This is a genomic window from Halomonas sp. 7T (assembly GCF_025643255.1).
Lineage (GTDB): Bacteria > Pseudomonadota > Gammaproteobacteria > Pseudomonadales > Halomonadaceae > Vreelandella.
Map to the genome: position 1 here is coordinate 1,550,914 of NZ_CP087112.1, position 112,654 is coordinate 1,663,567.

Consider the following 112,654-nt stretch of genomic DNA (forward strand, 5'->3'; position numbering starts at 1 on the left):
ACTCGCACACAGGGAGACATACAGCGCTCGCCTAAACGCACCTCACCTGCTGCTCCTTCACCGGTTACAATAGGCGCTGCAGCGGGTACACGCTGGTAGTCACCGCGCACACCACCGCGTTTACTCTCAAGCTGAACGGCCTCGATACGCATCTCTTTGTCTACGGCCTTACACATATCGTAAAGCGTCAAACAAGCCACAGAGACAGCGGTCAGCGCTTCCATTTCTACACCCGTGCGGCCATTGAGCCGGCACAGTGCCGACACATTTACCCAGCCGTTGAGATGGTCAACGTCAAAGTCAACCGACACTTTCGAAAGCGCCAGCGCATGGCAGAGCGGAATCAGCTCATGGGTTCGTTTCGCTGCCTGAATACCCGCGATTCGCGCCGTTGCCAGCACATCTCCTTTCGGCAGTGCGCCATCACTTAACAGCTGAAGAGTTTCTGGCTGCATCACTATGCGGCCAGAGGCTACCGCTTCGCGGCGCGTTTCATGCTTATCACCGACGTCTACCATATTGGCTTCGCCGTGGGTATTGAGGTGCGTTAGCTGCATAACATTACCTTTTTTAAAAAGCTGCGGTGCGAGTTTGCTCATTCACCCAGCCAATCACCCACTGAGCCACCGCTTCAATATCATCAAGATTCAGGTGCACGACCGTTTCGCTTAATGCCACAGGCGCTGGCCCGCTAGTGGCCACCGCCTGCACCCACGCATCGCTTACAATAGCCGGATCGCCTATCCCCTCACGATAGAGCACAAGCTTAGGGATGGGCCAAGCTTTGAAACCCTCAACAATCACAAGATCAGGCTGATGGGGTGTCATCAATGCCAGTAGCTGGCTCAAGTCGGGCTCTTTTTGACCGGGGGTTTCTTGCATTAACGCGAAACGTTCCCGGGAAGCAATCAGCATAGGCGCAGCACCGGCTTGGCGCAGCTGGTAGCTATCCTTACCGGGCTTGTCTATATCAAAACTGTGGTGGGCATGCTTAATCACGCCCACTACTAGCCCATCTGCACGCAAACGCGGTAATAGCTGGGTTAATAGCGTGGTTTTGCCTGTGCCGCTCCACGCCGCAACGCCTAATACTGGAAACGGGCTATCGCTTAAGGTTCTCATTACCGGCACCGTTGTCTTGTCTAGCGTTTCAATAAGGCTATTCACCCTCTTTTTCAGCGGGTAGCAGCCAGTTTAACGCAATGCCCACCAGTGCCGCCAAACTAACGCCTTGCAAGGTAAATTGACCACCACCGAACTGCATCCCGCCAATACCGAATACTAAAATTAACGACACGACGACCAAGTTGCGAGCTGCCGTCAGCGACTGACCGGCTCGAACCAGCGTGTTCATCCCTACCACCGCGATAGAACCAAAGAGGAGCGTCATGATCCCTCCCATCACAGGACCGGGAATGGTTTGCAAAAATGCGCCCAATTTGGCTACAAATGCCAAAATAATGGCAATAACGGCCGCCACCACCATGTAACGAGGATTAAAAGCCCGCGTAAGCGTGACGGCACCGGTCACTTCCGAATAAGTCGTGTTAGGCGGCCCACCCAATAAAGCGGCCGTGGTGGTAGCGAGGCCATCACCAAGTAGTGTGCGATGTAAGCCGGGTTTTTCTAAATAGTTCTTACGGGTTACCGAGCCAATCGCCACCATATCACCAATGTGCTCTACCGCTGGCGCAATCGCTACTGGAATCATGAAAAGAATCGCGGCCCAGTGAAAGCTGGGAGCAGTAAAACTAGGCAGCGCCACCCACGCCGCATTATGCACCGGGGAAAAATCCACCACGCCCATGATCAATGCCAAGATATACCCCGTGGCAATCCCCCCCATGATAGGCACGAGGCGCAGTATCCCACGTCCAAATACCGCTAGCACCAGCGTAACCAGTAGGCTTGCCATTGATAGAAAAAGCGCCTGACCATACCCAATATTATCGCTGGTTTCCCCCGTGGCCATGCTCACCGCCACCGGCGCCAAAGCAAGGCCAATCACCATAATCACAGGGCCTACCACCACAGGCGGCAGCAACCGGTGTAGCCAGGCCGTCCCCTTCAGACGTACTGCCTGTGAAATAACCACATACACCAATCCCGCTGCCATCAAGCCCCCCATTGTTGCGGGCACCCCAAAGCTGGCTATCGAGCCTTGAATCGGTGCAATGAAGGCAAAAGAGGAGGCGAGAAAGACAGGAACGGTCTGTTTGGTAACGCCATGAAACACAAGCGTTCCCACCCCAGCGGTGAAAAGCGCAACGCTTGGATCCAGACCCGTTAATAGCGGCACTAACACAAGCGCACCAAACGCTACAAACAGCATTTGCGCACCGGTTAGCAGCGTCTTAGGCCACGACTCAGGATTAGCAGTGTTACTCATTTTAAAGTTCCCAATGATCAATGTTGTGTAGTAACGGCCAAAAAAATGCCCCTAACGCAAAGCGCAAGGGGCAATGTAGGTCAGCGCGCTTAGCGCGTTCCAAATATCTTGTCGCCAGCATCTCCCAAACCGGGCACGATGTAGCCATTTTCATCGAGCCGGTCATCTACTGACGCGGTATAGATCTCAATCTCTGGGTAAGCATCTTGAACCCGCTTAATGCCCTCCGGCGCTGCCACCAATACAATCACCTTCATATGCTCGCAGCCACGTTCACGCAGCATATCCAGAGTGGCAACCATTGAGCCACCGGTTGCAAGCATCGGGTCGATAACAATTGCCATGCGCTCTTCAATATCATTGGCAAATTTGGCAAAGTACGGCACCGGCTGGAGTGTCTCTTCGTCCCTGTAAAGCCCCACTACGCTGACTCGGGCACTGGGAATAAGATCAGTGACACCCTCCAGCATCCCCAATCCCGCGCGTAAAATAGGGACGATCGTTACTTTTTTACCTTTCAAACGGCGCGTTGCAATCGGCTCATTGTTCCAGCCTTGAATCTCATGATCCTCAAGCTCTAACCCCTTGGTTGCTTCATAGGTCAGAAGCTTTGCCACTTCACCTGCTAGTTCACGGAAGCTCTTGGTGCTTAAATCGGCTTCACGCATCAGTCCCAGTTTGTGTTGAACAAGCGGATGGTTAATGGCGTAGACACTCATGGGACTTCCTCACTGCAGGAGTTTCAGGATGACGACCTTCGTCGCATCGACAGGCTTACAAAATTGCGCGCCATTCTACCCGCAACTGACCGTTAGGTTAAGGGGTTTCTGGCAATTGCCACTCAATCGGGGAGCGTCCGTTCTCCACTAGAAATTGATTTGCACGTGAAAAGTGCCGGTTTCCAAAAAAGCCGCGATGTGCCGAAAGCGGCGAAGGGTGCGGGGATTCCAACACCAAGTGGCGCGCTTGATCAATCAGGGCCTTCTTCTGGCGCGCATGGCTGCCCCACAACAGGAACACACACGGTTCTGCATGCCGACTGACGGTTTCAATCGCGCAATCGGTAAAGTGCTCCCACCCTTTACCACGGTGTGAAGCAGCATTCCCCCGCTCAACCGTTAATACGGTGTTAAGTAGCAACACGCCCTGCTTTGCCCACGGCTCTAAAAAGCCATGACGCACGGGGGTAAACCCAACGTCAGAAGCTAGTTCTTTGTAAATATTGACTAAAGAAGGGGGCACCTGGATACCCGGCTGCACCGAAAAACACAACCCATGCGCTTGGTTAGGGCCGTGATAAGGATCTTGTCCTAAAATAACCACTTTCACAGAGGCTAAAGGTGTCAGCTCGAACGCACGAAACCAGTGCGATGAGTGCGGGTAAATCACTTTTTTAGCTGATTTTTCTTGAGCCAAAAATGCTTTCAGGGCTGACATGTAGTCAGCCTGAAATTCTTGCCCAAGCCATTGATTCCAATCGTCGGGTAGCGGATTAGCCATACTACTTCTTCAGTTGGTCTGCCAGCGGCTCAACGTAAGCAATGCCCATATCCCAGGGGAACTGAATCCAGCACTGCTGAGCCACTTCGGTAAGGTATTGATCCACCAGCGGGCGACCTTCGGGTTTGGCATACATCGTTACAAAATGCGCCTTCGGCAGCATCTCGCGAACAGCACGAGCGGTTTTACCTGTATCGACCAAGTCATCTACCAGCAACCAGCCATCACCGTCATGGTCAACGCCTTTCATGATGTCCAATCCGCCTTGATCCATATGGTCATAGCTTTTAATACAAACGGTATCGATCAAACGGATATTTAACTCACGGGCGATAAGCGCTGCAGGGATTAATCCACCGCGAGTAATCGCAACGATACCTTTGAAATCGCGCTCGATTAACTGATGACACAACTGACGTACATCACGGTGCAATTGATCCCAGGAAATGGTGAAGTGCTGATGATAGCGTTCGCTGCTCATAAGGGGTGTTACTCGTCTTCGGTGAATGAACATACCGCGAATACGCTATAGCCAGCATCGCGAATTTTCTGGGAGCCGCCCAGCTCAGGCAGATCGATGATGGTTGAGGTTTCCACCACGTGCCCACCAGAACGTTGAATTAGGTTAGCGGCAGCTAGCATGGTACCGCCAGTAGCAATCAAATCATCCATCAGCAAAATGCGATCATTTTCCTGAAACGCATCAGAATGGAGCTCCACTTCAGAGTGGCCGTACTCAAGCGTGTACGTTTCACTGATCGTCTTGAAGGGCAACTTCCCCTTCTTGCGAACGGGAACAAAGCTACAGCCCAGCTCGTAGGCCAAAGGTGCACCGATAATAAAGCCACGGGCATCGATAGCCGCGATGGCATCTAAGTTCATTTCCTGGTAGCGATGCACAAAGCTATCGATCAGCTTACGAAAGGCAGCACTATTCTGCAGTAGCGGTGTGATATCACGAAAATTTACGCCCTGCTCTGGCCAGTCAGGAACCGTGCGAATAACGGACTTAATGTAGTCGCCGTAGATGCTCATCGCGTCTCTCATTGATTAAAGATAAAGCGGGTCATTAACCCAGGAAAAGAAACTTTGCTGTAAACAGCAGTGCTAGCGCTATAACGGCAGGGTTCAAATCGCTAAACCGTCCCGAGAGCGCCTTAATCGCCACATAGCTAATAAAACCAAGCGCAATTCCCTCCGCGATTGAGAAAGTTAGCGGCATCGCCAGGGCAGCAATCAGTACAGGCGCCGCATCGGTAGGGTCTTCCCAATTAGCGTGAGCTAAGCTACCTGCCATTAAAACGGCCACGTACAGAAGCGCCCCGGCCGTCGCATAAGCAGGAATAGAACCTGCTAACGGTGCGAAGAAGAGACTAATCAAAAACAGCAGACCGACTACAACAGCCGTTAAACCTGTACGGCCACCGGATGCGATACCTGCCGTTGATTCAATGTAGCTCGTCGTTGTCGAAGTACCTAATGCAGCACCTGCCATCGACGCAGTACTGTCGGCCATCATAGCGCGACCAATACGCGGCAACTTGCCATTTTCATCCAGCAGTTTGCCACGATGCGCCACACCTACCAGCGTGCCTGATGTATCAAATAGATCCACAAACAAGAAGGCAAAAATCACGCTTAGCATGGCCACATCCAGTGCGCCCATCAAATCCATCGCCATAAAGGTAGGCGCAACCGAGGGTGGCATCGACATAATGCCACCGTACTGATTATGGCCGAACAGAATCGCAAGAACTGTAACCCCTAAAATGCCGATCATCACCGCCCCCGTTACGCGCAGGTAAGAAAGCGCCGTGATAACGAAAAAGCCCAACAAAGCATACAGCGCAGGAGGCTGTGATAGGTCACCCAGCGCCACATAAGTCGCTGGATTGGCCACTACAATGCCGGCATTTTTCAGTGCGATCATCGCAAGGAACAGACCAATACCCGCGGCAATACCTAAACGCAGTGAGAGTGGAATAGAATTAATGATCCATTCGCGAACTTTAAAAATACTCAGCAGAAAAAACGCAAAGCCCGAGAAGAAGACAGCGCCTAATGCTGCTTCCCAGGTATAGCCCATTCCCAGCACCACACCGTAGGTGAAGAAGGCATTGAGCCCCATGCCCGGTGCTTGCGCGATGGGATAGTTTGCCCAAAGCCCCATGACAAAACAGCCAATGGCAGCAGCGACACAGGTCGCAACAAATACTGCCCCGTAATCCATTCCCGCCTCCGAGAGAATACTCGGATTGACAAAAATGATATAAGCCATCGTAAGAAACGTGGTGAACCCCGCAATCACCTCGGTCTTTACATTGGTCTTCTGCTCGGTGAGCTTGAAGTAGTTGTCCAGAAGTTTCATGTCGTTTTTATCCTTCGCGCTTACGCTGAATGCGTCCCTTGATGCGAGAAAAGCCGCACATACTACCTAAAGGCTCTGCGCGTTGCGAGTGCCCCGTGTGCCGCTAACGTTAGTGAGAATACCCCACCATCTATTATGAATAGCAAACTTCGGGCCATGAGCTAACCGATCGGTCAACGGTAAGGCAAAATATTCAATTAACGATGAGTTGCTAGCACCCTTTCAACAGTCTCAACAATGACCTGGGTTTGCGGGTCAATCTCGATATTCACCCAATCGCCTAACAGCCGATCTTTTAAAACGGTGCGCGCCAGCGTCTCTGGTATCAGGTTGACACTAAACTCAACGCCAGCACCATCGACCGCTGGACGCACGTCACCTACCGTCAGGCTAATACCATCAACTCCAATGTACCCCTTCTCAAAGACAAACTTCGCGACTTTCTCGGGCAGTGAAAACCACAGCCGACGATTGTTCGGCGCTTCTTCTATCGCCACCACACTGGCCATACAAATAATGTGACCCGACATAGAGTGTCCGCCAATCTCATCCCCAAAGCGCGCTGCACGCTCTATGTTGACGCACTGTCCTGGTGCGACTGCACCAAGATTCGTCAAGCGCAACGTTTCACGCATCAGATCAAAGCTGACATTTTCACCGTCTATCTCAGTGACCGTCAGGCAAACACCATTGTGGGCTACCGACGCACCGATAGTGAGCCCTTGGCGCAAAGCCTCCGGCAGTGCGACGACATGAGTGCGAAACTCTTCCAGCTCTTTAACAGCGACAACTTCAGCCACACCTTGCACGATGCCAGTAAACATATTGCGATGCCCTCTTTCTCTACGTCTTAAAGACAGAACAGGTACTAAAATTTTCGTGCAAGCTTACTACTAATACACAGGCCTTGTGCAGCTAGAAGCTTTAACACAAGCGTTGAAACGGTTTTTTCTGATAATGAGCCGCCGTAACGTCAGCTGCCAGAATTAAACACTAAAAAAAAGCTGCAAATCAGGCAATAAACCTAACCCATGGCATCAAAACATGAAATAGAACGGTACTGATTGACAACCTCTTTATCACTCTTTAGACTTTCGCCGCAAATGTGTAATGACGCCGATTTGTACCCAGATTGCGGGCGTCCACTGAGCCAACGGCTTGGTGAAGTGCAGCTAAAAGGGTGTGTCCAGCGTTGATGGCCACCCGCAAGGGTGGCCTTTTTTTATTTCCCGCCCTACGCTTGCTCCCTCGCACTCCGTCTTCGGCCTACCAGTAAGGCAGACGCTATGATCGAAATTAGCAACGTTAGTAAAACCTACGGCACTGGCAGTAGTGCCGTCCATGCCCTAAAAGACGTCAATTTAACGATTCCCAAAGGTACTATTCACGGCGTTATTGGCCTTTCAGGCGCAGGCAAATCAACCCTTATCCGCTGCGTGAACCTGCTTGAACGACCAAGCACCGGTAGCGTGTCCGTCGATGGTCAGGAAATGACTCGCCTTAGCCGCGGCGAACTAAACCGCGCGAGGCACCGCATCGGCATGATTTTCCAGCACTTCAACCTGCTCACAACGCGCACGGTCTTTGACAATGTCGCCCTGCCTCTTGAGCTAATGGGCGAAAGCCGCAGCGCCATAAAGGAACGCGTATTACCGCTTCTGGAGCTAGTGGGCTTATCTGATAAAGCCAAGCAGTACCCGGCCCAGCTTTCAGGTGGCCAAAAGCAGCGTGTCGCCATCGCCCGCGCACTGGCTAGCAAACCCAACGTATTACTGTGCGATGAAGCGACCTCAGCGCTTGACCCCCAGACCACCAGCTCGATCCTTGAGCTGCTCAGAGAAATTAACCAGCAGCTCGGCATTACCATTTTGCTGATCACGCATGAAATGGAAGTTGTAAAATCCATTTGCCACCGAGTAAGCCTTATCTCCGACGGTGAGTTAGTCGAGGACGCGGAGGTCGGTGACTTCTTCACTGCGCCTAACACACAGCTAGGCCGTGAGTTCCTGAATGACTTTTTGCAGCTAAGCCCACCTAAAGAGCTGATCGAGCGTTTAAGCGACACACCCAGCGAGCACACACACCCCGTTGTTCGGCTAACGTTTTCGGGTGATGCGGTTTCGACGCCGCTTATTTCACGCTTAGCGCGGGAGTGCAGTGTTGACGTCAGCATACTCCAAGCAAAGGTCGAGTCTATTCAAGACCGTACGCTGGGGCTAATGATCGCCGAACTGCTTGGCAGTCCCGCGCAAACTCAGGAAGCAATGGCATATTTAGAAGCACACCAACTACAGGTAGAGGTATTAGGTCATGTCCAGCGCAATGTTTGATCTTATATTACAGGCCACGCTGGATACGCTTTACATGGTGGCCATTTCAGGCGTGATCGCCACCCTGCTCGGCCTACCGCTTGGCGTCATGCTTTACGTGACTCGCCCTAGGCAGATACTCGCGATGCCCGTGTTAAATCAAGTGCTAGGCATTGTTACCAATATTGGCCGCTCCATCCCCTTTATCATTTTGATGGTGGCGATTATCCCGTTCACGCGCATGCTGGTAGGCACGTCTATCGGCATTAATGCTGCCTCAGTGCCGCTGACCATTGCCGCCATCCCTTTTGTGGCACGCTTAATCGAAGGGGCACTTAACGAAATCTCCCCGGGGCTTATTGAATCCGCTCAATCAATGGGTGCCACCCCCTGGCAGATCATTACCAAAGTGCTGATTCCCGAAGCCAGGGGCGGCATCATCACAGGGTTAACGATTACCCTTGTGACACTGGTCAGCTACTCTGCCATGGCGGGCGCTGTGGGTGGTGGTGGTCTTGGTGATTTAGGCATTCGCTATGGCTATAACCGCTTCAACCCCACCATTATGTTGATTACCGTTGTTATTCTGGTGGTTATGGTTCAAGGCTTTCAAAGCCTGGGTGACTATTTGGTGCGCAAAAGTGACCGCAAGTGATAATAGCCTGCGCCTTTTATTGCTATAGCCGAATATAACCAAAACGCATTAGAATTTTGTTTTTTATTGCTTCATAATCACACCTAACATTGACTGTGCCACAGGAGTGACACCATGCAAAAACTACTTATTGGCAGCCTGACTGCCTTAGCCCTGGCAGTAAACGTTGCCAACGCAGAAACACGCACTATCAAAATGGGTACGGTCGCAGGCCCAGAAACCGAAGTCATGGAAGTGGCAGCTCGGATTGCGAAAGAAGAGTATGGCCTAAACGTAGAGATCATTGAGTTTACCGACTACGTTACCCCTAACGCTGCACTCGCTGATGGCAGCTTAGACGCCAACGCCTACCAGCACGAACCCTACCTTCAAGCGATGGTCAATGACCGTGGCTATGACCTTGCCATTGCGGGTTACACCTTTGTTTACCCGATTGGCGCTTACTCTGAAAAATACGACAGCATCGAAGAGCTGCCCGATGGCGCTCAAATTGCACTGCCCAACGACCCATCTAATGAAGGTCGCGCACTTATTCTGATGCACAACCAGGGCCTGATCACACTGAATGATCCGAGCAACCTGGAAGCCACCCCTATCGATATCGCTGAAAATCCGCGCAACTTCCGTTTCCGCGAAATCGAGGCAGCACAGCTACCTCGCGTACTACCCGACGTGGACATGGCGTTCATTAATAATACCTTCGCCCAACCGGCTGGCCTGAGCCTTGATGACGCACTCATCAAGGAAGGCCCCGAATCTCCCTACGTCAACTTAATTGCAGTACGGGGCGGCGATGAAGAGCGCGAAGATATTCGTCAACTGGTTGACGCTTACCAGCGCGATGAAGTCATCGAAAAAGCAGAAGAGCTGTTTAAGGGTGCCGCCGTTCCTGGCTGGATTGAATAAACAGTAAAGGCGTACTTTAGCCATTTCATCAGGCCAGCCTAAGGGCTGGCCTGATCTGTTTAACTGCATGAGGAATTTCTATGCATAGCGTGGATTATGCGCTGCTGAACCGGCAGCTTAACGCCCTGCTAGATACACGTGACTGGCTAACCAACAGTGCACAAACCTGCGCGTTCATTTACCACGCGCTAGATGACTTGAATTGGGTAGGGGTTTATCTCCAGCGCCAGCCCAGCCAGCTCTGCCTTGGCCCTTTTCAGGGCAAGCCTGCGTGCCACCCAATCCCCTTCAGCAAAGGCGTGTGCGGAGCCGCAGCTCGCCAAAAAGCCACCCAGCGCGTTGATGACGTGCACGCTATTGCCGACCATATTGCTTGCGATGCCGACTCCCGCTCAGAGCTCGTGGTTCCCATCGTGATTGATGGCCACCTTTGGGGCGTCCTTGATTTAGACAGCCCCCAACTCGCGCGTTTTAGCCAAGAAGATCAGGCAGGAATTGAGGCACTGGTGGCAACATTTATCCGCCAGACAGACCTACCACGCTTTATCCACTAGCCATAAAAAAAGCCCCATGCTATAGAGCATGGGGCTTTTAAGTATCTGGTAGGACCAGGCGGATTTGAACCGCCGACCTCCACGATGTCAACGTGGCGCTCTAACCAACTGAGCTATGGTCCTAGATATACATCTAAAAGTAACGGTGTGCAGACAGTATGGTAGGACCAGGCGGATTTGAACCGCCGACCTCCACGATGTCAACGTGGCGCTCTAACCAACTGAGCTATGGTCCTGCTGCGCAACGGATGCGTATTCTACGGCTTTATAGCTGAATTGCAAGTAGTTTCCATCCCTTCGAGAATGAGAAAAAAGAAAGCTCTCTTGCCAATTGCACGGGCAGATCGACACTTATGTGGGTTAGCAGGAGATATGGCACAGCGGTCTAATGTGGGACTATAAACAACAAATAGGGATAAGCTGGGATGAGAGGCGAAGTTTAGAGCCATAAATTCATAGGGTTACGAACACAACTCCAGTATATAGCGCGAGCAGATTAGACACCAACAGTGCCAAAGACATGCAAATTGAAAAAGAGGCCGTTCCTACGTGGAGCGGCCTTTTTTGTTGGATGTTTGGCACTGCCTCACAACCACCCAGCAGACCACACGGCGCGCCCAATGATGTCTAGCTCGTGCAGTTGATCCTGGGGCACCAGCACTTTGTCATATTCCTTATTCGCACTGATGATCGAAATGCCATTGAACTGGCGCTGCAGCCGCTTGGCGTAAAGGTGTCCATCCAGCCGCAAGATATAGATACCCTCGCCCTCAATCGTCGTCCTGGTGTGATCAATCAATACCGTGTCGCCGCTGTGAAGCACCGGTTCCATCGAGTCCCCATCAATACGGATCGCCGAGAGGTGATCCGGCGTTAGCCCCTGCTTGCGCAGCGAATAGCGCGTAAAGCTGATATGTGTCAACACACGGCAGTTCTCGTTCCAAGCCCCATCACCCGCGCTGCACTGCGCGTCATACAGCGGAACAAAGGCATAGTCTTCCATGCCAGGAACTTCCGTAACCAGCTCTACATCACGTCTTGCTGTGCCTTTTGATCCCTCGCCAGTCATAAGCCACAGGAGATCAACCCCCATCGCATCCGCCAACTTGATCAGTACTTTACGAGTTGGCTCCCCGCCTTTTAGGTAACGCTGAAGACCTCCCTGAGAGATGCCAGCCTTTCTCGCTAAAGCATTCGCACTGCCTTCTATAGAAGTCAGCTCGCGCAAGCGATCTACGAAACCTGTGTCGCTTTCATCTTCTATGACCGAACTTGAAAGAGTTTGCTGATCGTCCGCGTCTACTTTCATGTTTTATAACTACCTGATATTAAAAAAATATATTTTATGGAACTAGAAAACGAGCTTTTTAGAACATGAAAAGCTTCTATAGCGCTTGATTTTCAACTTCTATAGCACTATGTTTATGGGGAACGACAGGTTAGACACCCCAAAAAACGCCACCGAGGTGACGCCATGAGCCACGAAATTCCTATCAATCCTGCCCAGCGTTGGGAGTGGTTGAAATACCGTCTCCGCAGCCAGGGTTCTAGCTTGCGCAAGTTAAGCGACGAACTGGGCGTTACAGGCAATGCCGTGCAATTGGTGAAGTACACACCCTACCCACGTATGGAGCGCGCTATCGCCAAAAAGCTTGGGCTAGCTCCCCATGCCATTTGGCCAGAGCGCTGGAACCATGACGGCACCCCGTGCCGTGAACGGCCCAACCGTGCCGAAAAGCGCAATGACACATTATGTGAACAGCATAGCGTTTCTAACGTTTCGGCGCATCGTCAAATGGCGCAGGGAGCATAGCCATGAAGCGCGTCAAAGATACCCAAACATTAGACATCTTTGAGGTACCTGAGCCGGTCACACCACTGCCAGGCAGCGGTAACTATGCCGCCCAGGTCAGCGAGCTGGCAGGGGTAGTGCTGAAAGAGTGCCCGGTAGACCGCTACGAGATTGCCGCGCAAATGAGCCGCCTATCAGGTGACGACGTTTCCAAGCACATGCTGGATGCGTGGTCGAGTCCAGGCCGCGCCGACCACAACATTCCTTTCTACCGCATTCCACTTTTGGAAGAGGTCTGCCAGAGCCACGTCTTCACCGACTGGATCGTCCACTTACGCGGCGGGCGCGTTGCCTATGGCCGTGAAGCGCTAGCTGCCGAATACGGGAAGCTTTCCCGCATTCAGGAGCGGGTAAATGCGGATCTGCGCAAGCTGAAAAAGCTGATGGGAGAAGAGGAATGAAGCTCTCCGATAACAGCACTTACATCCCCCACGATGAAGCTGACCTTCCGTTTAATCGTCCCCGCGCTGCTGATGAAGCGTATGGGCATGAGTTTGTAACATGCGGTCTAGCTGAGCTTGTTGAGCGTCGAAAGATCGAACAACGGCAGCGGCTAGTTGAGCGTGTGCGTCGTTACTATCGCGAGAATCCTGCCGAGCAGCCCACTTCTGAATCGATTCATGAAACTGTTTGTGCGTTATCTCCTGCCGCATTTGCCGCTCAAGCTGGAGATAAGCAATGAGATCCGTTTGCGCATCAACAGTGCTTTGTAACTGCTCAAGCCATTCTCGGACGATGACGGGAACCGCCCGCATTAACTCCTCATATTCTGCGCCATCTTTTCCCATTGGGCGTTCCTCTAAGGGTGATTTGGGTTTGGGTTGCACCTCCCAATCTACCGCAGAGTGCAACGCCCGCCTATTCCAGCGGGGGCGTGTATGAACTGGTACTCCGCCAAAGAACTGGCCGGGCTGCCCGGTATGCCCGGCACCGTCCAAGGTGTTAAGGCCAAAGCTAACGCTCAGCGCTGGGAAGCACAGAAGCGCATGGGTCGCGGCGGCGGTTACGAATACGCCTTTGCCGTCCTGCCCACCGAAACCCAAAACGCCTTGCTTTTGGCACAGGCAGATAACGCCGCGCCAACGCCTGTTAGCACCGTCGCGCCGCAACAGGAAGAACAGCGTCCAGGCCAACTGCAGCTAACCGATGCCCAGCGCCAAGTGATGACGGCCCGTGTCGCGTTCGTTCGCGAGATTGAGCGCATGAGCAAGATGGTCAGCCAGCAGCGCGCTATCGAAACGTTAGTTGCTCACGCCCAAGCCGACGATCTAACGCCGTATCTAAAGCAGCGCGTGGTGTTGGCCAACGACCGTAAAACCGAAACCCGCACCCTCAGCGAGCGCACCCTAAAGCGCTGGATCGCTGACTTTCGCAAGCACGGCGAGCGCGGCCTTGCGCCTAAGCGCCGCCAAGCAGATATGAGCATGCCCGTTTGGGCCGGTGATTTTCTCAAGCGCTACCAGAAGCCGCAGAAGCCCAGCGTAGAAGCTGCTTACCAATTGCTGGTCGAGCAGACCCCACCGCCACACCCCTCTATACACCAGGTGCGCCGCTGGCTTGCCAAGCTTTCACCGGAAGCGCGTGAGCGTGGCCGCATGGGTGCCCATGAGCTTAAAGCGCTACAGCCCTTTAAACGGCGTAAAACAGATGACCTCTGGCCCAACGACGTTTGGGTAGCGGATGGCCATACCTTTGATGCCGAAGTGATCAACCCGCTTACCGGCCAAGCCTTCCGCCCCGAGATCACGCTAATAATTGACTGGGCAACCCGCCGGATTGTTGGCTTTGCCTTAAACCTTGCCGAATCCACCGTAGCCACGCTGGATGCGCTGCGCGATGCCGTTAGCCGCGTGGGCATGTTCAATCTGTTTTACGTCGATAACGGCTCAGGCTTTGACAACGCCACTGTTTATGAAGTGGTAGACCGTTTAGGCGGCACCATTACCCACTCGCTGCCTTATAACTCACAGGCACGCGGCGTGATTGAACGCCCGCACAAAACCATCCTAGTGCGGTTGGCTAAAACCATGGACAGCTATATCGGCGCGGACATGGATAAAGAAGCCGCAACCAAAGCGCACAAGTTAAGCCGCCGCGATATTAAACAGGGGTTAAAGCCCGCGCTAATACCCACGTTTCAAGAATTCTTCGACCGCTTAAACGATGCGTTAGATGTTTATAACCACCGCTCTCATAAAGGGCTGCCCAAAGTACGCGACTTAGATAGTGGCAAGTTGCGCCACCAAAGCCCCATGGAAGCCTGGAAGAGCGCCGAGGCAGAAGGCTTTGAAGCGCTGACCGCGCCTTCTGATGTGGTCGCCTCCCTCATGCGCCCACAAGAAGTGCGCAAAACCAACCGTGGCGAAGTGCGCATCAACGGTGGCCTCTACTTCCTGGATGCCCTGCGCGATATGCACGGCGAAGAGATCCGCGTCGCCTGGGACTACCGCGATACCGGCAGCGTCGGAGTTTACACCCTGGAAGGCGAACACCTTGGCGACGCCATTCTCGACGGCAACGCCACCCCCGCCATGCCTGCCACGATGATCCAGCGCGCCGCCGAAAAACGCGAAAAAGGCCAGCTCAACCGCTTGGTGCAGAAAGCCAAGGTGATCACCGGCAGCGATGTGGAAATCAAAACGATTACCCCAGCCGCCCGCCAATCAGACGAAAAGCAGGCAGCCGCAGGCCGGGCCTACGCCAAGCAACTGGCGGATCAAGGCACCCGCTTTCAGATACCCCACAACAAGATGGAGCGTTATCGGCTTTGGAAAAAGCTGGATGCCCAACTTCAGCAAGAAGAGGAAGTGCCGGAAGCCGCCCGTGAATGGCACGACCGTTACCAGCACCACAGTGATTTAAAAGCCATCGCCAAGGTGATGGATGCAGAAATGGATGCAGGTGGGCGGCAACCCACCCGCACCCGACGGGCCGTCTGAACCACGGCCCACGACACCCCAACCTAAGAGAAGGAAGCACTATGAGCGTCAACACCATTGTACCACTCACGAACGTCGGGCTACTCGCCGCAGCCGTTGAAAGCGCCGCCAACCGCCCACCGGAACTGCCTGGTCTAGTGGTTATGTACGGCCCCAGCGGCTACGGCAAAAGCCTAGCGGCTGCCTATGCCGCCAACATGCACCGTGCCTACTACGTCGAGTGCCGCGAAAGCTGGACGAAGAAAGCCTTTGTGGTCGCGGTGCTACGCGAAATGGGCATCATCCCCATGAAAACGCTCAGCGAGATGGTCGACCAGATCGCCGAGCAGCTCTCACGCTCAGGCCGCCCGCTGATTGTGGATGACGTTCAATACGTCATCGACAAAGCCGCCGCCAACGTTCTCACCGACATCTATAACGCCAGCCAAGGCACCCTGATTCTAATTGGTGAAGAGCGCGTGCCCGCGTCAATGGCACGCCTGGAACGCCTGCACAACCGCGTACTGGAATGGGTGCCCGCCCAAGCCGCCAGCCTAGATGACGTCCGCGCCCTGGCTGAAAAGAGCTACCCCGATGTTGAGATCGAAGACGATCTGCTCGAAGCGGTTAACGACCGTGTAAAAGGCTGCCTGCGCCGCGTTGCCGTCAACCTCTACCAGATCCACAGCGAAGCTACCGCTAACGGCTGGACGATGGTCGGCCTGCGGGAATGGGGTGAGCGCGATATCCACACCGGCCAGCCACCGGCGCGGAGGGGCTAAGCATGTCGTTAAAGAACGTTGCAAAGCGTAAAACCCTATCCACCCTGGCGGGTGATGTCACGCCCCGCCAGCGCATTTGGGACGCCATTCGCCACCAACATTTAGAAGATGGATTGATCACCATGCAGGGCATCCGCATTGCCCTAAAGCGCCAGCAGCCTAGCCTGAGTGAGAGCCGCATCAGCGACTACCTCCGGGCGCTGATCGCGGGTGGTTTTCTAGTGCGCAACAATCCTGAAGCGCCACCTGCGACAACGGCTATTTATGTGCTCCAGCGCGATGTAGGCGTCGAAGCACCCCGCGTACGGCGTGATGGCACGCTGCCGCCACCGCCAGGGCGCGAGCAGCTATGGCGCACGCTCAAGATCATCGGCACCTGCACCGGGCAAGAGCTGGCAGATGCAGCCAGCACGGCGGTGACGCCGGTGTCTCGCGCCGCTGCAGATGAATACCTAACCATGCTCAGCCGTGCCGAGTACGTGAAAACCGTCAGGGAAGCAAAGCCAGGTTTGCCAGCACGCTTCCAGCTGGTGCCTAGCCGCTGGTCTGGCCCCATGGCGCCGCAAATCCGCCGCACCAAACAGCTCTACGACCCCAACACCGGCGAAATCGTCTACTCGCGAGTGACCAAAACAGAAGGGGGTGAGCCATGAGCACGCCCCTAGACAAGAGCATTCGCCGCACCCGCGCCGTGGATATTTCCAACTGGGGCATCGAGCCGCCCCGCTGGATCACGCTGCTCGCTGATGAGGTACGCGCCACCAACCGCAAGATGGCGGGAGAGCGCATTGGGGTATCCAGGTCAGCGGTCTCTTTGGCACTGGCTAACCGATACCCCAGCCCCTCCACTAGCAGCATCGAAAAGAAGGTTCTGGAAGCGCTGGATGGCCTCCAATGCCCCGCACAACAGCGCATCATCAGCGTGGAACAGTGCCGCGACTACCGCGCTCGCCCAGCGCCCACCCATAACCCCATGGCTATGCGCCTATGGCGCCACTGCCAGTCATGCCCGCACAACCCAGACCGCCAGCAGGGAGACACCCAATGACCCTTAAAGCCACCTGCCCCGAGTGCGGCATGAGCGGCGACATGGCCGCCTTCGTTACCCAGGGTGAACACAACCAGGCGCTAGCGGCAGCGCTTGAAATGCCCTCGCTACTGAGCAGCCGCATCGTGCGCTACCTCGGTATGTTCCGGCCTGCCAGCCGTGCCCTAGCTAGCGCCAAAAGCGCCCGCTTGCTAACCGAGCTGAAAGAGACCATCACCAGCGGTGTGATCGAACGCAAAGGCATCACCCGTGAAGCGCCTATCAAGGTGTGGGTGATGGCGCTAGACCAGCTGCTGGAACGCCCACCCAGCAACCTACCGCTAAGCGGCCACGGCTACCTCTATGAAGTCGTCGCCAACTGCGCCGATCGCCACGCCGGTGACGTGGAAAAGCAGCGCGAAGAGCAGGCGCGTAACGGTTTTCAAAAGAGCGGTGCCAAACAACCCGCAAACCGTGCCCCAGCAGCGCTGCGTGAGCGCTCTACCGATGACGTGCTGGCCGAACATGCCCGCATGGCCAACCGTCAGGCCACGGTAACCACGCCACAAAAAAGCCAACGACACACCACCAAGGCAGCCGAGCAAGCCAACGCCCCCAAGCGCCTCAGTGACCTGCTTAAAGGCGCGGCCAACGCGGGAGACCAGCAATGAGAACCTACAGCGACGCCATCATTGAGCACTACGCCGACCGTTTCATCGCCCTGCGCATTGCCCGCCATGGCGTCAACTTAGCGCAGTACCTGATTAACCCGGCCCAGTTCGAGCGCCTAGCGCTAGAACCTGAACCGCTCCTACCCAAACAGCAAGCTGCCGTGCTGCGCCTTTGGCAGCGCTGGGACACAGGCCTAGCCCAACAACCGAGCGAAAAGAACGACATAGAGACCCAGACCACTGATTGGGACTGGCGCGACCAGCTCGATCAATGGCGTGAGGAAGTGGCTCAATCTGAGCGTGAAGTGTGCCAATTGAGCCAGCGCAACGGCGCCTACGTCGAGCCAATGCGTCACCACCGACACAACCGTGGCAATGCCCGTACCACCTCTAACTTTGAACGCAAGCAAGCCCGCAAAGGAGCCTGAATATGAACACCCCAGTCACTGACACCCAGCAAATACCCGAAGGCTTCCGCATGGATGCCAAGGGCCGCTTGATTCCTGAATCACAGATCAAGCCGATTGATCAGGTACGCGATGAACTCGTGCTCTCGATTGTCGACCGCGCTACCGAGCTGCGCGACCAGCTCAAAGACTTCAAGGCCGATGTGTTTAGCGAGATCGCCGCATTAGTCGAAACCTCCGCCCAGGAGTACGACGTTCAGATCGGCGGCAAGAAAGGCAACGTGCAGCTCGTTAGCTTCTGCGGCAAGTACAAGGTGCAGCGCGCTATCTCCGAAACCATCACCTTTGATGAGCGCTTACAGGCTGCAAAAGGCCTGATTGAAGACTGCCTGCATGACTGGACAACCGACGCCCGCCCCGAGGTGGCCACCATCGTTCAAGACGCCTTCCGCGTCGACACAGCGGGCAACATCCGCACCGGCCAGGTGCTAGGCCTGCGCCGCCTAAATATTCAGGACAAGCGCTGGCTGAAAGCCATGGACGCTATCTCAGATGCTATTCAGGTCACCGGCTCCAAGAGCTACATCCGCATCTATGAGCGCGTCGGCAGCACCGACCAATACCGTCCCATCAGCCTAGATATCGCGGGAGTTTAAAAAGCGAAACGCCCCGCTCTTTTAAAGAGTGGGCGTCTGCCGGGCGTGGTGGCCCAGCACTGATGAGCAGCCAACGAGGTGAGCAATGGATAAGTGGAAAGAGATCAAAGAGCGCTTAGCGCATTTGGGCGGCTCCATTGAGCTGCTGGCCGATGGCCATACGCTGTCGCTGGTCAAGGCGCATGACGGCAAGAAGATCTTCGTTCGTGTCTTTGTTGATGGTGTTGCTAAGGGTGAATGGACAAAGACAGAAGATGGTAAGCCAGTACACCCCGAGGGCCGTTTCTGGCGGCCAATAAAGCGGGCGGCCTACCCCAAAAAGATTTATGCGAAAGCGAAGCGGGCGTTTGGCAAGAAAGAAGCTGACCGCATGGTAACGCCTCGGGTGATCGGCGTTGTGCCGGATTTTAGTACCGAAGGCGCTGTTGTAGCTCACCTGAAAAAGCACTTCCCTGATCTTGAGATCATGGCCGATGAGGTAGCGTCATGATCAGCAAAGGCAAGCTCGCGCAAATCCACATCGCCAAGGCCCAACTGGGCCTAAGCGACGAAGACTACCGTGCCATTCTTGCCCGCACAGCGGGTGTGAGCAGTGCCAAAGAACTCACAAACCGCACTATTGGCGGCGTGATGTTTGAGTTTCGCCGCCTGGGCTTTGAGCCAAAGCCCGCCAAAAAGGCAGGCCGCAAGGCGCCTAACCCACCACGCTCACGGCAGAACGTAATGGCAAAGATCGAAGCGATGCTGACCCATGCGCAGCGCCCCTGGGCATACGCCGACAGCATGGCAAAACGCATGTTTAAAGTTGAGCGGGTGGACTGGCTGGACGATGACCAGCTACACCGCCTAATGACTGGTCTTATCATCGATGCCAAGCGGCAAGGACGGTACCCCGATGACCTCGCATAAGCATAAGGTAGACAACCTAGATTTAGGCTTCGGCATCCCCGCCGATGCGCTGGACTACCTCGACCCGGAGATACTCAAGAAATGGCCGCAAGGCTTGAGCGACATGCTCACCGTGGTCGAGAACGCCCACATCCGTGCCGGTGATGAGCCCAAAGTAGCACGCAGCCGGGCCTTTGCCGCCGTGCGGGCGATCAGCTCGTTTGCCGGTGGCCGTAGCCTTTACGTACCACAAGGCCGCCAGTTAGATCGTGCCCTGCGGGATCGGGAAATATGGGAGCGACACACCGGCGACAACATCCCCCAACTGGTCGAAGACTACGATCTGACCGAAGCGCAGATATATAGCATCCTCGGCGAGCAGCGAAAACTTGCCCGCGCCAGAATGCAGTCAGATCTTTTCGGCGACAGCACAAACGGCTAAGCTAGCCTCAGCCAAATTAGAAATAATAAATAATAAGGGGAACACTGTGCAGAAAATTGCTACTTATGTTGCAACGACATTCGCTTTATTGATTGGGCAAGCGCACGCTTCCGAAGCTTGCACCGATATCTCAAACGACCAGCGCCGCCTAGCTTGTTACGATGCAGAATACCGGCCTGCCATCGAGCGAGAGAATGTATCTGAGTGGAATGTCAGTGAGCAAACTTCACCCATAGACGATAGTAAGACCGTGGTGTTACGTACAACGGCAATTGAGGCGATAGCAGGTCGGTTTGGAAGAGACAGTAGGCCAAACCTGATTCTGCGATGCCACGAAAACAAGACAGTCATGTACTTTGGTTTTGAGCAACACCACATGGCTGATATTCAGGGTTATGGCCGTGTAACGCTAAGGGTCGATCAGCAGAATGCCGTGACGCGAAATATGAAGGCTTCGACAGATAGTAAAGCGCTTGGGCTATGGAACGGCGGCCAGTCGATCCCAGTCATTCGTAGCATGTTCGATGGCGATGTTCTGACCGTACGCGCAACCCCGTTCAGTGAATCACCCATTACCGTTCAATTTCCTATCGCTGGATTAGAAGAAGCTATTTCTCCGCTGCGTGAAGCGTGCAACTGGTAAAGACCGAACTAACTATTATTATTAGAAAAGGTGCACTATGAGAGCGCTCACAGGGATAACAATTATCATTGCCGCGCTGCTGGCTGGTTGCGGCGAGAGCCAAGCCACCAGCAACGTCACCATCAATGAGGAAGCGATTAAGGCTGAAGTGATGGCTGGCAGCACTGCAAAAGACTTCCTAGTGACGGACGATGGCGTCATCTATGTGGGTGTTCTGGATAACGGCAACAACCGCGACGGCTACGCAATGTCTGTATGTGAAACTGTACGGGTAAACGCCACAGGCGAAGGTAGCCGCTTAGTTCGCATTATTGACGTTGCCGCTGTGTCCAGAGGCGAAGGTTTTAAGACGCTGGGGCGTCACCAATGTGACGTTTAGCGGTCACTGTAAAAACATCCTAACTATTAGATGCAAAGCCATGCCAACCACCAAGCTAATCCAAGAGCAAAAGCGTTTAAGAAGACTCGTCCTGTCTGAGTACGACATTATCGAGGCCAAGGATATTTGCCATTACATCTTGAAAAATGGCCTTTGGAATGAAGATGGCACACATGAAAAAAGGTTGCTGGGAAGATCACTCCAAAGCGCGATGGTTATGGCCTACTGTCGCCCGTTTTCTGGAAATAGTAAGACAGAACATACCCTGCCACACCCCAACGTCGATATAGACAAGAAGCTATCGGTAGAGCAGCATGGCCTGCATTTGGACTTAAAGCGGTTACGGCACAAGGTCTTTGCACACACAGATGCTGAGGTTAGGGACTTAGAAGTGGATGTAGCATCGCTTGAAGGTCGCCCTTCTATTGTCACGATGTCAATCGTGCATGAAGCAATGTTCTCTCAGAAAGAGTACATATTAATAAAATCACTATTTGATGTAGTAGAAGACCTCTTTGCTACAGAGCTGAAGAGAATTGAATCGACCTTAACCCCAGGAGATAGTTTTTAGATTTTTTTACTCGCCTACTGAATAAACTCCTAAACCGCTTGATTCCCGCCGCCTAGCCAAACCCCTCTAGCCTGAACCTCACTGCTTTGTGCTTCGCTCACCCGCAATGAGGCTCTCTCGCCATGCCCCGTGACGACATCTCTATCCATTTCCGACGCCGTGAATTTGCCTGCAAATGCGGGTGTGGGTTCGATACGGTAGACCTTGAAACCCTGGTGGTGCTGCAAGACATCCGCGCCCATTTCAACGTCCCCGTCATCATCAACAGCGGTTGCCGCTGCGCTGCCTACAACCAGCGGGTGGGCGGTGCTGCCGCCAGCCAACACGTCTTTGGCCGTGCAGCGGATATTCGCGTTCAGGGCATCGACCCTGGCGTGGTGGCCACCTACGTGGAAACCCAGCACCCGAATGTCAGCGTTGGCCGTTACAGCACCTTCACCCACATCGATACACGCACAAGCGGCCCTGCCCGCTGGCCTCGGGGGTGAGTATGCAATGGCGCGAAATAGCCGACACCGTTGGCGGTATGGCCCCGCTGATCGGCAGCGCCCTCGGTGGCCCTGCCGGGGCAGCCGTGGGCCAACTAGCCGCCAAAGCATTAGGCGTAAACGCCACCCCCGACGCCGTCGCCCAGGCGCTCGGCGACCCTGACGCCGCTATCAAACTCAAGCAGCTCGAAAACGACCACCAGCAAACCCTCACCCGCATGGTGCTAGAAGCCGAAAGCGTGCGCCTTGGCGAGGTTAATAAAACCATGCGTGCCGAAGCCGCCAGTAACGATGCCTATGTGCGCCGTTGGCGGCCCACCTTTGGCTACTTAACGGCGCTTGCCTGGGTTATCCAGTGCGTGGCCATTGCCTGGTCGATTGTGGCCACGCCTGAGCAAGCCGGTGTGGTAGCCCAAGCCGTTACCGCGCTAACCCCCATGTGGGGCGTGGCGCTTGCCATGCTAGGGATTAACGCCACCTGCCGAAGCCGCGATAAACAAGTGGCTGCAGGGCAACAGCCCAGCGGGTTTATGGATGCCGTTGTGAAGCGCGTCGGCGGATAACCAAACAATAAGGGAACACCATGGAGTTAATTAACTGGTCAGCCGCCAAGCTGCTATTTGATGTACTACAAGCCCTGTTTATGGGCGTGATGGCCGTGTACGTGTACTGGCTTAACAAGCACCGCGCCAGCCAAACCGCCATTAAAGGCACCCATGACCGCATTGATGGCGTGGAGAAAAAGGTGGTGAACCTGGAGCACAAAATGGAGCGCCTGCCCAATCACGAAGACCTGAACAAGCTGCAAGAGCAAATGGCGCGTACCAACGTGCTGTTAGCTGAAATTAACGCCAGCCAGAAAGCGACATCGGCACAGGTCAACCGCATGAATGACTATCTGATGAACCAGCCGCGAGGGGGTCACTAATGAGCCAGAGCTTCCAAGACTTTGAAACCGAAGGTCGCCGCCTGGGCATCCTGCGGATTCTCTCACGCCGCGCTCAGTTCACCACCAACGAGTACTCACTCAACGAAGAGCTAAAGGCCCATTACGGTCATCACGTCAGCCGCGACAAGCTGCACGGCGACTTAGCGTGGCTAGATGAACAAGGCCTGGTGATCACACAGCAGCCACGCGCCGGTTGGGTCATTACGCTAACTGGCCGTGGTTCTGACTGCGCGCAAGGCCTTGCCAATGTACCGGGCGTTGCCAAGCCACGCCCAGGAGCATGAGCCATGCCCCCACGCAACAAGGTGTTCGACCTGCCCCAAGAGGTACGCGAACAGCTAAACGAGAAGCTGGTAAGCAGCGGTTTTCAGGGCTACGAAGCGTTAGCCGGTTGGCTAAGCGAGCGCGGTTATAACGTTTCAAAGTCGAGCGTGCATCGCTATGGCCAGGACTTGCAGGAAGAGTTCGAGGAAGCCATGGGTGACGTGCGTAAAACCACCGAGCTAGCCCGCGCCATGGCATCGGAAGGCGAAGACGAAAGCGGCCACTTGATCGACGCGACTGCCCGGATCGTGCAAGACCAGCTGCTGCGTATCTCCATCGCGATGCGTAAAGCTGAGCATGAACCCGATGTGGCAGCAAAGCACCTTTCCAGCGTGACCAAAGCCCTGGCCGATATTGGCCGCGTTTCGCTTAGCCAGAAAAAATGGGCTAAGGAGTTGCGGGTGGAAGTCGCTAAAGAGGCGGCAGAGAAAGCGGAAACCAGCATGGCCACGCAAGGCATGAGCCGTGAAGCCATTGATTCCATCAAGCGCGACATCTTGGGGATTGCCTAATGAGCGCCGCACCTTCTACAGCGCCCGCAGCCGCGCTACCTGAATCCGTTCTGCTGCCTTACCAAAAGGCATGGATCGAAGACACCTCCGATCTCAAGATCGCCGAGAAAAGCCGCCGTACCGGCTTAACCTGGGGCGAAGCCGCCGATGCCGTACTAACGGCCAGCAGTGCCAAAGCTGCCGGGGGCACCAACCACTTCTATGTGGGCAGCAACAAAGACATGGCCATCGAATTTATCGATGCCTGCGCCATGTGGGCCAAGGCATTCAACCGCGCTGCCAGCCACATCCAGGAAGAGCTGTACCAAGATGAGGATAAAGACATCCTCACCTTCAACATCCACTTTGCTAGCGGCTTCAAAATCCAAGCGCTTAGCTCGCGCCCCAGCAACATGCGTGGCCGCCAGGGTAACGTCACCATTGACGAAGCCGCGTTCCATGACCAGCTCGCCGAAGTGCTCAAAGCCGCACTAGCCCTCACCATGTGGGGTGCCAAGGTGCGCCTGATCAGTACCCACAACGGCGTCGAGAACGTCTTCAATGAGCTGATCCAGAACAGCCGTGCTGGCAAGCAGCGCTACAGCGTTCACCGCATCACGCTGGATGACGCCTGCGAGCAAGGGCTCTATCAGCGCATTTGCCAAGTGCGCGGCAAGCCCTGGAGCTTGGAAGCGGAAGAGCAGTGGAAAGCCAACCTGCTGAACGACACGGCCTCGCGGGAAGACGCGCTAGAAGAGTACTACTGCGTACCCAAGGCAGGCGGCGGTGCTTACCTTTCCCGCGCCATGATTGAAGCGCGCATGGTCGATGCGCCGGTCATACGCTTTGAAGGCAGCGCCGAATTCAACGCAGTACCCGAGCACTACCGCGCCCTGGAAATAAACGCCTGGTGTATTGAACATCTGCTGCCCCTGCTGGAAAAACTCGACCCCAAGTTGGCTCACTGCTTTGGCGAAGACTTTGGCCGCAGCGGCGATTTAACCGTGATTGCCCCCATGGCCATCACCCAGCAGCTCGTGCGCCAGGTGCCGTTCCTGGTCGAGCTGCGAAACGTACCGTTCAAGCAGCAAGAGCAAGTGCTGTTCTTTATTGCCGACCGCCTGCCAAAGCTACAAGGCGGCGCGCTGGATGGTCGTGGCAACGGCCAATACCTGGCCGAGCAGGCAGCCGAGCGCTACGGCAGCATTGTGGAAGTGGTCATGCTTTCCCAGAGCTGGTACCTGAACAACATGCCCCCCTTCAAAGCCGCGTTTGAAGATGAGCTGATCACACTGCCCCGCGACAGCAACGTGGTCGATGACCTTCGCGCCCTGCAAGTCATCAAGGGCGTGCCCAAGCTGCCCGATGCCAAAACCGGCGACAGCAAAGACCGCCACGGCGATGCCGCTATTGCACTGGCCATGGCGTACTACGCCAGCCTGATGGATATGGTACCGATTGAATTCACCCCCGCGCCCCTGCCTGGTGTTCCTAATCAGGACGACGACAGCGACGACATTGATATGCACGGTTTTGGAATAGGAGGCGGCGCATGGTAAGCCCTAAAGCACTCATCAAGCGGTTATTCGGCAGCGACAGCCAGGCGCTGGAGGAAGAACAAACCCAGGATGCACGTATTGGCCAGCTCAAGCGCGAGTTCGCCGAGCACCCCACCAAAGGGCTAACGCCTGCGCGCTTGTACCAGATATTGGAAGCCGCCGAGCAAGGCGACCTGAAGGCGCAGTCTGAACTCTTTGACGATATGGAAGAGAAAGACGCCCAGATCGGAGCCGACCTGGGCAAGCGTCGCCAGCTAGCCGCCGAGCTTGAATGGCAGATCGTACCGCCCGATAACGCCACCGCTGTAGAGAAGCGCGCCACTGAGCAAGCCATTGAAGTATTCAGCGCGCTGGAAGTCGAAGACCTTATTCTTGATCTCGGTACCGGCATCGGCCACGGCTGGGCCAACCTAGAGCTACCGTGGCAGCGCGACGGCGCACTGCGCTATATCGAACAGCCCACGCTGCGCCCACATTCATGGTTCCGCTTACACCCCGATGACCAGAACTGCATCACCCTTCGCGATAACAGCGCAACCGGTGCCGAGCTGTGGCCACTCGGCTGGGTGCAACACCGCCACCGTGCAAAGTCCGGCTACGTTGCCCGCATGGGTTTACACCGCATGCTGGCATGGCCGTACTTGTTTCAGAACTATGCGCTCGGGGATCTGGCTCAACTGCTGGAAATCTATGGCCTACCGGCACGCATCGGTAAGTACCCGAAAAACGCGACTGAAAAAGAGAAAGCCACGCTGCTGCGTGCCGTCGTCACCTTGGGCCAGAACGCCGCTGGCATTATCCCTGAAGGCATGGCCATCGACTTTACCGAGGCAGCGGGTAAAGGCAGCTCTGCCGATATTTACAAAACGATGATGGATTGGTGCGAACGCGCCAAGGCTAAAGCGATTCTAGGCGGCACCTTAACCTCCGGTACCGGTGAAGGTACGAACACAAATGCGCTGGGCAATGTTCACGAGCGAGGGCAAACCAGCCTGATTCGCTCCGACGTGCGCCAATACGCGGGCAGTATCCGCAATAGCATCCTGTGGCCCATGGCGGCGCTTAACTTCGGTATTGATAAGCCAAACCGCGCCCCCCGTTTCTTTTTGGATACGGGCGAAACCGAGGATCTTGAACGCCTATCGAAGTCACTGCCCACCTTTGTGGACATGGGCGCGAAGATCCCGCTGTGGTGGCTTCATGAGAAAAGCGGCATCCCCAAAGCCGCCGAAGGTGAAGAGGTGCTGATGCCAAAGGCAGCGCCAAATTCCTTTGGTGCGCTACGTTTGGCACAATCGAACCAGCCGCTCGCCGCATTGCGGCAGGCGCCCACACAGCCAGGCCAACCCAGCTACTACCGTGACGCCACCCTCGACCAGCTCGACGACCAGGCGCAGCCGATTGTTGATAGTTGGGTCAACCTGGTGCAGCAGCTCGCCGAGCAAGCGGGAAGCCTAGAGCAGCTGCAAGAGATGATCGCCACGGCCTTTGATGACTTGGATGAAAGCGAGCTTGCAAGCGTGATGGCCACAGCGTTTGAAGCGGCTGCGTTAGCAGGCAGAGCCACGGTCGATGAGGAAACCGGCAATGCCGATTAGTGCCCAGTTCCGTCGGCCTTTTCCTGAGCAGGTCAGCTTCTTTCGTAACAAGCTGAACTTGCCCACGACCCGCTCCGGGCAAATCACCCGCGACCAAAACGACGCCGCCTTTGTGGTGGCCGGTGCCACGAAAGCCGACCTGCTGGCGGATCTGCGCGGTGCCGTCGATGACGCCATCAGCAACGGCCAAAGCCTCGGCGAGTTCCGCCAGCAGTTCAATGAGATCGTGTCGAAACGCGGATGGACGGGCTGGACAGGCGAAGGCAGCAAAGCAGGTCGCGCCTGGCGCACCCGGCTTATTTACAAGACGAACCTGGATACCAGCTACGCCGCTGGCCGCTGGGCGCAGATGACCGACCCAGATGTGGTGCGCCTGCGCCCGTATTGGCGTTACGTACACAACACGGTCGAGAACCCACGCGTGCAGCACAAGCGCTGGCACAATTTGGTGCTACGCGCCGATGACCCATGGTGGCAAACCCACTATGCGCCCAATGGATTCGGCTGCAACTGCGGTGTGGAAACGCTTAACGAGCGCGGCCTGCGTCGCCTGGGCAAAGACGGCCCGGACACTGCACCGAATGACGGCACCTATGAGCACGTCGATAACACCACCGGCGAAGTCGTCACCGTTCCCAACGGCATCCAACCCGGCTGGGACTACGCACCAGGGCAAACAGCAACCGAGCGTGCGATCGCCGCCCGCCTTAACCGCCTGGATAGTGTAGAGGCCACCATCGCCCGGCAACACGTTACCGACTTGGTAGCAGCGCCTTTATTCAACCGCTTCTGGAATGGCGAGGTGCGAGGCGAATATCCGGTGGCGGTGGTACCACCTGTCGAACGCCAAGTGTTAGGGGCAGAAAGCCCCGTGGTGCTGCTCTCTCAAGAGAGCCTAACGGCGCACAAAATTAGCCACCCCGAGGTGGGGCTTGAGGACTACCGCCGGATTCAGAAGATACTGGATGAAGGCGAGGTGTACCAACGCGAAGGCGAACCAGGGCGCATGGTCTATCTAAGCCTGGGCGAACGGCTATACAGAGCCGCATTAAAGCGCACAGGCGATGGCAAGAAGAACTATTTCCTCACACTGTTTATCGTGAGCGATGAAAAAGCCGAGCGGGAAGTCAGGCAGAAGATGGAGCGTGTGCGCTAGAGAAGAACGTGGTGCAACGCTGGTTCGCCATCCCCAGATACCTCATCTGCTTTCGCAGGGTACACCAGGCGAATATTGGTCTTTTGCACCACACGAACAGTATAGGAGAGAACCGTGATCACCATCAACGCTAATACCGATGCCATCGAACGCGCCATCACCGACCTGATGAGCAAGGGCGAAAATCTCACCGCGCCGATGAAGAGCATCGGTGAAGAGATGATCAACCGCACTCAGCAACGCTTCCGCGATAAAGAAGCGCCAGACGGCACGCCCTGGGCAGCTAACTCCCCCGTCACTGAGAAGCGCAAAGGGCATGGCCGAGTACTCGAAGGCGAGAGCAATGAGCTTTCCAAACAGTTCAGCTACTCGGCTGCTAGCGATAGCGTCGAATGGGGCAGCCTGATGGTCTACGCCGCGATGCAAAACTACGGTGGTACCAAAGCGGAGTTCCCGCATCTCTGGGGCGACATACCAGGGCGTGAGTTTATCGGCTTCTCAGATGACGACGAAGACGAAGTGTTGGGCATCCTCGCTGATCATTTGAGTCTCTAACGCCGCCTCGCAACGTGGCCTTATAAGCGCCGCTAAGGCGCTACCCGCTACGTTGGCCCGGCTTTTATACGTAAGGCGCGTTAGACGTGCGTTAGATGTCGATATACGATTTATTTAAGGTCATGATAGACTCTCGCGCCTAAGGAGTAGGCTACATGAAAGACATTGACATTCGTCGAGCGCTTTTTGCTGGTGCTCTCAAACAGCATCAGTCAGAGCCTGACACTCGCATAGTGGAAGAGCTTGGACTTAACCATGGAGAAGCACGGATCGACGTTGCTGTAGTCAACGGCGTAATCCATGGCTTTGAAATTAAAAGCCAAAAAGACACATTGGAGCGACTCCCAACACAGCTTCCCATTTACTCCGCCTCTCTCGATTATGTAACTTTAGTGGTACATGAAAGTCATGTTAAAAAAGCTTGCGAGCTAATTCCCAAATGGTGGGGAGTACAGGTGGTTAAAGGTACTGCTGAAGCTGTGACATTCCACCAAAGGCGAAGCTCTAAACCAAATCCTTCAGTAGACCCAATGTGCCTGCTTAGGCTTCTTTGGAAAGAGGAAGCACTTCAGATTTTGGAAGATTCGGGAATAAAACGGGGATATAAAAGCAAGCAAAAGGATGTAATCTACAAGAAGATTCTTGATGAATTGAGCCCGACTGTTATCGGGCTCAAAGTTCGTCAAGCATTAAAGTCCAGAGAGAATTGGAGAATAGATTTCACGCCACATAGTTCGGCGCTTGACCCTGTTGAAGCTGTCGAACAACAAAAGTGAGATGGTGGTTGGTAGCGTCACGACGCCATTGAGATGCATTACCTACTGACTCTGTTTTATTAGCTCGCTTGGAGTAAATCTCGTCTCCAAAACTGAAGCCTGCACCTCTATAACAAGGGTGAGCTATTAACTGTTGGCATAAGCCAAAAATTTGCTCAAACCCATATTTTTTAACGCCCCGCCCTTTGAAAATCACCCACGTATCTTCTGATGTATATCGAATATTGGCCGACATTTGCATTGTGCGAGGATCCAAATCCGCTATCTCTGGATGAGCAATTGCATAGTCACCATACAGTGGCAGCCTTTCCAGCCTTCTATTGTGGTAATCCTGCGACACACGTTCCCACATTAGCCAGTCTGCACGTTGGATGGTACTAATTCCAACGCCCTGGCCGGACATATTTTCAGGGAAACCTGAGGCAGCTAAAACAAGAGTTCTCCATTGATTAATATGAGGTAACTGATTAAGTAAGTGGCGGCATGAGATAACTGCCCTATCTATTTCAGCTGCACCTACAGATCCCACATCTAAAACTAGGTCAACATCTTCTGGATGGAGTTCTAACTTTGCAAGTGTTGAATCAAGAAGCTGCGTAAGATCAGGTTCATCACCAGCGGCTTCATCAAGCCTTATGCATACGCCTCGGCCGTCTTTTTGCACCGCTGTTTTTATAACCTGCATTGTCTGGCTGTCATAGCTGGTCCATGCAACAGGTATAGCTTTGACATTCAATGACCGCAGCTCGTCCATGATCCATTCAAGGACATGCGAACCGTCTTGCAAAATCGGAGAGTCAAGCAGCCAACTATCAATCCAGATTGGATCTTCAGTACCCCAATGGGCTTCCATCTGCCTGGGTAATTTAGAAACATGTGCATCTAACTCTACCGGATCGCGAGTCTCGTCATAAACAGTTGGAATTGGAACAACTTCAGCGATTGGTGTAAGCAAAGCCTTGTCTTGGGGGTATAGCTCTTTTAGAGCGGTATATTCACCCTGTTTCCATTTAAGGATTGGAACATAATTTATTTTCTTCATAAGCCACCATGCGAATTAGATTTAGGGTAAGGCTACGAATGTAGCAGCTTGCTAAGCCTTATTTCTATGGTTTCTAATACATACCTTAGTCTTGATGAACAAAAACTCCTAAAGCGCTTTAAATCCACGCCCCGCCCTAAGCCCCCGATCATGGGGGCATGAAAACACAACGCCTTCAAACAAAGCCCCGCGTCGCCGTTTGTGCTCTACGAGTGCAAGCCACCGACGACAAAACGCGCCTGATGCCTGCTGGCACCTTTCACGCACCGCGTGGGGCTGCTGAAGGCACCGGCCCATGGCATCTCTCTGCCGAGCATGCCCAAGCTATCATCCGCTTGGCCGCTGCGCGCAGTACCGACATCGCCATCGACTACGAACACCAAACCCTGTACGCCGAAAAGAACGGCCAGCCCGCGCCCGCTGCTGGCTGGGTCGACCCGCGCTCGCTTGAGTTTCGGGACGATGGCCTTTACGGCGCGATTGCCTGGACGGCCAAAGCCCGCGCAGCGATCACGCCAGGGCCAAATGGCGAACCTGCTGAGTACCTCTACCTCTCCCCCGTTTTTCCCTACGACGCCAACGGCGTGCCGCTCGATCTGCTGCACCTGGCGTTAACCAACACCCCCGCCATTGATGAGGGCGCGGCGCAGCTTGCCGCTGCTCGGATGGCGATTACCCACGACGTCACCAATGACGCCCAGGAGATCGACACCGTGAAACGTGAGCAACTGATTCTGACCCTTGGCCTAGCGGCTGAGGCCACCGAAGAGCAAATTGATGGCGCGATCGCCGCGCTGAAAGCCAGCGCCGCCGATGCCAAGGCATTGCGTGAGGCACTGGGTGCCAAAGATGACGCGAAGCCGGATGAAGCCGTTGCGGCCCTTAAAGCCTCCAGCGCTACCGCCGCCCCCGACATGACGCAGTTTGTGCCTGTGGCCGTGTACCAAGAAACCACCCAGCAACTGGCCGCGCTAAAAGCCAACAGCAACACCGCCGAGCTAGATGCCCTGATCAAGGAAGGCTTGGACGATGGCCGTATTCCCGGCCAAGCCACCGCCGATTGGCTGCGCGTTCAGGGCATTGCCGCTTGTAAAGCCCACCTTGAAGGCGCGCCCAGCATCGCTGCGCTCAAAGCTACCCAGACCCAGGGCAAGCCACCAGAAGGCACCAAAGAAAAAGATGGCGAACTGTCCGACACCGAGCTGGCGGTGTGCAAGGCGATGAACCTAACGCCCGAGCAGTACCGCGCCGCCAACCCAGCGTAATAGCTGGCCACTCTCCACACGCAAGAGGATCACACCGTGACCGCTGCAACCCAAAACCGAAACACCCCGCACCGCTTAGGGCTGTCTCGTGGCCATCTGGTCGCGGCGGCAACCGAAGTGTTTGCAGGCACGATCGCCGTCATCAATGCCGACGGCTTTACCGAGCCAGGCACCACCGCTACCGGCCTCACCGCTGCCGGTGTGTTCGATCACTACCAGGACAACACGTCAGGCGGCGATGGCGACCAGGTCGTGGAAGTGAAACGCGGAAACTTCCGGTTCGATAACTCGGCCAGTACCGACGAGATCACCGCCGCCGACATCGGCCAGGTTTGCTACATCGTCGATAACCAGACCGTCGCCAAAACCGACGGCACCGCCACCCGCTCCCCCGCTGGCATTGTCGACGACGTCGACGACGCAGGCGTGTGGGTCAACATCGACCCGACTAACGGCGTGGCCGCTAGCGCGTAATAAGGACTGCCTACATGGATCTTACTCAATCAAATTTGAAGGTGCTGTTCCAGGCCTACAACGCCGCCTTCCAGCAGGGCTTTACCTCCATGGGGGAACAGGCAGCGCTGTACGAGCTGTTCTGTACCACCGTGCCCAGCACCACTGCCGTGGAAGTGTACCCGTTCCTCAAGAGCCTGCCGCGTATGCGCGAATGGCTGGGCGATCGCGTCATCCACTCGCTCGAAGGTGCCGCCTTCAGCATCACGAACCGTAAGTTCGAGCTAACCGAAGGCGTGCCACGGGATTCCGTAGAAGACGACACCTACGGCCTGTGGTCGCCCATCTTCCAAGAGTTTGGCCGCAGCTCTCGCGAGCATCCCAACGAACTCGCCGTGGAAGTGCTTGAGCAAAACCCCGAGTGCTACGACGGCCAGCCCCTATTCGATACCGACCACCCGGTGCTTGATAAGTCGGGCAAAGAGATCTCTGTCAGTAACGACATGGGCGGCACGGGCGACGCCTGGTACGTGATGGACAACACCCGCGTGATCAAAGCGGTCATGTTCCAGCGCCGTCGTGATTACAACTTCCGCTCGATTACCGATCTCAACGACACGCAAGTGTTTATGACCGATAAGTTCCTGTTCGGTGTGGATGCCCGCGTGAATGGCGGTGCCGGTCTTTGGCAGCTCGCCGTGCGTTCTCGCAAGCCGTTTACCGCCGAGAACTACGAAGAAGCACGCCAGGCACTGACGAAGCTGAAAGGCGACTACGAACGCCCGCTGGCGCTGCGCCACTCGCACACCATGGTACCCAACTCCATGGAAGGGGCTGCTCGTGCCGTGCTGCAAAGCCAGCTGGGCGCTGGCGGTGAGACCAACAAATGGGCCAACACCTCAACGCTGGTGCTGAACCCCTGGTTAACCAGCGCTTAACGGCACGTTAAACCGCCTATCGCAGTGCCTGCCCTCGCGGGCACTGCGCAACGGAGAGCACCCCCATGACCACACGCAAACAAAGCGCCGCTGCCAAGGCCAAGCAAGACAAAGCTGCAGCAGCCGCGACCGAGGCACAGCCTCAAGAACAGGCCGAGCCGGTACCGAAAACGCCAGCGGATGCCGTAGCGCCCAGCGATGAGGAGGAAGCACCAGTGAGCGAAGACGAGGCAGCCACGGTGGAAGCGGCGCAGTCCGAAGCGACCCAGCCCACCGAGGCCCAGGGCAACACCGTCACAGGTGACGGCACCGGCAAAGCGCTACCGCCCATCGAAGAAATGCCAGGCGTGTTCGTGCGCACCAAGCGTCGCATTAAAAGCCGCCGCCGCGCTGGCTTCCGCTTCAACCGCGAAGGTACGGGCATTGCCCTTGAGATGCTGACTAAAGAGCAGCTGAAGCAGCTGCGCGAAGACCCGGCATTGGAGGTGGAAGACTGCACCTTCCCGCTGGAAGAAGCGACCAGCGAGCCGGAGGCTTAACCCATGCCGTATTGCACGAAAGCCGACTTGATTGAGCGCTTTGGCGAGGCCGAGCTGCTCGCCATCGCCCGCGATGAAAGCGGCATGGCCATTGATACCGCCGTGGTGGAACGCGCTTGCGACGACGCCTCTGGCGAGATCGACGGCTACGTCAGTGCAGCGGGCTACCCCGTACCGCTGTCGCCGGTGCCACGCATCGTGATTGCCAACGCCTGCGACATCGCCCGTTACCGGCTCTATGACGAACACGCCACCGACCAGGTGCAGAAACGCTACGACGACGCCGTGAAGTTCCTGCGCTCGGTTTCCCGTGGCGAGGTTCGCCTGGGTATCTCGACCAGCCAAGGAAGCAGCAGCGCAGGCAGCGTGCAAATGAACTCAGGCCGCCAGGTGTTTAACGGCGGTGGTTTCTAGCCCCGCACGATTGGAGACAACAGATCATGAGTGCCAAACAGACCACTAAAGCAGCGGCTGAGCAAAGCGCTGATAAAGACGCACCACCACCACGGCCCCGTGAGGCTGTGCAGGTGCGGGTGAAGACAAAATCACCCGGTGTAAAGCGTCAGGTGTGCGGTGTCATTTTCGAGAACACCTGGAAGTACTTGACTCTGGATGATCGCGGCAGCGCCTACAAAGCCATTGCCCGCGATCCCGCCATGGTGATGGAAAAGGCAACACCGCCACCGAAGCCAGTGGCCACTGAAGAGCCAACAGGCAAAGAGGCCAAGTAATGCTCTCGCTCACGCCGTGGCTTGAACGCCTTAACGCCCTGGAGGGCATTCCCACCGTGCAGCTTGCAGCGGATGTGGAAGCCGCCAAGAGCAACGCGCAACTACCCAACATGATGTTGGTGCTAGGGCGTGAAACCGTCAGCCACGGCGCCATGAGCAACCAGGCGCGCCACCGCGTGAAAACCGAGGTGTTGCTGATCACGGGTATTCGCCGCCGTAACCAACCGCTAGGGCCAGTGGCTACCGTAGGTGACGACGAACTGGCACGGCTGCGCAAGCCAGCCCTTACTCAGTTGATTAACTGGATGCCGCCTGGTTGCGACATCCCCGTGAAATGGCAACGCGGCCAGCTGTTGGCCCTACAAAGCCACGCCCTTTTCTGGGCCGACGTGCTAACCGCCGAATACTTTTGGCCACTTGAGGAGACTTCACCGTGACCATGAAAACGAACCGCCGGGCGATGCGATTCGCCCTTGAATCCGAATACAACGACGGCACCACCACGGTTGACGCGGCGACGGACGCCATCTTGATGCGCGAGATTACCGTCACGCCGTTATCAGGCAGCAATATCGAGCGCAACTTTGTGCGGCCTTATTACGGCAACTCACCGCAGGCACCCGGCGAAAAGCATGTTGAAGCGGTCGTGGAAGTTGAACTCAACACCAGCGGTGAGCTGGGCACGCCGCCGCCCTGGGGCAAGCTGCTGCGCGCCTGTGGCTGGAGTGAAGTGATTGAGGTAGGCGAGCGCGTGATCTATTCGCCGGTCTCTGAAGACGAAGACAGTGGCGTTTTCTTCTGCAATGTAGACGGCAACCTGCACAAAGGTCGCGGTGCGCGGGGAACCCCGGCGTTCACCGTCAATGCTGAAAACATGCCGGTGATCCGCTTCACCTACCGCGCGTTGATCAGCCCCGTGACTCAAGAGCAATTGCCTAACGTCACCCTGAGCCAGTGGCGTGCGGCGTTAGCCGTTAATTCGCTCAATACCGAACCACTTGAATTCATGGGTGCCAGCGTACCGTTTAACCAGTTCTCGCTCGATATGTCAGGTCAGGTCATCCAGAACAAACTCGTTGGCTCAAATAACATCGAGATCACCGGTCGCTCACCTTCCGGCCAGTTGAGTATTGAAGACCCAGGTGTTGGTACGGTGAATTACTTCGAGATGTCGCAAAACGCCGCCACTGGCGCACTGAAGCTCGTGCATGGCAAAACACCTGAAGAACGCATCGAGATCAGCATGCAAAAGGTTGGCATCGAATCACCGAGCTACTCCGACCAAGACGGTATCCAGATGCTGAGCATCAACTACATGCCCGAGCCCACCGAGGGCAACGACGAAGTAGTGATCGTTGTGGGTAACGCGATTCCCGCAACCCCTTAACCATCGGCTAACCAGCACTTAACCAGCATTTCAAGCGCGATTAACCCCAGGAGAAAGACCCGTGTTCAAACTCAATACCAACCGCACTTACAAGCAGTCCGTTCACCTAACCCTGATCGACGAAGCGGGTAAAGACCTCAAGGGCACCTTTACCGCCGTCTTCAAAGTGCTGCCGAACACCGAAACCCGTGAGCTACTGGATGATGCCACGCTCCTAGATCGCGTCCTGGTGAGCGTCTCGGACATCGAAGTGCCCGATGAAACCGGCAAGCCACTGGAGGGCGAAGCACTGCGCGATGCCGTGAAGAACGACCCCGCAGCTGCGTTCGCGCTCATCACGGCCTACCAGGACAGCATCATAAAAAAGAACCGTCGTCGGAACTGATAGAGGCAGGCATCTACTGGGCTGACGCCAATACGGCGACGTCCAACATGGTCAAGGATGACCTCGCCGCCCTTGGGATCACGCTGGGCGGCGAATTGGCCGAAGAAGCCGAAGCCGCTGCCGCCGAGCCGGATCTCTTCGAGGTACTGCCAGAGAACTGGGAAGCCGTGCAGATATTTCTGCGCTGCTGCTACCAGTGGCGATACAGGGCCATGGATGGCCAACGCGAGGCGCTAGATGTGAAAGCGGTGATCAGCGTCATCAATCTCTATCAGCTTCCCCCAGAGCAACAACTTGAGCGGCTGGATCAAGTGCAGCTTATCGAAACAGGCGCGATTAACTTCATGAACCAACCCCGCAACTAACGTTAGAAGGCCTGGCTTTGAACAATAATCTAACGCTAAGCGTCACCCTCACTGGCGATAACCGTCAGTTGTCCGGCACCCTTCGAGATGCCCAGGGTGACGTGCGGGCATTCAGCACCACGACGGAGCGTGAAAGCCAGCGTGCAGAAACTGCGTTACAGGCACCTGGCCGCAAAGCGGGTACCGTTTCCGAGCATTTGCGCGGTGCTGGCCGAGAGGCCCGCGCCTTTGGTACCGAAACCGCCCAAAGTGGCCGCCAGGCAACGCAGGCACTTACCCAGACCGGTAATGAAGCACAGACAACGGCTGGGCAGCTCAATCAACTAAAGGCAGTAGCCGTCGGTGTTGGTGTCGCCTTCACTGCTATGGGTGTTCGTGATTTTATTAACGACACTTATGCAGCAGTTAGCAGCTCTCAACAACTACAGGCATCACTCAAAACCGTTACAGGCTCACTAGAGAGCGCCACTAACGCTTGGGATGAGCTGCTTGTTTTTGCGGCAGAGACGCCTTTCACGCTGGATCAATCAGTTCAGGCATTTATACGCATGCAGGCGTTGGGTCTAAACCCTACGCAGGAAGCGCTGCGCTCGTTTGGTAACACCGCCGCCGCCATGGGCGAAGACATGATGCGGATGGTAGAAGCCGTTGCGGATGCCACCACCGGTGAGTTCGAGCGCTTAAAAGCCTTCGGTATCCGCTCAGCGGTCGAGGGCGATCAGATCGCCTTTACCTTCCAAGGCGTAACAACCCGCATCCGTAACAGCGCGGCGGACATTAGCGCCTACCTACAGAGCATTGGTGAAAATCAGTTCGCCGGTGCTATGGCCGACCAGATGGCCACGCTTAGCGGTCAATCGGCCAACCTAGAAGACTCGATCTATCAGCTTTACCTAGCCGTTGGCGAAGCGGGCGCTACTCAAGCCTTTGAAAATGCTCTGAGTGGTGCTAGTAACACCGTTCAGTTCTTGACCGACAACATCGATGCGTTGGTGTCGGGTGCTGAAATCATGGCGGTATTGCTGGGCGGGCGCGTTGCAGTGGCTCTCGCTACCGTTACCGCTGCCAAGTTGGCGGCAACCCAACAAACTATCGCCTATCAATTAGCCTTGGCCCGCATGGCTGGCGTAAGTACTACTGCTGCCGCTGGGCAGGTGGCACTAGCAGGTGCGACACGCGCTGCAGCCGGTGCTCTTGCATTGGTGGGTGGGCCACTGGGCGCGGCTATGCTCGCCGGTGGTGCCATTTACTATTTCCGGGAGGAACTAGGCTTAGTCACACCTTCCGTGCAATCGGCAACAGACCGCGTTGACGACATGACCAGCGCGCTAGACGCGAACTCAGAAGCCGCGCTCAAAAATGCCAGGGCAATGCTTGAGGCTGAGCAGCAGTTTCAGCAGTTCCGTCAAGCCACATTAACAATGGAGGTAAACCGTCAGCGGCAAATTGTGGCGGATGAACAACGCCAGTGGGACGCCGTGGGCGGCCAGCAGGCATTCGGTATGGGGCAGGCTAGCGAATCACAGCAGGCGTTACGCGACCTTCAAGTTCAGCTAATGGATACCCGCAACGCGATTGATGCAGCTGGCGGTTCAGTCACTAAAATAGATGAAAAACTAGCGCAGCTTGAACGCACAACACGCGAAACCATCACGCCAACAACAGACTTAGGTGATGCCAGCGAAACCACAGCCGCTAAAACCAACGAACTCACCAAAGCAACCGAAGCCCAAGCCTCCGCGCTTGAAGACCTGCGCAACCGCCTGATCCCTGGCCGTCGCGAGGTGGTCCAGCTAGCGCGAGACATGCAAACGCTAACGCTGGCCATCGCTACCGGCACCGGCAACGTCGCCCAGAACATCCAGATGATGGGGCTCCTACAGCAGCAGTACATCGAAGCCCAGAACGATACCGACGACCTGGCCGATAAAACTGTTAAAGCCGCGTTCACAATGGAAGGTGCGTTTGATGAGCTGCGCCTCAACGGCCTCCGGCGGTTAGACGACGGCTTTGCCGATCTCTGGCAGGGTGCGATCGACGGCAGCCTGAACGCAAGCGAGATCATGAAGCGGGTGATCAGTCAGACACTCGCTGAAATGGCGCATATGGCCATCACCCGCCCGATTACCGTGCAGCTCGCCACTAGTATGGGGCTGGGTGGCGGTGGCACTGGCAGCACCGGCGCGGGCGGCTTTGATTTATCACCCGGCGGCATTAGCAACGCCTGGAACATTGTGCAAAAGGGCTTTGGCGGTAACTCCATCGGTCAGGGCATCACCAGTGTAGCGCGCAGTGGTTATGGGGCATTGACCGGCAATGCCGTGTCCTATGGCGGGAGCGGATGGGCGAGTTCTGCGACAGCAGGTAACGCGTCTTGGCTCAACAACCCGTCAAATGTGAGCAACATCTCAATGGGCTTGCAGTCCATCGGCGGCAGCTATGTTGGTAATGAGCTGGGCAGCTCGATGTTTGGCAAACAAGCCAACTCGAATATTGGCTCCACCATCGGCGCGATAGCGGGATCTTTCCTGCCTATTCCTGGCGGTACGTTTATCGGCTCGACGCTAGGCGGGATGGTCGACTCCCTCTTCGGCAGTGGCAAAAAAACCTACGACTTTGATTTTAAGCAAGGTCAACACTCTTACGTTTTTGGTGACCGCACATCGGCGTTCGGTGACTCGGGCCTGACTGCACTCTCAGATTACAAAATCGGTGAGCAGCAGGACGCGCTTAACGACATGCTCACCGCCATGGCCAACTTTGACAATCAGCTTGCTGCAGCGGCGATACCTGAGCGCTTTGAGGCAATGAAAGCGTCGATTGATGGGTTCACGCATTCCGGCCCCGATGACCTGTTTGAAACCCGGCTGCGTCAAATGATCACCGGTGGCCAGGTGCTCGCTGCTGATGCCGTCGCCAGCATCATCGACCCTGAGCGTCTGAGCCAAGCGGCACTCGGAGCGTTGCAGCTTGAAGGCATCGGCCAGCAGCTTGGCGAGCAAGCGCTCAGCGACATCACCGCCGAAATTGAGCGCTTCAGCGGCGACAGCGTCGTCGATGCCATCACACGCATGACGAACGCAGCGATGGCCGCTGACCTGCTCGCCAGTGCCAGCCAAGGCCTAAACCTACAGTTCGACGTCACCGCCGCCGGTGCCGTTAACGCGGCGGGTTCTATTGCCGAAATGGTCGGGGGTATGCAGAACCTGACCGCCATCCAGCAGGGCTATTACCAAGCAGTGTACAGCGAGACCGAGCGCCTAAGCCGGTCACAAACCGACCTGCGTGCCGCGCTGGAAGGCATCACCGACCAAGTGCCTACCACGGTGGGCGAGCTGCGAGCACTCGTCGAAGCCCAGAACCTCAACGACGCCGCCGCTGGCGAGTTAGCTGTGCGCTTGATGGAGCTAGCCCCCGCACTTAAACAGACGAACGATGCGGTGCGCGATGCAATCACGCAGCAGTACCAAGACGCATTAGGCCGCGCTCCAGATGCAGCGGGCATGGACTACTGGTTTAACCAGGTCGCGACCGGCGCGCTGACGTTAGAGGATGCACTCTGGAACATCCAAAACAGCGTTGAAGCGGCAGCCAACGGTATTAACGTGTCGGCGGATGCGTTACGCGCTCAGGCTCAACTGGAGCGTCAGTTGCTACAAGTACAGGGCAACACAGCAGCACTCCGTCAGCTTGAGATCGACGAACTTAAAACCCTAAACGGCTGGGAAGAAGCGGGCCTTGTCACGCTGCAAGAGCGTATCTGGGCACTGCAAGACGAAGCGGCAGCCACTAGGGAGGTCGAGCAAGCCCAGCAAGACGCTCTCCGTCTGATTAGCCGTATTGATAGCGCTCGTGAGCGTCAGCTCAATGCAGAGCTGGGCGCGATTGAGACGCTGTCTAGCTTGTACAACTCACTGCAGCTTTCCAGCCAGTCGATTCTTGATCCCATGGAGCGCATGAACGAAGCGCAGCGACAGTTCGCCGTGCTGCAAGTGCGTGCTGAAAGCGGCGATACCGCCGCCGTCAGGGAGCTACAAGGCGCATCAACGGCCTATTTGGACACAGTAGCCGCGTACTACGGGCAGTCATCCGAGCAATACGCTCGTGTGTTCCGAGACGTAAACAGCTCAGTGAAAGATCTTGAGGGTCAATTCACTGAGTCTGTTAGCGAGTTGGAGACCATTGGAAACGCGCTCGACCGCGCCTCGCGGGATGCTCAGTTATCCCACAGAGAAGCGATGGGCGGCCTTCGCGATCTGCTGGAAGGCTTGCACTGGCTGCCTGAAGGGCTCGCCGCTGAAATTGACAAACTACTGAATGGGCAGTCGTCCGGTGGTTCGGTTGGTGGGGGTAGCAATTCTTCCGGTGACACTATTAGCGGCGATTACACCGACGCCACCATCGATAACATCCTCAACGGTCATCACGGCGTTGATAGCAGTGTCGCTAACTCAATCAATAGCGCGTATCGGGACGTTTTGGGGCGTGACGCGATAGGTTATCAGTTCACCAGCTGGGCTAGGTGGTTAGAGAACGGAACAGGGCGGGCCGCGCTTTTAGAACAAGCCATTGCCTGGGCTAACCTCCCCAGTGGCGGCGAAGATTGGTTAAAGGATGAAGGGTTATATGCCCAAGGCATGCCGCAGTTCGCCACAGGCGCATGGAAACTAGAAAGCGATCAGATGGCGATGATACATAAGAACGAGTTCATCGCCCCTGATCGCGGCGGCATCGCAGACGAGTTCCGCGCCTACGCTGCCGGTGACTATCAGGCAGAGCTGATGACTGAAATCAGTGGCATCAAGCGGTCACTGTCTATGCCAAATCTGCTGCGCACCCCTCTACCGAGTAGTGCCAACAGCCGCGCTGCTACCCCGCCTGCTATCAATCTGGAGCCGCTGACCCGTGAGTTAAACGCCCTTCGCCAAGAAGTAGCACAGCTGCGCAATGAGCGCCGACGGGACGCGGAGCACGCGGCTGGCCAGCGCAATGCTGCGCTTCGTGAGCAGCAAAAAACCAATCGCAATACGAAAACCAGGGTACCCACACTATGACAGAGGCTCAGTACGCTAACTGGCTGGCAGATCTGTCAGCCCCACGCATCGTGTTGTGCGAACTGGATTACGCGGGCGGCACTGAGTATGTGTCGACTCACCCATTTATCAGCAAGCCCACGGATAGCGCACCGAACCGCATCTACGATGACCTGCTGGTAGACGCCATCGACATTGAAACACGCATAGATGGGCTTATTTCGTTTGGCGAGATAACGCTGGTAGATGACGGCGAGATTAGCCACTGGGTAGATCGCGCCTGGCAGGGCCACGGTATTCGCTTATACCTCGGCGGCCCTGGCTGGAGCCGGGATGATTTCAGGCTCCATGCGGTCGGCATTAACGGCGGCATCACATCAGCGCGGCGCGGTGAAATCACGTTCGAGATGACTGATCAATCGGCGGTGTTTGACGAGCCTATCGATACCGGCTCACTGCCTGACGATGCGGGGCCGGTGCCGCTAGCGCTGGGGTCGGTGTACAACGCTCCGGCGTACCGCACTAGCGATGGCACCCAGTACGAGTACAAAGCGTCGTTTCTGCCCTGCCTATCGTTAACACCGAAGGAAGGGGGGTCGAGTGCTGTCACGGTCACGAATCACCCAACCGAGGGGCGCTTTGTTCTGGATGCCCCTGTAGCACTGGAACTCACTGTCGACATCGATGAGCAGCACAACACGCCGACAAAAATTGCCCAGTGGGTGGCCGATTACTACGGCAAAGAGGTCGCTGACATTAACCTCCCTGACGTTCTTGTTGGCTTGTACTACAACAGCGAAGTCACGGGTCGCCAAGTGCTTGACGCGCTGTGTGCGGGCTTGGGCGCATATTGGTATCTCAGCGCGTTGGATCAACTGATCGTTCGTCAACATGCTATCCCTGCGGTTGCCGATGTCACGCTATTCGACGACGACATTGAGTATGACCAAATCAGTTTATCTGAGACGCAATCACCCTGGGCCTCGCTAGTGCTTAACTGGGGTCGCAACTATTCACCCATTAGCCAGGTAGCGGGCGTCATCGAAGATGACAACGCAACGGAAGCCGCGCGCTTAAAGCGTGAGTGGAGCGAATCGAAAGCCGAGCAATCACTACCTGATTACCCACTAGCGGAAGACGTCACTCGTGACAGCTGCATTGCCCACTTGCTTGACGCTGAAACGGAACGCAACAGGTTGCTGGCTATTCGATCCGTGCGCCGGGACGTTTACGCCATTGATGCGTTCATGCCCGTGGTGGAGGTAGGCCAGTCCATTGCCGTTGACCACCCACGCCTAGCCGGTCGGCTGGGTCGCATTATCTCGGTTTCACGCTCGCCCACACGCGGCATCACATCTATTGAGGTTTGGGTATGAGCAACCTGCGCTTAATCATCGATAACGTTCACGACAGTGCTGTTCTGACGGCGACTAGCGAAGCGCTATCGATAGCACACACCCAGCGCTCAGGGCGCTCTTACCCCTGGCGGTCGGTGGATACGTCAACTCAGGTCATTGAGGGGACGCTGGCGAGCCTCACGTATCTCGACGCGATTGTTTTGTACCGGCACAACCTGTCGGCAGCGGCAACCGTTCGGATCGAGTGGCTTAACGATGTGGGCATCGTACAAGACACCGGGGAGCAATCCGCCGCTGAGTTAATCCCCCCGCCGCTGTTGCGGCTCGGTGTTGACCCGTGGGGCGCGAGCTACAACGACAAAATACCGGTCGCGGTGCAGCCGTACTGGATCACGCCTGATTTCGTGACGCGCTATCGCATTACCATCAACGACCCGGCCAACCCGGATGGCTATATCCAAATAGGGCGCATTATCGCGGGGCTGTCGTTCTCGCCGCGCTACAACTTTAGCTACGGCGTGAAGCTTGAGTGGGTCGAACAGGTGGAACATCGCCGCACTGAGGGCGGCTCGCTCCGCTCTATTGGAGGTGGTTTAGCGCGGCGACTGACGTTGGATCTGAATCATTTATCCGATGCCGACAGAACAACGCTCACGACCGAGCTGGTCAAGCGCGGCCAAGGGGCTGATGTATTTATTAGCGCCTACCCCGAGCAAGGCGGCATTAAAGAAATAGAGCACACACTGCTTGCACGGCGCGATGCCAACTACGCGCACACCCACGATTTTTATAACAACTGGCAGTCGTCTCTGCCGTTTTTGGAGGTATAGCGATGGCCGACTTCCCATTCATCGACTTTGGCCCTTACACATGGGCCGTGCTCGATAAAGACTACATCGTCAAATGGAACGGCAAACTGGTGGCGCTGAACGAGCTGCAAGCCAATATCGCCGCGTTCGGGCAGGCTGTTGAGCTTGAGCGCGACGCCGCCGTGAACGCTGCACAGTCGGCATCTGAGGATGCGCAGCAAACCGGATTAGATCGTGTTGCCACAGGCGAAGACCGGCAGCAAACCGGCCTAGATCGCGCTGCCACAGGTCAGGATGCCCAGCAGACAGGGTTAGACCGCACACATATCGATCAGCAGAAAGGCCTAGTGGATGCAGCCGCCCAGTCAGCGTCTGAGGATGCGCAGCAAACCGGATTAGATCGTGTTGCCACAGGCGAAGACCGGCAGCAAACCGGACTAGACCGCGCTGCCACAGGTCAGGATGCCCAGCAGACAGGGTTAGACCGCACACATATCGATCAGCAGAAAGGCCTAGTGGATACCGCTGCTCAGTCAGCATCTGAGAATGCTCAGCAAACCGGATTAGATCGTGTTGCCACAGGCGAAGACCGGCAGCAAACCGGCCTAGATCGCGCTGCCACCGCTGAGGACAGAGCAGCTACTCACGCATACGCGGAAGCCGTCACGAATGCCGTCGCCACGCTTCCCGATGGATCGATAAACGACGCAGTCATAGCGTCGGATTCAGCGTGGTCTTCCTATGAGGTGAATAGAAGGCTAGGCGATATCGGCGCCGTTCTTGATGAGATCAACGGAGAAGTGGCATGACGACCATCGCAGATAAACTGCAACTAACGCTCTCGACAAAAAACGCCATCAAACAGGCGCTGATTGATAAGGGCGCTGACGTTGGCGCTGTTCCGTTTGCCAGCTATCCCGCGCTGATTGGGGGGCTTTCTAGCGGTGGGTTCCCAATCGGCACAGTCGCCGACTGGAAGTTGGATCAAAGCTCTGAAGGGTGGCTGCCACTTGATGGCAGTTTGGTGAGCGAGGCTGATTGGCCGCTGCTCAAACCGCTACTGCCCAACAGCGATGGGTACTATGATTGGCCAGGAGTGGGTCTTACGGGACTGCCTGATTTTGGCACGCTTATTGCCCTTGTAAAGTTTAGCCCTAATGGTCAATTTCTTGCGCTGGCAACCTCTAGTAGCAGCGCTGGACAATCCTATAAAGTGATCAGAACTAGCGATTGGGCTGAAATCAATGTGCCAGCGTTTTCTCTAGGGTTTATATCTGCTTTGGAGTTTAGCCCCGACTCACAGTGGCTAGCTGTGGGTGGCAGCGCTGGAGCGCATCTAGCGGTAATTGACCTCAGCGCAGGCAGCTTAGTACCAAACACCCCTTCTATAAGCTCTGATGTAAAAGCCTTAGTTTTCACGAATGACTCGCAACAGTTGATTGTCGGTGCGCAAAACTCGCCTAGAATCCAAGTATTCAATACACAGGATTGGTCGCAAGTTGCTGGAGTTCCCGACGTTAACGGGAGCGTAATGGATTTTTCTCTCACCCCTGATGGCCAGCAGTTGGCGATTGTTCATTGGTACGCGCCGTTTTTTGTTGTTCTTAACACAAGTGACTGGAGTTTACAGTCAGGCACTCCGTCTTTGCCCCTCACCGGTAACACTCACGCACAGTGCTGTGATTATAGTCCCGATGGGTCCTATGTCGTTGTTGGGATTTACACAAGCCCCTATCTGCTAAAAATTGACGCGTATGATTGGTCGATCACTTCTCCGATAAGTTTATCTGGCTCTGTAAGTAGCGCTGCACACAGCCCGGAAGGGGACTATTTAGTTTTGCCCATTGCTAGCTCAGGGGGTGTTGTCATTGATACATATGCGTGGGAGGTTTTTGCTGACTTGCCAATCGGGACAGATCAGATGCGGGGCGCGTCTTTTAGTCCAAGCAAAGAATATCTTGCGCTTGCGCTCAGTAGAGGTAGCGGGTCAGGGCTAGTTGTGCTTAATATTTTCACACTTGCCCCTGAAGGCTTTTTCTACCTGCCGACCCTAGAATCTATCACCTACGGCAACGTAACAGTTCAACCGATGATTAAGGGGGAGTAATGGCGCTATATGACGTCGGTGATCTGATTTTGAGCGGTTACGACACAGCAGGTCGGTTAGTTTGCGATGGGAGTGCTGTGAGTGACACAGCGTATCCAGAGCTGCGTTCAGCCATTATTAACGCTGTTCCTCAAACGATTGAGGGCCAGACGCCGCCTCCCGGCTACTTCTTTCTACCAAATATCCCTGATAACCCCCATTACCCTAACTTGCCTGTATTGATACAAGCAGAGGAGGCTTAGCATGCTTTGTTATGAAATGGACGCACGCCGCGTATTTACAGGTATCAGTAAAGAGTTCGGCCCACGCGAGCCTATTCCTCGCAACTGGACGTACATTGAGCCGCCCGAGACAGATGGCTACGCCATTTTTGATGGCGTTAAATGGTTCACTCGGGATGAATATCCGCATCCACCAACGCCAATGCCAGAACCCGAGCAGCGACGTATCACGGTCGGTGCGTTCTACGACCGGTTCGGCGACCAGAAGTGGGCGATCCTTTCCAGCAGCAACCCGTTGGTAGCGGCGTTAATTCAAGATGTATCGGTTCGTCGCTTTATCGACCTGGACGACCCGCAGTTGCCTGGTGGGCTGGATATGCTGGTTCAAGCGGGTATTGAGGTGGATGTAGAGCAGATATTGACAGCGCCCGTGAAAGATCGGGAACGACTGTAAACTAGAGAGGAGTGACCACCTAAGGTGCGGACACACCAAAGGTGGCCACCAACAAGCAGATCAAGCCTGCGGGTCGGCCAAGACTCCCCTGCCTCGCGAGGCAAAGGCAGTCTAAGCCAAACGTTAGAACGTTAGAAGGCTTGACATGGTGTTAATTGAAATCCGGTGTAAGCAGTGTAACCGCAAGCTGGCCAACGTCAGCGACTACCAGTTCATCGAAATAAAGTGCCCGCGTTGCAGGCACCTAAACCAGCAGAGAGCCACGAGCTCCAAACCCCAACAGGAGATGCCTCGTGGCTACCCCAATCATTCCCTGGATGGGCGGCAAGCGCCGCCTCGCTGATCGTATCTTCCCGCTGATGCCGCCGCATCAGTGCTATGTCGAGCCATTCGCAGGAGGGGCTGCGCTGTTTTTCCTGCGCCCCTCACCTGCAGACGTCGAGGTGCTAAACGACGTCAACGGCGACCTCGTGAATCTATATCGTGTGGTGCAGAACCACCTGGAGGAGTTTGTTAGGCAGTTCAAGTGGGCACTCTCCAGCCGCCAAGTGTTTGAGTGGCTGAAGATGACACGCCCGGAAACGCTCACTGACATCCAAAGGGCCGCACGCTTCTACTATCTACAGCAGAACGCCTTCGGTGCCCGCATCGAAGGCCAAACGTTTGGCACCGCCACCACCACCCCACCAGGGCTAAACCTGCTGCGCCTGGAGGAGTCGCTGTCCGCTGCCCACTTACGTTTGGCCAGCACGTTCATCGAACACCTAAGCTGGCAAGACTGCATCGAGCGATACGATCGCACGCACACGCTCTTCTATATGGACCCGCCCTACTGGCAGACAGAAGGATATGGGATACGATTTGGCATAGAGCAGTACGAGGAAATGGCGAGCATGCTGGCCAAGCTGAAAGGCAAGGCCATTATCAGCCTCAACGACCACCCAGACATCCGCCGGATCTTTGCGGGCTACCACATCGAAACCACCGACATTCGCTACACCGTTGGCGGCGGCAAAGGCTCAGACGCCAAAGAGGTGCTGATCTTCAGTTGGGATGTGGCTGCAGAACCGGCGGGGTTGTTTTAACCAATAAGGGGAAAGTATGGAGATCGGAGCAGCAGTAACAGCTGTTAAGGGAGCACTTGATCTAGCACGGTCTGCCAGAGACGTGAATGATCGCGCACAGCTCAATGCAGCGATGAGCGACATCATGGACAAGCTAACAACAGCTCAGTCCGATCTCCTTGAGCTTCTGACTGAGCATCATAGGCTTATTGATGAGAACAGGGAGATGAGGCTGAAGCTCAGCCAAGAGGCGCGCTTTGATCAATATCGGCTAGAGAGAACCTCACAGGGTCATTTTATCCTGAGTCTCAGGGAAGACTTAGTCAGCACGGATAATCCACCTCATGCTATATGTCACGTTTGTCGTGAAAAAGGTATTAAGTCCATCTTGAATGAGGCTGAGCCCTTTTATTCATGTCCCACCTGCAAGTACATGGCTTGGAAAGTACCACCGGCTCCTGCAAGAGGGCGCTCTAGGAATGTAGTTCCATCATCACGAATCTAGCTCTGCAAACAGTGCCAATTATTGCGCGAAGTGTAGCTCGATGAGCATCTTTTGTTAGTGCCAAATGCGGCGCAAGGGAGTGCCAAATGCGGCGCGCGCTTACAACTTATCGCCTCTTACCGCTAAGCTGAAACATAGTTCAACGACAGCTAACGGTTAGACCAGGAGGTAAACCTTGCTAGGGCCTTTGCTAGGATGCATCGCCATCTCATTATTACTTGCAACGCTTATCGCCCGCGTTCCCATGCGCTGGTGGTGGGTGCGCAGTTTTGAATTTCCAAGGCTGCAAATTGCCACATTGGCGTTGGTATGCGGCTTAGCCAGCCTGTGGTTACTAGACGCAGAACCTTGGCGTACTGTAGCGGTTGCTGTTTCACTCGCCACGCTAGTGCTTCAGCTACGCTACATCTTGCCGTGGACAAAGCTCTGGCCTGTACAGGTGCAAACCGCTCACAACGCCCCTGAAGAGCAGATGATCACGCTGTTAATTGCTAATGTACTGACTCCAAACCGTCAGTCAAACACGCTCTTGACGATGATAACTGACCACCAGCCCGATATAATTCTCACGTTAGAGTCGGACCAGTGGTGGCAAGACCAGCTTGACCCAGCCCTCGATGAGCAGTGGCCTCATAGCGTTAAGATCCCCCTGGATAACCTGTATGGGATGCACCTCTACTCACGCCTAGCGCTAAAAAATACCGAGATCAAGTGGCTGATTCAGGACGACATACCTTCGATTCATACCCAGGTCGAACTTAAAAGCGGTCAGCACATTCGCTTATTTGCCGTTCACCCTCGTCCGCCAGCCCCCAGTGAAAGCGAAAAATCGCTATGGCGTGATGCAGAACTTTTATGTATTGGAAAAGAAATCCACCAAACTCCCAAAGCCACGCTTGTCGCCGGCGACTTAAATGATGTTGCCTGGTCTCGCACAACGCGACGCTTTTGCCGTACCGGTGGGATGCTCGACCCGCGTCGCGGCCGCGGCATGTACAGCACATTTCACGCTAATTACCCTATTCTGCGTTGGCCGCTTGACCACGTTTTTGTGTCAGAGCATTTCACGTTGGTAAACATGGAACGCTTAGACGCATTTGGGTCTGACCACTTTCCTATATTGGCCACCTTCTGCTATCGGCCCTCGCGCCAGGATGAGCATGAGACACCCGATGCCAGCGCAGAAGAGCGCCAAGAGGCGAAGGAAACTATTCAACAGGGCAAAGCGGAAACGCAAGAAACGTAGCTGCCCGCCCTGTTAACAGCTTAAAGAAGGCTATCCCGGTATACCGCCTTTGGTTAGTACCGCAGGATCTAATAAGTGCTCAAGCGTTGCGCGATCCAAGTCAGTTTCTTCTTCTGCGACGTCGATGATTGGCCGCCCAGCCTGATAGGCTTTTTTTGCCACTGCTGCCGCCGCGTTATAGCCGATCACACTATTAAGTGCAGTCACTAAAATAGGGTTTCGTGCCAACGGTCCCTGTAAATTATCGTCCCTTACACTGAAGGTAGCGATCGCGCGCTCAGCCAACAATGTGGCGGTATTACTCATTAATGTAATGGATGTGAGAAGATTCGATGCCACCAACGGGAGCATGACGTTGAGCTGAAAGTTACCACTTTGGCCAGCGACCGTTACGGCGGCATCCAGGCCAATAACCTGCGCTGCCGCTTGCGCGGCCGACTCAGGAATCACTGGATTTACCTTACCCGGCATAATGGAACTACCCGGCTGCAGTGCCTCAAGTTCAATCTCACCCAACCCTGCCAGGGGGCCTGAGTTCATCCAGCGCAAATCGTTAGCAATCTTCATAACCACACACGCCAACCCTTTCAACTGCCCCGATAGCTCCACAGCCGCATCTTGGGATGCCAAACTGGCAAAAAAGCTGTCGTTAGGCACAAAAGGGAGGCCCGTTTGCTGACTTAAGTCGCTAGCCATTAGCTCAGCAAACCCCTCCGGGGCGTTAATCCCAGTGCCCACTGCCGTGCCGCCTTGCGCTAATCGGCATAGCCTTATCATCGCACTATCAAAACGCTCAATGGCCTGCCCCACTTGGCTCGACCACGCGCCTAGCTCTTGATCCATACGCAGCGGCATGGCATCCATCAGGTGGGTACGCCCGGTTTTGACGACATGCGTCAATTCACTCGCCCGACGATCGATTGTTGCCTGCAGCGCGACCAAGGCAGGACGCAGCGTTTCATTGACAGCTATCGCGGCCGACAGATGAATGGCGGTTGGGATCACGTCATTACTCGACTGCCCCATATTAACGTGGTCATTGGGCGTTACTTCGACCCCCTCACGACTCGCAAGCGTGGCGAGCACTTCATTCACATTCATGTTGGTCGAGGTACCCGACCCGGTCTGGAAAACATCAATCGGAAAATGCGCGTCATGCTGACCCTCAATGACAGCTTCAGCAGCGTTTATAATCGCGTCTGCACGGGGCTTATCCAGCAAACCTAGCTGGCAGTTAGAGCGTGCAGCAGCAAGCTTTATCCGCGCCACAGCATGAACAAAAGCCGAGGGCATGGGGGTATGCGAAACAGGAAAGTTATTGATAGCGCGCTGAGTTTGAGCGCCATAGAGTGCATTTGCAGGCACTTCAAGCTCACCCATGCTATCCCGTTCAATACGTGTGTCCATCCTGGCACTCCTTAAGCACAACGACGTCGCTAGTGCCCGCTGGCTTCGCTAACGTCTTGCTTTCCAATGATTGATTAGTAATAGCGGTTACCCATATATTCAAGCCTAGCCCTACCGGCGCGTTTGGTAAATTCGTGCGCGCCTTCACTCTCACAGAGCATCTACATGTTTATAGCTTCACCTTACTCATATGTTGCACTGCACAAAATCCCCTGCTATGCTGCAACGCAAGATACAGAGATATCAGCTGCGGTGGATGCTTAACAAAACCGTTGCTGATCAACCAACACTAACGGCAACATCAATCAATGGGCCGACTAGTGAGCAATGGAACAGGAGTGTTTACCATGCAAACATTTAACACCAATGAAATGACTCAGCAGTTCGACAACATGTTTATGGCACCTGTACGCGCCTACATGACGCTAAGCATCGACTACTCTGAGAAAATGCTGAACGCGCAGCTTGATGCCAACAAATCCTACGTAGATACCGGTATCGCCCAAATGCGTCAGCTGATGAGCGTTAAAGACGCGAGCGGCCTGCGTAGCTACATGGAAGGCCAGCAGAAAGTTGCTAAAGAACTGGCTGAGCGTGTTAAAGGCGATGCGGATAAAGTCGTTGCTCTTCAGCAAGACTTTTTGCAAAAAGGTCAAAAGCTGACAGAAGATAACGTTAAGCAAGCACAAGCTGCTGCTAGCAAAATGAGCAAAACCGCTTAATTCATTACGGTTATTGACTTGTTTTCACTAAAACGCCCCTGCCAGATGACTGGCAGGGGCGTTTTGTATGGCGCTTTACCAATTAAGCGCAGACTTGACGAACGGAATCGTTAATTTCCGTTTGGCAGAGAGTGACGCCTGATCCAGCGTCTCAAGGGCACGACACAGCTCCCCTAGCTCACGTGGCCCACGATGCATAATGTAGCGCCCTACGTCATCGGGTAGCTGCATTCCACGTACGTTAGCGCGCAGTTTTAACGCCGCCAATCGTTCATTATCATCTAAGGGGTGTAAATGAAACGTGACTCCCCAGGTAAGCCGTGATGCCAAGTCAGGCAAGGCAACGTCTAATTGACGAGGTGGCGTATTAGCGGCGATCACTAAGGCTTTACCTGCATCACGCAGCCGATTAAAAGCATGAAACAGCGCTTCTTCCCAACGCTTTCGCCCTATCACATATTCAAGATCATCAATGGCGACAAGATCCAGGCGCTCAATATCTTCCAGCATCAGCGGAGGAAAATGCCCTAAGTCTGCCAATGGAAGATAAAGAGAGCGTTTATCTGCATCCGAGGCAGCATGACACGCCGCCTGTAAAAGATGACTGCGTCCACTCCCCGGCGCGCCCCATAAATATAAGAACGGCTCAGCATCAGAGTTAAGCTGTCGACTCAAGTACTCTGTTAATGAAGCATTTGCTGGTGAGGCATAGTAATTATTAAACGTCGCGTCGTCTCGCAACCCTACCCCAAGCGGTAGCTGTGCCGGTAATCGGCTCATGGTGACTCCCTTTCATCGTGACGACCCAGTCCATCGTTGTGATGTTGCTGTTCTATAGGACGTTGCTCGGCATCATAGAGAGCACTGCCTTTATAACGATCTTTAATTTCCCTTAAAAGCACCATAATAACGGCTGCGGCAGGCAGTGCTAATAATACGCCCGTTAAGCCGAAAAGATGCCCACCTGCCAGTACCGCAAAGATAACTGCAACAGGATGCAAACCGATCTTATCACCTAACAGCTTGGGCTGAAGTATGACACTTTCTGCCGCTTGACCGATACCAAATACCGCAATCACGCCCAGTACAGCCCACCACGTATCAAACTGGAAAAGAGCAACGATCAGTGCCACCACCAATCCCACGATAAAGCCCAGAAACGGCACAATACTAACAAGTCCGGACACAACACCAATTAGCAAACCAAAATTAAGCCCCATCAACGTTAAGCCAGCGGCATAAATAATACCCAAACACAGCATGACCAGTAACTGACCACGCAGGAAAGCTGACAGAACCTCATCACAGCGCTTCGCCAGCCGGGAAACATCATTTGTCCACTGGCGGGGAATCAAGTCAGCAAGGCTAGAGATCAGCCTGTCCCAATCAAGCAATAAATAGAACGTCACTACAGGAATCAAGGCAACGTAGGTAATCCAGGAGACAAAGGCCATACCGGAGCGACCAATTTGACTTAATGCCTGAGCGGCATAGCTGCCCGCATCCCGCCAATTTTCAATCAATGTTTCTCTCACATTGGTCAGCTCGCCCCCTAAGTCATAACCCGTCCACTCCTGCACTTGCGGCGCCAATATGTTTTCAACCCAGTTGAAAACACTCGGCAACGCCTCACCAAGCTGCTTTGTCTGCTGCACTACCAGAGGAATCAAAATCAGCAGACTTAAAATAAGAATCAGCAACAGAACTAAAAATACGCTACTCACCGCCCAGGTTCGATTCATGCCTAGACGCTGGAAATAATTGGTGAGCGGATCAGCCAAGTAAGCCAAGATTAAACCCGCGATAAATGGCATCAATACCGCATCTAATAAGTAGAGGCAGCCTATCAACACCACCAAAAACACAACGCCCCACCATGAATGTCGCATGCTTTTTATATCCCTCCTGGAAAGATGGTTAGCGCCCCTAGCGTACTGAATAGTAACAAAAGTAGCGTAATGAACCTCGGTTAACGCCGCACATCGATGCGGCTTACGTCTCTGGGTGTTACAATCCGTCCCGTTATCGCCCCAGCACTGGCCAATTCGCCAGCACTACCCGTACTGCTATAGGCTTCACAGGATCTGTCATGACCGATACCTCCACTTCTCAGGCTACTCCTTCACTCAGCTATAAAGACGCAGGTGTCGATATTGATGCCGGCAACGCGCTGGTTGACCGCATCAAACATGTTGCCAAACGCACGACACGCCCTGAAGTTCTGGGTGGCCTTGGCGGGTTTGGCGCACTGTGTGAGCTTCCCGCCGGTTATAAGCAGCCCGTACTCGTATCAGGCACGGATGGTGTCGGCACCAAGCTGCGTCTTGCCATGGACCTTGGCAAACACGACACTATTGGCATTGACCTAGTCGCTATGTGTGTTAACGATCTAATCGTTGCCGGCGCTGAACCGCTGCTCTTCCTGGACTACTATGCCACGGGTAAGCTGGATGTGGATATCGCTGCCGATGTCGTCACCGGTATTGGCGCGGGTTGCGAACAGGCGGGTTGCGCACTCGTCGGCGGCGAAACCGCTGAAATGCCTGGCATGTACGAGGGCAATGACTACGACTTAGCGGGTTTCTGCGTGGGCATTGTTGAAAAAGCCGATATTTTAGACGGCAGCAAGGTAGCGGAAGGTGATGTACTGCTGGGACTGGCCTCTTCCGGCCCGCACTCCAACGGTTATTCGCTGATTCGCAAAATTCTCGACGTTAGCAACACATCACTTAATGACACGGTGGATGGACAGCCCCTTGGCGACGCATTAATGGCGCCAACGCGTATTTATGTGAAGTCGCTGCTGTCGATGATGCGCGGCACGGATATTCCCGTTCACGCGCTCTCCCATATCACGGGAGGTGGTTTATTGGAAAATATTCCCCGCGTCCTGCCCGACACCCTCGCCGCTCACGTTGATCTCTCTACTTGGCAGCGCCCAGAAGTATTCAACTGGCTGCAAGCTAAGGGCAATGTTAGCGAAACGGAAATGCACCGCGTGCTGAACTGTGGCATCGGCATGGTTGTCGTCGTTCCCCAAGCCCAGGCTGAAAACGCCATGGCTCACCTGCAAGCCCAGGGCGAGACCGTTTATCAAATTGGTCAGATTGTGCAGCGCCAGGAGGAAGCCGTCGTATTGGAGAATCTTCGCGCATGAGCAGCACCGACCACACTAGCGAACCCTTCAAAGACACCATTAATGACATGACGCCTGAACCAACAGCGGCGCGGCGTATTGTGGTGTTGATTTCCGGCAGTGGCAGTAATTTGCAAGCGCTGATTGATGCACAACATCATGATCGGCTTGGCGGTGAAATCGTCGCTGTTATATCCAATGAGCCGGATGCCTATGGCTTGAAACGCGCACTGGAAGCGGGCATTGAGGCTGTTGCGTTACCGCATCGTGAATATGATAGCCGCGATGCATACGATGGAGCGCTGATAAAAGTCATCGAACGCCATGAGCCTGACTTGATTGTTTTAGCTGGCTTTATGCGCATTCTGACACCACGTTTTGTGCAGCGTTTTTTAGGTAAAATGCTCAACATCCACCCCTCTTTACTGCCGGCTTATCAGGGACTAAACACCCACGCTCGCGCGCTGGCAGACGGGGTAAAACAGCATGGTTGTAGCGTGCATTTTGTCACTGAAGAACTGGATGGCGGGCCGGTTGTGCTACAAGCAGAACTGAACGTCACGAGTGACGATAGCGTGGAGACGTTAAAAGAGAAGGTTCACGCGCGTGAACACCTCATCTTCCCCATTGCCGTCCAATGGTTTTTGCAAGGGCGCCTTCAATATAGCGCTGAACACGCCACGATGGATGGCCATCCACTTCCGCCCTATGGAATGCGCCTCTCCCATACAGATGCAGCAGAAGAGCTAGACGAAGAAGTGGACGAAAACACCTAAACGTCGCTGGTTTGACCATCAAAAAAACGCCTTACCGCATTCGCGCGTAAGGCGTTTTTCGTTTAGCTTGCGAGCGAATACTAAGTGCGAGGCAAGGTCACGCCGCGCTGCCCCATGTATTTGCCACCACGATCTTTATACGATGTTTCACACACCTCATCAGATTCGAGGAACAGCATCTGAGCCACACCCTCATGCGCATAAATCTTGGCCGGCAGGTTCGTCGTGTTTGAGAACTCAAGGGTCACATGCCCCTCCCACTCTGGCTCAAGGGGCGTTACATTGACAATAATGCCGCAGCGCGCGTAGGTGGATTTTCCAAGGCAAATCGTCAGCACACTGCGCGGAATACGAAAATACTCAACCGTACGTGCAAGTGCGAACGAATTCGGCGGAATAATACACACATCGCCTTTAATATCGACGAAGCTTTTGTCGTCGAACGCTTTAGGGTCGACAATAGCAGAGTGTATGTTGGTAAATACTTTAAATTCATCAGCACAGCGAACGTCATAGCCGTAGCTCGACGTACCATAAGAAATGACACGCTGATCATTTACATAGCGCACCTGCTCCGCTTCAAACGGTTCAATCATGGCATCGCTTTGTGCCATGCGACGAATCCATTTATCAGATTTAATGCTCATTTGTTACGTTATCACTCGCTAAATGAAATAGTCGGGCCGCCGCTTTGGCTGGCACTTACGGATTGCGCCACCTGTTTGGCAATATCTGCAAAGGTGAGGCTCACTGAGCTATCAGGCTCTGAGATTACGCTGGGCCGACCAGAATCAGCAAACTCACGAATAGAAAGCGTTAGCGGTAACCGTCCTAGGACTGCCGTATCGTACTCTTCTGCGATGCGCTCACCGCCTCCCGTACCAAAAATGGCCGCTTCATGACCGCACTTTTCACAGTGGTAAAGGCTCATGTTCTCTACAACACCCAGCACTGGCACGTTGACCTTGCGGAACATCTCGATACCTTTGCGGGCATCGAGCAGCGCAATGTCTTGGGGCGTTGTGACAATCACAGCACCGGAAACAGGCACTTTTTGCGCCAGTGTCAATTGTATATCGCCGGTGCCTGGCGGCATATCAATCAGCAAGAAATCCAGATTATCCCACTGGGTTTGTGTCAGCATTTGCTGAAACGCGCCTACCACCATAGGGCCACGCCAAACCATGGCTTCCCGGGTGTTCACCATAAAAGCCATCGACATCGCTTGAAGCCCGTGCGCCTCTAGCGGCAGGAACTTGTTGTCATCTGTTGCCTGCGGCCTTACCCCTTCCTTAACACCCAGCATTTGCGCTTGGCTTGGGCCGTAAATATCCGCATCCAGTACACCCACACGATAGCCCTGGGCCGAAAGCGCAAGTGCTAAATTAACCGTCACGGTCGATTTTCCGACCCCACCTTTTCCTGATGCCACTGCTACTATATGTTTTACACCGTCCATCAATGGCACTCCTGTCTTTTTGCGACCGATCATTCCGTGGTTTCAATGATACTCCTAGGCGGCCTATTTCTAAACCAACATATAAAAGCGGATGCAGGGGCTGCCTACATCCGCTTCTTTGCGTAAACCATCAACGCCCGCTTACGTGCATTGATCAGTTACTGCTTTGTTGATCTTCGGAACTAGCGTCTTCAGCCTGCTCGGCCCCATTTGCACCAGCACTATCATCCTGCCCATCGGCCAAGGAGGGCACTTCGTCATCCGCATCGCTTACATGTAAACGGCTCTCCAACGAAGATAGCTCTTCACGCCAATCAGCCAGCTGGGCTTCCAAGCGTGCTAGCTGCTCTTCACGAGCTTCAATATCACTTTCAACATTGGCCACTTCTTCACGGCCAATATCCAGTGCAACCATGAGATCATCCATCTCGGTACGCACTTGGTTGAGGCTCTGTTGCTCTTCTTCACGCAGCTCAGTTAACGACTCAACCTCGCGTTGCAATTCATCGCGCTCGCTCGTGATAGCATCACGTTCGCTGTTTAAGCTCTCCAACTCACTTTGAACGGATGAAATTTCTTCCTCGATACTGGCCAGCTGTTCGTTAGCGTCACTTACTTGAGACTCTAAGCCCGACAGCTCTTCTTGGGCAGCATTAAGCTCTTCGACGGCTTCTTGGCGCTCTTGTTCAGCTTGTTGACGAGCTGACTCGGCTTCCTGACGGGCTTCTTCGGCGCTTTGACGAGCTTCTTCTACTTCCTGACGAGCAGACTCAGCTTCGTCACGCGCACTGACCACTTGATCACGCTCTTCTTTCAGCGCTTCCAGCTCAGCTTCAGCGCCCTCTACTTGTTCGCTTAACGTATCAACTTCCTGCTGAAGCGCGTCACGCTGGGCTTCTAGCTCTTCAAGACGCGATTGCACCGCATGGGTATCACGCTGCGCCGACTCAAGCTCACTTGCCGTTTGGGCCTGCTGCTCTTCTAGCGTCGCCATTTCCTCACGCATTGCATTCAAGTCGGCTTCCGCCTGCTCCACTTCTGCAATGCGTTGGCTGAGTTGATTATTCTCTTGCTCAACGTTAGCTAGCTGGCCTTCTAAGGTCTCAACCCGCTCCTGTCGAGTGCCTGCGTTAGATTGCGCCATAATGGCCCAAATAACCGCAATCGCGGCGATGCCTGCAATGCCTTTGACACGATTATCTTTAAACAGGGTTTTCATGTCCGCTTTATTGGCCGGTGATTGATGATCCGAGTGGTTTGCTTCTGACATACTGCGTCCCTCTCTTTTTTACAGGCTACCGATTTCAGCAGCGGTAATGGACATTTACAGCGCGTTCACTGTGAAAAAGTATCCTTACTAGCATACACAGCTGACAGCATCTAGCCAGTCGATGCGCAAACTCAATCTCCCATAACGACGATACGGCCCGTCTATAGGTGGCTACTCAAGAGCGCTAGTCGGATGCTTGCCTTCATCAAAGCCTACCGCACAGCCCTGCTGAGACTCAAACCATGCAAGCGTTTCATGCAACTGCACAACACCGCCTATCACCAATAAGGTTGGAGGCTTGATCTCTCCTGCATGAAACGCCTGGGGTAGCTGCTGTAGAGAACCGATGTGGGTCTTCTGTTGCTGAGTTGTCCCTTGCTCAATCAGTGCTAATGGTGTTGAAGGTTCCAAGCCATGTTGGATAAGCGCTTGGCAAATAGTGACTAAATTGCTCAACCCCATATAAAACACTAACGTCTGACCGGGCTGTGCCAAAGTAGGCCAATCCAGCGTATTCTCACCCTGTTGCAAATGACCGGTAACAAAACGAACCGACTGCGCATGATCGCGGTGGGTTAAGGGAATGCCTGCGTATGCGGTACACCCAGAGGCTGCGGTAATACCGGGGATTACCTCAACTTTAATCTGAGCAGCGACTAACGCCTCTAGCTCCTCCCCGCCACGCCCAAAAATAAATGGATCGCCTCCTTTCAGGCGCACCACTTGCTTTCCTTGCTGCGCCCAAGCAACTAATGCTTGATTAATATCGCTCTGGGGCACGCTGTGGGAAGAACGTGCCTTACCCACATAAAAGCGAGCCGCCTGAACAGGCAGCATTGCCAATATTTCGCTACTCACTAGCCGATCGTAAAGCACCACTTCTGCAGATTGGAGGCGTTTGTATGCTTTAAGGGTCAATAGTTCTGGGTCACCTGGGCCAGCGCCCACCAAACTGACCATACCCTCATGCTTGCTCGCACGGACTTTACTGATGTTTGCCTCCACAGTTTCCCTGCTGCCCTCAGGATTAACAGCGTGTGCATTCACAACGTTCAAGGAGAACTCCAGATATAAAAAAACAAATTGATATGCAAAAAAGTAATAAAATTTATGCCATTGTGCCAATACTTCTCTGTTCAGTGCTTATATCCTGAACGATTAAAAACAATCAGCTATAAAAAATAAATTTTTAAGACGAATAAATTATCAAAAACCTCACAATTGTAAGCAATGGCTTACATCTTTGCTTTGCGTTTAGAGCTAACCTATCTGATTAATTTAAATAGACATTTTCTTGGAGATTCACGAATGCCCGTGGATGACGTCATTTCTGCACCCCAGAGTGCCGATCTCCTGATCCCTTTGATACCTGGGGTCGTTTTTCAGTTTCACCGTTCTCACTCTGGGAAAATGCGTTTTTCGTATCTGGAAGGCGGTGGGGAATCGCTAGAACATATCGACCGACAGCAATTAACAGCAGATGCCAATCCACTTATCAAACAGCTGACCGATAGCGATTACCCTAAAATCATGTCAGCTATAGAACGCTCAGCCAGGTGGATGTTGCCACTTTCAACACGCTTTCGGCTGCCTTTTCCCAAGGATAAGCCACGCTGGATTGCCGTTAGCGCCAAGCCTGCATCAGCCGCAGATGGCGTTATCTGGAGTGGGATCATGATGGACATTACCGAGCAAGTCGCAGAAGAGCAGCGGCTGCGTAGGCTATGCGATACGGACCCGTTGACCAGCCTGCCCAACCGACGAAAATTGATGCTGCATCTAAACCACTTATCGTCGCTCAGTGCCCGTCACGGCACCCCTTTTTCAATAATGATTGCAGACATTGACCATTTTAAGCAGATCAATGACCGCTGGGGTCACTTAGAAGGTGACAGCATACTGAAACAACTGGCTACGCGAACTCAAGCGTTATTGCGCTGTGAAGACATGGTCGCCAGGCTAGGGGGTGAAGAGTTTATGGTCGTGTTGCCGCTGACCCCGCTGCAACAATGCCATAAGCTTGCTAACCGCTTACGCGATGCGATTGCCAACTATGATTTCGGCATCGGTGCTGGACAAGTAACGCTCAGTATTGGCGTAGCCGAATATCGCTGCGGAGAACCGCTCGATAGCTTAATTACTAGGGCCGATCAAGCCTTATACAGCGCTAAAGATATTGGCCGCGACTGCGTCTGCCTTCTACCCTAAGGAGAGAAAAGCAACCGGAGCACATCATGTCGAATCTCTCCCAAACGCATTGCGAACCCTGTAGCGGCAATGCCGAACCGCTCTCTCCCCAAGCGTGCCAACAGCATCTTCAGTCACTTCCAGAGTGGCAGATTGTGGAGCACGATGGCATCATGAAGCTAACGAAACCTTTTTCGTTTCGTAACTTTGCTGATGCGCTTGCGTTTACCCAGCGCGTTGGCGAATTAGCTGAGCAGGCTGGGCATCACCCGGTGATTGCTACCCAGTGGGGTAGCGCCACCGTTACATGGTGGTCCCATGAAATCAAAGGCCTGCATCTTAATGACTTCATTCTTGCCGCCAGAACCGACGAGGTAGCCGAATAAATGTTTGAGCATATTGAGCGAGTCCCTGGAGATGCCATTCTCGGGCTGATCGAAGCTTTTAAAAAAGATACCAATCCACAAAAGGTCGACCTAGGGGTTGGTGTATATCGCGATGATGCAGGCAACACCCCAGTCATGCGCGCTGTCAAAGAAGCTGAAGCTCGCCTGCTCAAGAATGAAACCACCAAAACCTACATTGGTTCTCACGGCGCTCCTGCCTATGGAGAAGTCGTTCTGCCCATGGTGCTGGGTGAAGACTCACCGGTACTAAAAAACAAGCGTGCCAGCGCTACACAATCTCCTGGCGGTACCGGCGCACTGCGTTTAGCTGCTGATTTTGTAGCAAGCCAGCTACCTGGCAAAGGTATTTGGGTAAGCGACCCCACTTGGCCAAACCACCACGGCATATTTACCGCTGCGGGCATTGAGCTGCATAAATATCCATATGTTGATGCTGACAACCGCCTTGATTTCGACGGTATGTTGGCGGCGCTGAAAAGAATCCCAGAAGGCGATGTTGTAGTACTCCACGCATGTTGCCACAACCCCACAGGCTTTGATCTCTCTAAAGAGCAGTGGCAAGAAGTGTTGGCCGTGCTGCGCGAGCGTCAGCTGTTACCGCTGGTTGATTTTGCCTACCAGGGGTTTGGGCAAGGATTAGACGATGACGCTTATGGCCTACGCCTACTGGCGGAAAACTTAGATGAAGTCATCATCACAAGTTCCTGCTCTAAAAACTTTGGCATTTATTGCGAGCGTACCGGCTGCCTAATTACGGTAGCTAAAGATAGCGAGCAGATGGAAAACGTGCGCTCTCAAATCGCTATTGTCGCTCGTGAAAACTACTCTAACCCCCCCGCTCATGGCGGTGCCATCGTTAGCGAAATTCTTCACGACGCTGAACTGACCGCTATGTGGCGTGACGAGCTCACCGAAATGCGCGACCGCATCAACACCTTACGTCGTGACTTCGTCGAGGCTCTCAAGCCCTACGGCCTAGATCAGAAGTATGCCTGTGTGGCGGAACAGCAGGGCATGTTCTCCTACACCGGTTTAACACCCGAACAAGTAGACCGCCTACGCGATGAGTTTGGTATTTATATGGTGCGTTCAGGGCGCGCCAACGTGGCAGGTTTCTCCCATGAGAATCTTCCCTACTTGGCCAAGGCTATTGCAGCCGTTAACGAATAATCGCTAACGCCCGCCCTACCACGCCCAGGCCTGCCGCCTGGGCGTTTTCTTTTGTATTTTACAATCTTCCCCCCTGAATTCTAAGCCATAACTTGTGTACAATTGCGCGCTTGCCGCCAGAGCCTGGGGCGCCCGTGCGGCGTTCTGTGCAAAGCAACGCTTGACCGATTAGTCAAAACTTAGGCAAACTCAGCGTAGCCTTGCATACAACCACTATAACCAAGAGGCCTAACATGGCGGCTGCCAGCACCCACTATCCGTGGTACAAAAAAGAAGATACCGACGCGTTCTTCGCACTGTTTCAAAACAATATTGCCAACTTCGTTATCATCGCCATTACGATGTTAGGCATGGGGTTCCCCAGCTCCATCGTGTATGGACAGGTTCTCCCTGGCGCCGCCATTGCAGTCATGGTTGGCAACTTTTATTATGCTTGGAGCGCTTCACGTCTTGCCCGCAAAGAGAACCGCAGTGATGTCACGGCGCTCTCCTACGGCATCTCAACACCGGTCATGTTTGTGTTTCTGTTTGGCGTACTGCTCCCAGCCAAACAGTTAACCGGCGATGCCGAACTCGCCTGGAAAGTGGCGGTTGCCGCCTGTTTTATCAGCGGGGCGATTGAATCCTTGATTAGCGTTATTGGCCGGTGGGTGCAGTATCATTTGCCACGTGCGGCAATGCTAGGCGCCGTCGCTGGGGTGGCGCTCACCTTTATCGCTGGCGAAATGCTATTTAAGACATTAGAAATGCCGGTAATCGGCCTCGTGGTACTCGGCATTATCATCGTAGGCTTGGTGGCCCGTGTCAGCATGCCCTTCAAGTTGCCGACATCACTGTTTGCCATCGTGGTGGGTACCGTCATGGCCTACCTAATTGGCGATGCAGGTAGCGAGCGCTTTAGCGATGCTTTTACCCATCTAGGCTTTTATCCGTTACTCCCCAACCTCGCTTGGTTCGAAGGCCTTGGCCTGCTGTTTACTGGCATGCTGGCCGTGTTGACCGTGGTGCTGCCCATCACGCTCTACAACGCTATTGAAACCATGAACAATGTCGAAGCCATGGAAGCAGCAGGCGATAAGTACGATGTTCGCGAGTGCCAAGCGGTGGATGGCGCGGGCACCATGATCGGGGCGCTGTTTGGTGGGGTATTTCCCACAACGGTCTATATTGCAACCGTCGGCGCTAAGTGGATGGGCGCTGGCCGAGGGTACAGTATTTTAAATGGCGCCGTTTACGCGCTGGCCACCATGTTTGGCTTGATTGCAGCACTAGCGGCCATTATTCCTGTATCCGTCGTCGCACCCATTTTAGTATTTGTCGGCATGTCGATGATTGCCACCGCGTTTCAAGCCAACGATACGCGCTACTATCCGGCTATCGCACTGGCGATGCTACCCTACTTCGCCAACTACGTGATGACTCGCTTTAATCGGGGTGCAGGCGAAGTAGTCAGCGATATTTCCAGTGCCATTGTGGTGATGGGCCAGGGCGCTATGTTTATGGCTATTTTCTTAGGCGCCATGACCGTTTCCGCTATCGACCATCAGTTTCGTCGCGCAGCCGCCTTTGCGTTAATTGCCGCCGGGTTCTCGTTTGTAGGCCTTATGCATGCACCCGAGTTAGCGTTTAACGCAGCACCTGAATTCGTAATGGGTTATTTAGCGATGGCGCTGTTATTTGCTTACTTCTCTTTCCAAGAAGCTCCCCAGAACGCAGGCTCTAAATAGCACGAACATTAGGAGACATATCCCGCCTGTCGGTGCGGGCGGGATAAGATACGCCGAAGCAATACCCAGGCGACGAGACCGGCTGCTATATTGCCCAACGCTGCACCAGCGGCCAACCCAACCCACCCGTATAAGTAGGCGCCTAACCACAAGCAGGGCAGATAGCAGATAAAAAGACGCGCACTTGAAAGTAGCATGGCACGCAGCGGCCACCCCAGCGCGTTGCCGGCTGACACAACCAACATGCACACTCCGAGGGCCGCATAGCTTGGCAGTAAAAAACGGATTACTATCGCCAGTTCATCCTGCACTTCCGGATTCCCCGCTAAAGCCATTGCCACCCAGGGTGACGCCAGTGCCAATAACACACCCAAGCTAAGCTGCCATATAACAGCCACTTTTAGCGCTAAGCGCATCAATTGCTGGATCTGCGCCCAATCCCCAGCGCCATAGCACCTCCCAAGCCACGGCGGCAGCGACATTGTCATCGCTAATATCACCATTAAAGAGAGCGTTTCTAAACGGCTAGCAAGCCCCCAGGCGGCAACATAAGTATCTCCCAGGCCAGCCACCGCTGTAATAGCAAGCATGGCGGCCAAGGGGGGCATTAACTGGCTCACCATGGCAGGCGCTGCAATACCCGTAAATATCCGCCAAGAACGACGGCACTCCTGCCAAATATCCTTGCTTGTTAACCACTGACAGCGCGCCAAGGTGCTACTAGTCAATAAAAGCCCGACTGAAAAAGCGATGGCCGTTGCCCACGCCGCCCCAGGTAGCCCTAAACCAGACCAAGGGCCAACTCCGAAAATAAGCAGCGGATCAAGCGCAAGGTTAATCAGGCTGCTTAACACCATCATCTTACCGGGGGTACGAGTGTCGCCATGGGCGCGGAACACGCTATAAATAAAATACAGCAGCGCCCCCAGCCACGCTGAAAATAGCTGAGGCCCCCAGTAACTACGGATGTATTCCAGGGCAATTTCATCGGCGCCTAAAAGCCTGAAAACAGGCGCTTGGACCAGCCATAAAGCCACAACCAACCCACCGATGACCGCACCGCCAGCGATGAGTACTAAACAACTTAGCCGTTTAGCTCGCGCTTGCTCCCCTGCCCCCAGCGCCCTGGAAATAAGCGCGGCGATGGCAATCCCCATCCCCACCTGGATCCCAATGATCAAAAAAGAGAGCGGGAAGGTAAACGACTGCGCGGCAAGCGGTGATGTGCCCAAACGCGCAATAAACGCACTGTCGACAAGTTGAAAACCCAATAACGCCAGCACACCAATCGCCATCGGCCAGGTTTGCCGCCATAGGGTTATAGCCAACTCGCGCTGTTGCATAGTAGCTGCCAAACACATGCCCCTATTCGATAAAAAACGATAATAAAATGGCTAGAACAACACATACAAAAGCGCCACTGCCCGCGCTGGGGCAGTGGCGCTTTCCGTTAAACGAGGCTTACTGACGGATGCCTTCAAACGTCACGTAAAGCTCCAACTCATGCATCATCTCAGGAAAATCGCTCATGTCGATGCCGAAATCACTCAGCGTCAGCATCGTGCGGCCTTCAAAACCTGCGCGGTAGTTACCCCAAGGGTCGTCACCCTCGCCCATTAACGTAACCGGCATTTCGATTTCTTGAGTTTCACCATGCAGCGTTAAGTCACCCGTTACCACGCCTTCATTTTCGCCGGTTGATTCAAAACCCGTCGATGTAAAGGTGGCGGTTGGATATTCGCTAGCGTCCAGAAAATCACTGCTTAGGAAGTGGCGATCACGCTCAGCGTGATTGGTGTTAAGGCTGTTAACCTGCACTTCCATCTCGACCGAGGAAGCATCCAGATCATCTGCATCGTAATAGAACTGGCCGTCAAACTCCTCAAACGTACCCAAAATATAGGAGAAGCCTAAATGGTTAATTTTAAACTGTACAAAAGCATGCTGGCCTTCAATATCAATCTGGTAATCAGCAGCCTGCGCCTGGCTTAGCGGCACCAGAGCAGCCGCAGCGATGGCAGTAGCAACAGCAGTTTTCTTCAACATATTACCTGTCTCCTCTCTTTCCTTAAGAATAACTACGGCAGGAAGATCCTACCCTAGCAGCATAAAAACTGGATCGCTAAACGGATCAATAAACATTATTTTGAACGATGGCTCGGGTTAATCATTCGCACTAAAGTAGCATGGCGATCAAGCCAGTGATGCTTGAAAGCGGCAAGCGCATGTCCGGCGGCTAACAGCATTAGCGCAAGCGCGCTGTACCAATGAATATCACCCGCCAAACTGGCTTGATTAGGCAAGCCGTGCAGTACCGCAGGCATTTCAAACCAACCAAACACACTGATTCCCCTGCCGTTAGCCGTAGAAATCAAATAGCCGCTGACCATCACAATGAGTAACAACGCATAAAGTGCGATGTGCCCAGCGTGGGCCGCAAATCTTTCAATGCGACTCCCTTCTGCCTTAGGTGTCGGTTGCACAAAACGCCAAACAATACGCAGCGCCGTCGCCAGTAATAACAAAATTCCGATAGAGCGGTGAACCCATGGCCCTTGGTTATACCACGGATCATAATAACCAAGCCCCGTCATCCACCACCCTAAAATGAATAGGCCGATGATAGTAAGGGCACTTAACCAATGAAATAATATACTTATGACACCCCAACCATGTTGCGTGTTCCGCCACATTTTACTTAACCCCATCTCAAACCACTGATTTGATATTTTGCCTATTAATACTCTATTAATAAGTTTATTTAATTTTTATTTATATTAGAAGCATAACGGATATGACGAAAAAAGACTGCTGAAAAAAGCAGAATACTTCATTCGTAAAAACCGTTGATAGCCTGAATTCGGGTCGTAACGTCAATAAAAAACCGGCCAATGGCGGCCGGTTAAATTCATCACTTAACAAAGCTAGCGAGCTTCAAGGGCATCCAAACCACGCGCAAGATCACGCTGTATATCCGCCTGACTCTCCAAGCCAACCGCCACGCGGATAAGTCCGGGAGTGATTCCCGCAGCCGCTTTCTGTTCCTCCGAAAGACGTCCGTGGGTCGTGGTAGCCGGGTGGGTAATCGTGGTTTTAACATCCCCCAAATTACCGGTAATAGACAGCATGCGAGTGGCATCTATCACTTGCCACGCCCCCGCTTGCCCCCCCTTCACTTCAAAGCCCAACACTGCTCCAAAGCCTCGCTGCTGTTGCTTAGCAAGCGTATGCTGCGGGTGGGCTTCCAAACCGCTGTAGTAAACCTTATTAACCGCAGGGTGCTCGTCCAGCCAGCGCGCCAGCGTCATGGCATTCTCGCAGTGAGCGTTCATGCGTAGCGAGAGGGTTTCTAACCCTTTGGTAAAAATCCAGGCGTTAAAGGGACTCATGCATGGGCCACAGGTACGAACAACGCCAAATACCTCTTCTAGCACGTCATGCTTACCCACTACCGCACCACCTACCGCACGGCCCTGGCCATCCAAATACTTAGTCGCCGAGTGAATCACCAAGTCAGCGCCAAGCGCTATGGGTTGTTGCAAGGCGGGGGTTAAAAAGCAGTTATCAATCGCCAGTAACGCCCCGCAGCGCTTGGCGAGCGCTGCCAGTGCTGGAATATCCGCTACTTCCGACAAGGGGTTTGAAGGCGTTTCCGCAAACAGCAGCTTGGTCGCTGGGCTTACAGCCTCCTCCCAAGCGGCGATGTTGGATAGTTCGACGTAGCGAGTGGTAATACCAAATTTACCCAAGTACTTATCAAACAAGCTAACGGTCGAGCCAAACAGGGAGCGGGAAGCAACAATTTCGTCCCCAGCCGATAACAGCGCAAGCGCCGTCGAAAGGATGGCCGACATCCCCGAGCTGGTCGCGACACAGCGCTCGCCGCCTTCCAACGCCGCCAAACGACGCTCAAAAGTATGCACCGTGGGATTGGTAAAACGGGAATAGACGTTGCCTGCTTCCTGCCCGCCAAACTTACGCGCCGCTTCCGCAGCGCTTTCATAAACAAAGCTAGACGTCGGAAAAATCGGTTCCGAATGCTCTTGCTCAAACGTTCGCTGGTGGCCTGCGCGAATCGCTAACGTCTCTAGCGACCACTCATCCTGCTGGCTATCATCGTGCATGGCTTAGCCCCCTGGTAAAAAGATCATATACGTGACTAGTCGTCAAAATCATCGTCTTGGTTATGCATGTCTACCAAGGCATGGTCACCTGCACTTTGATCTTTTGCCGAATCGCTACGGCTAGCTTCCAAAATGGCTAAATAAGCATCATCGATATCACCGGTTATATAGTTGCCGTCAAATACTGAGCAGTCAAACGTTTCCATTTCAGGATTGACTTCCCGGCAGGCGTCTTTCAGATCTTCCAGGTCTTGATAGAAGATTCGATCAGCACCAATCAGTTGGCCAACCTCCTCTTCTGTACGGCCATGAGCAATCAGCTCGGAGGCTACCGGCATATCAATACCGTACACGTTGGGGTAACGGACCGGCGGGGCCGCGGAAGCAAAGTAAACGTTCTGGGCACCCGCATCCCGCGCCATTTGGATAATCTGCTTACAGGTGGTGCCGCGCACAATAGAGTCATCGACAAGCAGAACATTCTTCCCTCTGAACTCAACATCAATGGCATTGAGCTTCTGGCGTACCGACTTTTTACGCTGTGTTTGACCCGGCATGATAAAGGTGCGACCAATATAGCGGTTCTTCATAAACCCTTCACGGTAGGTCACCCCAAGGTGCTGGGCCATTTCCAGCGCGGAGGTGCGTGACGTATCGGGGATAGGAATCACCACATCAATATCGTGATCAGGCCACTCGTTCAGAATACGATCGCCCAGCTTAAGGCCCATTTGCATACGTGTGCCATAAACATAAGCGCCATCCAGCAGCGAATCAGGGCGCGCCAAGTAGACGTGCTCAAAAATGCACGAGTGCAGCTGTGGACGATCTGCACATACCTGGGTATGCACCTGACCTTGCATATCGACAAAGATAGCTTCGCCAGGCGCCAGGTCGCGCTCCAGTTCAAACCCACCCACGTCAAGCGCCACAGATTCAGAGGCAATCATAACCTCTTGGCCGCCGTCTTCTTGACGTGTGCCAAACACCACTGGCCGGATGCCAAAGGGATCACGGAATGCCACCATGCCAAAGCCATTGATAATCGCGACCGCCGCGTAGCCGCCTTTGCAGCGCCGGTGGACTCTACGAACTGCATCAAAAATATCTTCTGCTTCTAGGTGAAGCCCCTGCTTGCCTAGCTCATGGGCAAAGACATTTAGCAAAACTTCAGAATCTGAGCTGGTGTTAATATGGCGCAGATCGGTAGAGAAAAGCTCCTGCTTCAACTGCTCAGAGTTGGTCAGATTACCGTTATGCGCGAGCGCGATGCCATAGGGGGAGTTGACGTAGAACGGCTGGGACTCTGCTTCGCTGGAAGAGCCTGCAGTGGGATAACGTACGTGCCCGATGCCCAGGTTACCTTTCAGACGAGCCATGTGGCGGGTGTGAAATACATCACGCACCAGCCCATTGCTTTTGCGCAGTAAGAAGCGTCCCTCGCTCCAAGTCATCATGCCGGCAGCGTCCTGGCCCCGATGCTGAAGTACGGTCAGGGCATCATAGATTCCCTGATTTACCGCCTGCTTGGCCAGAAGGCCCACAATACCGCACATTCCAGTTACCTCGCTTTAATGCCATGGCTTACCGGGGCAAGCCCGTACGTTCATCAACTCACATATACCTGCGCCGTATACAGCAGCACAGGTACTTCTTTAAAAAGGATCACCGCTAAACAACGCGCAGGCTACTCGTTATCCGCAGGAAGGCCAAGCCGTTGATCCGCCGGCGTCTGCCTGGCACGAATATCTGGAAGCTAAATATCGCGTAACGACTCAGGCGCTTGGGGAAGCTCTCGCTCCCATTGATCTAATTGGCTAACGGCCCAATCTCTAAGCTCAATAAATGTTGGCCGCAGTGATGCCTCCTGCCATGCCTGAAGCCCGCTTAATGGCGTGAGGGTAATCAACACGGTGGCGATGAGTAGTATAACCGCGCCACGCGCAACACCGAAGGCTGCCCCTGCAAAGCGATTTAGCAACCCCATTCCTACCCATTCAACGGCCGCATGCACCAAGCGAATAACAATGCCGCATAATAAAATGACTGCAAAAATCACCAGGATAAATGCCAGCACTAAACGAGCATCAAAGCTTTCAATGAAGCCACTCATCAATTCGGCGACCGGCTCGGCAAGCACGCGCGCCACCATAAGTGCCACCACCCATGCGGCAAGGCCTAATGCCTCTCTCACAAAACCACGCACAAATCCTGCCAGCATGGAAAGCGCTAGCACTGCCAGGAAAAGTGCATCTATCCACGTAAGCGCCATCACTTAATCTCTAACTCTAACTAGCAAGCCCTGAACATTGGCACGCTGTTTAATCAGTGCCATGGCGGCTTCGCCATCGTCAGAGGTGGCATAGGGGCCAACGTAAACGGTGGTGAGGTTATTATCTCGCTCTCGCCGGTAGGTGGTGAACCCCTCTTCAGACAACTGCTCACTAAGGCGCTGGGCATTGGACACATCACCGAAGCTGCCCACCTGGATGGCCCATTCGCCCTGTTGAGTAACCGCAGGTGCAGACGAGGTTGAAGAAGCGTTACTAGAAGTACGACTGTTACTGGCCATTAATTCCGCAATGGGATCATTGTCAGGCTGCCCCTCTTCCACAGGTTCTTGAGATACTGAAGCCGCTTCACTGGGTGGTGCTACTTCGCCTGTGTCTGGCTGACGCGGCTCAGCCTCAATAGGCGTGCTGATGACGGCCTGCTCTTCCTGCGGCTCGGAAGCGGGCAAAGGCGTAATGGTAGACGGCATTTCAGGTGCAGGAACATCCTGACGCACGACTTGAACAGGCTGTTCAATAACAAACGTCGGCTGTGGGCGCTCTTCCCGTGGAGCAGGATCACTCATTAGCCACGGCACAATGATCGCCAGTAGCGCGAGCAAAATCACAATACCACTGATGCGTTCCGTTTTACCGTATTTCATATCCTTCTCCATCAGGCTAAGCGGGCACCACAGTTAGGCCTGTTAAGCTTGCGGCAGCGGGTTTGCCAACAGCGCCGCCACGGTAAAAAACGACCCCGTCGCCAACACGCGATCCTGGGGAGTAAGCCGTTCAGCAATGGCGGACACGCCCTCTTCTGGGGAAGCCGCACAATAATGCACCTTCCCGCCTCGCGAAGTAATGCGCTCAGCTAGTTCGACCGCTGGGCGCCCACGCTCCCCCTCAAGGGTAACGCATACCCAATCGGTAATTCGTGGCAGTAGCGCGTCAATCACGCCATCGGCATCTTTGTCGTTCAACATACCAATTAACGCCCACTGTCGCCCGCCTGCTGGTGGCATGGGAAGCCTTCGAGCCAGATACTCGGCCGCATGAGGGTTATGACCGACATCCAGGCACCACTGGCCCAGCCACTGCATACGCCCTGGCAGCCTGACCGTTTCCAGCGCTTCATTACAGTGACTAAGAGACAGCCGCACGCCGCAAACCGCCAACGCCTGTAGCGCGGTGGCGGCATTATCAATTGGAAGCCCCGGATCGGGAAGCCCATCGAATGAAATGGCCTCCCCTTTCGCGGTTAAACCGTGCCAGCTCCATGCAGCAACACCTGTTGTTCGCCGCTGAGAGTTTGCATCCGCCACATGCCTGCCGGCGCTATCTTTATCACTACTGCTAAACGCTGTGTGGTGAAACGCCGCCCCTAACAGGTAAACAGGTGCGGATATATTGACCGCCGTTTCCGCAACGCTTGACGGTAGCGTCTGGCTGCCCAAAACGGCAGGCTTCAACGGTCGAAAAATGCCCGCCTTTTCGCGGCCAATTTGATCAATATCCGTGCCTAAAAAATGAGCATGATCTTGAGCAATCGTCGTCACAACACCCACATCAGCATCAATGATATTGACCGCATCTAAGCGACCGCCTAAGCCTACCTCTAGTAGCGCTACGTCAAGATTAGCTTGGGCCAAGCACCACAGTGCACAAAGCGTGCCAGCTTCAAAATACGTTAGGCTAATAGTAGGCGACTGCAGCCTAGCGGACTCTACTTTCTGAAAACCCGCGACAAGCAGCGCATCTTGAGCGTCTTGTCCATCAATAGTGACGCGTTCGTTGTAGCGTAACAGGTGGGGAGACGTGTAGGTGCCCGTCCGCAGGCCATGGGCAAGAGCAATGGCATCCATCATGGCAAGGGTCGACCCCTTGCCATTAGTACCTGCAACCGTAATGACACGCGGCGCGATAGGGCTTTCTAGCAGCCCCATACGTTTAGCTACCTGCGATACCCGCTCCAGTCCCATATCGATGCCTACGGGATGCAGCGTTTCAAGGTAATGTAGCCACTCGGCTAAAGACTTAGGCATTGCGTGTCGCGTCATCGCTCTTGGATGAACTGTGTTCGCTATTCGCCTCCTTGGGAGCAGCGTCAGCAGCTTCTGCCACACGTTCTTCATCTAACAGCGGCTCGACGATTTCCACATCGTCAGGCGCACTCACTACCACGGCCGACGCGCTATTGTGAGTGAGTTTACGCAGCACGCTTCCTACGCGGTCACGCATCTCATGGCGGTGGACAATCATATCCACCGTGCCGTGCTCTAATAGGAACTCACTGCGCTGGAACCCTTCGGGCAGGGTTTCACGCACGGTTTGCTCGATAACTCGCGGCCCAGCAAAACCAATCAGCGCATTAGGTTCGGCAATATTGAGATCACCCAGCATCGCAAGCGACGCCGATACACCACCAAACACGGGATCCGTTAACACAGAGATATACGGCACGCCTTCCTGCTTGAGCTTTTCAAGCGCTGCCGAGGTCTTAGCCATTTGCATTAGCGAGAAAAGCGCTTCTTGCATACGCGCGCCGCCTGAGGCTGCAAAACAGACCAGCGGAATACGCGCTTCCAGAGCCACCGTCGCCGCGCGAACGAATTTCTCGCCCACCACGGCGCCCATCGAGCCACCCATGAACGTAAACTCAAAAGCCACGGCTACCACAGGTAGGCCATCTAGCTCACCACGCATGGCTACCAGGGCATCTTTTTCGCCAGTGTCTTTCTGCGCGGCCACAAGACGATCTTTATACTTCTTGGAGTCGCGGAATTTGAGGCGGTCGTTCGGCTCAATCTCGGCGGCGATCTCTTCACGACCCTGTTTATCCAGGAACCAATCCAAGCGCTTACGGGCTGTCAAGCGTAAGTGATGCTCACACTTAGGGCATACGCTGTGATGTTTCTCTAACTCAGGGAGGTAGAGAACCGCTTCACACTTGGGACATTTACGCCAGAGGCCATCGGGCACGCTGGCACGACGGTCTTTACGCTGGATACGCCCCATAGAGGGCACGATTTTATCTAACCAGCTCATATCAAAAAGGCTTCCATATATACGTCAATGCCTGGCACCGCCAAGCTTGATGAGTGTCGTCAGTCAATTCAGTGTAGACGATGAGGGAGCGTGCTTAGGCATCCATCGCGGTGCGCATTTCAGCCAACACGCTTTTCAGCTGCCCGGCGATGGTTTCAGGTGAATCAACGCTGTCCGCGATGCGGTTAACCAGCGCGCTGCCTACGATAACGCCGTCGGCCACTTTAGCTACTTCCGCTGCTGTCACGCCATCGCGAATGCCGAAGCCAACGCATAGCGGTAAGTCGGTCATTTCACGCAGCGGTGCTAGGTGGTTCGCCACATCCTCAGCATTCAGCGTCGCAGCGCCGGTAACGCCCTTAAGCGAAACATAATATAGGTAGCCCTCACCGTGGGCGCATATTGTAGCGGCACGGGCATGGGAAGTGGTAGGCGCAACCAGGAAAATTGCCGCTAAATCACGCGCCTTTAACAGTGGGCCAAACTCTTCCGCCTCTTCTGGCGGCATATCGACCACCAGCACCCCATCGACACCTACGCTGGCTGCTTTATCAGCAAACACGTCGTAACCGATGCGCTCAATGGGGTTGAGGTACCCCATTAAGACAACGGGCGTCGTGGTATCGGCTTGACGAAATTCAGCCACCATCTCAAGCAGGTCGACCAAACGGGTGCCCTGTTTCAGTGCCCGTTCACAGGCTTTTTGAATGACCGGGCCGTCGGCCATCGGGTCTGAAAACGGCACGCCAAGCTCGATAATATCAGCACCCGCCTCCACCAAGGCATGCATAAAGCCAACGGTGTATTGCAGGGCAGGATCACCTGCCGTGATATAGGGAATCAACGCCTTGCGGCCCTGCTGCTTTAACTCTGAAAAACGCTGGTCAATACGATTCATGCTTGCCCTTAAAACTCAATGCCGTCGATATTAGCCACGGTCATAATATCTTTATCACCACGACCCGAAAGATTGACCACGATATGCTGGTCAGGGCGCATTGTGGGTGCTAACACTTTCGCATGCGCCAGCGCATGGGCAGACTCAAGTGCTGGCATAATGCCTTCCATGTGGGTTAGCTCACGAAACGCTTCCAGCACTTCTTTATCGTTTGCCGCCACATAATGAACTCGGCCAACGTCCTTCCAAAGCGCGTGCTCTGGGCCAACGCCTGGGTAGTCAAGCCCGGCAGAAATCGAATGAGTGTCCGACACTTGGCCCGCCTCATCAGACATCAAATAGGTACGGTTACCGTGTAATACGCCTCGCGGCGCGTTAGAGGAGAGCGGCGCTGCATGGCGACCTGTCTCGACCCCATCACCACCGGCTTCCACGCCGTACATCGCAACCGCGTCATCTTCCACGAACGGGTAGAAAAGCCCCAACGCATTTGAGCCACCGCCCACACAGGCGATGAGCGCGTCGGGCAAGCGGCCAATTTGCGCTAAGGATTGTTGGCGCGCTTCACGGCCAACTACTGCATTGAAATCCCGCACCAGCTGCGGATACGGATGAGGGCCGGCGACAGTACCAATGATATAAAACGTGTTATCAACGTTCGTTACCCAATCGCGCAGCGCTTCGTTCATGGCGTCTTTGAGCGTACGCGTGCCGGACTCCACCGGAATAACCCGCGCGCCTAACAGGCGCATACGGTAAACGTTCAGCTTCTGGCGTTGAACATCGGCAGCGCCCATATACACATCACACTCAAGGCCTAAACGCGCCGCCACGGTAGCTGTGGCAACACCATGCTGGCCAGCGCCGGTTTCCGCAATCACGCGCGGTTTACCGGTTTTCTTTGCCAGTAACGCTTGGCCGATCGTGTTGTTAACTTTGTGAGCGCCGGTATGGTTCAGGTCTTCACGCTTTAACCAAATTTGCGCGCCGCCTAACGACTGTGACCAACGCTCGGCATGATAAAGCGGCGATGGACGCCCTACATAGTGGGCTAGATCACGGTCAAACTCTGCCTGAAAGGCTGGGTCATCGCGCAGACTTAAATAAGTCTGCTCAAGCTCTTCCAGAGCAAAGCTCAAGGTTTCTGACACAAACCGGCCGCCGTAGGGGCCAAAATGACCACGGGCATCCGGCATTCGGGTCAGGTCGCTGAACTTGGTTTCAGATACTGAGACAGTCACAGGCATACCTCACAAGATCGCCAGAACAGGCAAATAATGAATGAACTAACGTTGAAGATGGCCGCCTATCAGGCGGCCATACAATGTACTTATTAAGCGCTGGCTAATGATACGTGTTTAACAAAAGACGCCATCAACTCGGCGCTTTTAACGCCGGGCAACGCCTCAATACCGCCTGAGACATCAACCGCGTAAGGCTTAACTTGATCAATGGCTGCATTAATGTTCTCAACCGTTAACCCACCGGCGAGGATAACAGGTTTTTCCAGGGCTGCGGGGATTCTAGACCAATCAAACGTCTCCCCAGTTCCGCCCGGCACCCCAGGGCTGTAAGCATCCAACAACAGTGCCTGAGCCTGGGTATACTCCGCCGCTGCTTGATGAAGGTCGATACCGTCGCGCATGCGCAGGGCTTTAATCCAAGGCCGATCAAACTGCTGGCAAAACGAGGCTGGCTCATCTCCGTGAAACTGAATCACATCCAAATAGGGCAGGCACTGCTCGATCAGTTCAACGGGCTGATTAACAAACAGCCCTACCCGCGTCGCAAACGCAGGCACCTGCTGTGAAAGCGTTTGCAGTTTTTCCGGTGTAATGCCGCGAGCACTCTTAGGCCACATCACAAAACCTAGCGCATCAATACCGAGCGACACGGCTTGCTCAACATCCTGCGCCCGGGTGAGGCCACAAAACTTGATCCGCGTACGTGCATAATGAGTCTTCACGGGGTTGCCTCCTGCTGCTCCGGCGCGGATTTATTTTTGAAAGTGAGCTTTCGCCTCGCCGCGATACGTGGGTTATCCGGAAGCGGCCGCTCGCCCGTCCACTCGCCCGTAAACGCCAGCAGGTTGGGGCCTAGCGGCTCTTGGGGCAGTGCAAAACGCTCGTCGTAAATCGAATCAACAAAATGTAAGCCGCAGGCGGGCGCGGTTACATCCCCTTTGCGACGATTCTTTAGCGCCAGTAGACGCTCAATATGCGCTTCATCCTGGACGCCGCGACCTACGCTTGCCAACGCCCCCGCGATATTGCGAATCATATGGTGCAAAAACGCATTGCCCTGAATATCAATCACCACGATGGGGCCATAGCGCTTTACTTCTACAAAATGCATTTGCCGCCAAGGTGTTTTCGACTGACAGCCTGCGGCACGGAAACTGCTGAAATCGTGCTCGCCCACTAATGCCTGCGCTGCACGATGCATCGCCTCTGCATCCAACGGGTCACGGCACCACGTCACGTTGGCGCGCTCTAAGACGGGGCGACTGATTTGGTTCAAGAAAATATAGCGATAGCGACGGCCAAGCGCCCCTAGGCGTGAATGAAAGTCATCTGACACTGGCTTCACCCAGCGTACTGCCACATCCCTGGGAAGGTTCGTATTGGCACCAAAAATCCAGGCTTTTTCAGAGCGCTGAACCGGCGGGTCAAAATGGATGACCTGACGCGTGGCATGTACACCAGAATCTGTGCGCCCGCTGGCGTGGATTTGAATCGGCGCACCCGCCACCTTCGCTAAGGCATCTTCTACCGATGCCTGAACCGAAGCCGCATGTTTTAAGCGTTGGAAGCCACAAAAGCGCGAGCCGTCATACTCAATGCCCATCGCAAGGCGGCCAGCCAGCGGTTGTGTTTCATCAAAGTGATAGAACAGCGTCATTAAGCCACGTCATTTAGAGAGGTTAAAAGTTAGCTATTATCCCGACGTCGCGGCTCGAATGCCACCTCTTCAATTTCCCACTCATCTTCAGGCACTCGCGGCGTATAATTCGCTCTCTTAGAAGAGGTGGTCGTGCCGTTGTTCACCCCATTGTTAATAGCGCCCTCTTCACTTGTTTCCTCGTGTTTTAGTGATGGGGGATTATAGTCAATATAGTAATCTAGGGGCTGCGAACGCTGATCCTCATCAGGCGGCGACATCTCGTCCTCCACGCGCTCCTGAGGATGCTCCTGCTCATCAACATGGTGTGAATCATCAAGCGCGCTGGCTTCCGGCTTCACAGCCGAAGGCGCCAGCGATACCTGTTCATGGCTATCCGGTTTAGGCTGCTGACGTTGTGCCGCTAATCCCGACGCTTGGCTGCGTGTAAACACGTCATCGTCGTCAGCTTCCCACTCTTTTGGTGCTTCACTGTCATTAACCGTTGGCGGCGGCTCATTTGACGCAGCCGTGCTGGGCTTCATTACCGGCGCCTCATCAAACGCTGCAGTATCCAACCCTGGCTCGGCAACCTGCGATTCAGAAGAGCTTGAAGCCGCAGACGGGAAATCAGTCACCGGCTCTACACTGGCGGCCTCGGCGAAAGGTGCCTCGGCTTGACGTGCCCCGCTGGTGGCAGCACCAGTAGACTCCGCGACATGCGGCTCCGTGCGCCCAGCGGCTGTCGCAGCAGAAGATGGCGCCGATGGAGGCGTTACGGAACGGGCGGTTACCGGAGCATCTTCCCACTGACGCTCTCGGCGCTTGCGCGACCAAACCAATCCTGCCAACAAAAGCGCGAGGGCAATACTGGCCAGCGGCCATCGATACTCCGCCAGCGGCGCAAACACACTCCGCTGATTGACAGCAGATTCTGGCGCTCCCCCCTGATTTTGTTCGCCCCGCGCGCCTTCCAAAAGCCCCGTTGCGACAGCATTAGCCGCGCTACTCCCCTGCTGGGAGGCATTCAGCGCCTCGGTTAACGCAGCGACCTCCTGACGCAGCTCAGCCAGCTCCATACGCAGCTGAGCCCGCTCTTCAAGCACTTGCTGGAGCATAGCTTGGCTTTCGGCCAGCTGCTGAATGACGTCATCTAAGGTAAGGTCCGCCAGCGCGCTTTCTGGATTTTGCGCCTGCTCAGCGTCAAGCGGCTCTGTCGCTGGTTCCGTGGCGGTCGCACTCTCATCAGCACCCCCACCGGCACCCTCGTCAGCACTCTGATTCGGCTCTTCCTGGGCAATTTCGGCTGCCGTTTCAGCAGGCGGCGTATCAGCCTGCTGAGAGGACGGCGGCTGTTCACTTGTGCGCCGCATTGCTTGTACCGCACGCGCCGCCTCTCCGGGAGAGCGAGCCATCACCTGCTCGCGGCTCGGCATTATCAAGGTTTGGCCAGCGCGCAGGTTATTAATATTACTAGAGGGAAAAACACGTGGATTAGCATCTACCAGCGCCACGATCATCTGCTGTACGCTAGCATTAGCTGGCCTCACCCGGTCGGCCACACTCCACAGGGTATCGCCGCTTGCCACGTACGCGGTGTTATTCGCTAGGGACGTGCTACCGTCGTTTGGCACGCCAGGGGTTGCAGAAGCAGGCTGGCGATTGGGTAGGGCTACTTCCTGCTGCTCACGCGAGGGGCTGCGTGCGTTCACCATGTTGGGTGGATCAAATAGCAGTGTGAAAGCTCGGGTGGCCTCTCCCCCTGGGGAATCGATTGTTAACAAAACATCGAGCCAGGGATCGTCAACCACCTGCGAAGAGCTAAGGACCAACTGACGTCCATCAGCCTGTTCGCGTAACTGGACACGCAGCGATGAAATAAGCGGCGTCCACTCTAACCCTGCTGCTGTAAAATCCGCTTCATCAGCAACGGAGACTCGCAGTTCGTCCAACGCATATTGGCTAGCGTCTAGCACCGGCACGGTAGCGTTCAGGGGGGCATCCAGCGGTGAGTTCACCGATGCGGGGCCTAAACCGACAGCCAGCGCTAGCGAACTAACGGCACTAAGCGGTAGCCACAATAACCATGTGTGCGTCTGTTTCATTCAAGCCCCTGCTGCCTGCGCACTTAAGCGATGCAATCGCATCTAACTGAGCGCGATCATCATTATGTTTGAGTTCTTTTTATCATAACTTACCGTTCATACACATACTTTCAGTTGTGAATGACGTATGGACTTATTAATCAACAGCTGTCAAAAAAGATGGGAAGCTGCGGACAGCTTCCCATCATGAACTACGTTTGCGCTACTAAGAAAACCAGCGCATAGCCGCTTTTACTGCTCGCGCAGAATCTTCAGCATGCGCTTGAGCGGCTCGGCAGCGCCCCACAGCAGCTGGTCACCCACGCTGAACGCAGACAGGTATTCACCGCCCATGTTGAGCTTGCGTAAGCGACCTACCGGCACTTGCAGCGTGCCCGTGGCAGCTGCAGGCGTTAAACCGGCAATGGTGGCATCTTTGTCGTTGGGGATCAGCTTGACCCACTCGTTATGCTTAGCGATGCGTTCTTCAATCTCATCCAGCGGCACATCTTGCTTCAGCTTGATGGTGAACGCCTGGCTGTGAGAGCGCATGGCACCGATGCGCACACAGAGGCCATCAATGGGAACCGGGTTATTCTCTAGGCCCAGAATCTTGTTGGTCTCAACACTGCCCTTCCACTCTTCACGGCTCTGGCCGTTATCGAGCTTGGTGTCGATCCACGGCAGCAAGCTGCCTGCCAGCGGTGCGGCGAAGTTATCGGTGGGGAAATCGCCGCTGCGCATCGCTGCGGTTACTTTGCGGTCAATGTCCAGAATCGCGCTAGAGGTGTCTTTTAGCTCTTCGCCTACGCTGTCGCGCAGTGCGCCCATTTGATTGAGCAGTTCACGCATATGCTTGGCACCGGAGCCAGACGCCGCTTGGTAGGTCATGGAGGTCATCCACTCGACCATATCGGCTTCAAACAGGCCGCCCAAGCCCATCAGCATCAGGCTGACGGTGCAGTTACCGCCCACAAACGTTTTCGCCCCTTTAGCAAGCTGGGCGTCGATGACGTTACGGTTTACCGGATCAAGAATAATCGTCGCTTCATCTTCCATACGCAGCGTGCTGGCGGCATCGATCCAGTAGCCTTTCCAGCCTGCTTCGCGCAGGTCTTTATAAACCGGCTTGGTGTAATCACCGCCTTGACAGGTAATCACCACATCAAGGGCCTTCAGCGCCTCGATATCAAACGCGTCTTTCAGCGGAGGTACGTCCACGCCGATGTCGGGCCCTGGCTGGCCTACTTGGGAAGTGGTGAAAAATACCGGCTCAATGCCGTTAAAGTCACCGTCTTCCTGCATGCGCTGCATCAGCACCGAGCCCACCATGCCACGCCATCCTACGAAACCGACTTTCAACATGTGAAGTCCTCCAAATAAGAATGAGAGCTATATTATACACAAATATTGGACACAACGTCGGCCGCCCCAACGGGCGGCCGACTGCGCTGTACAACTAAGCACTGAATCTAATCAACTAGTTAGCAAGCTTTCTTTGCCACTAAGCCCGGGCAAATGCGGCGAGCACCGCGTCACCCATCTCCACGGTGGAGACACGCCGCGTACCTTCAGAAGCGATGTCGGCAGTGCGCAGGCCATCATCCAGCACGCTACCTACGGCTGCTTCAATACGCTCGGCCATCGCCGTTTCGTTGAGCGAGTAGCGCAGCATCATCGCCACAGAAAGCATCATCGCCAGCGGGTTAGCAATGTTTTGACCCGCGATATCCGGCGCGCTGCCGTGGCAAGGTTCGTACATGCCCTGCCCGCTCTCATTTAATGAGGCGGAAGGCAACATACCGATCGAGCCGGTGAGCATGGCGGCGGCGTCCGACAAGATATCGCCAAACATATTGCCGGTCACCACCACATCAAACTGCTTAGGTGCGCGCACCAGCTGCATAGCCGCGTTATCCACGTACATGTGGGACAGCTCAACGCCCGGATACTCCGGCGCTAAGCGCTCCATCACTTCACGCCACAGAATGGTGACTTCTAATACGTTGGCTTTATCGACCGAGCAGAGCTTTTTGCCCCGCTTTTGAGCCATCTCGAAAGCCACGCGACCAATGCGCTCAATTTCGCTTTCAGAGTAGACATAGGTGTTGAACCCGACGCGCTCACCGTTGCGCACTTCGATACCGCGGGGCTGACCAAAGTAGATGCCACCAGTCAGCTCGCGCACGATCATAATATCAAGCCCCGCCACTAGCTCAGGCTTCAGGCTGGAGGCGCTGGCCAGCTGCGGGTAGAGCATGGCCGGGCGGAGGTTGCCGAACAGACCCAAGTTCTTCCGCAGACCCAGCAGGCCTTTTTCGGGACGCTTGGAGAGGTCTTCGAGCTTATCCCACTTGGGCCCACCCACCGCACCTAGCAGAATAGCGCTAGCAGCTTTGGCTTTTTCCAGAGTTTCAGCGGGCAGCGGATCGCCGTGAACGTCGTAGGCAGAACCGCCCACCAAGCCCTCTTCTACTTCGATATCCAAACCTGCCTCTTGGCAGGCTGTCAATAAACGCGCCGCCTGGGCCGCGATCTCCGGGCCGATACCATCACCGGGCAGCAGTAACACTTTATGAGTCATGCTCAATCCTTAGCATTTATAATTTAGACGCTTTACAGTCAACGGCAACTCTCTGCGAGGGCTCTGTGAACCCCTCCCTGGGCGCTACTTCTGCCATCCATGGCAAAAGACCCTCGCATACACTTGCCCTTGCCATTACTCAGTGAGTGAAAGCTAAGCTGGCTGGCGGAACAGCCACGGGCGCTGCTGTCGATGCTTCGCTTCAAAGCAGCGAATCGCGTCTTCGTCCTGCAGCGTAATACCGATATCGTCCAATCCATTAAGCAGGCAGTGCTTGCGGAACTCATCTACCTCAAACTCAAGAATTTCGCCGCTAGGGGTAATCACCCGCTGATGCTCAAGGTCGACATCTAACTGATAGCCATCATTGGCTTCCACTTCGGCAAACAGGCGATCCACTTCTTCTTCCGCCAGGGTGATCAACAGAATGCCGTTTTTAAACGCGTTGTTATAGAAAATATCGGCAAAGCTAGGCGCAATCACGACTTTAAAACCGAAATCTTCCAGTGCCCATGGCGCATGCTCACGGGAGCTGCCACAGCCGAAGTTACGGCGTGCCAGCAGCACTTCAGCACCCTGGTAGCGCGGCTGGTTCAACACGAACTCATTGTTCAGCGGGCGCTGGGAGCAATCCTGGCCTGGCTGGCCTTCATCTAAATAGCGCAGCTCGTCAAACAGGTTCACGCCAAAACCGGTACGCTTAATGGACTTCAAAAACTGTTTCGGGATGATCAGGTCGGTATCAACATTAGCGCGATCTAACGGCGCGACCACGCCTTCAAAACGTTCGAACTTTTTCATGGCTTAGGCCTCCTGCGCGTGAGTGGCGTCGTTAGCGGGTAAAGTGCGGACATCGACAAAGTGGCCGGCAATGGCCGCCGCCGCTGCCATGGCAGGGCTGGCCAAGTGAGTACGACCACCGTAGCCCTGGCGCCCTTCAAAGTTACGGTTAGAGGTAGACGCACAGTGCTCGCCAGCGCCCAGTTTATCGGCGTTCATGGCCAAACACATGGAGCAGCCCGGCTCGCGCCACTCAAAGCCCGCCTCGATAAAGATTTTGTCCAGGCCTTCCGCCTCTGCTTGGCGCTTAACCAAACCAGACCCCGGCACTACCATGGCAAGTTTAATGGAATCCGCCACTTTATTGCCTTTGGCCACTTTTGCCGCTTCGCGCAGGTCTTCAATACGCGAGTTAGTGCAAGAGCCGATAAAGACTTTATCCAGCTTGATATCGGTAATTTTCTGGTTCGCCTGCAAGCCCATGTACTCAAGCGCTCGGCTGTGGCTGCGCTGAACGGTTTCGTCATCGGCGGCTTGCGGGTCCGGCACTTGACCTGAAATACCGGTGACCATTTCCGGGCTAGTGCCCCAGCTGACCTGCGGCTCAATCTCTTCGGCTTTCAGTGTTACGACTTTATCGAAGTGCGCATCCGCATCAGACACCAAGTTTCGCCAATCCGCCACGGCGGCTTCCCACTGCTCGGCGGTAGGCGCGAAGGGGCGCTCGCCCAAGTAGTTAATCGTCGTGTCGTCTACGGCGATGAGGCCCACGCGTGCACCGGCTTCAATCGCCATGTTGCACACGGTCATGCGGCCTTCCATAGAGAGCGATTCAATGGCGCTGCCCGCGAACTCGATGGCGTAGCCCGTACCGCCCGCGGTACCGATCTTACCGATAATGGCCAGCACCACATCTTTAGCGGTAACACCCAGGCCTAACTCGCCTTCCACGCGCACCTGCATGTTCTTCATTTTCTGCGCCAGCAAGCATTGGGTGGCCAACACGTGCTCAACTTCTGACGTGCCAATACCATGGGCCAAAGCACCAAACGCGCCGTGGGTAGCGGTGTGAGAGTCGCCGCACACCACGGTCATGCCCGGCAGCGTCGCGCCCTGCTCGGGGCCGACCACGTGCACGATACCCTGGCGAGGGTCGTTGATTTTGAACTCTTCGATACCGTACTCAAGACAGTTATCATCCAGGGTTTGTACCTGAATGAGCGATACCGGGTCTTTAATGCCGCTGTTGCCTTCGGCGCGTTCTTTCACCGTGGTAGGTACGTTGTGGTCGGGGGTTGCCAGGTTGGCATCCAAACGCCAGGGCTTACGCTTGGCCAAACGCAGGCCTTCAAACGCCTGGGGCGAAGTCACTTCGTGGAGCAACTGGCGGTCGATGTAAATAAGCGCCGTACCGTCATCGCGCTGTTTCACCAAGTGCTGGTTCCAGAGTTTGTCGTAAAGCGTTTGACCTGACATGTGGCTCTCCTGGGCGGTGCCCTGCTAGTTCGGTGTAGCAGCCTCTGCGTGCTGCTTAGAATGCAATGGAGAGAGTGTTACGCGACTCGCACATAAAAGCAATTCATGTTATTCATACTTTAGATTCCAAACAGGAATAGAAGACAGAGAGCCGCCCGTGGATACCCAAAGCCTGCAAGCCTTTCTCGCCGTGGCAAACACCCAAAGCTTCTCCCGCGCCGCCGAGCAGTTGCATCTCACGCAGCCTGCGGTAAGCAAACGCATTGCTACGCTGGAGGATTTGCTGGGCACGCGGCTCTTCGACCGCATTGGCAGGCGCATTGCGCTAACCGAAGCGGGCAACCTGCTGCTGCCCCGCGCTCAGCGCATTCTGTTTACCGTGGAAGACAGCCGCCGCGCGCTGGCCAATCTCTCCGGCCAAGTGGGCGGTAAGCTCACGCTCGCCACCAGCCACCACATTGGTCTGCACCGGCTACCGCCACTGTTAAAACAGTACACCCAGCGCCATCCAGACGTCGCACTAGACCTGCATTTTCTAGATTCCGAGCTTGCCTACCAAGGCGTGATGGACGGCACGCTAGAAATGGCGATTGTGACACTTGCCCCGCACCCCATTGAGCAGCTTCAGGTGGTGGAACTATGGCGCGACCGACTCTGCTTTGTGTGCGCCGCCGACCACCCTTTAGCCGAGCGCGCGCGCCAACACGCCAAGGCGCTTAGCTTACAGGAGCTGTGCGACTTCCACTGCGTGCTGCCCGGCGCTAAGACGTTCACCCGCACCCTGATTGGCCAGCGCTTTGAAGAGGCAGGGCTAACTCTGCCGGTGAGCATGTCGACCAATTACTTGGAAACGCTCAAAATGATGTGCAGCGTGGGGTTAGGCTGGAGCCTACTGCCCGAAAAAATGATCGACAGCGAGCTGGTGGAGCTATCGGTAGATACCGCCCCCATCCACCGTCCGCTGGGCTATCTTGTGCATAACAACCGCACGCTTTCTAATGCTGCGAGAAAAATGATTGAAGAGCTGGAAAAAGCACAGGGGGAAAACCGTGATAAGTAGCCCTATTCTTTGCTTTAAACCTTAAAGCCCCTCCTTCACTGGTAAAATTATTGGTGACTAAAAAAATGTTTAAAAAGCAGATGAGAAGGCAAGTAAAGCACCACGATTAGGACACCGGCAAGCAGTGCCAGATACAGATAATCAGCCAACATATCCTGCGGTCCTACCGGCCCATAGACCCAATTAATATTGTCTTCAGGCTCGGTTAGCCAATACGTTACCGGCAGCACCACAAGGGCGATGATAGTTTGCATCAACAGCGCCCGCTGGTCGTACCTCAGCTTCACCAGCAGATAGAGCAGTACCGGCGGCAGCGCCATGTGAAATAGCCCTGACAGAATTCGAATATGTGTGTCGGTTTCCGGATCAAACATATAGGCGCTTATCTGAATCAGGTTCCCCCCGGTGAGAAAATCGATTACCCAAACCGTCTCAAGAAAAAGCACGGCCACGGCCATGGTGCTATTGATAAGCCGGTTCTCTAGCCACATAGCAGCCACTAGTGCAATAAGTGCAATATCCGAGAACCACAAAAAATTAGCAGGCCCTAGGTCACGCCAATAAACCGGTATAATCACCAACACCATGAGGGTGTAACTAATTTTGAGCCAGAGCGGTATTTTTCCCTTCATTCTCTACGGCGTCCTCTACGTCATTTAACTCGCGACTTGACCTATCAGGGGGCTTTGCATAGTGCCCATCGCCTCTCCCAATAGCGTATGACGTGCTTGCTGCATCATGCAAAAAGCAGTGCTGCACACGCAATATAGAACCCATCACTCGCCATGCTGATGCATAGCGGCATTCGATATCACACAAAAAGAGTACTCATTCTCACCATCTATCGCCTCCGCTATCATGGCTGTCGCAACGCGGCTTACCTCTATCGGCCTAACTGAGCGCGGCAACACACGCGCCGCTGGGGCCAGCAACGCGCTCGCGCACTTTTCTCCCATTCGGCCATCGTCTGGCCGCCCTAATAACAGCGAAGGCCGCGCTAAAAACACGCAGGGCAACTCCAGCGCCTGAATATCCCTCTCCACCTCGCCTTTCACTTGGTTATAAAATACTTTGGAATGCGCATTGGCCCCGTGGGCGGTCACTACGCCCAACCGTCTCACCCCCGCCGTTTTACACGCCCGCGCAAACGCCAAGACCAACCCATAATCCACACGGCGAAACACCTCTTTACTCCCCGCCTGCTTTTTCGTAGTGCCCAACGCCACAAAGGCCACGGCACCTGCGGGCATACACTCGGCGGCTTGGGCTTCTAACTGGTCGAAATCGATCAGCGCAGGATGGATTTTAGAAACGACAGCGTTGGGAAATTCATGGGTAAGATCCAGCTCACGGCGGGTAACGATGATGACACGTTCCACCTCACCTCGCTGAGTAAGCTGAGTGACAAGCTGCTGGCCGATAGCGCCAGTAGCACCAAGAACAATAGCGGTGGGCATGGGTGACCGTTTCCTTATGGTGTTAGTACCATAGACACAGAATCCTACTGACACTAGCAGGCATCGGATGAAGTTGTAGCGCGTGATAACGAGCGATTAGCCCAAGTTCGGCATGTCAGGCTATGTATTGATACCCATAAACCGAGACTTCACTTCCTCTGACGGCACCATGCAGACATCCTTCTTACCAAAAAGCCTATAGCGATTCCGAGCGAACAACTTATAAGCCGCGTCTCTGATCGGCCTGGGCACGATCTTGAATGCATAACAGAACCGCCACGGCCCTTTCAGGTCTTTCGCTATCTCAAGGGCGGCATCAGAGAGAACATAACACTTACCATTTTTGATAAGCACCAAGGTATCCATTCCCACATCGGGGACGTTAAAACGCTCCGTTAACTCTTGCGCCAACTTGCTCTGCATTGGGGTGAATGCAAAGGCGCCCTCTGGGTCTCGCTGGATGATGAAATGCACTGCGCCGTTACAGAAGTTGCAGACACCATCGAATATGGCGATATGGGGGTTGTTCATAGGCTCCGTTAGCGCCTCCCTGATCGCTTGGTCATGCACGCTTGGTTGGCTCTGGAAGTCCCTCGAACTCTGGTATGTCGTTCATCGCCTCCTCCCAACCTGCCTTTCTCGATGTAAAGATATGCGCTGTGGGTGACATAAAGACTTCCGTATCTAAACTGCCAGCGGGAATGACGAGCAGACCTGGCTCATGAATGCTTGGCAGAGCTGAACCACAGAACTTACAAAAACCTTTCTTGTGGCGACTGCCTGGAAGCGTGAAGGTTGTCACATCTTCAGAGCCCGCCAACCAAGTTAACTTGGCTGACTTCAAAAATAAATTGGCTGCGTAAGCTGACCCGGTATCCTTTTGGCAATGCTGGCAATGACAAAGGTAAAAGCTGTCGAGATCACCTTGCACTTCAAATTTTGTATTGCCACACAGACAAGAACCAAGATAATCGGCCATCAGTTTTCCCTCTATTGCCTGCCGCTAACGCACAACGCAAAGCCAGTCCGGCGGAGGCCAGATAAGGGCCGGAGCGAACCCAAGCGATTGGTTAGGCTTCTTCGCTAGTAACCCGACGAAGATGTCTCGCCTCGACCTTTTCATGCGCCTCCTCTTCCACCTCAGGAATCGGGTTCGATTCGCCATGTTGCTTATAATGCCTCAGAAGCCAATTGAGCAGATTACTTCTCCACTGAATGATTCGACCGGCCCGACGCTCTTTGCCTTTTAGGGATTCTTGGCGACGCCAATACCATTGATACTCGTCTTCACTGACCTCCTCACCATCAAGGTAGACGGTGCGACCTTTACGCCCAAATTCGATTTTCTCCTTCTTGTTATAACGGCTATTCAGTTCGTAGACAGCTGAAGCTCTCAGATTAATTGCGATAATCAGCTTTTCGTTAAGGATGAATTTCTCGATTATTTTCCATAAAAACAAATCACGAAACACCAATAAAGCTGGAGTCACGATATAGACAAGCACACCCGTTCCGCCGAGTTTAAGTATCAAACCCCAACCTATTACAAGCTCAGTCTTCATGTATATGCCTAACAGTTATTATATAGTCCGCTGCATATCCTCAATAAACGCGCCAGCACATTCATTCGGGAAATACAGCCCAATCATTCCCTATAAGTTTTTAATTTTTATAATCAACTACCCATAGCTGACTACATATCTTTAGTTATCGTGCCCACTCGTTTTGCTTTTCTTCTCCTACTCTATTAACAAATTCAGCTTAGGTCACGCGCTTGGCAGGTTATTTTGTACACACAGTTGCCTATATGGGCCTTTGCCCTCTCCACCACTAGCCTTCTCTCGCAAACCCGATTAGCCTGCTAACTCAACCAGTAAGGGATTGAGATGCAAGAGACAACGACGCGGCAGCGCTTGGCAGGGGTTTTGATTCTTTTTGGGCTGTTCGCACAAATTATTGGCTTTACCAGCGCGGTGCCGACTGCTCAGGCGGTGAGTTATTTGCTGTGGGCGGCGGTGGCGCTGCTGTGGCGGGATATTCCCAAGCGCTCACGCATCCAAGCGGGGGTGCTGATTGCCCTGGGCGTGGTGATGCTGGTGGTGGCGCAAATGGTGTACGGCGCGGCGGTCAACTGGCCTGCCGTGCTGCAGGGCAATGTGTTTGTGGTCAGCATGCTGGTAGGCGTGAGCTTTATCTCGCTGATGGGCACCCAGGGCAATAAGCGCCCGCCGGGTAAACGGGTGACGGGGGCGGATGGCGTGCTGCGTACCTGGTTGGGGGTGCATTTTCTCGGCACGATTTTGAATCTTTCCACGGTGTTTATGGTGGGCGATCGTTTAGCGCGGCGTGCGCCGTTAACCACGCCGCAGCTATTAGCATTGAACCGGGGGCTTTCTAGCGCTGCGTTATGGTCGCCCTTCTTTGCTTCTATGGCGGTGGTGATTGCGCTGGTGCCGTCGGTGCAGTACGCCCAGATTGCCGTGGTGGGCTTTCCTATCGCCATGCTCTCGGGGCTATTAACCACGCTGGAGCTGAGGCGGCGGTTTGATTTAACCGAGGTGGATGGCTTTTCGCTTTCACCCCGCAGCCTGCTCATGCCTGCGGGCATGGCGGCGCTGGTGATGCTGTTTCACTTCTGGATTACGCCGTCGCTCACCATCGTCAGCATTATTACCTTTTTACTGCCGGGGGTGGCGCTGTTAAGCAACTTGCGGGAAGGCCCGCGCTTTACCCTGCACCGTATTCGTCAGCACACCTTTACCCGCCTGCCCGCCATGCGCGGGGAAATTTCGCTGTTTTTGGCGGCGGGGTTATTAACGTTAGGGCTTTCGACACTGGTGGCTGCCGCCGCAGGTGATGAGTGGACGCTGTTTGCCCGCTTTGGCACGTGGCAGGCCATGGCCAGCTTTGCGGCGATTACGCTGAGCGCGCTGGTGGGGCTGCACCCGATTATTGGTGTTTCCGTGCTGGCGTCTATTTTGGATTTAAGGGGCGGGGAGCAAACGCTGTTTGCCTTTGTGGCGCTTAGCGCCTGGGCGGTGGGCACCAGCGTAGGTCCGCTTTCCGGTATTAACCTGTCGTTGCAGGGGCGTTATGGGGTGAGCGGTTATCGCATGATGAAAGATAACCTGCCTTATGCGGCAATGATGAGCCTGCTCTCGCTGGGGGCGATCGCAGGCTTAAGCACTTGGCTAGATTAGGTGTTTAGGTTTCGACGATTTTGCTCGGAAAGCGGTAGAAGTAGCGGTGGCCGCACTGGTGGCAGGGTTCTATCCGGGCTACTTCGTTAAGCATGACCTGAGCATCACAGTGGGTGCAGGCCATTAACCCAGGGGCAGCCATTTCGCCTTCGCAGTAGTCGGCACGCGCGGCTTCCAGGTCGTCTTCAAAGCGTTCACGTTCGACGATGCTACGGTCGGCAATCGAAAGCAGCGATTCCGCCACGCGGCGGGAAAGCTGGTCGAGATCGATGCCCAGCCAGCTAGCGACCTGCTTGCCGGTATCCGCCATGTAATAGCGCATGTCTTTTAGATCACGCTCTACCCAGGCACGTAGCAGGGCTAGTTCGTCTTTGGTGTACTCCTCAAGCTCTGCTTCAAAGGCAACAGCATCGTCCAAATCCTTCTGCAGGTTGTCCCAAGTGAGCTCGTTGGCGCCATCCTGCATGCGTTCCAACAGGCGCTCGTAGCCTTCACGAAGGCGGTGATCATTATGTTTATCCATGGGTCCTCTCCTTTTGTTGCCACAGGTGATGCCTATCATCGGCTAGCCGTTCAAGGATACACCCGCATAGGATACAATCGACGCTACTTATCTGACACCCGTCATCTACTATTCACTTTGCGCCCTGAACAGGGGCGAATTATCCCAAGGCATTGAAAATACCGATGGACGCACAATACAGCCCCCGTGAGATCGAACGTGACGCTCAACAGTACTGGGACAAGCACCAGTGCTTTAAAGCCGTAGAAGACGCCAACCGCGAAAAGTTCTACTGCCTATCCATGTTCCCCTACCCTAGCGGCAAGCTGCACATGGGCCACGTGCGTAACTACACTATCGGCGACGTTGTCTCACGTTTCCAGCGCATGCAGGGTAAAAATGTTATGCAGCCCATGGGCTGGGACGCGTTCGGGATGCCGGCGGAAAATGCCGCGATCCAAAACCAGGTGCCACCCGCTAAGTGGACCTACCAAAACATCGATTACATGCGTAACCAGTTGAAGGCATTGGGCTTTGCCTACGACTGGAGCCGTGAATTCGCTACCTGCGACACCAGCTACTACCGCTGGGAGCAGTGGTTCTTCACCAAGCTGGTGGAGAAAGGGCTGGTCTACAAGAAGATGTCCACGGTGAACTGGGACCCGGTCGACCAAACCGTGCTGGCCAACGAGCAGGTCATCGACGGCTGCGGCTGGCGCTCCGGTGCACCGGTGGAGCGCAAAGAGATCCCGCTGTGGTTCTTGAAGATCACCGACTACGCCGATGAGCTGCTGGCGGATTTGGATAACGTCGAGTGGCCCGAGCAGGTCAAGACCATGCAGCGCAACTGGATTGGTAAATCCCGTGGCGTCGAGCTGAGCTTTGATATCAAAGCCGCCGATGGTAGCACCTGCGAGCCGATGGCGGTGTACACCACCCGCCCCGATACGCTGATGGGCGTGACCTACGTGGCCGTGGCCGCCGGCCACCCGCTGGCCAAGCAAGCCGCCGAGCAGAGCAGCGAGATCGCGGCGTTCTGTGAAGAGTGCGCCAAAGGCGGCACCTCTGAAGCGGAAATGGCCACCAAAGAGAAGCTAGGCATGGCCACGGGCCATAAAGCCATTCACCCGTTGAGTGGTGAAGAAGTGCCCGTCTTTGTGGCCAACTTCGTGCTCATGGAGTTCGGCACCGGCGCGGTCATGGCTGTGCCCGCCCACGACCAGCGCGACTGGGAGTTCGCTACCAAGTACGGCGTCGAGCTGAAGCCGGTAGTGGCCGATGAGCACGGCAACACGCCGGATATCTCAGAAGGCGCGTATGTAGAGCACGGCACGCTGATCAATTCTGGCGAGTTCGATGGCCTGGAATTCCAAGCGGCGTTCGATGCCATTGCCGCGAAGCTGGCCAAGCTTGGCCGTGGCGAAGTAAAAACCAACTACCGCCTGCGCGATTGGGGCATTGCCCGCCAGCGCTACTGGGGCGCGCCGATTCCGGTGAAGTATGGCCCGGAAGGCCAAACCGTACCGCTTTCCGATGACGAGCTGCCTGTCGCCCTGCCCATGGAAGTCACCGTGGATGCCTCCGGCTCGCCGCTGAAGAAGATGCCGGAGTTCTCTGAGCTGGGCGACGGCTGGGTGCGTGAAACCGACACCTTCGATACCTTCATGGAGTCCTCCTGGTACTTCGCTCGCTTCTGCTGTGCGGATAACCACGAGGCGATGCTGGACGAGCGCGCCAACTACTGGCTGCCGGTGGATCTCTACATTGGTGGTATCGAGCACGCCATTCTGCACCTGCTCTACGCCCGCTTCTTCCACAAGCTGCTGCGCGATTTCGGCATGGTCGATTCCGACGAGCCGTTCCAGCAGCTGCTCACCCAAGGCATGGTGATCGCCGAAACCTTCTACCGCATCAAAGAGAACGGCGGTAAAGAGTGGTTTAACCCCGCCGATGTGGAAGTGAAGCGCGACGAGAAAGGCAGACCACTGAGCGCCATACTGATGAGCGACAGCCAGCCGGTGGAGATGGGTGGCATCGAGAAGATGTCCAAATCGAAGAACAACGGCGTCGATCCGCAATCGATGATCGACAAGTTCGGCGCCGACACCGTGCGCCTGTTCATGATGTTCGCGGCACCGCCCGAGCAGTCGCTGGAATGGTCGGACTCCGGCGTGGAAGGCGCGCATCGCTTCTTGAAGCGCATCTGGCGTCAGGTCAGCGAACACTTGGAAGCAGGCACGCCGGGCACGCTGAACCTCGAGGCGCTCGACGACGACCAAAAAGCGCTGCGCCGCAAAACCCACGAAACCATCAAGAAAGCCAGCGACGACATTGGCCGTCGCACCACGTTCAACACCGCCATTGCGGCCGTGATGGAGCTTTCCAACGCGGTGGCCAAGTTCGAGGACACCTCCGAGCTGGGGTTGGCGGTCAGTCGTGAAGCGCTAGAGGCCTGCGTCCTGCTGCTGGCCCCGATCACGCCGCACCTCTGCCATACCCTGTGGCAACAGTTCGGCCACGAACAGCCCGCCATCGAAGCCCAGTGGCCGGACGTCGACGAAGCCGCCCTGACCCGCGACAGCATCGAGCTGGTGGTACAGGTGAACGGTAAGCTTCGCGCACGACTGGAAGCCCCGGCCAGTGCCGATAAAGCCGCCATCGAACAGCTGGCGATGGAAAACGAAAACGTCCAGCGCCATTTGGAAGGCAAAACGGTACGTAAAGTGATCGTAGTGCCCGGCAAGCTGGTGAACATTGTGGTGAGCGGATGAAGCAAACCAACGTACTAACGCGCCGTCGTTTTCTGGCCACAAGCACCGCCTTCGCGGCGGTGCTACTTAGCGGTTGCGGGTTTCGCTTACGCGGCACGGAATCGATGCCTCAACTGCCGCCACTAAGCCTTGAGGGCGACGATAATAGCGCCCTCGCCCAGCAGCTTCGTTCCCGGTTGCAGCAGTTAAGCACAGAGGTACGCCCCGGCGCCCCCTGGCGGGTAACGCTGGGGACGCCTACCCTTCAAGACAGGCGTATTGGCGGAGAAAGCCGCTCCAGCCGCGAGCATGAGCTAACGCTCAGTACCACGCTTTCGGTTCAACAGCGGACAACCAACGCCTACGCACTGAACAACGCCGCGCTTTCCACCCGCACGCAAATTCGCGTCAATGATGACGACCTGCTGAACCGGGAAACGCTGTTCCAAGAGGCCGAACAAACGCTCACCCGCCAGCTGGCTCAGCGTATTGTGGAACGCCTTGCCAACCTTGAGGCGCTAAGGTGAAGGTATTTGCCGACCAGCTGCCTGCTGCCCTGGCCAAAAAACTGCCTAAAGCGGTGATTGTGGCAGGCGACGAGCCGCTGCAACACCGCGATGCCTGCGATGCGGTGCGCGCCGCCGCCCGCCAAGCGGGCATTGAAGAGCGCGAAGTGCTGGATGTAGAGCCCAATTTTGCCTGGGGGCGGCTTTTGGAAACCGCCAGTAACCTCTCTTTGTTTGCGACCAGTAAGCTATTAGAGCTTCGCTTAGGCACGCAAAAGTTAGGTCAAGAAGGCAGTAAAGCGCTCGCACAGTACGCAGAAATGATGGACGGCAGCGATGACCTGCTGCTGATCAGCATGGGCAAGGTGGATGCTAAACAGCAGAAAAGCGCCTGGTTCAAAGCGTTAGATAAACAAGGGATTTTTGTCCCTGTGTGGCCGGTCGATGCCTCACGGCTTGGCTATTGGCTACGGGACAGAGCGTCTCTGCATGGTTTGCAGATTGACCTGGAAGCCGCTCGTCTGCTGGGCGAGCGCACCGAAGGCAACCTGCTCGCGGCTGACCAGGAGCTGCAAAAGCTAGCGCTCATTCACCCCCCTAATACTCGGCTAAACGTCGAGAGTATTGCGCAAGGCGTTGAAGACAGCACCCGTTTCGATGTTTTCAACCTGGCGGATGCGTGCTTAAAAGGCGAGCCTAGCCGCGCTTCGCGCATCGTGAACGGTCTGAAAAGTGAAGGCGTGGAAGCGCCTATTGTGCTGTGGGCGCTCACCCGAGAGCTGCGTACTCTGCTATCGCTGCATCAGCATTTGGATCAAGGCCAAAGCTTTGAGCATGCCTGCAAAACCCAAAAGCCGATGATTTTTGATAAACGCCGTCCGGCCTACCAAAAAGCTATCAGCCGCCTTTCCATGAAGCGTTTGCACAAACTGCTGCTGATGGCGCAGCGCCTAGATTTAGCGGTCAAAGGGGCCTCACATGTCCCCTTGTGGCCAGGACTGAACGATCTCGCTATGACCATGGCAGGGGCCAAAGGTATTCTGGCCGAAACGCCTTGGACTTACCGCATTAGTGCAAATAATTAGCACTTTGCCGTTTGGCCTTAAACCCCAAGTCATTTATTTCTATACTATTGGTTCAAGCCATAAAAACCGTTCCCTGACGAGTCTAAGGATGAAGACGATGAAAACAGTGCGTGCTTACCTTTCGATGCTACTGATTGCAGCTTTAGTGATTACTAGCTTACCCGTGGCGGCTGCCCCCGTTGCCCCGCACTCTATGGATCTAGTGACGACGCAATCTGCTTTATCTGCTGACCGCGCTGGCGCTGACCGCGAGCGTATTTACAACGTTCTGGCGCGAGCCGATGTGCAAGACCAGCTGCTAAAGCAGGGTGTGGATCCTGCTGATGTTGAAGCGCGTGTTGCCGCTCTAAGCGATACCGAGGCCCAGCAAATGGCTGAACAGCTTGAGCAGCTGCCTGCCGGCGCCGGTGTTGTTGGCGCACTGTTTGCAGTATTTATTATTCTGCTGATTACCGATATTCTCGGTTTGACCGACGTTTATCCGTTTACTCGCTAAGATGCATAGCATGATCACACTGTGTCTAAACGCCCGCTCTGCGGGCGTTTTACTGTTAAGCCTATTGGTTCTTCTACTCACTGGCTGCGCCCGCAGCCCGATACTGCTTGAAAGCACTAAGGCAGAACTCACCCCACACGCCGAACTAACCGAGGTGCCGTTTTTCGCTCAAACCGAATACCAATGCGGTCCTGCCACCCTGGCCATGGTGCTGAACCATCAAGGCGCGGATGCCACCCTTGATGAACTCATTCCTCAGGTGTTTTTGCCAGGGCGTGACGGCAGCGTGCAGCCGGAAATGCTGGCCACAGTGCGCCGTTACGAGCGGTTGGCGATTCCCATCCGTGGCACCATGGATACGTTGCTATCGTACCTGGATGCAGGCGACCCTGTGGTGGTGATGCAAAACCTCGCCCTGCCGGCCTTCCCCATGTGGCACTACGCGGTGGTCATTGGCTTTGACTTACCCAACGAGACGCTGATACTGCGCAGTGGTGAAATTGAGCGCCACACGATGTCGTTCAGCCGTTTTGATGCCACCTGGGCGCGCGCTGATCGCTGGGGGTTTGTGGTCAGCGAACCGGGCAGCCTGCCGGAGGGCGTTACCGCTCGCAATGCCTTGGAAGCCATTAGTGCCTATGAGGAACTACAGGGCAGTCAGGCGGCGCTCAGCAGCTGGCAAGCCTTCGAGAGACGATTCCCGTCTAACGCACTGGGCCAGTTTGCTTTAGGCAATGCGCTATACGCCGATGAGCAGCCTGAGGCTGCCTTGGCTGCATTTGAAACGGCTACGCGCTTAAATCCTACAATGGGCGCCGCATGGCTCAACCTGGCGATTCTACAGTTACAGCAAGAGAACCGCGCCGCCGCCAAGGAGTCACTACGCCAAGCCGCCTCACTAGAGGGCGAATGGCAGCCGCAGGCTATCAACGCGTTAAAATCTCTAAGTCCTTCATTTCCTGAGAACTAAGTAGATAAGGTGAGTCTTTGCGTTTAATCATCCTTTAAAATCATTCTTAGAAAGGATGGAAATCGCAACAAACTTTGTTTAAGTTTGATTATAAACCTCTAACCGCACGGTCAAACTTGGCACCCGATGGAGCCTACCTATGTCTGTCAGCTCGCGCGTGGCACAGATTCAATGGTTTCGTGTTGCTTTTCTCGCATTTTGCATCAGCTTACTCACCTATTGGATGCAACCTTCCTCTCTCTATGCGGGTGGCGTCGTTACGACAAGCCAGTACTCCCCCTCTCAAAACCAACAGCTCGTGATGCTCGTCACTCACGGCTACGACCAGCACTGGCTATCCCTGGCCGACCTTGAAACACTGCCTCTTTTCGATATTGAAATGACGCATCCTGAAGGGCTTAGCGGTATTTTCACGGGGGTGTGGCTAAATGACGTTATCGAGCAGCAAGGTATAACTGCTGATCAACGCATCCGCCTCGTTGCGTTAGATAATTATTCAACGTTTCTCGATGGGGAAGAGCGCGCGCAAACACGCTATTTTTTAGTAACACGGCTTGATGGCGAACCTATTGCGCTTGATAACATGGGGCCATTAATGCTTATTGCCCCCGACAACCTGGCAGCGGTACGCGCTGGAACAATGCCGCTAACTCGCTGGATTTGGTCTATCAAAGAGTTACGACAGCAATGAAAACGCCTCGCCGCCACTCCATCCCCTGGCAATTGGCCACGATATTGGCGGTTGGTGTTAGCGTTGGTGCCTTATTGATCGCGAGCTACGTTTATAACGCACGGCAGCAGCTTGGTGCCGACTACACGGCACTGGTTGGGGATATTGTGCGCGCCCAACAGAGCATTCCTCAATTACAAATTGCCTTGGAAGGTTTTGTAAACAACCCCGAAGCGATTCACCTACGTCAAATTAACCATAGTGTATGGTTGTCTCGCCAGTATCTGAATCACGTAACAAACGGTTTAGCACAATTCCCGCCGCTCTCTCGGCGTGCCGACTACTTAACCGCAGATTTCGAAGCGCTGCCTAATCAATTCGATGCGCTGGAGGAGAGTGCACAAATCGCAGTGGAGACATCGACCCAGTTCACAGAGCTTCAGCGCATCGCCAGTGATTTAGAAGCCAATATGGCATGGGTGTATTTCGAGCTTAATGACGTCGTCAGTAGCGCTGCTGGGCAGCAGCGTTTAGTCATGCAGCGCCTTTCGATTGCTGTTGGTTTACTAGTATCGATGGTCATGCTGATTGCGCTGATACTCTTTTTCGCCGTTGTTCGCTTACAAAACCATAGAAACGCTCTCAAAAAACTAATGCTCACCGACGAACTGACGGGGCTTTATAATCGTCGCCATTTTGTGAAAACAGCGCACGGACAGCTAGCCAATGCCCGGCGTCAACAGCAGCCACTAAGTTTTTTACTAATCGACGTGGACTACTTTAAACGGGTAAACGACTCGCTTGGCCACCCGGTAGGCGATGAAGTGCTGCGCTTAATCAGCGCCTGCATGGAACAGCTTAAACGCCAAGGCGATACGCTTGCCCGTATTGGCGGTGAAGAGTTTTGCCTTCTGATGCCCAACACATCTCATCAAGCCGCCTTACGGGTAGCGGAGAGAATCCGTAATGATGTTGCTCAACTATCCTTCCGCCACCTTGCTGAACTGGATGAGCAAACCGTTAGCATTGGCGTTACCTGCGCCCCTAAAGGCAACCTAACCTTCGAGCAGATGTACTCGCTGGCCGACCAAGCGTTATATAGCGCCAAACATAGGGGACGCAACAGAGTTGAGAGCCTGTTGCCCCCTGAGCCAGCGCCGCACCATGCGGCGCTGAGCTAAAAAGTGGCTAACAGAGGTTAAAAAACGCGGTTCAAGCCATTTTGTGCCGCTACTCGATAGGCTTCAGCCATCGTCGGGTAATTAAACGTCGTATTAACAAAATACTTTAATGAATTCGCCTCCCCTTCCTGCTGCATAATCGCTTGGCCGATATGCAAGATTTCGGAGGCTTGGTCTCCAAAACAGTGAATGCCAAGTATCTCCAACGTGTCCTGGTGGAAGAGAATTTTCAGCATGCCCACTGTATCGCCGGTAATCTGCGCGCGCGCGGTATCCTTAAAAAACGCCTTTCCTACTTCGTAGGGTATTTTGGCTTCCGTTAACTCGCGCTCATTAGGGCCAAAGGAGCTGATTTCGGGAATGGTATAAATACCGGTGGGCACATCGCTGACAAAGCGATACTCCTTTTCCAACAGCTCGTTACAGGAGTTTAGGCCTTGATCGTAGGCGGCACTGGCGAGGCTGGGCCAGCCAATTACATCCCCTGCGGCATAAATCGTTGGAATTTCCGTGCGATAGTGCTCATCTACACTGAGCTGGCCTCGGCTGTTGGCCTCTAGGCCGATATTTTCAAGCCCTAAGCTGTCGGTATTACCGGTGCGCCCATTCGCCCACAAAAAAGCATCCGCACGGATTTTTTTACCGGACTTTAAGTAAACAACGACACCGGACTCATCCCCCTCAACGCTTGCATACTCTTCATTGTGACGAATTAAAACGCCATGTTTGCGTAGGTGGTACGAAAGCGCATCGCTGATCTCATCATCCAGGAAGGAGAGCAGACTATCGCGATTATTAATCAAATCTACCTTAACGCCCAATCCCGAGAAGATGGAGGCGTATTCACACCCGATAACACCGGCGCCAAAAATCACCAGCGTCCGGGGCGTATGAGATAGGCTTAAAATCGTATCAGAGCAGTAAATACGCGGATGACGGAAGTTAATATCGGCCGGACGGTAGGGTCGCGACCCCGTAGCAATCACGATTTTTTTGGCAACCAGCTCCTCCATCCCCTCCTGGCGATCCCTTACCAGTACTGTATGGTCATCTTTGAAACGGGCAACGCCATGGAACAAGTCGATACGGTTACGCGCGTAAAACGTTGTACGCATCTCTACCTGCTTATCAATGGTACTGCGCGAACGCTCCATGACCTTAGGAAACGAAAACCAGCGGGGTTCACCAATATCACGAAACATCCGGTTGGTGTTGAACGCCATGATCTGCTTCACTTGATGGCGCAACGCTTTTGACGGAATTGTGCCCCAATGGGTGCAATTACCCCCCACCTGAGCCTGTTTCTCAACAATTGCCACGCGCATGCCGTGTTTTGCGGCGTTGATAGCTGCGCTTTCCCCAGCTGGGCCAGTACCAATAACCACGACATCGTAATTGTGAACCGCCATACGCTTTGGATCTCCTTATTCCCTTTACATCATTTGCCAACACATACGTAAACGCCCGCGATTAAGCGAGCGTTTAATGTCATTGAACACGCGGGCATCGTTAACGTTTATCGGCGTGTGGCGTCGTAGCCAAGATCCGCACCACGGCTTTCATCGCTACGGCGGCGCACGCTTCCGCGTTTGCGGTTCTCTTCTTCGCACACTTCATCTTTGCCGCCACAGATATCACAGCCCTCTTTAAGGCCAAGCTGATTTAAGCCACCACAAGAGCCTGCAATGGGCTTACGGCCCATCAAGACCCCGACCGCCATTGCGGTCATTACCAACGCCATAAAACCAAACACCAGTAGCCAAATTGCCATATTACTCTCCCGACATTGCATTAACTGCTCACCTGCCGACAACGCTAAAGCCAGTAAGTGCCGTAGATTATGTGCTTATTGTACCTCAGCTACTCCAAAAATGATCAGGCATAAAACAAACGGGGCTGACCCAATGGCCAGCCCCGCATGCAGATCATATACCGGGATATTAACCGCCGAAGTCATCCAGCAGAATATTTTCCGGCTCAACGCCCATATCAAGCAGTAGCTTAATAACAGACGCATTCATCATGGGCGGCCCACACATGTAGTACTCGCAATCTTCAGGCGCGGGGTGGTCCTTCAGATAGTTTTCGTACAACACGTTATGGATGAAGCCTGTCGGCCCTTCCCAGTTATCTTCTGGCTGCGGATCCGAAAGGGCTAAGTGCCACTCAAAGTTCGGGAACTCTTCTGCCAACTGATCGTACTCTTCGTTGTAGAAGGTTTCACGCCAGGAGCGTGCACCGTACCAGAACGAGATTTTACGATCAGATTTCAGGCGCTTGAGCTGATCGAAGATGTGGCTACGCATCGGTGCCATACCCGCACCACCACCGATGAAGATCATTTCAGCATCAGTGTCTCGGGCAAAGAACTCACCAAACGGCCCCATTACGGTTACCTTGTCACCCGGTTTCAGGTTAAAGACATAGGTAGACATAAGGCCCGGCGGATGGTCAGTGCCCGGAGGCGGCGTTGCAATACGAATATTGAACTTGAGAAGACCCTTCTCGTCCGGGTAGTTCGCCATGGAGTAAGCACGAATCACTTCTTCATCATTTTTATGGGAAATTTTGAACATATCAAATTTTTCCCAATCCCCACGATACTCTTCTTCGATATCAAAATCAGAGAATTTAATATCGTAGGGAGGCGCTACCAGCTGAACATAGCCACCGGCGCGGAAGGCAACTTCTTCACCTTCCGGCAGCTTTAAGTTCAGCTCTTTGATAAAGGTAGCGACGTTAGGATTAGCCGTCACCTCGGTTTCCCACTTCTTAACGCCGAAGACTTCTTCAGGCACTTCTACTTTCATGTCCTGCTTAACAGGTACTTGGCAAGAGAGGCGCCAGCCATCTTTCTTTTCACGCATGGTGAAATGCGACTCTTCGGTGGGCAGGATAGAACCGCCACCCTCTTCTACCCGGCACTTACACTGGGCGCAGGAGCCACCACCGCCACAGGCGGAGGAAAGAAAAATACCGTTGGCAGCCAGCGTATTCAAAAGCTTGCCACCCGCCTGAGTCGTCAAGGTGTGCTCGGGGTCACCGTTGACTTCAATCGTCACGTCCCCGCTACTCACTAGCTTGCTACGCGCTGCCAGAATAATCCCCGTTAAGCTAATAACGATGATCGTGAACATGACAACACCGAGCAAGATGACTGATGTATCAACCATGTCGGTTTCCTATTGCTGAGGGTTTTCTGTACCTCGGCAGCCTAGGCTGCCGAGAAAAACCAGCTCCGATTAAAGCTGAATGCCTGAGAAAGACATAAAGCCCAGAGACATTAAGCCAACGGTGATAAACGTGATGCCAAGACCCTGCAAACCGCCAGGCACGTCACTGTACTTCAGCTTCTCACGGATACCCGCCAGGGCAGTAATTGCCAATGCCCAACCAACACCGGAGCCGAAACCGTAGATAACGGATTCACCGAAGTTGTAGTTACGCTCAACCATGAACAGTACGCCACCAAGAATGGCGCAGTTTACGGTAATAAGCGGGAGGAATACGCCTAGAGCGTTGTACAGCGCAGGCACGTACTTATCCAGAAACATTTCGAGGATCTGTACTAAAGCGGCAATAACACCGATATAGCTCAGTAGACCCAGGAACGAGAGGTCAATATTCTCCGCCCCACTGATTCCGGTCCAGGAGAGTGCACCTTCAGCCAAAAGAAGGTTAAACACTAGGTTGTTAACGGGTACTGAAATCGTTAGTACCACGATAACGGCAATACCCAAGCCAAAAGCAGCAGATACCTTCTTTGATACCGCCAGGAACGTACACATCCCCAAGAAGAAGGCCAGAGCCAAGTTCTCAACAAAAACCGAAGCAACGAAAAGGCTTAAATAGTGTTCCATGTTACACGGCCTCCTTCGGCTTGGTGTTGTGCTTCATTTTGAACTCGTTATCTTCTACCTGCTCAGGATTCACTGAACGCAGTACCCAAATCAGCAGACCAATGATAAAGAAGGCAGAGGGCGGCAGAAGCATCATGCCGTTAGGCACATACCAGCCACCGTTTTGTACCGTGGGCAGAATAGTAAAACCAAATACGCTACCAGCACCCAGCAGCTCACGGAAGAAACCAACCACCATCAGGACAAAGCCATAACCTAAACCATTACCGATGCCATCGAGGAACGACATGCCCGGCGTATTGGTCATCGCAAAGCCTTCCGCACGACCCATTACGATACAGTTAGTGATGATCAAACCCACAAACACTGACAGCTGCTTCGACATTTCATAAGCGTAAGCTTTGAGGATCTGGTCAACCACAATAACCAGCGACGCAATAATGGTCATCTGCACGATGATACGAATCGAAGACGGGATATGATTCCGGATCAACGAGACGAACAGGTTCGAAAAAGCCGTTACAAAGATTACCGCTAGCGCCATAACCAGCGACACGCTCATGCTGGTCGTTACCGCCAAGGCAGAACAAATACCCAAAATCTGAAGCGCAATGGGGTTGTTCTTAAAGATAGGCGCCGTTAAGACGCTTTTTGCGTTTGCATCCGCCATGATCAGGCCCCCTCAACGTCGTCGAAGTTGGTGTCGGTATCTTCGGCGTCTTCTGGCTCGGTTCCACTACGGAACTTCGCCAAATACGGACCGAAACCTTCTTCGCTGAACCAGAACTGCAGCATGTTGGTCACGCCGTTACTTGTCAGCGTTGCACCAGATAGTGCATCAACCTCATACTCGTTGCTCGCGCCGCCTTTGGTCAGGTGAATTTCCGGTGAGAGGTCGCCCTCTTCATCGTAAATCTTTTTACCTTCCCACTGAGCTTGCCAACGTGGATTGTTCACCTCAGCACCAAGACCCGGCGTTTCGCTATGGTCGTAGTAGGTGATACTCACGATGGTATTGCCATCTCCTTCAACCGCGAGAAAACCCATCATACGACCCCAGAGCCCTTGACCACGAATGGGTAGAACAATTTGATCGGGGTTTTCTGCATCGCCGACAAGGTAGACGGTCGCGTAGTTCTCAACGCGTGACAGGCCCGCAATATCACGATCACCAGAAAGCGTCCGACCCGTCGCAGGATCGCGAGACGCTTCAAAACCATCGAAGGTGTTGGGGTCGAACTGATCGGTGTATTCACCCGTATTCAGCTCTACCACACGCGCGGTGATTTGGGTGCGGAACGCTTCCTCAACATCCATTCCGGGCTGGTAAAGCCGAGCCACGTTAAGAATGTTAGTTTTACGATCCAGCTCCTGGTTTAACTGCTGGGCAGGGCGCAGTGCCACAGCTGCTGTCGACACAATCACCGAACACACGATGCACAGCGAAAATGCTACGATCAGGATCTTCTTTATGGAGTTGTTACCTTGTGCCATTAGGCAGTCTCCTCGGCCGGAACGCCAGTCCGCTTGAGACGGCGCTTAATATTGGCCTGGACGAACATGTGGTCAATCAGCGGCGCAAACAGGTTAGCAAACAGGATGGCTAACATGATGCCTTCCGGGAAGGCCGGGTTTACTACGCGAATCAGCACGGTCATCACACCAATTAGCGCACCAAACACAAAGCGCCCTTGGTTAGTCATGGAAGCAGACACAGGATCTGTTGCCATAAACACCATACCGAATGCGAAGCCACCGATCACTAGATGCCAGTACCACGGCATATCGAACATCGGGTTGCTGTCAGAGCCGATCAGGTTAAACAGGGTACTGGTAATCACCATACCCAGGAATACACCTAGCATGATCCGCCACGAAGCAATTCGGGTCCACAGCAGCACCGCAGCGCCGATAAAGATCGCCAGCGTTGACACCTCACCCACTGAACCTGGCACAAAGCCTAAGAAGGCGTCCCACCAAGTGAAAGTGTTCGTCAAGGCGGTCATGCCGTCTTGGAACGCCATCGAGAGTGCAGTCGCCCCTGTATAACCGTCAGCGGCCACCCACACTGCATCACCGGAAATTTGCGCCGGATAGGCAAAGTATAGGAACGCGCGGCCAGTTAACGCAGGGTTTAGGAAGTTTTTACCCGTACCGCCAAAGATCTCTTTGCCGATAACGACACCAAAGGTAATGCCCAGGGCAACCTGCCACAGCGGAATCGTTGCAGGCAAAATTAGCGCAAAAAGTACAGAGGTAACGAAGAAGCCTTCGTTCACTTCATGACCGCGCTTAATAGCAAACATTACTTCCCAGAAACCACCTACCGCAAATGTCACGAGGTAGATAGGCAAGAAGTACGTGGCACCCAGCACGAAGTTGGCCCACAAGCTGCTGGGATCATGCCCACCGGCCAGGGTCATCATAATGGCTTCGCGCCAACCGCCCATGGAAGCGTAGCCCGCTTCAATGGCAGTATTCGCCTGCCAGCCTGCATTCCACATGCCAAAGAACATTGCCGGGAACGTACACATCCAGACAGTGATCATAATGCGCTTAAGGTCAATACCGTCACGCACGTGGGCAGTGGTTTTTGCCACGCTAGGCGGTGAGTAGAAAACGGTATCTATCGCTTCGTAGAGCGGGTAGAACTTTTCGTACTTACCACCTTTGTGGAAGTGCGGCTCGAGATTATCGAGTGTTTGTCGAATACCCATCATCAGGCCTCTTTCTCGATCATGGTGAGATTGTCACGCAGGATGGGGCCATACTCGTATTTGCCAGGGCAAACATACGTGCAAAGCGCCAAATCCTCTTCGTCTAACTCAAGACACCCAAGTTGCATGGCAACTTCAATGTCGCCCACGATCAGCGAACGCAGCAGCTGCGTTGGCATTACATCCAAAGGCATAATGGTCTCATACGCGCCTACCGGCACCATGGCACGTTCAGAGCCATTGGTTGATGTCGTCGGTGCGTAATTATGCAGGCCTTTAAGCTTAGAAATATAAATGCCAAGAACTGAGTGACGGTTCGCGCCAGGAGATAGCCATCCCATAAAGGTGCGCTTATTGCCTTCTTCCAGCATGCTCACCTGATTATGGAAACGCCCCAGAAAGGTCAGCTTACCCTCGGCGGCAAAGCCCGAGAATACAGAACCTGAAATTACACGGGTGTCTTCCGGTTGGATAACTTCACCTGCAAAGAGTTCATCGGTGCTAGCACCCACACGGGTACGCAGCAAACGAGGATTTTCTGCACGCGGGCCACCCACCGCGATAACGCGGGTCATATCGAGCTGCCCTTCAACAAACAGCTTGCCGAACGCGATAACGTCCTGATAGCCGATGTGCCACACTTTTTTATGCAGTGCGACAGGCGAAAGGTGGTGGATATGCGTCCCTACCAAGCCCGCAGGATGCGGCCCAGCAAAACTTTCGGTTGTAACACCGCTAACATCACTTCCTGGCAAGGAAGCGTCAGCACCCGTGCACAGAAAAACGTTGCCCTCGGTCAGGCGGGTTAGCACCTTGAGGCCGTCTTCAAATGCTTGGGCATTTTCGTTGATGATTAAGGCGGGGTCAGCGCTTAGCGGATGCGTATCCACAGCGGTGACAAAGATATCGGAAGGTGTACTGTCGATAGCTGGCGTACGTGAGAATGGACGGGTGCGCAAGGCAGTCCAGAGTCCAGACTCAACCAGCTGGTCGACAACGACCTGACGCTCTAGCTGCCCCAAAGCACCACGATCATGAGACGCGAATGTCATCGCTTCTTCATGTTCATCGACTTTAATAACGACAGACAGCAAACGGCGTTTCTCGCCACGGTTAATTGCTACAACTTCACCGCTGGCGGGCGCTGTAAAGCGTACACCATCAATTTTCTTATCGGTGAAGAGCAATTGGCCTAGTTTGACCTTATCCCCTTCCTGAACTTCCATCGTTGGCTTCATGCCAACGTAGTCGGTGCCCAGGATTGCCACGTGGCGCACACGCCGCGCATCTTCAATACGCTGCTCGGGCGCTCCCGTGATGGGGAGATCCAGGCCTTTTTTGACTTCGATCATAGTCTCGCCCAGTTGATGGATCGGATATACGAAGGTAAGGGGTTCGAATGCTTATTTTCTGCTCAGTGAATTCTTGTTTTTCTGTTCAGATTGTTACCAGTCAGGCCCAAGCACGCTTGAACCACCCCGAAAAATCTAACGTATTATAAAGATAAGCGCGGCCAATGACCACATCCCTGAGGGCCTCCAAAGGTGCTATATGCTTTTCAGATAGGTTTGTTTCTGGTACCAAAACGCCACCCGAAGGTGGCGTTGATAGCAAAGGCTTAAAGAGCGAGCAAAACCGTGCTCTTTCCTTTCCTGTCAAAGAAAGGCCTTTATGCTGGGCGTAAGATCAACCTACTTGACGGGGCAGCTTCACGAACTGCACGTTCGACATCTGCTGAAGAATACGAATTACCTGGCAGCTGTAACCGAACTCGTTATCGTACCAAACGTATACGACAGCATGGTTTCCGTTAGCAATCGTCGCTTTGGCATCTACAATGCCCGCATGACGGTTGCCAACAAAATCAGAGGAAACCACTTCTGCTGAGTCGACAAAATCGATCTGCTTCTGATAAGCCGAATCAATCGACATACGGCGCAAATAGTCGTTTAGCGCTTCAGCATCGGTACCTTTCTCTAACGTGAGGTTCAAAATCGCCATGGAAACGTTGGGCGTTGGCACACGAATAGCATTGCCCGTCAGCTTACCTTCAAGCTCCGGCAGCGCTTTAGCAACCGCTTTTGCCGCACCCGTCTCGGTCAACACCATATTAAGGGCTGCGCTGCGTCCACGACGGTCACCCTTGTGGTAGTTATCGATTAGGTTTTGGTCGTTGGTGTAGGCATGCACCGTTTCAACATGACCGGTTACCACACCGTACTCATCGTTGAGCACTTTGAGCACAGGCACAATAGCATTGGTGGTACAAGACGCCGCCGAAACAATACGGTCTTGATCGCTAATGGTGTTGTGGTTAATACCGAAGACAATATTTTTAATATCGCCTTTACCCGGAGCCGTTAGCAGCGCTTTCGCCGCACCTTTGCACTCAAGGTGCTGACCTAGGCCGGCCTCATCACGCCAAATACCCGTATTGTCTACGATCACCGCATTATTAATGTCATACGCGGTGTAATCGATTTCACTGGGCGAATCAGCATAGATTACCTGTACTACGTTACCGTTTACGATAAGCGTACGCGCATCAACATCAATTGAAATGGTACCTTCGAAAGGCCCATGAACGGAGTCGCGGCGAAGCAGGCTAGCGCGCTTTTCAAGATCTTTTGCTACGTCACCACGGCCACGTACAACAATCGCGCGTAGGCGCAGCAAGTTACCACCGCCAGCCTTTTCAACCAGCACACGGGCCAACAAGCGACCGATACGGCCAAAGCCATACAGCACCACGTCCTGCGGCTCGCCAGTGCTAGCGCCTGGCGTATAGCCATTGATGATATCGCTTAACTCATCGCGCAGAAAAGCGTCCAGATCGCCACAATTTTGGCGCTTAAAATTGACAGCTAACTTACCCACATCGACATGTGCAGGCCCTAGATTTAGCTCGCTCATCGCTTTAACGATGGGGAACGTATCTTCAACAGACAGCTCGGTACCTTCAATCTTACGCACAAAGCGATGATCTTTGAGAATACGAATAACCGACCGTTTGATCAGCGAACGTCCGAACATGGTGGCAACAACGTTGTTCTGACGATAAAGCTGTCCGACAAGCGGAATCATCTGCTCTGCCAAAGCTTCGTTGTGTTGCCAATCCTGAAAAACGTTTTCGAGAGCTTGCTGACTCACGTGCGGCCTCATTGGGTAGTGAAAACAGGGTCGTAAAGAAAAAACCAGCGTGCATTATCCTGGGCTTAAGGCTGAGTAGCAATCAAAGGTTAGTCGCACAGCATGTAGGGGGATTACAGAACTCGGCCGCTGACTACAAACTCCCAATAATAGCGAAGCATTTAAACGCACCGGCAGAGCATCGCCACTCACACTGACCCATCAGGGTCTCTAACTAAAAGTATCGATCGTGTATGATTCAGGTTCCGTTTCAGCGCAAAAACGATACCGTACCTATGCCTTCTTTCTCTCTGCTCGAACCGCCCCAGCCTCAAGGGACTCGCGACACGCTCTATCTAACAGCGCCGCCGGGCAGTGCGACTGCCCTGGCGCTCGCCCAGATAGCATCCAGCGCGCCACTACTGGTCATTACCCCCAGTACCGCCAGCGCCCAGCGCCTGGAGCAAGATTTAGCGTTCTATAGCACCGTACCTGTTCTGCCCTTCCCGGACTGGGAAACGCTGCCATACGACAGTTTTTCACCCCACCAGGATATTATTTCTGCTCGCTTACGCACTCTTAAGCAGCTTCAAGATGGGGTACGCGGGATTGTATTGGTTCCTATCAATACGTTAATGCAGCGCTTACCGCCGGTGGAATATATTGCTGGCAGGGTGATGACCTTGCAAACAGGCGCCAAGCTCCATCGTGAAACGTTCAGGGAATCGCTCTCCCGAGCGGGCTATCGTGCTGTGGAAACCGTGTATGAGCCGGGTGAGTACGCCATGCGCGGTGCGATTATCGACCTTTTTGCCATGGGTATGGATGAACCCATTCGAATCGACCTGTTTGATGATGAAATTGATACGCTGCGTCATTTCGACCCAAGCAACCAGCGCTCCACTGACAAACTAGATCGTCTTGAGCTACTTCCGGCCCATGAATACTCATTAAGCCGTAGTGCCATTGCCTGCTTTCGAGAACAGTTTGAAACCCTGTTTGACGTCGACCCACGCCAAAGCCCACTTTATAACGATGCACTTAAGGGGATACCTTCTCCTGGGCTTGAGCACTACTTACCGCTATTTTTCGAACAAACCGCATCGCTGTTTGACCATGTGACTGACGACACGCGCATAGCGCTGCTGCCCGATGTATACCCAGCAGCCGAACAGCATTGGCAAGCTATCGAATCACGTTATGACAATCTAGGAGTCGACCCAACAAGGCCTTTAATACCACCCCATCGTGCGTTCTTTCCCGTTAGCGAGGTCTTCTCAGCGATCAAAGCGCGCCCTCGCATAGAGCTTACCGAAGAGGAGGCGCATCGCCACGCGCTAACACCTAACGCACAAGCACTGCCTTCTTTGGCGATTAATGCGCGAGCAAAACAGCCGCTTAGCGCGCTATCCGACTTTTTGAACTCTCAGCCCCAGACGCGGATTCTCTTTGCGGCTGAATCCAGAGGACGCAGAGAAGCACTAGAGGAAATCCTTGCGCCACTGCAACTGCAACTGCCCCACGCAGAGAGCTTCCACGCCTTCTTGCACAGCCAGCACACAATGGCCATCACGGAAAGCCAAGTGGGAAGCGGCCTGTGGCTTACTGAACCCAATGTTGCAGTCATTAGCGAAACAGAGCTGTTTGGTGACGTGGTTCGCCAAAGCCGCCGCCGAGAAAAAGCGACTGACGATAACGAATTGGCGGTTCGGCACTTATCAGAGCTAAAGGAGGGCGCCCCCGTTGTTCACCAAGCCCATGGCGTTGGCCGCTACATAGGGCTCGAAACGCTAGAGGCAGGCGGGCAAGCCAATGAATTTTTAGCGCTCTCTTATGCCGATGGCGCAAAGCTCTATGTCCCTGTCGATAGCCTGCATTTGATTTCACGCTACAGCGGGGCAGATGATGAACTCGCTCCCCTGCACAAGCTAGGCTCTGATCAGTGGGAAAAAGCACGCCGCAAAGCCGCTGAAAAAATCCGTGATACGGCGGCCGAGCTACTCGATATTTATGCCCGTCGCGAAGCCCAACAAGGCGTTGTGTATGACATGCCGGCTGACGAATATAGCCGCTTTTCAGCCAGTTTCCCGTTTGAAGAAACCCCCGACCAGCAGGCCGCTATTGAGGCGGTCATCAGCGATATGACCTCCCCTCAACCCATGGATCGCGTGGTATGTGGTGACGTCGGGTTTGGTAAAACCGAAGTCGCTATGCGCGCAGCGTTTTTAGCCGTGCAATCGGGCCGCCAGGTAGTGGTACTGGTACCCACTACGCTGCTGGCCCGCCAACACTTTGAAAACTTCCGCGACCGCTTTGCTGATACCGCTGTCAATATTAGTCTGATTTCTCGCTTTACAGCGGGTAAAGAGATGACCCAAACGCTAGAGAGCATTAAAGAGGGTCGCACAGATATTGTCATTGGCACCCATAAGCTGCTCTCAAAAAGCGTTGAGCTACCTAAAATGGGGCTTTTGATTATTGATGAAGAGCACCGCTTTGGGGTGGCTCAAAAGGAGAAGCTCAAGACGCTGCGCGCAGAAATCGATATTTTGACGCTGACTGCCACGCCTATTCCGCGCACTTTAAACATGGCGATGAGCGGCATTCGCGATCTTTCGATTATTGCCACGCCACCCGCCCGCCGCCTGTCGGTCAAAACGTTTGTGCAGCAACGCGACGACAGCATTGTTAAAGAGGCGCTTTTGCGCGAAATTCTTCGCGGCGGCCAAGTCTATTTTCTCCATAACGAAGTCAAAACCATTGAGAATGCTGCCGAAAAAATCCGAGAGCTGATACCAGAAGCCCGCGTGGCCGTCGCCCACGGCCAACTGCCTGAACGCAGCCTAGAGCGAGTAATGTCAGACTTCTACCATCGTCGATTCAACGTGCTGGTGTGCTCCACAATTATAGAAACAGGTATTGACGTGCCCAGCGCTAACACCATTTTAATCGAGCGCGCGGATAAATTTGGTTTAGCACAGCTGCATCAGCTTCGAGGCCGCGTGGGTCGCAGCCACCATCAAGCCTATGCCTACCTGCTAACACCGCCCCCGAAGGCGATGACAAGAGACGCCGTGAAGCGCCTTGAGGCGATTAGCGCCTCTGATGATCTAGGCGCTGGTTTTACCCTGGCAAGTCACGACATGGAAATACGCGGCGCCGGTGAGCTACTGGGTGATGAGCAGAGTGGCCAGATGGAAACGATTGGCTACACGCTGTATATGGAAATGCTCGACCGCGCCGTAAAAGCAATTCGTGCGGGTAAAACCCCTAATATCGACGCCCCCTTTAATAACGGCGTAGAAATCAGCCTTAATTTACCGGCCTTAATACCCGACGACTATATTCATGACGTACAGCAGCGTCTCGTGATGTATAAGCGCATTGCCAATACTCAAAGCGCCGCCGAACTTAAAGAACTTCAGGTAGAGCTTATCGACCGGTTTGGCCTGCTTCCTGCCCCGCTGAAAAACTTAATTCGGCAAACTAAGCTCCGCCAACGCGCCGAACAGCTAGGCGTGGCTCGCATCGAAGCAGGCGAGAGCAAAGGTCGAGTGCTGTTTAACAGCGCTACTCAAGTAGACCCATTGACATTAGTGACACTGATTCAGAAATCTCCTCAGCACTACCGTTTAGATGGCTCAGACACCTTACGATTTGAATTTTCAATGGAAACGATCGAGCAGCGTTTTGAAAAGGTTGAAACTCTACTGACCACACTGAATCAAAAAGTAGCGGCGGCGTAGACCTTGGGGCAAACTTATACCTAAGCAGCATATTGGAAACGTCAATAAGCCAAAGCGACGTACAAACAAGGGTGTTCCACCCAGGCAACAGCAACTTTGCATTACCTGACTTGCCTTAACTCAACTGCATTCACGATTAGGATCGACCATGAACACTCGCCATATTTTCAACTTATGGGGCCCTACTAGCCTAGCTGTACTGCTAGCGGCCAGCCTTTCTGGGCCAACCTATGCCCAGTCTTTAGGCGAGCAGCAGAACGCTGACGGCTCCGCGGAGGTTATTGACATCGCTGTGGCTGGTGCCGAGCAGGTAGCAGATCACCGCGAACTTCCTCGCGGCCATTTTCGTTTACCCGACAATGGCGATATCGTTGGCGAGTACTACACCATCACCGTTGAGGATCAGGAGGAGACCCTCATCGATATCGCCCGTCGGCATAATATCGGCTTCGAAGAAATCCGCCTGGCTAACCCAGACGTCAGCTTATGGGTTCCCGGTAAAGGTACAGAAGTCGTAATCCCCACTCGCTATATATTGCCACCGGCTCCCCGTGAAGGCGTCGTCATCAACCTTTCAGAACTGCGGCTGTATTACTACCCTGCCGATAATCCCGGCATCGTAGAAACGTATCCCGTCAGTGTTGGCCGCGACGGCTTTGCCACTCCAGTAGGCATTACACGCACCACGATTAAGGTGAAAGATCCCGCCTGGGCTCCCCCCGCCTCAATGCGCCGCGAAGCAGCTGCGCGCGGAGAGCCAGCCCCTGCCATCGTCCCTCCCGGCCCAGACAACCCCCTTGGCCGTCACGCCATTTTATTAGATATGCCTAGCTATCTCATTCATGGCACGAACCGCCCAGATGGCGTCGGCATGCGTGCTAGCCGTGGCTGTATTCGCATGTATCCTGAAGACATTGAATCACTCTACGAGCGCCTCCCCAGCGGAACCAAAGTAAATTTGATGGACGCGCCCTTTAAAGCTGGCTGGGCGGACGATGGCACGCTATTCGTGCAAACCTTCCCGCAGCTTGAAGAGAATATTGATGACTCTGAGCCGCTGCAGGATGCCTTAGCCCGACTCAATGATTTGGTTCAAGATCAAGTTGATGTGAACGAAGAGCAGGTGAAGCACGCGATCGAAAATCCGAACGGTCGTTTTATAGCACTTTATGGCCCGCAGGCGCCAGAAGAGGAACCTGAGCAAA

At 54.3% G+C, this 112,654-nt stretch carries 118 protein-coding genes, 2 tRNA genes, 1 other RNA gene and 1 pseudogene (2 of these 122 running past the window's edge); 69 read left to right on the top strand and 53 right to left on the bottom strand.

Features of this window, described 5'->3' with window-relative positions:
- The 9 genes from moaC to LOS15_RS07165 form a co-directional block, all read right to left on the bottom strand.
- On the bottom strand, positions 1-557 hold the 5' portion of the coding sequence (gene moaC, locus LOS15_RS07125) for a cyclic pyranopterin monophosphate synthase MoaC (RefSeq protein WP_263069144.1). The gene continues 241 nt to the left of window position 1, outside the view; only the first 557 of its 798 coding nucleotides appear in the window; it begins with the start codon at positions 555-557; its stop codon lies beyond the left edge, outside the window.
- Positions 558-570: 13 nt separating this feature from the next.
- Positions 571-1,122, bottom strand: coding sequence for a molybdopterin-guanine dinucleotide biosynthesis protein B (mobB, locus tag LOS15_RS07130; RefSeq protein WP_263069146.1), 552 nt, complete (start codon positions 1,120-1,122; stop codon positions 571-573).
- A gap of 37 nt (positions 1,123-1,159) precedes the next feature.
- Positions 1,160-2,389, bottom strand: a complete 1,230-nt coding sequence (locus LOS15_RS07135; protein WP_263069148.1) for a uracil-xanthine permease family protein — start codon at positions 2,387-2,389, stop codon at positions 1,160-1,162.
- 89 nt (positions 2,390-2,478) lie between these two features.
- Positions 2,479-3,108, bottom strand: coding sequence for a uracil phosphoribosyltransferase (upp, locus tag LOS15_RS07140; RefSeq protein ID WP_263069151.1), 630 nt, complete (start codon positions 3,106-3,108; stop codon positions 2,479-2,481).
- A gap of 97 nt (positions 3,109-3,205) precedes the next feature.
- The gene (gene ung, locus LOS15_RS07145) at positions 3,206-3,889 is read right to left on the bottom strand and encodes a uracil-DNA glycosylase (protein ID WP_263069153.1); all 684 of its coding nucleotides are present in this window, start codon (positions 3,887-3,889) and stop codon (positions 3,206-3,208) included.
- A gap of 1 nt (position 3,890) precedes the next feature.
- Complete coding sequence (gene gpt / locus LOS15_RS07150) at positions 3,891-4,370, bottom strand: xanthine phosphoribosyltransferase (protein ID WP_009723428.1); 480 nt, start codon at positions 4,368-4,370, stop codon at positions 3,891-3,893.
- A gap of 8 nt (positions 4,371-4,378) precedes the next feature.
- Positions 4,379-4,924 (bottom strand): adenine phosphoribosyltransferase, encoded by a 546-nt coding sequence (locus tag LOS15_RS07155; RefSeq protein WP_263069155.1) that lies wholly within the window; start codon positions 4,922-4,924, stop codon positions 4,379-4,381.
- 34 nt (positions 4,925-4,958) lie between these two features.
- Positions 4,959-6,257, bottom strand: a complete 1,299-nt coding sequence (locus LOS15_RS07160) for an NCS2 family permease (protein WP_263069157.1) — start codon at positions 6,255-6,257, stop codon at positions 4,959-4,961.
- Positions 6,258-6,454: 197 nt separating this feature from the next.
- Complete coding sequence (locus LOS15_RS07165) at positions 6,455-7,081, bottom strand: riboflavin synthase subunit alpha (RefSeq protein WP_263069158.1); 627 nt, start codon at positions 7,079-7,081, stop codon at positions 6,455-6,457.
- Positions 7,082-7,543: 462 nt separating this feature from the next.
- On the opposite strand from LOS15_RS07165, the gene LOS15_RS07170 reads away from it, so the two are divergent.
- From LOS15_RS07170 to LOS15_RS07185, 4 genes are all read left to right on the top strand, one after another.
- Positions 7,544-8,587: a methionine ABC transporter ATP-binding protein gene (locus LOS15_RS07170; RefSeq protein WP_263069159.1), complete on the top strand. Its 1,044-nt coding sequence runs from the start codon at positions 7,544-7,546 to the stop codon at positions 8,585-8,587.
- Entirely contained in the window at positions 8,568-9,221 is a 654-nt protein-coding gene (locus LOS15_RS07175) for a methionine ABC transporter permease (protein ID WP_263069161.1), read from the top strand. The genes LOS15_RS07170 and LOS15_RS07175 overlap by 20 nt, the downstream gene beginning before the upstream one ends.
- 114 nt (positions 9,222-9,335) lie before the next feature.
- A complete protein-coding gene (locus tag LOS15_RS07180; RefSeq protein WP_263069163.1) occupies positions 9,336-10,127 on the top strand; it encodes a MetQ/NlpA family ABC transporter substrate-binding protein in 792 nt (263 codons plus the stop codon).
- A gap of 80 nt (positions 10,128-10,207) precedes the next feature.
- Positions 10,208-10,681 (top strand): GAF domain-containing protein, encoded by a 474-nt coding sequence (locus LOS15_RS07185; RefSeq protein ID WP_263069165.1) that lies wholly within the window; start codon positions 10,208-10,210, stop codon positions 10,679-10,681.
- Positions 10,682-10,727: 46 nt separating this feature from the next.
- Here LOS15_RS07185 and LOS15_RS07190 read toward each other — a convergent pair.
- From LOS15_RS07190 to LOS15_RS07200, 3 genes are all read right to left on the bottom strand, one after another.
- Positions 10,728-10,804: transfer RNA gene (locus tag LOS15_RS07190), tRNA-Val, on the bottom strand.
- 36 nt (positions 10,805-10,840) lie between these two features.
- Positions 10,841-10,917: transfer RNA gene (locus tag LOS15_RS07195), tRNA-Val, on the bottom strand.
- A gap of 350 nt (positions 10,918-11,267) precedes the next feature.
- Positions 11,268-11,990 (bottom strand): XRE family transcriptional regulator, encoded by a 723-nt coding sequence (locus tag LOS15_RS07200; protein WP_263069167.1) that lies wholly within the window; start codon positions 11,988-11,990, stop codon positions 11,268-11,270.
- Between the two features lie 165 nt (positions 11,991-12,155).
- Between LOS15_RS07200 and LOS15_RS07205 the strand changes: the two genes are divergently transcribed.
- From LOS15_RS07205 to LOS15_RS07335, 27 genes are all read left to right on the top strand, one after another.
- Entirely contained in the window at positions 12,156-12,494 is a 339-nt protein-coding gene (locus tag LOS15_RS07205; protein ID WP_263069169.1) for a transcriptional regulator, read from the top strand.
- A 2-nt stretch (positions 12,495-12,496) separates the two neighbouring features.
- Entirely contained in the window at positions 12,497-12,934 is a 438-nt protein-coding gene (locus LOS15_RS07210; RefSeq protein WP_263069170.1) for a hypothetical protein, read from the top strand.
- Entirely contained in the window at positions 12,931-13,215 is a 285-nt protein-coding gene (locus LOS15_RS07215; RefSeq protein ID WP_263069171.1) for a hypothetical protein, read from the top strand. Before LOS15_RS07210 ends, LOS15_RS07215 begins: the two co-directional genes overlap by 4 nt.
- A gap of 196 nt (positions 13,216-13,411) precedes the next feature.
- Positions 13,412-15,472, top strand: coding sequence for a DNA-binding protein (locus LOS15_RS07220; RefSeq protein ID WP_263069173.1), 2,061 nt, complete (start codon positions 13,412-13,414; stop codon positions 15,470-15,472).
- 41 nt (positions 15,473-15,513) lie between these two features.
- Positions 15,514-16,233 (top strand): AAA family ATPase, encoded by a 720-nt coding sequence (locus LOS15_RS07225; protein WP_263069174.1) that lies wholly within the window; start codon positions 15,514-15,516, stop codon positions 16,231-16,233.
- A 2-nt stretch (positions 16,234-16,235) separates the two neighbouring features.
- Positions 16,236-16,886 carry a hypothetical protein gene (locus tag LOS15_RS07230; protein ID WP_263069176.1) on the top strand — a complete coding sequence of 217 codons (651 nt, stop codon included), beginning with the start codon at positions 16,236-16,238 and terminating at the stop codon, positions 16,884-16,886.
- Positions 16,883-17,281, top strand: coding sequence for a hypothetical protein (locus LOS15_RS07235; RefSeq protein ID WP_263069178.1), 399 nt, complete (start codon positions 16,883-16,885; stop codon positions 17,279-17,281). Before LOS15_RS07230 ends, LOS15_RS07235 begins: the two co-directional genes overlap by 4 nt.
- Positions 17,278-17,931 (top strand): hypothetical protein, encoded by a 654-nt coding sequence (locus LOS15_RS07240; RefSeq protein WP_263069181.1) that lies wholly within the window; start codon positions 17,278-17,280, stop codon positions 17,929-17,931. Before LOS15_RS07235 ends, LOS15_RS07240 begins: the two co-directional genes overlap by 4 nt.
- A complete protein-coding gene (locus LOS15_RS07245; protein WP_263069182.1) occupies positions 17,928-18,359 on the top strand; it encodes a hypothetical protein in 432 nt (143 codons plus the stop codon). The genes LOS15_RS07240 and LOS15_RS07245 overlap by 4 nt, the downstream gene beginning before the upstream one ends.
- Before the next feature lie 2 nt (positions 18,360-18,361).
- A complete protein-coding gene (locus LOS15_RS07250) occupies positions 18,362-18,994 on the top strand; it encodes a DUF3164 family protein (RefSeq protein ID WP_263069183.1) in 633 nt (210 codons plus the stop codon).
- Between the two features lies 1 nt (position 18,995).
- Positions 18,996-19,070: hammerhead ribozyme type II (locus LOS15_RS07255), an RNA gene on the top strand.
- Between the two features lie 9 nt (positions 19,071-19,079).
- Positions 19,080-19,484, top strand: a complete 405-nt coding sequence (locus tag LOS15_RS07260) for a hypothetical protein (protein WP_263069185.1) — start codon at positions 19,080-19,082, stop codon at positions 19,482-19,484.
- Positions 19,481-19,903 carry a gp16 family protein gene (locus tag LOS15_RS07265; protein WP_263069186.1) on the top strand — a complete coding sequence of 141 codons (423 nt, stop codon included), beginning with the start codon at positions 19,481-19,483 and terminating at the stop codon, positions 19,901-19,903. Before LOS15_RS07260 ends, LOS15_RS07265 begins: the two co-directional genes overlap by 4 nt.
- Positions 19,890-20,324 (top strand): Mor transcription activator family protein, encoded by a 435-nt coding sequence (locus LOS15_RS07270; protein ID WP_263069188.1) that lies wholly within the window; start codon positions 19,890-19,892, stop codon positions 20,322-20,324. Before LOS15_RS07265 ends, LOS15_RS07270 begins: the two co-directional genes overlap by 14 nt.
- A 46-nt stretch (positions 20,325-20,370) precedes the next feature.
- Positions 20,371-20,967: a type VI secretion protein gene (locus LOS15_RS07275; protein WP_263069189.1), complete on the top strand. Its 597-nt coding sequence runs from the start codon at positions 20,371-20,373 to the stop codon at positions 20,965-20,967.
- Between the two features lie 37 nt (positions 20,968-21,004).
- A complete protein-coding gene (locus tag LOS15_RS07280) occupies positions 21,005-21,346 on the top strand; it encodes a hypothetical protein (protein ID WP_263069190.1) in 342 nt (113 codons plus the stop codon).
- 40 nt (positions 21,347-21,386) lie between these two features.
- Complete coding sequence (locus LOS15_RS07285) at positions 21,387-21,917, top strand: hypothetical protein (protein ID WP_263069192.1); 531 nt, start codon at positions 21,387-21,389, stop codon at positions 21,915-21,917.
- Positions 21,918-22,039: 122 nt separating this feature from the next.
- Positions 22,040-22,405: a YcbK family protein gene (locus tag LOS15_RS07290; protein WP_263069194.1), complete on the top strand. Its 366-nt coding sequence runs from the start codon at positions 22,040-22,042 to the stop codon at positions 22,403-22,405.
- A 2-nt stretch (positions 22,406-22,407) separates the two neighbouring features.
- Positions 22,408-22,968: a holin family protein gene (locus LOS15_RS07295; RefSeq protein WP_263069196.1), complete on the top strand. Its 561-nt coding sequence runs from the start codon at positions 22,408-22,410 to the stop codon at positions 22,966-22,968.
- A gap of 20 nt (positions 22,969-22,988) precedes the next feature.
- Positions 22,989-23,333 carry a DUF2730 domain-containing protein gene (locus tag LOS15_RS07300; RefSeq protein WP_263069198.1) on the top strand — a complete coding sequence of 115 codons (345 nt, stop codon included), beginning with the start codon at positions 22,989-22,991 and terminating at the stop codon, positions 23,331-23,333.
- Positions 23,333-23,638, top strand: coding sequence for an ArsR family transcriptional regulator (locus LOS15_RS07305; protein ID WP_263069199.1), 306 nt, complete (start codon positions 23,333-23,335; stop codon positions 23,636-23,638). Before LOS15_RS07300 ends, LOS15_RS07305 begins: the two co-directional genes overlap by 1 nt.
- 3 nt (positions 23,639-23,641) lie before the next feature.
- A complete protein-coding gene (locus tag LOS15_RS07310) occupies positions 23,642-24,190 on the top strand; it encodes a DUF3486 family protein (RefSeq protein ID WP_263069201.1) in 549 nt (182 codons plus the stop codon).
- Positions 24,190-25,728 carry a hypothetical protein gene (locus LOS15_RS07315; protein ID WP_263069203.1) on the top strand — a complete coding sequence of 513 codons (1,539 nt, stop codon included), beginning with the start codon at positions 24,190-24,192 and terminating at the stop codon, positions 25,726-25,728. Before LOS15_RS07310 ends, LOS15_RS07315 begins: the two co-directional genes overlap by 1 nt.
- Positions 25,722-27,326: a DUF935 domain-containing protein gene (locus LOS15_RS07320; RefSeq protein ID WP_263069206.1), complete on the top strand. Its 1,605-nt coding sequence runs from the start codon at positions 25,722-25,724 to the stop codon at positions 27,324-27,326. Before LOS15_RS07315 ends, LOS15_RS07320 begins: the two co-directional genes overlap by 7 nt.
- Entirely contained in the window at positions 27,316-28,482 is a 1,167-nt protein-coding gene (locus tag LOS15_RS07325; protein ID WP_263069207.1) for a phage head morphogenesis protein, read from the top strand. Before LOS15_RS07320 ends, LOS15_RS07325 begins: the two co-directional genes overlap by 11 nt.
- Positions 28,483-28,596: 114 nt before the next feature.
- On the top strand, positions 28,597-29,037 hold the full coding sequence (locus LOS15_RS07330) for a phage virion morphogenesis protein (protein ID WP_263069208.1): 441 nt from the start codon (positions 28,597-28,599) through the stop codon (positions 29,035-29,037).
- 155 nt (positions 29,038-29,192) lie between these two features.
- Entirely contained in the window at positions 29,193-29,813 is a 621-nt protein-coding gene (locus LOS15_RS07335; protein ID WP_263069209.1) for a sce7726 family protein, read from the top strand.
- Here LOS15_RS07335 and LOS15_RS07340 read toward each other — a convergent pair.
- Positions 29,758-30,855, bottom strand: coding sequence for a beta family protein (locus LOS15_RS07340; protein WP_263069210.1), 1,098 nt, complete (start codon positions 30,853-30,855; stop codon positions 29,758-29,760). The genes LOS15_RS07335 and LOS15_RS07340 overlap by 56 nt on opposite strands.
- A 158-nt stretch (positions 30,856-31,013) precedes the next feature.
- Here LOS15_RS07340 and LOS15_RS07345 point away from each other — a divergent pair, with 158 nt between their 5' ends.
- The 20 genes from LOS15_RS07345 (at position 31,014) to LOS15_RS07435 (ending at position 49,715) form a co-directional block, all read left to right on the top strand.
- Complete coding sequence (locus LOS15_RS07345; protein WP_263069211.1) at positions 31,014-32,120, top strand: phage protease; 1,107 nt, start codon at positions 31,014-31,016, stop codon at positions 32,118-32,120.
- A 36-nt stretch (positions 32,121-32,156) separates the two neighbouring features.
- Positions 32,157-32,594, top strand: coding sequence for a hypothetical protein (locus LOS15_RS07350; protein ID WP_263069212.1), 438 nt, complete (start codon positions 32,157-32,159; stop codon positions 32,592-32,594).
- A gap of 14 nt (positions 32,595-32,608) precedes the next feature.
- Positions 32,609-33,511, top strand: coding sequence for a Mu-like prophage major head subunit gpT family protein (locus LOS15_RS07355; RefSeq protein ID WP_263069214.1), 903 nt, complete (start codon positions 32,609-32,611; stop codon positions 33,509-33,511).
- 65 nt (positions 33,512-33,576) lie between these two features.
- Positions 33,577-34,050, top strand: coding sequence for an HI1506-related protein (locus LOS15_RS07360; RefSeq protein WP_263069217.1), 474 nt, complete (start codon positions 33,577-33,579; stop codon positions 34,048-34,050).
- A 3-nt stretch (positions 34,051-34,053) separates the two neighbouring features.
- The gene (locus tag LOS15_RS07365) at positions 34,054-34,464 is read left to right on the top strand and encodes a gp436 family protein (protein WP_263069219.1); all 411 of its coding nucleotides are present in this window, start codon (positions 34,054-34,056) and stop codon (positions 34,462-34,464) included.
- Positions 34,465-34,490: 26 nt separating this feature from the next.
- On the top strand, positions 34,491-34,781 hold the full coding sequence (locus tag LOS15_RS07370; RefSeq protein ID WP_263069222.1) for a hypothetical protein: 291 nt from the start codon (positions 34,491-34,493) through the stop codon (positions 34,779-34,781).
- The gene (locus tag LOS15_RS07375; protein WP_263069225.1) at positions 34,781-35,218 is read left to right on the top strand and encodes a hypothetical protein; all 438 of its coding nucleotides are present in this window, start codon (positions 34,781-34,783) and stop codon (positions 35,216-35,218) included. The genes LOS15_RS07370 and LOS15_RS07375 overlap by 1 nt, the downstream gene beginning before the upstream one ends.
- 2 nt (positions 35,219-35,220) lie before the next feature.
- Complete coding sequence (locus LOS15_RS07380) at positions 35,221-36,168, top strand: phage tail tube protein (RefSeq protein WP_411537742.1); 948 nt, start codon at positions 35,221-35,223, stop codon at positions 36,166-36,168.
- A 61-nt stretch (positions 36,169-36,229) separates the two neighbouring features.
- Positions 36,230-36,553, top strand: coding sequence for a phage tail assembly chaperone (locus LOS15_RS07385; RefSeq protein ID WP_263069229.1), 324 nt, complete (start codon positions 36,230-36,232; stop codon positions 36,551-36,553).
- Between the two features lie 47 nt (positions 36,554-36,600).
- Entirely contained in the window at positions 36,601-36,918 is a 318-nt protein-coding gene (locus LOS15_RS07390; protein ID WP_263069230.1) for a DUF1799 domain-containing protein, read from the top strand.
- Between the two features lie 17 nt (positions 36,919-36,935).
- Entirely contained in the window at positions 36,936-41,972 is a 5,037-nt protein-coding gene (locus LOS15_RS07395) for a DUF4214 domain-containing protein (RefSeq protein WP_263069232.1), read from the top strand.
- Complete coding sequence (locus tag LOS15_RS07400; RefSeq protein WP_263069234.1) at positions 41,969-43,327, top strand: hypothetical protein; 1,359 nt, start codon at positions 41,969-41,971, stop codon at positions 43,325-43,327. Before LOS15_RS07395 ends, LOS15_RS07400 begins: the two co-directional genes overlap by 4 nt.
- Positions 43,324-44,139 (top strand): hypothetical protein, encoded by an 816-nt coding sequence (locus LOS15_RS07405; protein ID WP_263069237.1) that lies wholly within the window; start codon positions 43,324-43,326, stop codon positions 44,137-44,139. Before LOS15_RS07400 ends, LOS15_RS07405 begins: the two co-directional genes overlap by 4 nt.
- Positions 44,140-44,141: 2 nt before the next feature.
- The gene (locus tag LOS15_RS07410) at positions 44,142-44,927 is read left to right on the top strand and encodes a hypothetical protein (RefSeq protein WP_263069240.1); all 786 of its coding nucleotides are present in this window, start codon (positions 44,142-44,144) and stop codon (positions 44,925-44,927) included.
- Positions 44,924-46,225, top strand: coding sequence for a WD40 repeat domain-containing protein (locus tag LOS15_RS07415; protein WP_263069242.1), 1,302 nt, complete (start codon positions 44,924-44,926; stop codon positions 46,223-46,225). The genes LOS15_RS07410 and LOS15_RS07415 overlap by 4 nt, the downstream gene beginning before the upstream one ends.
- On the top strand, positions 46,225-46,467 hold the full coding sequence (locus LOS15_RS07420; protein WP_263069244.1) for a hypothetical protein: 243 nt from the start codon (positions 46,225-46,227) through the stop codon (positions 46,465-46,467). The genes LOS15_RS07415 and LOS15_RS07420 overlap by 1 nt, the downstream gene beginning before the upstream one ends.
- Position 46,468: 1 nt before the next feature.
- Entirely contained in the window at positions 46,469-46,900 is a 432-nt protein-coding gene (locus LOS15_RS07425) for a hypothetical protein (RefSeq protein ID WP_263069246.1), read from the top strand.
- 145 nt (positions 46,901-47,045) lie between these two features.
- Entirely contained in the window at positions 47,046-47,243 is a 198-nt protein-coding gene (locus LOS15_RS16995; protein WP_411537660.1) for a Com family DNA-binding transcriptional regulator, read from the top strand.
- Positions 47,194-47,985, top strand: a complete 792-nt coding sequence (locus LOS15_RS07430) for a DNA adenine methylase (RefSeq protein ID WP_263069249.1) — start codon at positions 47,194-47,196, stop codon at positions 47,983-47,985. Before LOS15_RS16995 ends, LOS15_RS07430 begins: the two co-directional genes overlap by 50 nt.
- Positions 47,986-48,644: 659 nt before the next feature.
- Positions 48,645-49,715, top strand: coding sequence for an endonuclease/exonuclease/phosphatase family protein (locus LOS15_RS07435; RefSeq protein WP_263069251.1), 1,071 nt, complete (start codon positions 48,645-48,647; stop codon positions 49,713-49,715).
- A gap of 30 nt (positions 49,716-49,745) precedes the next feature.
- On the opposite strand, the gene LOS15_RS07440 is transcribed toward LOS15_RS07435, so the two are convergent.
- A complete protein-coding gene (locus tag LOS15_RS07440) occupies positions 49,746-51,122 on the bottom strand; it encodes a class II fumarate hydratase (protein WP_263069253.1) in 1,377 nt (458 codons plus the stop codon).
- Positions 51,123-51,469: 347 nt separating this feature from the next.
- Between LOS15_RS07440 and LOS15_RS07445 the strand changes: the two genes are divergently transcribed.
- Positions 51,470-51,844: a phasin family protein gene (locus LOS15_RS07445; RefSeq protein WP_263069255.1), complete on the top strand. Its 375-nt coding sequence runs from the start codon at positions 51,470-51,472 to the stop codon at positions 51,842-51,844.
- 75 nt (positions 51,845-51,919) lie between these two features.
- Here the strand turns inward: LOS15_RS07445 and hda are convergent, their stop codons facing one another.
- Entirely contained in the window at positions 51,920-52,624 is a 705-nt protein-coding gene (gene hda / locus LOS15_RS07450; protein ID WP_263069257.1) for a DnaA regulatory inactivator Hda, read from the bottom strand.
- Entirely contained in the window at positions 52,621-53,733 is a 1,113-nt protein-coding gene (locus tag LOS15_RS07455) for an AI-2E family transporter (RefSeq protein WP_263069259.1), read from the bottom strand. The genes hda and LOS15_RS07455 overlap by 4 nt, the downstream gene beginning before the upstream one ends.
- 200 nt (positions 53,734-53,933) lie before the next feature.
- Between LOS15_RS07455 and purM the strand changes: the two genes are divergently transcribed.
- Both purM and purN read left to right on the top strand, forming a co-directional pair.
- Complete coding sequence (purM, locus tag LOS15_RS07460) at positions 53,934-55,001, top strand: phosphoribosylformylglycinamidine cyclo-ligase (RefSeq protein WP_263069260.1); 1,068 nt, start codon at positions 53,934-53,936, stop codon at positions 54,999-55,001.
- Entirely contained in the window at positions 54,998-55,756 is a 759-nt protein-coding gene (gene purN, locus LOS15_RS07465) for a phosphoribosylglycinamide formyltransferase (protein WP_263069261.1), read from the top strand. Before purM ends, purN begins: the two co-directional genes overlap by 4 nt.
- Positions 55,757-55,836: 80 nt before the next feature.
- Here the strand turns inward: purN and dcd are convergent, their stop codons facing one another.
- From dcd to cobA, 4 genes are all read right to left on the bottom strand, one after another.
- Positions 55,837-56,403 carry a dCTP deaminase gene (gene dcd, locus LOS15_RS07470; protein ID WP_009723443.1) on the bottom strand — a complete coding sequence of 189 codons (567 nt, stop codon included), beginning with the start codon at positions 56,401-56,403 and terminating at the stop codon, positions 55,837-55,839.
- Between the two features lie 11 nt (positions 56,404-56,414).
- Positions 56,415-57,215: an iron-sulfur cluster carrier protein ApbC gene (apbC, locus tag LOS15_RS07475; RefSeq protein WP_263069262.1), complete on the bottom strand. Its 801-nt coding sequence runs from the start codon at positions 57,213-57,215 to the stop codon at positions 56,415-56,417.
- 154 nt (positions 57,216-57,369) lie between these two features.
- Positions 57,370-58,485 carry a kinesin gene (locus LOS15_RS07480; protein ID WP_263069264.1) on the bottom strand — a complete coding sequence of 372 codons (1,116 nt, stop codon included), beginning with the start codon at positions 58,483-58,485 and terminating at the stop codon, positions 57,370-57,372.
- A gap of 171 nt (positions 58,486-58,656) precedes the next feature.
- A complete protein-coding gene (gene cobA, locus LOS15_RS07485) occupies positions 58,657-59,445 on the bottom strand; it encodes a uroporphyrinogen-III C-methyltransferase (protein WP_263069657.1) in 789 nt (262 codons plus the stop codon).
- A gap of 348 nt (positions 59,446-59,793) precedes the next feature.
- Here cobA and LOS15_RS07490 point away from each other — a divergent pair, with 348 nt between their 5' ends.
- The 4 genes from LOS15_RS07490 (at position 59,794) to LOS15_RS07505 (ending at position 63,976) form a co-directional block, all read left to right on the top strand.
- Positions 59,794-60,693 (top strand): GGDEF domain-containing protein, encoded by a 900-nt coding sequence (locus LOS15_RS07490; RefSeq protein WP_263069266.1) that lies wholly within the window; start codon positions 59,794-59,796, stop codon positions 60,691-60,693.
- A 26-nt stretch (positions 60,694-60,719) separates the two neighbouring features.
- A complete protein-coding gene (locus LOS15_RS07495) occupies positions 60,720-61,058 on the top strand; it encodes a 4a-hydroxytetrahydrobiopterin dehydratase (protein WP_263069268.1) in 339 nt (112 codons plus the stop codon).
- Complete coding sequence (locus LOS15_RS07500; RefSeq protein ID WP_263069269.1) at positions 61,059-62,249, top strand: aromatic amino acid transaminase; 1,191 nt, start codon at positions 61,059-61,061, stop codon at positions 62,247-62,249.
- 233 nt (positions 62,250-62,482) lie between these two features.
- The gene (locus LOS15_RS07505) at positions 62,483-63,976 is read left to right on the top strand and encodes an NCS2 family permease (RefSeq protein WP_263069270.1); all 1,494 of its coding nucleotides are present in this window, start codon (positions 62,483-62,485) and stop codon (positions 63,974-63,976) included.
- An 8-nt stretch (positions 63,977-63,984) separates the two neighbouring features.
- Here the strand turns inward: LOS15_RS07505 and LOS15_RS07510 are convergent, their stop codons facing one another.
- The 18 genes and pseudogenes from LOS15_RS07510 to leuC all read right to left on the bottom strand — a co-directional run bounded on the left by LOS15_RS07510 (position 63,985) and on the right by leuC (position 84,120).
- The gene (locus LOS15_RS07510; protein WP_263069272.1) at positions 63,985-65,319 is read right to left on the bottom strand and encodes an MATE family efflux transporter; all 1,335 of its coding nucleotides are present in this window, start codon (positions 65,317-65,319) and stop codon (positions 63,985-63,987) included.
- Positions 65,320-65,437: 118 nt separating this feature from the next.
- Positions 65,438-66,022 (bottom strand): YceI family protein, encoded by a 585-nt coding sequence (locus tag LOS15_RS07515; protein WP_263069273.1) that lies wholly within the window; start codon positions 66,020-66,022, stop codon positions 65,438-65,440.
- A 95-nt stretch (positions 66,023-66,117) separates the two neighbouring features.
- The gene (locus LOS15_RS07520; protein WP_263069274.1) at positions 66,118-66,669 is read right to left on the bottom strand and encodes a cytochrome b; all 552 of its coding nucleotides are present in this window, start codon (positions 66,667-66,669) and stop codon (positions 66,118-66,120) included.
- 231 nt (positions 66,670-66,900) lie between these two features.
- A complete protein-coding gene (locus LOS15_RS07525; protein WP_263069275.1) occupies positions 66,901-68,100 on the bottom strand; it encodes an O-succinylhomoserine sulfhydrylase in 1,200 nt (399 codons plus the stop codon).
- Positions 68,101-68,135: 35 nt separating this feature from the next.
- Positions 68,136-69,656, bottom strand: coding sequence for an amidophosphoribosyltransferase (gene purF, locus LOS15_RS07530; RefSeq protein WP_263069277.1), 1,521 nt, complete (start codon positions 69,654-69,656; stop codon positions 68,136-68,138).
- Between the two features lie 203 nt (positions 69,657-69,859).
- Positions 69,860-70,372: pseudogene (locus LOS15_RS07535) on the bottom strand (CvpA family protein); the annotation flags it as partial.
- A 3-nt stretch (positions 70,373-70,375) separates the two neighbouring features.
- Positions 70,376-71,035, bottom strand: coding sequence for an SPOR domain-containing protein (locus LOS15_RS07540; RefSeq protein WP_263069280.1), 660 nt, complete (start codon positions 71,033-71,035; stop codon positions 70,376-70,378).
- 42 nt (positions 71,036-71,077) lie between these two features.
- Positions 71,078-72,415: a bifunctional tetrahydrofolate synthase/dihydrofolate synthase gene (folC, locus tag LOS15_RS07545; protein WP_263069281.1), complete on the bottom strand. Its 1,338-nt coding sequence runs from the start codon at positions 72,413-72,415 to the stop codon at positions 71,078-71,080.
- Positions 72,408-73,418 (bottom strand): acetyl-CoA carboxylase, carboxyltransferase subunit beta, encoded by a 1,011-nt coding sequence (accD, locus tag LOS15_RS07550; RefSeq protein WP_263069283.1) that lies wholly within the window; start codon positions 73,416-73,418, stop codon positions 72,408-72,410. Before accD ends, folC begins: the two co-directional genes overlap by 8 nt.
- Before the next feature lie 94 nt (positions 73,419-73,512).
- Positions 73,513-74,316, bottom strand: a complete 804-nt coding sequence (gene trpA / locus LOS15_RS07555) for a tryptophan synthase subunit alpha (protein WP_263069286.1) — start codon at positions 74,314-74,316, stop codon at positions 73,513-73,515.
- 8 nt (positions 74,317-74,324) lie between these two features.
- On the bottom strand, positions 74,325-75,563 hold the full coding sequence (gene trpB / locus LOS15_RS07560; RefSeq protein ID WP_263069288.1) for a tryptophan synthase subunit beta: 1,239 nt from the start codon (positions 75,561-75,563) through the stop codon (positions 74,325-74,327).
- A gap of 86 nt (positions 75,564-75,649) precedes the next feature.
- Positions 75,650-76,282 (bottom strand): phosphoribosylanthranilate isomerase, encoded by a 633-nt coding sequence (locus LOS15_RS07565; protein ID WP_263069289.1) that lies wholly within the window; start codon positions 76,280-76,282, stop codon positions 75,650-75,652.
- Positions 76,279-77,217 carry a tRNA pseudouridine(38-40) synthase TruA gene (gene truA, locus LOS15_RS07570; RefSeq protein WP_263069291.1) on the bottom strand — a complete coding sequence of 313 codons (939 nt, stop codon included), beginning with the start codon at positions 77,215-77,217 and terminating at the stop codon, positions 76,279-76,281. The genes LOS15_RS07565 and truA overlap by 4 nt, the downstream gene beginning before the upstream one ends.
- 29 nt (positions 77,218-77,246) lie before the next feature.
- On the bottom strand, positions 77,247-79,301 hold the full coding sequence (locus LOS15_RS07575) for a FimV/HubP family polar landmark protein (protein ID WP_263069293.1): 2,055 nt from the start codon (positions 79,299-79,301) through the stop codon (positions 77,247-77,249).
- 231 nt (positions 79,302-79,532) lie between these two features.
- Positions 79,533-80,645, bottom strand: a complete 1,113-nt coding sequence (gene asd, locus LOS15_RS07580) for an aspartate-semialdehyde dehydrogenase (protein ID WP_263069295.1) — start codon at positions 80,643-80,645, stop codon at positions 79,533-79,535.
- 139 nt (positions 80,646-80,784) lie between these two features.
- The gene (gene leuB / locus LOS15_RS07585; RefSeq protein ID WP_263069296.1) at positions 80,785-81,864 is read right to left on the bottom strand and encodes a 3-isopropylmalate dehydrogenase; all 1,080 of its coding nucleotides are present in this window, start codon (positions 81,862-81,864) and stop codon (positions 80,785-80,787) included.
- A gap of 153 nt (positions 81,865-82,017) precedes the next feature.
- Complete coding sequence (gene leuD / locus LOS15_RS07590) at positions 82,018-82,665, bottom strand: 3-isopropylmalate dehydratase small subunit (RefSeq protein WP_263069297.1); 648 nt, start codon at positions 82,663-82,665, stop codon at positions 82,018-82,020.
- A gap of 3 nt (positions 82,666-82,668) precedes the next feature.
- The gene (leuC, locus tag LOS15_RS07595; RefSeq protein WP_263069299.1) at positions 82,669-84,120 is read right to left on the bottom strand and encodes a 3-isopropylmalate dehydratase large subunit; all 1,452 of its coding nucleotides are present in this window, start codon (positions 84,118-84,120) and stop codon (positions 82,669-82,671) included.
- Positions 84,121-84,277: 157 nt separating this feature from the next.
- Between leuC and LOS15_RS07600 the strand changes: the two genes are divergently transcribed.
- Positions 84,278-85,180, top strand: coding sequence for a LysR family transcriptional regulator (locus LOS15_RS07600; protein WP_263069301.1), 903 nt, complete (start codon positions 84,278-84,280; stop codon positions 85,178-85,180).
- 47 nt (positions 85,181-85,227) lie between these two features.
- Here LOS15_RS07600 and LOS15_RS07605 read toward each other — a convergent pair whose 3' ends face one another.
- The 5 genes from LOS15_RS07605 to LOS15_RS07625 all read right to left on the bottom strand — a co-directional run bounded on the left by LOS15_RS07605 (position 85,228) and on the right by LOS15_RS07625 (position 88,199).
- Positions 85,228-85,812, bottom strand: coding sequence for a hypothetical protein (locus tag LOS15_RS07605; RefSeq protein WP_263069304.1), 585 nt, complete (start codon positions 85,810-85,812; stop codon positions 85,228-85,230).
- A 144-nt stretch (positions 85,813-85,956) separates the two neighbouring features.
- On the bottom strand, positions 85,957-86,637 hold the full coding sequence (locus LOS15_RS07610) for an NAD(P)H-binding protein (RefSeq protein ID WP_263069305.1): 681 nt from the start codon (positions 86,635-86,637) through the stop codon (positions 85,957-85,959).
- A 120-nt stretch (positions 86,638-86,757) separates the two neighbouring features.
- The gene (locus LOS15_RS07615) at positions 86,758-87,168 is read right to left on the bottom strand and encodes a thiol-disulfide oxidoreductase DCC family protein (RefSeq protein ID WP_263069306.1); all 411 of its coding nucleotides are present in this window, start codon (positions 87,166-87,168) and stop codon (positions 86,758-86,760) included.
- A gap of 31 nt (positions 87,169-87,199) precedes the next feature.
- Positions 87,200-87,616: a GFA family protein gene (locus LOS15_RS07620; protein ID WP_263069307.1), complete on the bottom strand. Its 417-nt coding sequence runs from the start codon at positions 87,614-87,616 to the stop codon at positions 87,200-87,202.
- A 91-nt stretch (positions 87,617-87,707) separates the two neighbouring features.
- Positions 87,708-88,199, bottom strand: a complete 492-nt coding sequence (locus LOS15_RS07625) for a hypothetical protein (protein ID WP_263069308.1) — start codon at positions 88,197-88,199, stop codon at positions 87,708-87,710.
- A gap of 324 nt (positions 88,200-88,523) precedes the next feature.
- Here LOS15_RS07625 and LOS15_RS07630 point away from each other — a divergent pair, with 324 nt between their 5' ends.
- Positions 88,524-89,837, top strand: a complete 1,314-nt coding sequence (locus LOS15_RS07630) for a hypothetical protein (protein ID WP_263069310.1) — start codon at positions 88,524-88,526, stop codon at positions 89,835-89,837.
- Between the two features lie 4 nt (positions 89,838-89,841).
- Here LOS15_RS07630 and LOS15_RS07635 read toward each other — a convergent pair whose 3' ends face one another.
- Positions 89,842-90,360 carry a zinc ribbon-containing protein gene (locus LOS15_RS07635; protein WP_263069312.1) on the bottom strand — a complete coding sequence of 173 codons (519 nt, stop codon included), beginning with the start codon at positions 90,358-90,360 and terminating at the stop codon, positions 89,842-89,844.
- 164 nt (positions 90,361-90,524) lie between these two features.
- Here LOS15_RS07635 and leuS point away from each other — a divergent pair, with 164 nt between their 5' ends.
- The 7 genes from leuS (at position 90,525) to LOS15_RS07670 (ending at position 97,997) form a co-directional block, all read left to right on the top strand.
- Positions 90,525-93,110 carry a leucine--tRNA ligase gene (gene leuS / locus LOS15_RS07640; RefSeq protein ID WP_263069313.1) on the top strand — a complete coding sequence of 862 codons (2,586 nt, stop codon included), beginning with the start codon at positions 90,525-90,527 and terminating at the stop codon, positions 93,108-93,110.
- Positions 93,107-93,616, top strand: coding sequence for an LPS assembly lipoprotein LptE (gene lptE / locus LOS15_RS07645; RefSeq protein WP_263069316.1), 510 nt, complete (start codon positions 93,107-93,109; stop codon positions 93,614-93,616). Before leuS ends, lptE begins: the two co-directional genes overlap by 4 nt.
- A complete protein-coding gene (gene holA / locus LOS15_RS07650) occupies positions 93,613-94,680 on the top strand; it encodes a DNA polymerase III subunit delta (protein ID WP_263069318.1) in 1,068 nt (355 codons plus the stop codon). Before lptE ends, holA begins: the two co-directional genes overlap by 4 nt.
- Before the next feature lie 97 nt (positions 94,681-94,777).
- Complete coding sequence (locus tag LOS15_RS07655) at positions 94,778-95,176, top strand: PA2779 family protein (protein ID WP_263069319.1); 399 nt, start codon at positions 94,778-94,780, stop codon at positions 95,174-95,176.
- A 10-nt stretch (positions 95,177-95,186) separates the two neighbouring features.
- A complete protein-coding gene (locus LOS15_RS07660; RefSeq protein ID WP_263069320.1) occupies positions 95,187-96,146 on the top strand; it encodes a PA2778 family cysteine peptidase in 960 nt (319 codons plus the stop codon).
- 139 nt (positions 96,147-96,285) lie between these two features.
- A complete protein-coding gene (locus LOS15_RS07665) occupies positions 96,286-96,837 on the top strand; it encodes a hypothetical protein (RefSeq protein WP_263069322.1) in 552 nt (183 codons plus the stop codon).
- Positions 96,834-97,997, top strand: a complete 1,164-nt coding sequence (locus LOS15_RS07670; RefSeq protein ID WP_263069323.1) for a sensor domain-containing diguanylate cyclase — start codon at positions 96,834-96,836, stop codon at positions 97,995-97,997. Before LOS15_RS07665 ends, LOS15_RS07670 begins: the two co-directional genes overlap by 4 nt.
- 17 nt (positions 97,998-98,014) lie before the next feature.
- Here LOS15_RS07670 and sthA read toward each other — a convergent pair whose 3' ends face one another.
- From sthA to LOS15_RS07715, 9 genes are all read right to left on the bottom strand, one after another.
- A complete protein-coding gene (sthA, locus tag LOS15_RS07675; RefSeq protein ID WP_263069325.1) occupies positions 98,015-99,406 on the bottom strand; it encodes a Si-specific NAD(P)(+) transhydrogenase in 1,392 nt (463 codons plus the stop codon).
- A 107-nt stretch (positions 99,407-99,513) separates the two neighbouring features.
- Entirely contained in the window at positions 99,514-99,768 is a 255-nt protein-coding gene (gene nqrM, locus LOS15_RS07680) for a (Na+)-NQR maturation NqrM (RefSeq protein ID WP_263069326.1), read from the bottom strand.
- A 169-nt stretch (positions 99,769-99,937) separates the two neighbouring features.
- Positions 99,938-101,170, bottom strand: a complete 1,233-nt coding sequence (gene nqrF, locus LOS15_RS07685) for an NADH:ubiquinone reductase (Na(+)-transporting) subunit F (RefSeq protein WP_263069328.1) — start codon at positions 101,168-101,170, stop codon at positions 99,938-99,940.
- A 69-nt stretch (positions 101,171-101,239) separates the two neighbouring features.
- Positions 101,240-101,857: an NADH:ubiquinone reductase (Na(+)-transporting) subunit E gene (gene nqrE / locus LOS15_RS07690; RefSeq protein WP_009723509.1), complete on the bottom strand. Its 618-nt coding sequence runs from the start codon at positions 101,855-101,857 to the stop codon at positions 101,240-101,242.
- Position 101,858: 1 nt separating this feature from the next.
- Positions 101,859-102,527: an NADH:ubiquinone reductase (Na(+)-transporting) subunit D gene (locus LOS15_RS07695; RefSeq protein ID WP_263069331.1), complete on the bottom strand. Its 669-nt coding sequence runs from the start codon at positions 102,525-102,527 to the stop codon at positions 101,859-101,861.
- A gap of 2 nt (positions 102,528-102,529) precedes the next feature.
- On the bottom strand, positions 102,530-103,351 hold the full coding sequence (locus LOS15_RS07700) for a Na(+)-translocating NADH-quinone reductase subunit C (RefSeq protein ID WP_263069333.1): 822 nt from the start codon (positions 103,349-103,351) through the stop codon (positions 102,530-102,532).
- Complete coding sequence (locus tag LOS15_RS07705) at positions 103,351-104,577, bottom strand: NADH:ubiquinone reductase (Na(+)-transporting) subunit B (protein ID WP_263069335.1); 1,227 nt, start codon at positions 104,575-104,577, stop codon at positions 103,351-103,353. Before LOS15_RS07705 ends, LOS15_RS07700 begins: the two co-directional genes overlap by 1 nt.
- Positions 104,577-105,926, bottom strand: coding sequence for a Na(+)-translocating NADH-quinone reductase subunit A (locus tag LOS15_RS07710; RefSeq protein ID WP_263069337.1), 1,350 nt, complete (start codon positions 105,924-105,926; stop codon positions 104,577-104,579). Before LOS15_RS07710 ends, LOS15_RS07705 begins: the two co-directional genes overlap by 1 nt.
- A 334-nt stretch (positions 105,927-106,260) precedes the next feature.
- The gene (locus tag LOS15_RS07715) at positions 106,261-107,724 is read right to left on the bottom strand and encodes a glyceraldehyde-3-phosphate dehydrogenase (protein WP_263069339.1); all 1,464 of its coding nucleotides are present in this window, start codon (positions 107,722-107,724) and stop codon (positions 106,261-106,263) included.
- Between the two features lie 275 nt (positions 107,725-107,999).
- On the opposite strand from LOS15_RS07715, the gene mfd reads away from it, so the two are divergent.
- Both mfd and LOS15_RS07725 read left to right on the top strand, forming a co-directional pair.
- Positions 108,000-111,449: a transcription-repair coupling factor gene (gene mfd / locus LOS15_RS07720; RefSeq protein WP_263069659.1), complete on the top strand. Its 3,450-nt coding sequence runs from the start codon at positions 108,000-108,002 to the stop codon at positions 111,447-111,449.
- Between the two features lie 148 nt (positions 111,450-111,597).
- Positions 111,598-112,654, top strand: the 5' portion of a protein-coding gene (locus LOS15_RS07725; protein ID WP_263069341.1) for a L,D-transpeptidase family protein. The gene runs 74 nt beyond the window's last position; only the first 1,057 of its 1,131 coding nucleotides appear in the window; it begins with the start codon at positions 111,598-111,600; the stop codon falls past the right edge of the window.

What these genes read in the sequence shown, in the direction of transcription:
- mobB (WP_263069146.1), bottom strand. Translation starts at nt 1,122, where the DNA reads ATGAGAACCTTAAGCGATAGCCCGTTTCCAGTATTAGGCGTTGCGGCG.
- LOS15_RS07135 (WP_263069148.1), bottom strand. Translation starts at nt 2,389, where the DNA reads ATGAGTAACACTGCTAATCCTGAGTCGTGGCCTAAGACGCTGCTAACC.
- upp (WP_263069151.1), bottom strand. Translation starts at nt 3,108, where the DNA reads ATGAGTGTCTACGCCATTAACCATCCGCTTGTTCAACACAAACTGGGA.
- ung (WP_263069153.1), bottom strand. Translation starts at nt 3,889, where the DNA reads ATGGCTAATCCGCTACCCGACGATTGGAATCAATGGCTTGGGCAAGAA.
- gpt (WP_009723428.1), bottom strand. Translation starts at nt 4,370, where the DNA reads ATGAGCAGCGAACGCTATCATCAGCACTTCACCATTTCCTGGGATCAA.
- LOS15_RS07155 (WP_263069155.1), bottom strand. Translation starts at nt 4,924, where the DNA reads ATGAGCATCTACGGCGACTACATTAAGTCCGTTATTCGCACGGTTCCT.
- LOS15_RS07160 (WP_263069157.1), bottom strand. Translation starts at nt 6,257, where the DNA reads ATGAAACTTCTGGACAACTACTTCAAGCTCACCGAGCAGAAGACCAAT.
- LOS15_RS07165 (WP_263069158.1), bottom strand. Translation starts at nt 7,081, where the DNA reads ATGTTTACTGGCATCGTGCAAGGTGTGGCTGAAGTTGTCGCTGTTAAA.
- LOS15_RS07170 (WP_263069159.1), top strand. Translation starts at nt 7,544, where the DNA reads ATGATCGAAATTAGCAACGTTAGTAAAACCTACGGCACTGGCAGTAGT.
- LOS15_RS07175 (WP_263069161.1), top strand. Translation starts at nt 8,568, where the DNA reads ATGTCCAGCGCAATGTTTGATCTTATATTACAGGCCACGCTGGATACG.
- LOS15_RS07180 (WP_263069163.1), top strand. Translation starts at nt 9,336, where the DNA reads ATGCAAAAACTACTTATTGGCAGCCTGACTGCCTTAGCCCTGGCAGTA.
- LOS15_RS07185 (WP_263069165.1), top strand. Translation starts at nt 10,208, where the DNA reads ATGCATAGCGTGGATTATGCGCTGCTGAACCGGCAGCTTAACGCCCTG.
- LOS15_RS07200 (WP_263069167.1), bottom strand. Translation starts at nt 11,990, where the DNA reads ATGAAAGTAGACGCGGACGATCAGCAAACTCTTTCAAGTTCGGTCATA.
- LOS15_RS07205 (WP_263069169.1), top strand. Translation starts at nt 12,156, where the DNA reads ATGAGCCACGAAATTCCTATCAATCCTGCCCAGCGTTGGGAGTGGTTG.
- LOS15_RS07210 (WP_263069170.1), top strand. Translation starts at nt 12,497, where the DNA reads ATGAAGCGCGTCAAAGATACCCAAACATTAGACATCTTTGAGGTACCT.
- LOS15_RS07215 (WP_263069171.1), top strand. Translation starts at nt 12,931, where the DNA reads ATGAAGCTCTCCGATAACAGCACTTACATCCCCCACGATGAAGCTGAC.
- LOS15_RS07220 (WP_263069173.1), top strand. Translation starts at nt 13,412, where the DNA reads ATGAACTGGTACTCCGCCAAAGAACTGGCCGGGCTGCCCGGTATGCCC.
- LOS15_RS07225 (WP_263069174.1), top strand. Translation starts at nt 15,514, where the DNA reads ATGAGCGTCAACACCATTGTACCACTCACGAACGTCGGGCTACTCGCC.
- LOS15_RS07230 (WP_263069176.1), top strand. Translation starts at nt 16,236, where the DNA reads ATGTCGTTAAAGAACGTTGCAAAGCGTAAAACCCTATCCACCCTGGCG.
- LOS15_RS07235 (WP_263069178.1), top strand. Translation starts at nt 16,883, where the DNA reads ATGAGCACGCCCCTAGACAAGAGCATTCGCCGCACCCGCGCCGTGGAT.
- LOS15_RS07240 (WP_263069181.1), top strand. Translation starts at nt 17,278, where the DNA reads ATGACCCTTAAAGCCACCTGCCCCGAGTGCGGCATGAGCGGCGACATG.
- LOS15_RS07245 (WP_263069182.1), top strand. Translation starts at nt 17,928, where the DNA reads ATGAGAACCTACAGCGACGCCATCATTGAGCACTACGCCGACCGTTTC.
- LOS15_RS07250 (WP_263069183.1), top strand. Translation starts at nt 18,362, where the DNA reads ATGAACACCCCAGTCACTGACACCCAGCAAATACCCGAAGGCTTCCGC.
- LOS15_RS07260 (WP_263069185.1), top strand. Translation starts at nt 19,080, where the DNA reads ATGGATAAGTGGAAAGAGATCAAAGAGCGCTTAGCGCATTTGGGCGGC.
- LOS15_RS07265 (WP_263069186.1), top strand. Translation starts at nt 19,481, where the DNA reads ATGATCAGCAAAGGCAAGCTCGCGCAAATCCACATCGCCAAGGCCCAA.
- LOS15_RS07270 (WP_263069188.1), top strand. Translation starts at nt 19,890, where the DNA reads ATGACCTCGCATAAGCATAAGGTAGACAACCTAGATTTAGGCTTCGGC.
- LOS15_RS07280 (WP_263069190.1), top strand. Translation starts at nt 21,005, where the DNA reads ATGAGAGCGCTCACAGGGATAACAATTATCATTGCCGCGCTGCTGGCT.
- LOS15_RS07285 (WP_263069192.1), top strand. Translation starts at nt 21,387, where the DNA reads ATGCCAACCACCAAGCTAATCCAAGAGCAAAAGCGTTTAAGAAGACTC.
- LOS15_RS07290 (WP_263069194.1), top strand. Translation starts at nt 22,040, where the DNA reads ATGCCCCGTGACGACATCTCTATCCATTTCCGACGCCGTGAATTTGCC.
- LOS15_RS07295 (WP_263069196.1), top strand. Translation starts at nt 22,408, where the DNA reads ATGCAATGGCGCGAAATAGCCGACACCGTTGGCGGTATGGCCCCGCTG.
- LOS15_RS07300 (WP_263069198.1), top strand. Translation starts at nt 22,989, where the DNA reads ATGGAGTTAATTAACTGGTCAGCCGCCAAGCTGCTATTTGATGTACTA.
- LOS15_RS07305 (WP_263069199.1), top strand. Translation starts at nt 23,333, where the DNA reads ATGAGCCAGAGCTTCCAAGACTTTGAAACCGAAGGTCGCCGCCTGGGC.
- LOS15_RS07310 (WP_263069201.1), top strand. Translation starts at nt 23,642, where the DNA reads ATGCCCCCACGCAACAAGGTGTTCGACCTGCCCCAAGAGGTACGCGAA.
- LOS15_RS07315 (WP_263069203.1), top strand. Translation starts at nt 24,190, where the DNA reads ATGAGCGCCGCACCTTCTACAGCGCCCGCAGCCGCGCTACCTGAATCC.
- LOS15_RS07320 (WP_263069206.1), top strand. Translation starts at nt 25,722, where the DNA reads ATGGTAAGCCCTAAAGCACTCATCAAGCGGTTATTCGGCAGCGACAGC.
- LOS15_RS07325 (WP_263069207.1), top strand. Translation starts at nt 27,316, where the DNA reads ATGCCGATTAGTGCCCAGTTCCGTCGGCCTTTTCCTGAGCAGGTCAGC.
- LOS15_RS07335 (WP_263069209.1), top strand. Translation starts at nt 29,193, where the DNA reads ATGAAAGACATTGACATTCGTCGAGCGCTTTTTGCTGGTGCTCTCAAA.
- LOS15_RS07340 (WP_263069210.1), bottom strand. Translation starts at nt 30,855, where the DNA reads ATGAAGAAAATAAATTATGTTCCAATCCTTAAATGGAAACAGGGTGAA.
- LOS15_RS07345 (WP_263069211.1), top strand. Translation starts at nt 31,014, where the DNA reads ATGAAAACACAACGCCTTCAAACAAAGCCCCGCGTCGCCGTTTGTGCT.
- LOS15_RS07355 (WP_263069214.1), top strand. Translation starts at nt 32,609, where the DNA reads ATGGATCTTACTCAATCAAATTTGAAGGTGCTGTTCCAGGCCTACAAC.
- LOS15_RS07360 (WP_263069217.1), top strand. Translation starts at nt 33,577, where the DNA reads ATGACCACACGCAAACAAAGCGCCGCTGCCAAGGCCAAGCAAGACAAA.
- LOS15_RS07365 (WP_263069219.1), top strand. Translation starts at nt 34,054, where the DNA reads ATGCCGTATTGCACGAAAGCCGACTTGATTGAGCGCTTTGGCGAGGCC.
- LOS15_RS07370 (WP_263069222.1), top strand. Translation starts at nt 34,491, where the DNA reads ATGAGTGCCAAACAGACCACTAAAGCAGCGGCTGAGCAAAGCGCTGAT.
- LOS15_RS07375 (WP_263069225.1), top strand. Translation starts at nt 34,781, where the DNA reads ATGCTCTCGCTCACGCCGTGGCTTGAACGCCTTAACGCCCTGGAGGGC.
- LOS15_RS07380 (WP_411537742.1), top strand. Translation starts at nt 35,221, where the DNA reads ATGAAAACGAACCGCCGGGCGATGCGATTCGCCCTTGAATCCGAATAC.
- LOS15_RS07390 (WP_263069230.1), top strand. Translation starts at nt 36,601, where the DNA reads ATGGTCAAGGATGACCTCGCCGCCCTTGGGATCACGCTGGGCGGCGAA.
- LOS15_RS07400 (WP_263069234.1), top strand. Translation starts at nt 41,969, where the DNA reads ATGACAGAGGCTCAGTACGCTAACTGGCTGGCAGATCTGTCAGCCCCA.
- LOS15_RS07405 (WP_263069237.1), top strand. Translation starts at nt 43,324, where the DNA reads ATGAGCAACCTGCGCTTAATCATCGATAACGTTCACGACAGTGCTGTT.
- LOS15_RS07410 (WP_263069240.1), top strand. Translation starts at nt 44,142, where the DNA reads ATGGCCGACTTCCCATTCATCGACTTTGGCCCTTACACATGGGCCGTG.
- LOS15_RS07415 (WP_263069242.1), top strand. Translation starts at nt 44,924, where the DNA reads ATGACGACCATCGCAGATAAACTGCAACTAACGCTCTCGACAAAAAAC.
- LOS15_RS07420 (WP_263069244.1), top strand. Translation starts at nt 46,225, where the DNA reads ATGGCGCTATATGACGTCGGTGATCTGATTTTGAGCGGTTACGACACA.
- LOS15_RS07425 (WP_263069246.1), top strand. Translation starts at nt 46,469, where the DNA reads ATGCTTTGTTATGAAATGGACGCACGCCGCGTATTTACAGGTATCAGT.
- LOS15_RS16995 (WP_411537660.1), top strand. Translation starts at nt 47,046, where the DNA reads ATGGTGTTAATTGAAATCCGGTGTAAGCAGTGTAACCGCAAGCTGGCC.
- LOS15_RS07440 (WP_263069253.1), bottom strand. Translation starts at nt 51,122, where the DNA reads ATGGACACACGTATTGAACGGGATAGCATGGGTGAGCTTGAAGTGCCT.
- LOS15_RS07445 (WP_263069255.1), top strand. Translation starts at nt 51,470, where the DNA reads ATGCAAACATTTAACACCAATGAAATGACTCAGCAGTTCGACAACATG.
- hda (WP_263069257.1), bottom strand. Translation starts at nt 52,624, where the DNA reads ATGAGCCGATTACCGGCACAGCTACCGCTTGGGGTAGGGTTGCGAGAC.
- LOS15_RS07455 (WP_263069259.1), bottom strand. Translation starts at nt 53,733, where the DNA reads ATGCGACATTCATGGTGGGGCGTTGTGTTTTTGGTGGTGTTGATAGGC.
- purM (WP_263069260.1), top strand. Translation starts at nt 53,934, where the DNA reads ATGACCGATACCTCCACTTCTCAGGCTACTCCTTCACTCAGCTATAAA.
- purN (WP_263069261.1), top strand. Translation starts at nt 54,998, where the DNA reads ATGAGCAGCACCGACCACACTAGCGAACCCTTCAAAGACACCATTAAT.
- dcd (WP_009723443.1), bottom strand. Translation starts at nt 56,403, where the DNA reads ATGAGCATTAAATCTGATAAATGGATTCGTCGCATGGCACAAAGCGAT.
- apbC (WP_263069262.1), bottom strand. Translation starts at nt 57,215, where the DNA reads ATGGACGGTGTAAAACATATAGTAGCAGTGGCATCAGGAAAAGGTGGG.
- LOS15_RS07480 (WP_263069264.1), bottom strand. Translation starts at nt 58,485, where the DNA reads ATGTCAGAAGCAAACCACTCGGATCATCAATCACCGGCCAATAAAGCG.
- cobA (WP_263069657.1), bottom strand. Translation starts at nt 59,445, where the DNA reads ATGGTCAGTTTGGTGGGCGCTGGCCCAGGTGACCCAGAACTATTGACC.
- LOS15_RS07490 (WP_263069266.1), top strand. Translation starts at nt 59,794, where the DNA reads ATGCCCGTGGATGACGTCATTTCTGCACCCCAGAGTGCCGATCTCCTG.
- LOS15_RS07495 (WP_263069268.1), top strand. Translation starts at nt 60,720, where the DNA reads ATGTCGAATCTCTCCCAAACGCATTGCGAACCCTGTAGCGGCAATGCC.
- LOS15_RS07500 (WP_263069269.1), top strand. Translation starts at nt 61,059, where the DNA reads ATGTTTGAGCATATTGAGCGAGTCCCTGGAGATGCCATTCTCGGGCTG.
- LOS15_RS07505 (WP_263069270.1), top strand. Translation starts at nt 62,483, where the DNA reads ATGGCGGCTGCCAGCACCCACTATCCGTGGTACAAAAAAGAAGATACC.
- LOS15_RS07510 (WP_263069272.1), bottom strand. Translation starts at nt 65,319, where the DNA reads ATGCAACAGCGCGAGTTGGCTATAACCCTATGGCGGCAAACCTGGCCG.
- LOS15_RS07515 (WP_263069273.1), bottom strand. Translation starts at nt 66,022, where the DNA reads ATGTTGAAGAAAACTGCTGTTGCTACTGCCATCGCTGCGGCTGCTCTG.
- LOS15_RS07520 (WP_263069274.1), bottom strand. Translation starts at nt 66,669, where the DNA reads ATGTGGCGGAACACGCAACATGGTTGGGGTGTCATAAGTATATTATTT.
- LOS15_RS07525 (WP_263069275.1), bottom strand. Translation starts at nt 68,100, where the DNA reads ATGCACGATGATAGCCAGCAGGATGAGTGGTCGCTAGAGACGTTAGCG.
- purF (WP_263069277.1), bottom strand. Translation starts at nt 69,656, where the DNA reads ATGTGCGGTATTGTGGGCCTTCTGGCCAAGCAGGCGGTAAATCAGGGA.
- LOS15_RS07540 (WP_263069280.1), bottom strand. Translation starts at nt 71,035, where the DNA reads ATGAAATACGGTAAAACGGAACGCATCAGTGGTATTGTGATTTTGCTC.
- folC (WP_263069281.1), bottom strand. Translation starts at nt 72,415, where the DNA reads ATGCCTAAGTCTTTAGCCGAGTGGCTACATTACCTTGAAACGCTGCAT.
- accD (WP_263069283.1), bottom strand. Translation starts at nt 73,418, where the DNA reads ATGAGCTGGTTAGATAAAATCGTGCCCTCTATGGGGCGTATCCAGCGT.
- trpA (WP_263069286.1), bottom strand. Translation starts at nt 74,316, where the DNA reads ATGAATCGTATTGACCAGCGTTTTTCAGAGTTAAAGCAGCAGGGCCGC.
- trpB (WP_263069288.1), bottom strand. Translation starts at nt 75,563, where the DNA reads ATGCCTGTGACTGTCTCAGTATCTGAAACCAAGTTCAGCGACCTGACC.
- truA (WP_263069291.1), bottom strand. Translation starts at nt 77,217, where the DNA reads ATGACGCTGTTCTATCACTTTGATGAAACACAACCGCTGGCTGGCCGC.
- LOS15_RS07575 (WP_263069293.1), bottom strand. Translation starts at nt 79,301, where the DNA reads ATGAAACAGACGCACACATGGTTATTGTGGCTACCGCTTAGTGCCGTT.
- asd (WP_263069295.1), bottom strand. Translation starts at nt 80,645, where the DNA reads ATGTTGAAAGTCGGTTTCGTAGGATGGCGTGGCATGGTGGGCTCGGTG.
- leuB (WP_263069296.1), bottom strand. Translation starts at nt 81,864, where the DNA reads ATGACTCATAAAGTGTTACTGCTGCCCGGTGATGGTATCGGCCCGGAG.
- leuD (WP_263069297.1), bottom strand. Translation starts at nt 82,665, where the DNA reads ATGAAAAAGTTCGAACGTTTTGAAGGCGTGGTCGCGCCGTTAGATCGC.
- leuC (WP_263069299.1), bottom strand. Translation starts at nt 84,120, where the DNA reads ATGTCAGGTCAAACGCTTTACGACAAACTCTGGAACCAGCACTTGGTG.
- LOS15_RS07605 (WP_263069304.1), bottom strand. Translation starts at nt 85,812, where the DNA reads ATGAAGGGAAAAATACCGCTCTGGCTCAAAATTAGTTACACCCTCATG.
- LOS15_RS07610 (WP_263069305.1), bottom strand. Translation starts at nt 86,637, where the DNA reads ATGCCCACCGCTATTGTTCTTGGTGCTACTGGCGCTATCGGCCAGCAG.
- LOS15_RS07615 (WP_263069306.1), bottom strand. Translation starts at nt 87,168, where the DNA reads ATGAACAACCCCCATATCGCCATATTCGATGGTGTCTGCAACTTCTGT.
- LOS15_RS07620 (WP_263069307.1), bottom strand. Translation starts at nt 87,616, where the DNA reads ATGGCCGATTATCTTGGTTCTTGTCTGTGTGGCAATACAAAATTTGAA.
- LOS15_RS07625 (WP_263069308.1), bottom strand. Translation starts at nt 88,199, where the DNA reads ATGAAGACTGAGCTTGTAATAGGTTGGGGTTTGATACTTAAACTCGGC.
- LOS15_RS07630 (WP_263069310.1), top strand. Translation starts at nt 88,524, where the DNA reads ATGCAAGAGACAACGACGCGGCAGCGCTTGGCAGGGGTTTTGATTCTT.
- LOS15_RS07635 (WP_263069312.1), bottom strand. Translation starts at nt 90,360, where the DNA reads ATGGATAAACATAATGATCACCGCCTTCGTGAAGGCTACGAGCGCCTG.
- leuS (WP_263069313.1), top strand. Translation starts at nt 90,525, where the DNA reads ATGGACGCACAATACAGCCCCCGTGAGATCGAACGTGACGCTCAACAG.
- lptE (WP_263069316.1), top strand. Translation starts at nt 93,107, where the DNA reads ATGAAGCAAACCAACGTACTAACGCGCCGTCGTTTTCTGGCCACAAGC.
- LOS15_RS07655 (WP_263069319.1), top strand. Translation starts at nt 94,778, where the DNA reads ATGAAAACAGTGCGTGCTTACCTTTCGATGCTACTGATTGCAGCTTTA.
- LOS15_RS07660 (WP_263069320.1), top strand. Translation starts at nt 95,187, where the DNA reads ATGATCACACTGTGTCTAAACGCCCGCTCTGCGGGCGTTTTACTGTTA.
- LOS15_RS07665 (WP_263069322.1), top strand. Translation starts at nt 96,286, where the DNA reads ATGTCTGTCAGCTCGCGCGTGGCACAGATTCAATGGTTTCGTGTTGCT.
- LOS15_RS07670 (WP_263069323.1), top strand. Translation starts at nt 96,834, where the DNA reads ATGAAAACGCCTCGCCGCCACTCCATCCCCTGGCAATTGGCCACGATA.
- sthA (WP_263069325.1), bottom strand. Translation starts at nt 99,406, where the DNA reads ATGGCGGTTCACAATTACGATGTCGTGGTTATTGGTACTGGCCCAGCT.
- nqrM (WP_263069326.1), bottom strand. Translation starts at nt 99,768, where the DNA reads ATGGCAATTTGGCTACTGGTGTTTGGTTTTATGGCGTTGGTAATGACC.
- nqrF (WP_263069328.1), bottom strand. Translation starts at nt 101,170, where the DNA reads ATGGTTGATACATCAGTCATCTTGCTCGGTGTTGTCATGTTCACGATC.
- nqrE (WP_009723509.1), bottom strand. Translation starts at nt 101,857, where the DNA reads ATGGAACACTATTTAAGCCTTTTCGTTGCTTCGGTTTTTGTTGAGAAC.
- LOS15_RS07695 (WP_263069331.1), bottom strand. Translation starts at nt 102,527, where the DNA reads ATGGCGGATGCAAACGCAAAAAGCGTCTTAACGGCGCCTATCTTTAAG.
- LOS15_RS07700 (WP_263069333.1), bottom strand. Translation starts at nt 103,351, where the DNA reads ATGGCACAAGGTAACAACTCCATAAAGAAGATCCTGATCGTAGCATTT.
- LOS15_RS07705 (WP_263069335.1), bottom strand. Translation starts at nt 104,577, where the DNA reads ATGATGGGTATTCGACAAACACTCGATAATCTCGAGCCGCACTTCCAC.
- LOS15_RS07710 (WP_263069337.1), bottom strand. Translation starts at nt 105,926, where the DNA reads ATGATCGAAGTCAAAAAAGGCCTGGATCTCCCCATCACGGGAGCGCCC.
- mfd (WP_263069659.1), top strand. Translation starts at nt 108,000, where the DNA reads ATGCCTTCTTTCTCTCTGCTCGAACCGCCCCAGCCTCAAGGGACTCGC.